Below are 113574 nucleotides of genomic sequence, written 5' to 3'. Positions count from 1 at the left end.
CCGATACCGCCGTGCAGCTGGATCCCCTCGTTCGTCGCCAGCTCCGCCACCTCGCAGAGCTTGGCCTTCGCGGCGCTGGCGCAAAGGCCCAGGTCCTCGCCGGCGTCGATGGCGCGCAGGCCATCAAGGACGATGGAGCGGGCGAGCTCGAGCTCGGCGAAGAGTATCGCGGCGCGGTGCTGCAGGCCCTGGAAGCTGCCGATGACCCGGCCGAACTGCTTGCGCTCCTGCAGGTACGCCACGGTCCGCTCAAAGGCCTCGGTGGCCACACCGAGCAGCATTGCGGACAGGCCGATGTTGATGATATCCAGGGCACGCTCGAGCCCCGGCCATGCCTCTCCGGGCGCGCCCAGGCAATGGCTCCCGGGGACGCGCACGTCACGGAACACCACGACGCCCATGTTGCGCGAATCGACGAAGCTGCGCCGCTCCACGTGAACGCCTTCGCTGCCGGCCTCGACCAGGAAGGCGGCAAGCCCGTGGTGGTCGGAATGATGGCCGCCGGTGCGGGCGATCACGATGAAGGCGTCGGCCACGTGAGCGTCGAGCACGAGGCACTTGCTGCCGTCGAGCAGGTAGTGATCGTCGACGCGCGTGGCCTTCATGGCGGTCTCGAGCGGCGCGTGGTGCCGGCGCTCCTGCAGCGCCAGGGTCACGATGCGCTCACCGGCGGCGACCGCCGGCAGCCACGCTTCTTTCTGCCCCTGGCTCGCGAGCTGGCCGAGGACCGTGGCGCCCACCAGCACCGTCGACTCCAGCGGCGAGGCACTCAGGTGGCGGCCGGCCTGCTCGAGGACGACGCCGAGGCCCGTGTAGCCGTAGCCCAGGCCACCGTAGGCCTCGTCGATGGCGATGCCGGCCCAGCCCATCTCGACCATCTCGCGCCAGGTGGCCGGGTCGTAGCCGGTCTCGTCCCCGCGGTCGCGCAGGGCGCGCAGCTGGGCCACGGACGCCCGGTCAGCGAGGAAACCGGCGGCGGCATCCCGGAGCATGAGCTGTTCTTCGTTCAGTACGAGGGTCATGGTGCGCGTCTCCTGCTCAGGCGTCGGGTAGGCCGAGCACGCGCTTGGCCACGATGTTCAGCTGTACCTCGCTGGTACCGCCCTCGATGGAGTTGCCCTTGGAACGCAGCCAGGCGCGGGCCGTCTGGCCGCCGTGGTAGGCCTCGCCGTCCCAGCCGAGCGCCGGCTCGCCGCCGACGGCGAGGTTGAGTTCATTGCGGCGCTTGTTCAGTTCCGTGCCGTAGTACTTGAAGATCGACGAGGCCGCCCCCAGGCCCTGGCCGGCCTTCACCTCATCGCCGACCCGGGCCATGGTGCGCGCAAAGCAGCGCGCGTCGAGCTGGTAGCGGGCGATGGCCTGGCGCAGGCTGCTGCTCGCGAGGCGTCCCTCGCTGTCGGCGCCGATGAAGTCCATGGCCTGCTCGCCCAGGGGCCGCCCGGTGGCTGTGCCGAAGCCCGAGATCATCTCGCGCTCGTGGGTCAGCAGGTACTTGGCGATGGCCCAGCCCTTGCCGGCCTCCCCGACGAGGTTGCGCTTCTCGGCGCGGGCATTGTCGAAAAAGGTCTCGCAGAAGGGCGAAGCGCCGCTGATCAGGCGGATGGGGCGCGTCGTGACGCCCGGCTGGTCCATGTCGAAGAGCATGAAGCTGATGCCCTCGTGCTTCGGCCCACTGTTGTCCGTGCGCACGAGGCAGAAGATCCAGTCGGCCTTGTCGGCATAGGAGGTCCACACTTTCTGGCCGTTGATCAGGTAGTGGTCGCCCCTGTCCTCGGCGCGCGTCTGCAGGCTGGCGAGGTCCGACCCGGCGTTCGGCTCGGAGTAACCCTGGCACCAGCGGATCTCGCCGCGGCAGATCGGGGGCAGGTGCTCCCGCTTCTGCGCCTCGCTGCCGAACTTCAGCAGGGCCGGGCCGAGCATGGAAATGCCGAAGCTGTCCAGGGGCCGGCGGGCATTGATGCGCGCCATCTCCTCCTTCAGCACCTTGAGTTCGCCGCCCGCAAGCCCGCCACCGCCATACTCCCTGGGCCAGTGGGGCACGGTCCAGCCGCGCTCGGCCATCCGGTCACACCAGAGCTTCTGGTCCGGGTGCACAATTTCCGGGTTGCGCCCGCCCATGTAATAGTCCTCGAAGCTGCGCACCGGCTCGCGCATGGCGGGAGGGCAGTTGGCCTCCAGCCACTCGCGGGTTTCGAGGCGGAAGGCGTCGAGATCAGTCATCAGGTCAGCTCCACTTGCGGACGGGCAGGACTGGCGGCCAACAAGGATGCAGCAGCGGGGCGACGCGCTCAAGCATTTTTTTGAACCTCAGGTATGTTTTTGATCCTGCTGGTATCCCACCCCGCGCCGGGTCGCACCCGGGGGGCCACTGGGCTATGATCGCCGCTCTGCAAGCGTACCTGCCGGATACCATGAGCACACCGACCAAGCCTGACCGCGCCGGCCTCGAGCAGTGGCTGCGCGACTGCCACGTCGCCTTCGAGCACTGCGGCGAATGCGAGGCCCTCCACATCGTCGCCCTCCAGAACCTGGACGGGGTCGTCGACAGCCGCCTGTTCCTGGAGCACTACGGGCTGCTGTTCACCACGGAGCTGGAGATCAGGCCCATGGCGGTGCTGGCCCTGACCGCGGACCTCGCCCGCCTCAGCCTGGACTACCCGACGCTCAAACTGTTTCTCGACATCGTCGACGACGCCACGCCGCAGCTTGTCATTGCCGGCGTGCTGCCCACGGGCGCGGGGCTGACCGGCGCGCAGTGCGCGAACTTCCTGTCGCTGACCATGGAAGGCACGCGCCAGCTCGCCGCCGAATGCCTGGACCTCGACTACCTGTTCCCGGAAAGCAGCAAGGCCCGCAGCGGCCCGAGCCGCGCCCTGCACTAGGGAGCTACCGCTCGTATAAATTAGCTACCCACTGGTAGCTTTGTCTCACCGTGTGTTAGTGTCCTGTTCCAGAACATAACCAGAACAGAACAAAGGCAGCACTCGCAGATGCACAGCTTTTCCGTCGGCCGCTTCGCGGTTCACCACGTGGAGGAGTGGCAGGGCCCCTTCGCCGCGCCCTCGGACCTCTTCGCCGGCTTCGACCCCGAGCGTTTCGCCGCCTTCAGGGACGAGCTCCCGGCGGCCACGTACCAGCGCGATAACGACCGCCTCTACGCCTTCCTGCAGTCCTGGATCCTGGAGGCCGACGACCTCACGGTCCTGGTGGACACGGGCGCCGGCAACGGCAAGGCGCGGCCCGGCATCCCGGTCTTCGGCGATCTCGACACCCCCTACCTCGACAACCTGGCCCGCGCGGGCTTTGCGCCGGGAGACATCGACGTGGTGGTGAACACCCACCTGCATATCGACCACGTGGGCTGGAACACGCGCCGCGACGCAGGGACCTGGACCCCCACCTTCCCGCGGGCCCGGTACCTGTTCTCCGCCATCGACCGCGAGTACTGGGACCCGGCGGGCCCCGGCCCGCGGCCCGGGCCGGCGGGCCGGTCGGTGAACACCAATGTTTTCGAGGACAGCGTGCAACCCGTGCTCGACAGCGGCCACGGGACGCTGGTGGAGGACGGCTTCCGCATTGCCGCGGGGCTGACCCTGCGCCTGTTCCCGGGCCACACCCCGGGGCACCTGGTCCTGGACGTAGAGGATGGCGGCGACCGTGCACTGTTCGTGGGCGACATCCTGCACCACCCGGCGCAGGTGTTCTGCCCGGAGTGGAACTCGGTGTACTGCGAGGACCCGGCCACCGCCCGCGCCTCCCGCCGGCGCGTCCTCGAGGAGGCCGCGGCCAGCGGCGCGCGCCTGGTCCCGGCCCACTTCGGCGGCTGTCACTACGCCTGGGTCGACCGGGCCGGAGACGGCTACCGACCCCGCTATGAGCCAACCTGCCAGGAGGGAGCTACAGCATGACTGAAGCCCTGAGCACCGCCGGGCTGCGCGACAGCAGCCAGAGCACCCCGGTGACCTTCGACGCCACGGATCCGGCACTCCTCGCCGACCCCTACCCGGCCTTTGCCGCCCTGCGCGCCGAGGAGCCCGTGGCCTTCACGGATGGCGGCTTCTGGGTCGTCACCCGCCACGAGGACGTGCGCGGCGTGATCATCGACAAGCGCAACTTCGGCCAGGGGGACTTCGTCCGCAACATCCAGCTTCACTACGGGCCGGACTTCGATGTCCTGGCCCAGCCCGGCTACCGCTGGCTGTCCGAGGTCTTCGTCTACCAGGATCCGCCGCAGCATACGCGCATCCGCGGCCTGGTGACCCAGGCGCTGACGGCGCGACGGGTACGCGCGATGCGCCCGGACGTCGAGGCGATCACGCACCGGCTCCTGGACCGGGTGATCGATGACCGCGGCATGGAGTTCATCCATGACTTCGCCTACCAGCTGCCGACACTGGTCATGTGCGACATGCTGGGTATCCGCGAGGACGAGATGCCGCCGGGCCTGCTGGAGCAGCTGAACCAGGCGATCGCCGATTCCTTCCTCGTGTTCGAGATGCGCGCACTGCCCGCTGAAGAGCTCGACCTCGCCAACCGGCAGATCCTGTTCCTGGAGTCGTTCTTCGGCGAGGTACTCGCCGAGCGGCGGCGGCACCCGGGGGACGACCTGGCCACCGGCCTGCTCCAGGCGCGCGACGGCGACAGCCAGCTCACGGAGCGGGAGATCGTCACCGTCGCCATCGGCCTGTTCGGTGCCGGCTTCGAGACCACGGCACACATGCTCGGCAACGGCCTGCTGGCCTTCGCTCACAACCCCGACGAATGGCAGAAGCTGGTGAACGACCCCGGCCTCGCACCGTCCGCGGTGGAGGAAATCCTGCGCTACGATAGCTCCCTGGTCGCGACCTACCGCACGGCCTTTCACGACACGCCGCTCGGGGACAAGCTGATTCGCGGCGGCGAGCGCGTGCTCGCCCTGCTCGCCGCCGGCAACCGGGACCCGGACGTGTTCCCCGACCCGGACCGCTTCGACATCAAGCGTGAGGGTGCACGCCACCTGACCTTCGGTGGCGGCATCCACTACTGCGTCGGCGCGGAGCTTGCACGCCTCGAGGGCGACGTGGCATTCCGCGCTCTCGCTGAGCGCATGCCCCGGCTGGAGGCCGACGCCAGCGACCCGGCCTGGCGTCCCGGTTTCCTCTTCCGCGGCCTGGAGCGCCTGCCCGTGGCCTGGTAGCGCGGGCCGCTAGCTGATCTCGATCCGCCGCTGCCCTGCGGGCTTCTCTTTCACCCTGGGTGCCCGCAGCGTCAGCACGCCGTCCTCGAAGCGCGCGCTGATGTCGGCCTCGTGGACGTCACCACCGAGGTCGAAACTCCGCAGGAAGCGCCCGTAGCGGCGTTCCTGGCGGATGACGCGGCCATCCTTCTCTTCCTTGTCTTCCTGCTCGGTTTCGGCTTCCAGGGTCAGCACCCCGTCGTGGACGGTGACGTGGATATCCTCTTTCCTCACGCCGGGCAGTTCCGCGGTGATTTCGTAGTGGTCGCCTTTCTCCCGGATATCCACCATGGGCGCGAAAAACGATTTGCCATCGCCATCGGTGGCGGCGGGCGCCCAGAAATCATCGAGAAAGCGGTCGCCGAAGAGGCTGTGTTTCCTGGGTACGAGAGCCATGATGCTATCCTCCCTGTGTTTGCCGGCCCACTGCCGGCAAGAGGGAATATGGCGCTTTCCACGGTCCCTTCAAGGTGCTCGCCGGGCGAAAGATCGGTCCTTTGACGTAGATCAACGGGCCCGCCCTGGCGCGCCCGGGGCGCTGCGCTATGCTGCGGCGACACCCGCTGCGGGAAGGATGACGCACCATGAATGACGGTTTGCGCCAGCGCGCGCCCGCCCCCGCCGCCGCCCCCCTGCCGGCGGAGGCCCTCTACCGGTCCTGCCCGCTGGAGGCCCTGGCCTTCGCCAGTACCGCGGAACTCGAGCCCCTGCCCTTCGAGCTTGGCCAGGAACGGGCCGTGGAGGCCCTCGACTTCGGCCTCGCGGTCGATGGCCTCGGCTTCAACATCTTCCTCGCCGGCAGCACCGGCAGCGGCCGCCGGGAACTGCTGCGGGGGCTCCTCGAGCGCCGGCAGGCCGCCCGGGCGGAGCCGCCGGAGGACTGGTGCTACGTCAACAACTTCGACGATCCCGGCAAACCCATCGCGCTGCGCCTGCCGCCGGGCCGGGGCCGGCAGCTGCGCAGCACCATGGCCGAGGCGGTGGAAGAGCTGCTGACGATCCTGCCGGCGACCTTCCAGGGCGACGAATACCAGGCCCGCGTGCAGGAACTCGGGGAATTCTTCCAGGAGCGGGAGTCCGAGGCCTTCCAGGCCCTCGCGGAGAAGGCCTCCGCAAGGGGTGTGGCGATGCTGAAAACGCCCTCCGGTTACACCCTCGCGCCGATGAAGGACGGCGAGGTCCTCACCCCCGCGGCCTTCGAGAAACTGCCCGAGGCAGAGCGCAAGGCCACCCTCGAGGCGATCGAAGGCCTGAAGGAGGAATTGAAGGGCGTGGTCCGCCAGCTGCCAGGCTGGAAGAAGGAAAGCCTCGACCGCTTCCGGGAGTTGAACAGCGATTTCTGCCGCCAGGCGGTGGCGCCCGTGTTCGCGCGCCTGCGCGATGGCTACCGGGACCTCCCGGCCGTGGTCGACTGGCTGGCAACGGTAGAAGCCGCGGTGATGGAAGAGGCGGAGTCCTTCACCCAGCTGCGCCAGGACTCGGCCATCCCCGACAACCTCCACGAGCGGGTGAAGGAATTCCCCCAGTACAGCGTCAACGTCCTCATCGACCACGGCGACAGCGACGGACCACCGGTCGTCCACGAGGACAACCCGACCTTCGGCAATCTCCTCGGCCGCGCGGAGCAGGTCGCGCAGATGGGGACACTGGTGACGGACTTCACCCTGGTCAAGGCCGGTGCGCTGCACCGGGCCAACGGCGGCTATCTCGTCCTCGAGGCCGAGAAGGTCCTCACCAGCCCCTTCGCCTGGACGGCGCTCAAGCGCACGCTGCGGGCGCGCGAGATCCGCATCCAGTCCCTCGACCAGGTCTTCAGCTTCGCCAGCACGGTACAGCTGGAGCCGGAGCCGATCCCCCTCGACATCAAGGTGGTACTTCTCGGCGACTACCTCACCGGCTACCTGCTCCAGGAGTACGATCCGGAATTCGCCACCCTGTTCAAGGTCACCGCCGACATGGCGCCGGACGTGCCGCGCACGGAGGACAGCACGCGGCTGTTCGCCCAGCTCCTGGCCACGCTGCAGCGACGCGACGGCCTGCTGCCCATCGAGCGCGGCGGCGTCGCGCGCTGCCTGGAACTCGCCGCGCGCCTCGCCGGCGACGGCAGCCGCCTGGACCTGCACCAGGGCCGCCTCGGCAACCTCCTCGCGGAGGCAGACTTCCTGGCCCGCCGCGACGGCGCCGGCGAGGTGCGCGCGGAGCATGTGAGCGCGGCCCTGGACGCCGCCGACCGCCGTCGCGGGCAGTGGCAGGAGCGGGCCCGGGAGCAGATCCTCCGCGAGCGCACCCTGGTGGCGACCGACGGCGACGCCGTGGGCCAGGTCAACGGCCTGTCGGTCCATGCCCTCGGCGAGTACCGCTTCGGCCTGCCGACGCGGATCACCGCCACCGCGCGCCTGGGCAGCGGCAAGGTGCTCGACATCGAGCGCGAGGTAGACCTCGGCGGCAAGATCCACTCGAAAGCGGTATTGATCATCAGTTCTTACCTCGGCAGCCGCTGGGCGCGGGAACGGCCCCTGCCGCTCGCGGCCACGCTGGTCTTCGAGCAGTCCTATGGCGGTATCGAGGGAGACTCCGCCTCGGTGGCCGAGCTGGCCGCCCTGGTCTCAGCCATTGCCGGCGTGCCCCTGCGCCAGGATCTCGCCGTCACGGGCTCCCTGAACCAGCACGGCGCGGTGCAGCCCATCGGCGGTGTCAACGAGAAGGTCGAGGGCTTCTTCGACCTCTGCGCCGCCCGCGGGCTCACCGGCAGCCAGGGCGTGGTGATCCCCGCGGCGAACCGGGACCACCTGATGCTGGCAGAGCGGGTGCGCAAGGCGGTGGCCGACGGCCGCTTCCACCTCTATGCCGTGAGCACCGCCGACGAGGCCCTCGCCCTGCTCACCGGCGTCGCCATCGAGGCCCTGGACGGCGCCATGGACGAGCGCATTGCCGCCCTCATCGCCCAGGCGCAGCGCTACGCGCGCGCGGGCCGCGGCAGTGACGACGATGATTGAGCCGCGCCCGCTGCTGGTGCCGATCGACGATTTCGGCCTCGACGCCGAGGCACTGGCGTTCCTGGTCGAGACCGCGGCGCAGCTCGGCCGCCCGCTGCAGGTGCTGCTGCTCGAGAGCCCGCGCCTCTACGGCGTCGCCGACCTGCCCTTCACCCGGGAGATCACTCTCTTCGGCGACGGGGAGCGAAACCTGCAGCGGGAACTGCTGCGGCGCCACGGCGGCCGCGCCCGCGGCGAGGCCCGGGAGCGGCTCGCGGAACTGGCCGCCCTGCGCCGGGTCGCCCTCGAGTTCGAGACCCGCGAGGGTGACCGGCTCGGCTTCGTGCTGCGCCATGGACCTGGCGTCGACAGCTGGCTGCCGCGGCGCCCCGCGGCGGCCGCTGCCCGCGGTGTGCGCCCGCCGGCGCTGGGTATCGTCCTGGCCGGCGTACCGGGCGACAGTGCTGCGGTAGCCGCTGCCAATGTGCTCGCCGCCCGCGGCGGCCACCGGGATCTCTACGTGCACAGCAACCAGCCGTGGCCCCCGGCGGCCCTGGCCGGCCTCGCTGCACCGGGGCTGCGCCTGCACCGGCTCCCCGCCACGGCGCTTGACCCGCCGGCGCTCCTGCGGCTTCTCCGGCGGCTGCGCAACGAGCTGCTCATCATGCCCCGGGAACTGCTGCTCGCCCTCGATCCGCTCGCCCTGGAACAGGCGATGGACCGTGCGGCAGGACAACTGCTGCTCGTCGATGGCGGCGATGCGGCCGGCCTCACGCCGTGATTCGCGGGGGCAATTGCCCTAGACTCGGGTGACGTCTCAAGCGACCCCCCGGAGGTTCCCGTGCGTCCCCTGCTCCTTGCCCTCTCCATCCTTGCCGCCCAGGCGGCGGCTGACGACTCACTGTTACTGACTGCCGGGCACCTGCTCGATATCCGCGACGGGGCCCTCATCGAGGACGCGGCCGTTCTCGTGGAGGATGGACGGATCGCGGCCGTCGGCACCCGCGACGATGTCCGGGCGCCGGCGGGCGCGCGGCACCTCGATCTGCCCGGCGCGACGCTGCTGCCCGGACTCATCGACATGCACGTGCACCTGACCAGCAGCCCCGACTACCACGGCTTCCGCCGCCTGGCGCTTTCCGACGAACGCAAGGCCATCCAGGGGGTGGTGCATGCGGAGCGTACGCTCTATGCCGGCTTCACTACCGTGCGCAACGTCGGCGCCGGCTCCTATGGCGACGTCGCGCTGCGCGACGCCATCAATGCCGGCGAGGTGCCCGGGCCGCGGCTGTTCGTCTCCGGCCCGCCGGTCGGCATCACCGGCGGCCACTGCAGCGACAACAACCTGCTGCCCGCCGAGTACGGCCTGGAGGGTGAAGGGGTGGCCGACGGGCCCTGGGCCGCCCGGGCCGCGGTGCGGCGCAACATCAAGTACGGGGTGGACCTGATCAAGACCTGCTCCACCGGCGGTGTCCTGTCCAAGGGCACCAAGGTCGGCGCCCCCCAGTACAGCGTCGAGGAACTCACGGCGCTGGTGGATGAAGCCCACAGCCGCGGCCTCCGCGTCGCCTCCCATGCGCACGGCGCCGAAGGCATCCGCAACGCCCTGGAGGCCGGAGTCGACACCATCGAGCATGGCAGCTTCATCGACGATGCCGGCATCCGCCTGGCCAAGAAAAAGGGCGCCTGGCTGGGCATGGATATCTACGTGACCGAGTTCATCCTCGGCGAGGGCGAGGAGAAAGGCATTCTCCCGGAAAGCCTGGAAAAGGAGCGCATGACTGGCGAAACGCAGCGCGCGAACTTCCGCAAGGCCGTCAAGGCCGGGGTGAAGATGATCTACAGCACCGACGCCGGCGTGTACCCGCACGGCCACAATGCGCGCCAGCTCTCGCGCATGGTCGCGTTCGGCATGACGCCGCTGCAGGCACTGCAGGCGGCAACGCTGAACAGCGCCGAAGCGCTGGACCGCGCCGGCGAGATCGGTGCCGTCGAAGCCGGCTACCTCGCCGATGTGATCGCCGTGCAGGGCAACCCCCTGGAGGACATCACCCTGCTCGAGTCGGTGCACTTCGTGATGCGCGAAGGCGTCGTTTACAAGCACTCCCGCGTCAGGGACTGAACCGCGACCTGCTCGGGACCGAACGGAACCGTTGGCAAGGGGCGGCGGTAGTGGCAGGCTTGCTCGACGCTAACAATAAAGGCATCGCCGCCATGACCCAGGTTCTGGGCTTCGCCGGCGCCCTCGCTGTCTTCGCGGTCTTTGTCTAAAGCGGTATCGTCTGACAGCGCTTCCCGGGCGCTGCGGTCAGGGCGCGCCCCCGCGCTCCGCCGCCGCGATCAGGGCCTGCATGCGCTCCAGCCACAGCAGCCAGGCCTCCCGCCCCGGGTCCGTTATATGCACCTGCGTCTGCGGGCGCCGGCCGACGAAGCGCTTTTCCTGCCGGATGTATCCGGCGGTTTCCAGCTTGCGCAGGTGCGTTGCCAGGTTGCCATCCGTGGCCTCTACCCGGTCCCTGAGTTCGCGGAACGTCGCCGGGCTCGCCGACGCCAGGTAGGCCATCACCCCCAGGCGGATGCGTCCATGGATGAGCTCGTCGATGCCACCGTGATCGTAGGGGTTTGATGCGCTCACGCCGCGTCCGCCGCCCGCTCGGCGCGCAGCAGCAGCAATCCCGGTAGCAGCGCAGTCAGCAGGCTCGCCCCGGCCGCGATCAGCCACAGGGCCGGTGAGAGGGCATACCACGCGGCCAGGGCCACGCCGGCGATGGCCGCCCCGCCCGCCCTGACCAGGAGGCGGCTACGCCCGAGGACCCCCGTCGTGCCGAGGGCGACAGCGTAAACAGCGAACACCAGGGGCACGGAGGTCCCGAATTGCGGATTGACGGCTCCCGTCACCACCGAGTGCCCCGCCAGTGCCAGGAAGTACACCGCCAGCACCGCACCGGCAAACTGCCAGCTCGACAGTTCTACCCGGTTGCCTACCGTACCCCGCCCGGGCCGGTCCGCGGCCTCGCCGCGGGCCAGCAGCTGCTGGTCCGCCAGGCCGACGATCGCGAAGGCGACCCACAGCCAGCCGAGCGCCCCCCCGCCCCCGGGCAGCAGGCCAGTCAGGAAACTGTAGTGAAGCAGGTAGGCGAGGGCGAGCAGCCCGCCCCACCAGGCGAGATAGCGACCACCGAGCAACGGGGCCCGGCGGCCCTCCTCGGCGATGGCGCGCAGGCGCTCGAGATCGACAGCGTGGTGCGTTCCGTTCATGGGTTGTCCTCCGGCCGCTGTGGCACTTCAGGCAGATACAAAGTACTTTGTATTACAAAGTACCAGGGCATGGCTGACAGTGCAAGCGCTGTTCAGGATAGGTTCCAGCGGAAGCTGGTGATGCCCGCCGGCACGCCGCCGGGGGCGAAGCGGCGTTCTTGCAGGGCAACGGCGCGCTCACTCACGATGACCACGGTACTCGCCCGGGTGCCGTAGCGCTCACCGACGATGAAGGGCGCCGCGAGCGCGGCGACCTCCGCCCCGGTCATCCCGGCGACGGTGCGTTGCTCCGGCTCGGGAGGTAAAGAGCGGTCGGCCAGCGGCGCGAAGAGCGCGTCGGCCAGCGTGGCTTCGGAAGCGCTGGCCAGCGCCTCCGCCAGCGCCGCGCGGCTGCGCGACACCTTGAAGCGCGCTTCGTCCAGCTCGCCGTTGGCGAGGGCGTGGACCCCGGGTTCGAGCACCCGCGGCGGATGGCGGTTGGAGGTGTACACCAGGTCCTCGCCGTCCCAGAGCAGCAGGTTGAAACCGCGGTAGGCGTCGCCCTCGATCTGGTCTGCATAGGCCCGGGCGCCCTCCCCGTTCGCGAGGAACCCCGGTACCAGGTCGCCGCGGGAGCGGAAGGTGCCGGGCGACGGCAGCTCGCTGACATTGGTCACGGCAGCGCACCGGCCGCTCCCGGCCACCCCCAGCCAGGTCCCCCCGGCCTCGAGGTCCCGGCCGGCGGCAATGCCCGCGGTCCCGGGCCAGCGGTGCGCCGCCGCACTCGGCCTGGCGTGGAACTCGTCCCGGTTGGCAGCCACCACCAGGGGCAAGCCCGGGCGGACGCCTGCGGCGAGGAGGATGAGACACACGGCGGCGGCCGAGCGCCTAGGCGCCGAATACCCGGCGCCAGAGCGCCGCGTGGGTCTCGTCGAAGAGCCAGATACTCACCGCGAGGCCGGCGTAGGCGGGATCGGCGCAGCAATCGCGGGCGATCGCCGCAGCCTCGGCGTGGGGGTACCCGTAGACGCCACAGGAGATCGCCGGGAAGGCGATGCTCCGGCAGGCGTGTTCCCGGGCGAGGCGCAGGGAGGCGTGCCAGGCGGCAGCGAGCTTCCCCGCCGGATCGGGGTCGCTGTGGTAGACGGGGCCGACCGTATGGATCACGAAGCGCGCGGGGAGATCTCCCGCAGCCGTGATGCGTGCTTCACCGACGGGGCACCGCTCACCGTCCACCGCCGGAACGGCGCGGCAGGCCTCTAGCAGCGCCGGCCCCGCGGCGCGATGGATGGCACCATCGACACCGCCGCCGCCGAGCAGGGTACTGTTCGCCGCATTGACGATCGCATCGACCCGGGCGCGGGTGATGTCGCCGACGACGAGATTGGGGGTGAGCGAGCCTGCCATGACCGGACCCTAGCAAGTGGTACCGGGCCTGGCCAGCGCCCGAGCTAGCGCCCGAGATAGGAGCGAAGCCACTCGCTGTCCGCCCGGTGCAGGCCCGCCCAGGCCGCCTGGCCGGAAAGCCGGGCGACGAAGAGTTCGTCGTTCTCGGCGAGACAGTCTTCGAGCCGGTCCATGAGTTCGGAAGCCGTCAGGTCCGTGGTCAGGAAGCAGACGTGATCCCGCAGCGTCCAGCGCGCGCCGAGGGACTGGAGACGCTGGGCAAGCCGCTGGTGCCGGGTACTGTTCTCGAACAGTTCGTAGGCCACGATGTAAACCGCCATGGCGCCGTCTCCAAGGGCGTTGACCAGTCCGCAGGGTAGCCCGACAGCGCGGCGGCTTCTGTGAAGCAGTTCAAATTTCCGGAAGGCCGCCGCGCGGAAAGCCACGCGCCCTGATAGCGGATGCCCCGTTTGGGTCACTCACGCAGCCAGGCGCCCGCCGCGTCCGCGCGGACCCAGAGCCGGGACAGCCAGGCGTGGCCGCCGTCGCTTGCCGGCGCGGTGCAGTTCACCTTGTTGCGGCCGGGCCGGAACGCCGGCAGCGCGACGTCGACCCAGGCGCCGTCGCGGGACAGCGCCAGCGCTGTGCCGTCGGCGCCGTAGCAGGCCAGCCCCCCTTCACGCCAGGCCCCCGGCACGGGGCGGAAACGCCAGCGTTCGGGGGAGTCCTCACCGGGCGGCAGGAACACGCGCGGATCTTTTTCGGCCGCCAGGGACAGCGGTCGTGCCGCCAGCGCGGTGCGCAGCCGCTGATCGCCATCGGCACCGTGATAGAGGGGAAAGCGCGGCACCCGGGTCGCGCGGCTCTCCGGCCCGACGGCGCCGGACTGCTGCGCGAGGCCCCACAGCCCCTCGTCCGCCAGCAGCGCTTCCGTCGCCCGGCTGTACTCGCCGTAGGGATGGGCATGGGCGTCGATCACGGCGTCTCCGAGTTCTGCACGCAGCCGCCCAAGGCTGTCGAGGATCTCGGCGCGCACCCGGGTCCGCCAGCGGCGGCCGGCCTCACCGGCCTGGCACGCCTCGAGGTGCCGGTGGCTGACCGAGTGCCCGCCGAAAGTGGCCAGCCCGCTCCGGGCGAGTTCTCGCATGTCGTCCCAGCCGAGGTAGCTGCCGTAGCCCTTGTCCACCGGCCCGGTCGCCACGAAGACGGTGAAGGGCAACCCGCGCTCGGCGAGGCGCGGGAAGGCATTGTCCAGGATCGACCGGTAGGCGTCATCGAAGGTCAGGGCCACTGCACGGGGCGGCAGCTCCCCGGCGCGGGCACCGGCGAGCAGCTCGGCCAGCGGCAGGACCCGGTAGCCACCCTCCTGGAGAGCGTCCAGGTGGGCCTCGAAGCGTGCCGGCGCAACCCGGGTGCTGGCCGGGCCGTCGTCCGCGATGCGGTGGTAGAGAAGAATCACCCCGTGACTAGCCGCCGCTGTACCGGCGGCGACCGGACCGGCAGCGAGCAGCGCCAGGCAGAGCAGGACGGCGGGGAGGCGCGCCATCAGCCGCGGGCGACCTTGTCCAGCAGGGCGCGGTTCTGGCGCATCATCGCGCGCAGTTCGTCGAGGTAGACCTCCCCGCGCTCGGAGTAGCCGAGCAGACCGCCGACGAGGGCGCGGCCGGTCAGGGCCGAACCGCTCGCGCGGAGCTGCGCCCGGCGCTCGCGGAAAGGCGCATAGCGCTCGTGCGTGTTCAGGTTGTTCATATAGCGGCGAATAGCCTCGTCGACGCTGTCGAAGGCAGCGACCTCGTGCTGGCTGCCCGCCGGGCGCCGCGCCGGAACGATCCCGCAGCCGGGCTCGAAACACCACTGTCCGAAGAGATTGTTCCCCTCCACGGCGAAGCGGGAGCGGCCCCAGCCCGACTCCTTCGCCGCCTGGGTGAGCGCGAGCGCGGGCGGAACCACGTCCACGCGCCGCCAGAGCGACGACGCCAGCGCGGGCAGGTTGTCCGGGTCCCACGGCACCTCGTACTCCCGGGCCAGGGCGCGCAGCCGGCGCCGCGCCAGCCAGCCCGGGTGCTCACCGGCCGCCAGGGACTCACGGAGTGACGCCAGTGCCTCGCGCTGAGCCCTGATGCGGTCGTTCTCCCGCCCGACGATCGGGGCGAGGAAACCGTAGAACGTGCGCTTCAGGGTGGGAACGTCCTCCACGGACGCAAGGTCGGGCAGCTCGCTACCACCCTGGCAGGCCGCGAGCAACAGGCAGGCCGCAGCCAGGAAGCCGCGGGCGGCGCGATGGCGGGCCTCAGGGCAGTGCACGACGTTCCAGCGCAGTCAGGGTAGCAGGGTCCGGGTAGCCGTCCGCGGGCAGGCCCTGCTCCAGCTGGAAGGCCCGCAGGGCGGCGCGGGTCCGGCTGCCGATGATCCCGTCGGCGGTCCCGGCGTCCAGGCCGAGGGCGTTCAGTGCCTCCTGGGCGTCCACGATCTGCGTCTTGCGCAGCGGCTTTGCAAGACCGGGCGGCAGGCGCAGCGGCGGTGCACCCGCGAGCCGGTCCGCCAGCAGGCCGACGGCCAGGGCATAGGACTGCGACGCATTCCAGCGCATCACCACGCGGAAGTTGTCATAGACGAGAAAGGCCGGTCCTCGATGGCCGGCCGGCAGCAGCAGGGCGGCCTCCAGCTCCAGGGCGGGCAGGGACTCGCCGTCGGCCCGGGTCACCCCGGCGGCGGCCCAGGCGCGCAGGCTCCGCGCCTTGCCCAGGCCTGCCTGTTCGTAGGCGAAGCCCCCGGGCAGGGCGACCTGCCGTCCCCAGCGCAGGCCGGGCTCCCAGCCGAGACTGTGCAGGAAGTTCGCCCCGGAGGCCAGGGCATCGTGCTCGCTCCGCCAGAGGTCAATGCGTCCGTCGCCGTCGCCGTCGACGGCGTAGCGCAGGTAGGAGGAGGGCATGAACTGTGTATGACCCACGGCACCGGCCCAGGAGCCCACCAGCCGCTCCAGGGGCAGTTGCTCCCGTTCAACCAGCTGCAGCGCATTGACGAACTCGCCGGCGAAGAACTCGGAACGGCGCTCGTCGCAGGCCAGCGTGGCGAGGGAGTCGAGGGTCGGCACCTTGCCGAGGTAGCCGCCGTAATTCGTCTCCAGGCCCCAGAACGCGACCAGGTAGCGCGGCGGGATGCCGTAGCGGTCGAGGAGTGTCTCGAGGAAGGCCCCGTGGCGCTCGAGCAGCTCGCGGCCCCTCTCCACGCGGGCGTCGGTGACCCGTGCCTCGAGGTAGGCCGGGAAGGTCTGCACGAATTCCGGCTGGCTGCGATCGAGGGCAAGCACCCGCTCCAGCGGCGACAGCGAGGGCAGGACGCGCGCCACGAGTTCGCCGTCGACGCCGGCGGCGAGGGCGCGGTCGCCGAGGCCCGCCACGCAGTCCCGGAAGCCGGCCGCGGTGGCCGCGGCAGGCCCCGCGGGCAGCAGCGCCGCGGCGAGTAGCAGGAGAAGGGGGCGAGCCATGGATACCTCGGGAGAGCCTCGGAATGGCATCATAGCGGAAGCGCCGGCGCCGGCGCCACGGTGCGCTCGAGGCCACCGGCAGCCGCGCGGCCTTGCATCACGCCTCACTTTGGTTAGAGTTAAAAGCATCCATGAGCGAGCATAGCGACAGCGACCGGGGCGCGTCCACCGGCGGCAGCCCCTTGAGCGCCGGTGAGCGCTACCACTTCAACGAGGGCACGCTGCAGCGGCTGTGGAAGGTCCTCGGCGCACAGGTGCAGGCGGCGGGTACGCGCTTCGCGCTCTGGGCGCCGAACGCCAGCGCGGCCTCCGTGGTCGGCGACTTCAACGGCTGGGATGCCGCCGCCAACCCCATGCACCCGCTGGGCGACAGCGGCCTCTGGGAAGCCTTCGTCCCCGGCATCGGCGAGGGTGCGTGCTACAAGTACCGCCTTCTCGACCGGCGCGGCGCCGAGTTGCCGCTGAAGAGCGACCCGATGGCCTTCGGCGCCGAGCACCCGCCGCAGACGGCCTCCGTCGTGCGCGATATCCGCGGCTACGGCTGGCACGACGACGCCTGGATGGCGAACCGGGCCGAACGCAACAACCGCAGCGCCCCGATCAGCATCTACGAGGTTCACCTGGGCTCCTGGCGCCGGCGGGCCGCCGAGGACAACCGCATGCTGTCCTACCGCGAGGCGGCGGAAGAACTGGTCGACTACGTCGCCGACCTCGGCTTTACCCACCTCGAGTTCCTGCCGCTCTCCGAGCATCCCTTCGACGGTTCCTGGGGCTATCAGCCGGTGGGGCTCTACGCGCCGACGATCCGCCACGGCCCGCCGCACGAGTTCCGCGACCTCATCGACGCCGCCCACCGCCGCGGCCTCGGCGTCCTGCTGGACTGGGTGCCCGCCCACTTCCCTGCGGATGAGCACGGCCTGGCCCGTTTCGACGGCACGGCGCTCTACGAGCACGAGGACCCCCGGCAGGGTTTCCATCCCGACTGGAAGACGCTGATCTACAACTTCGGACGCCGGGAGGTGGCCAACTTCCTGCTGTCCAACGCCCTGTACTGGCTCGAGGAATACCACGTGGACGGCCTGCGCGTGGACGCGGTGGCTTCCATGCTGTACCTCGACTACTCCCGGCGGGAGGGCGAGTGGCTGCCGAACCGCCACGGCGGACGGGAAAACCTCGAGGCCATCGACTTCCTCCAGCGCATGAACCGGCTCGTCTACGGCGAGGAGCCGGGCGTCATGACCGTGGCCGAGGAAAGCACCGCCTTTCCCGGCGTCTCGCGCCCGGTGCATGACGGCGGCCTGGGCTTCGGCTTCAAGTGGAACATGGGCTGGATGAACGACACGCTCTCCTACATGAGCGAAGACCCGATCAACCGCCGCTACCATCACCACAAGATGACCTTCGGCCTCCACTACGCCTTCTCGGAGAACTTCATGCTGCCCCTCTCCCACGACGAGGTGGTGCACGGCAAGGGTTCGCTGTACGCGCGCATGCCCGGTGACCACCGGGCGAAGCTGGCCAACCTGCGCGCCTACTTCGGCTTCCAGTGGGGCCACCCGGGCAAGAAGCTCCTGTTCATGGGCGGCGAGTTCGCCCAGCCGGCCGAGTGGGCCCAGGGCGGCGAGCTGGACTGGGCGACGGCGGCCAGGCCGGAGCACGCCGGCATCACCCGCCTCGTGCGCGATCTCAACGCCCTCTACCGGGAGACGCCGGCCCTCCACCGGCGGGACTGCGAGGAGAGCGGCTTTCACTGGCTCGAGGCAAACGACGCGGCGCAATCGCTGTTTGCCTGGCTGCGTTTCGGCGAACCGGGCGATCCACCGGTGGCCGTGCTCTGCAACTTCACGCCCGTGGAGCGCCGCGACTGGCGCGTCGGGCTGCCGCAGGCGGGCCGCTGGCGCGAGCTGCTCAACACCGATGCCGCGCTCTACGGCGGCGAGGATCGCGGCAACCTTGGCGCGATCGAGGCAACGGACGCGCCGCACCAGGGCCAGCCCTGCTCGGCCAGCGTCACCCTGCCCCCGCTTTCCGCCCTGTTCTTCAGCCCCGAGGAGTGCTGATGACCGGCCCGGAGACACCTCTACGCGAGCGCGCCCGCGTGGACGCGGCGGCAAGCGACGCGCTCGCCGACTGGAGCGCCGGGCGCTACCGGGAAAGCCCCACCACCTTCGACGCCGAACAGGCCATCGCCCGCCGCCTCGGCGCCCGGGTGGAGGCGCCGGGCCGGGTCGCCTTCGGCTTCTGGGCGCCGGAGCTCCTCGACCGCCGCGTCCCCGACGGCGATATCTTCCTCGAGCTGCTGGCCCCCACGGAGCCGCTGGACCTCGAGCAGTGGCACCAGGTCACGGACTTCGAACGGCTGCTGCTCCCGGTAAGCCGCCACGAGAGTCACGTGTTCGCGGTGGTCGACGGGCTCTGTGCCGGCACGCGGGCGCTGGTCGGCGATTTCTACGCGCTGTGCTGGCGCGACGGCGAGGGCGTCGAGCACCGTATCGTCGATCCGCTCGCGGTGTCCGTGCCCTTCGGCGCCTTCGCCCCGGCGGAAATCCTCGATCCCGCCGAGCTGGAGCGCGGGCGCGGCGACCGGACCTATTACGAAGCCCTCGCCGGCAGCGGCGTGCACAAGTTCGGCCCGCCCGCGAACATCCTCCAGCTGCACGTGCCCACGGCCACCGCCGGCGGCACGCTGGCCAGCCTGGCCCGCCACTTTGAGCGCATTGCCGAGCGGCTGCGCCGCGGCCTGCCGCTGGAGGATGCGGACGCCATCTACACCGGCTATGACGCAGTGCAACTCTTGCCCGTGGAGCCGACCACCGTCTACGAGACCGGGCCCGGTTTCTGGGCGGAGAGCAGCCGCACGGACGGCCACTGCCGGGTAGAACTCACGCGGCCGGACACCACCAACTGGGGCTACGACGTGGTGATCGCGGGCATGGCAACGGTGAACCCGGTACTGCTCGAGAGCGGGCGGCCGCACGAACTCGCGGACCTGGCCGCTGTGCTGCACAACTGGCCCGGCGGGCCGAAGATGCTGGTGCTCGACCTGGTCTTCGGCCACGCGGACAACCAGGCACTGGAAGTCCTCAGCCCCCACTACCTCGCCGGCCCGAACATGTACGGGCAGAACCTCGACTACCGCAACCCCGCCGTTCGCGCGATCCTCCTCGAGCTGCAGCGGCGCAAGGTGGATTTCGGCGCCGACGGTGTGCGCGTGGACGGCGCCCAGGACTTCAAGTGGTGGGACCAGGGCGACCAGCAGCTGCGTCACGACGACGACTACCTGCAGCAGATGGCGGACGTGGAGCAATGCGTCTGCGGAACCGCCTTCCGCCCCTGGTTCATCTTCGAGGACGGGCGCCCCTGGCCGGAAGAGGATTGGGAACTCGCCTCCACCTACCGCGCCGTGATCGAGGCCCAGCGCGACGACGACGTGTTCCAGTGGGGGCCCCTCACCTTCGCCCACAACACGCCGTTTCTCTACAGCTTCTGGCTGTCGAAGTTCTGGCGCATCCGCGAGATGCTCACGCACGGCGACCAGTGGATCAGCGGCACCGCGAACCACGACACGCTGCGCCGGGGCACGCAGGTCAACCCGGAGCTGAACATCAATACGCGCCTGGGCGCCACGCGCATGGAGATTCTCGACAAGGCCTACGACAACCCGGCGGTTTCCCTCCTGACCTACGCCGCCTTCCCCGGCGTGCCCATGGACTTCCTCAACGCGTCGGCGCGGGCGAGCTGGGGCTTCATCCGCAACCAGGATGACCGCTACGGGGTAAAGATCGTGGCCGAGGAATCCGTCTCCCTGAAGTGGCAGGTCGACGAATACAGCTATTCGGTCCCCGGCAACTTCACCCGCCTGAAGGCCCTCGGTTTCGAGACCCGCGACGACCTGTCCCGCTTCTTCGAGTTCCTCCCGGCCCTCGTCGAGGTCACCGGCTACGACCTCGAGCAGATCGCTCACCTGCTCTCCGCCGTGCGCCCGGCGCTCGCCGGCCCGCACCCGGTCACGCCGGCGGATCTCAAGGTGCTGGCGCGGGCCTGGATGGACGACATGCACGAGTACTGCAACGTCTCCCACTCGCTCTCCATGCTCGATGAGGAGCAGGTCGCCTTCACCGGGGCGCTGCGCGCCTTTCGCCGGGCGCGTCCCTGGCTGCGCGAGGCCTACGGCGAGCAGGACCACTTCGACTACCTCCGCCCCATCGACGGGCGCACGGTGTTCACCGCCCTGCGCCAGGGGCCGGACGGCGAACAGGTCTACCTGGTCACGCACATGGAAGGCAATGCCACCGCGCCCTTCGACCCCCTCGCGCTACCACTGCCGGGCCTGGCCGGCGAAGGCTGGGAACTGGCGCTGGCCACGCCGGGCATCGAACCCGCCTACGGCGGCGGCGACATCTCGCTGCACGACTCGACCGGGCTGCTGTTTACCCGGGGCGGCTGATCAGGCCCCGCCGGGACCCCGGCCGCGGGCCTGTCACTCAGCGGTACAGCTGCTCTGCATAGGCCCTCGCCGCAGCGGCCCAGGGGAAGCGCGCGGCGCGGGCGGCCCCGCGCAGGGCCTCGCGCTTGCGCCGGTGGTTACGCAGGAGACGCAGGGCGTCGCGGAGCCGGTCGAGCAGGTTCCGAAGGCGCTCCGACTCCGTCGTGCCCGAAAACACGAAACCGTTTACCCCGTCCTGGACCGTATCCGCCAATCCGCCGGTGCGATGCACGAGGCAGGGCTGGCCGGCGCGCATGGCGAGCAGCTGGGCGATGCCGCAGGGCTCGAAGCGGCTGGGCATGAGGAAAAGATCGCCGGCGAGGTAGAGCTGCTCCGAAAGAGCCTCGGAGTAGCCGCAGAGGAACAGCAGGCGGTCGCTGCGCGCCTGGGCCTCGTTGAAGAAGCGCTCCAGGGCACCGTCGCCGCTGCCGAGCACCACGAGCAGTTCGTCCTCCCGCAGCTGCTCCAGCAGGTGGTCCAGCACCGGGCGGCCATCGGCGTGGCGCGCCGCCAGCATGCCGACCTTCTGCTCCGTCAGGCGACCGACCAACGTGAGCAGCCGCGCGGGCTCTGCGCCCGCCGCAACCCGTTCATCGATGCGCCGCAGGGCCAGCACGTGCGCTGCGGCGGCGACGCCCCCGGCTGCCAGCCAGCGCTCCGTCTCGCGCCGGGCCAGGGCGAGGAAGGCGGCGTGGGACAGCGGTGCCGGGAGGTGCTCCGGGTATTCGCAGCCGTTCAGGATCCCGTGCAGACGGCCCGCTTCCTGCGCCGCCGCGAGGTCGCGCTGCAGCCCTTCGCCGAGGCCGCTGGCGGGGTCACAGATTTCCGCCGCGTAGGTCGGCGACACGGTGTGCAGGGCCTCGCAGAGGCCGACGGCAGCGCGAAGCGGGTTGTAGCAGTCCTTGTAGCGCGGGTCGATGGCTACCGGCAGGGGCAGCAGCCCCGGGAACCAGGCAGCGAAGCTGGACGGGTCCCCGCGCAGCGGCCGGATGCCCTGCATCGCCAGGTTGTGGATCGTGAACACCCGGCGCAGGCTGGCGAGCCGCGGCTGTGCCTGGGAGAGGAGTGCGAAGGTACCCGTATGCCAGTCGTGCAGGTGCACCACATCCGGCGTGGGCAGCTCTCCCTCGAGCAGGCCCCGCACGGCGGCAGCGCAGAACAGGGCGAACTTGCCTGCGTCGGTGGCGAAGGGGCGCTCCGGCGGATCGTTGCAGTAGACCGGTCCGGCGAAGGACGGGTGCTCGAGCACCAGCTGCCGGACAGCGCCGCCGGGGCCGCGGGCAGGCAGCTCGAACAGCCCCGAAAGCTCGGAGCGGCCACCGAAGGGGACGGCCACCGAGCCGATCTGCCGCGCGCCGGGGCTCTGCGACAGGCGGCCGTAGCCCGGCGTCAGCACCGTGACCCGGTGGCCCAGCGCCGCCAGGGCCGGCGGGATATCGCGGAGCACGTCGCCCATGCCGCCGACCTTGCCGCCGGGCAGGGCGCCGTCCTCGGCGGCGAGCATGAGGATGTGCACGGGCGCGCTCAGGTAATGACGTCGGGCGCCGTGCGACCGGTGTGCGCCTCGATGCCGGCGACCGCCGCGGCGGCACCGAGCACCGGCGCCAGGGTCCGCTGCGTGTCCAGCTCGAGGAGCGTCGGGTCCCGCTCGTAGCGCTCGCAGTACAGCCGCAGCGTAGCGCCGGCGGTGCCGGTGCCGGAGAGCCGGAAAACGGCCCGCGCGCCGCTCTCGAAGTACAGGCAGATACCCTGGCCGCGGCTGACGCTGCCATCCACCGGGTCCTCGTAGGCGAAGTCGTCCGCCGCGCTGACGACCTCCTCCCCGAACGGTTGACCCGGCAGGCCGCCCAGGCGCTCGCGCAGCCCCGCCACGAGGGCCTCGGCGCCGGCGCCGTCCACACCCTCGTAGTCGTGGCGGGTGAAATAGTCGCGGCCGAACTGCCGCCAGTGCTCGCGCAGGATCGCCCGCGCCGGCTGGCGCCGGGCGGCGATGATGTTCAGCCAGAACAGCACGGCCCAGAGGCCGTCCTTCTCGCGCACGTGGCTGCTCCCGGTGCCGAAACTCTCCTCGCCGCAGAGAGTGATGCGGCCGTCGTCGAGGAGATTGCCGAAGAATTTCCAGCCCGTCGGCGTCTCGTAGCAGGGCAGTTCGCGGGCCGCGGCCACCCGGTCCACGGCGCGGCTGGTGGGCATGGACCGGGCGACGCCGGCAAGCGTTCGGTAGCCGGGCACGAGGTGGGCATTGGCCGTCAGCACAGCGAGGGAATCGCAGGGATTAATGTAACCGCCGCGGCCCAGGACCATGTTGCGGTCACCGTCGCCGTCCGAGGCCGCGCCGAAGGCGGGCGGATCGTTGCCGTTCATGAGGTCCACCAGCGCCCGCGCGTGGACCAGGTTCGGGTCCGGGTGGCCGCCGCCGAAATCCTCCAGCGGCTCGCCGTTCATCACCGTACCCTCCGGCGCGCCGAGGCGGCGCTCGAGGATCTCGCGGGCATAGGGGCCGGTCACCGCGTGCATGGCATCGAAGCGCATGCGGAAGCGTCCGCCGCCGAGCATCTCCCGCAGGGCGTCAAAATCGAAGAGCCCCTCGAGCAGGTCCGCGTAATCGGCCACCGGGTCGATCACATCCACCCGCATGCCGCAGAGATCGTGGCAACCGTCGCGGTCGAGATCGATGGCGGGCGCATCGCAGGTGAGATAGTGGTCCAGGGCGCCGCTGGCGGCGTGGATCGCCGCCGTGACGCTCTCCGGCGCCGGACCGCCGTTGGCGCCGTTGAACTTGACCCCGAAGTCCCCGTCGGCGCCGCCGGGGTTGTGGCTGGCCGAAAGGATGATGCCGCCGTCAACGCCGTGCTTGCGGATGAGGCAGGAGGCGGCCGGCGTCGACAGGATGCCGCCGCGCCCCACGATGACCCGCCGGAAGCCGTTGGCCGCGGCCTGCCGCAGGATGCGCTGGATTGCATCGCGGTTGCCGTAGCGGCCGTCGCCGCCGAGGACGAGCGCGCCCCGGGCGTCGCCGCCCAGGGTATTGAAGATGGCCTGGATGAAGTTCTCCAGGTAATGGGGCTCACTGAACTCCCGCACGCTCTTGCGCAGGCCCGAGGTGCCGGGCTTCTGGCCTTCGAAAGGACGGGTCTCCACGCGGCGCGCGGCCGCACCCGGCTCCCGGTTCATTGCATCCATCCTGGGTCGTTTCCTGTTAAAGCGATCCCTCGGCCTGGCCGAGCATGCCGCGGGTGACGAGGGTCACGCCGCCGGCGGATACCCGGAAGCCGTTGGCACGGTCTTCCTCCGGGTCGAGGCCGATGCGCGTACCCTCCGGTATCCGGCAGCTGCGGTCAACGATGACCCGCCCGAGCCGTGAGCCGGCACCCACTTCGACATCCGGCAAGAGCACGGCCCCCCCGACCGTCGCGTGCGGGTGCACGTATACCCCCGAGAAGAGCACGGAGTCGTGAACCTCGCTCCCGGAGATGATACACCCTCCGGCGACCATGGACTGCAGGGCGAAGCCGCGCCGGTCCGGGTCGTTGAAGACGAACTTGGCCGGTGGCAGCTGTTCCTGGTAGGTCCAGAGGGGCCATTCGCTGTCATAGAGATTGAGCTGCGGCAGGGTGGAAACCAGCTCCATGTTCGCCTGCCAGTAGGAATCCAGCGTCCCCACGTCGCGCCAATAGGCCTTGTCGCCCGTTTCCGCATCGCGGAAGGGGTACGCGTGCACGTGGCAGGACTCGATCATCGCCGGGATCACGTCGTTGCCGAAGTCGTGGGTGGAGCCCATCTCCGCCGCATCCTCCACCAGCCGGTCGTAGAGGAAGTCGGTGTTGAAGACGTAATTGCCCATGGAGGCGAGCGCATAGCCGGGACGGCCCGGAATCTCCGCGGGCTCCGCCGGTTTCTCCTGGAAGCCCACGACCCGGCCCGTGGCGTCGATCTCCATGACGCCGAAGGTACCCGCCGCCTCCGCCACCGGCACCTCGAGGCAGCAGACCGTCATGTCCGCGCCGGACTCCACGTGCTCCACCAGCAGCGGGCCGTAGTCCATCTTGTAGACGTGGTCCCCGGCGAGGATGAGCACGAACTCGGGCTGCTCCGCGCGGATGATATCCAGGTTCTGGTACACCGCGTCCGCGGTGCCCTGGTACCAGTCGTCCGAGTGGCGCTGCGACGCCGGCAGGACCTCGATGTACTCGCCGAGCTCACGGCGGAAGTGGCTCCAGCCACGCATGAGATGACGGATGAGCGAGTGCGCCTTGTACTGGGTCAGCACCCCGATCTTGCGCACACCCGAGTTCACGCAGTTGGAGAGCGGGAAGTCGATGATGCGGTACTTGCCGCCGAAATAGACAGCGGGTTTTGCCCGCCAGCTGGTCAGCTCGTAGAGCCGCGAGCCGCGCCCGCCGGCGAGCACCAGGCCCAGCGTGCTGCGGGTCAGCCGGCTGACGTAGCGGGGATTGTCGTCGCTGATCACCATGGGCCGGTCCTCCGGGGTCCGTTCACTCTGTGCTGCGCTCGCGGAACCAGATATCCCGCCCGTACTCCCGGATCGTGCGATCCGAGGAGAAGCGGCCGCTGGCCGCCGTATTGAGGACGCAGCGCCTGAGCCAGCCGTCCCGGTCCCGCCAGGCCGCATCGACCCGGCGCTGGGCATCGACGTAGGCGCGGAAATCGGCGAGCGTCATCCACGGGTCCCCGGGGCTGGTCATGGCGCCCATGATGTCATCGAAGATGCCGGGCTCGAGCAGGTTGAAGTGCCCGCTCTCGAGCAGGTGCAGCACCCGCTGCAGGTCGCCGTCCCCTGCCACGATGTCCGCGGGGCGGTAGTCCCGGCGGCGGGCCTGCACTTCCTCGGCATTCAGCCCGAAGAGGAAGAAATTGTCCTCTCCCACGGCCTCGAGGATCTCGATGTTGGCGCCATCCAGCGTGCCGATGGTCACCGCCCCGTTCATCATGAACTTCATGTTGCCGGTGCCGGAGGCCTCATTGCCCGCGGTGGAGATCTGCTCCGAGAGATCCGCGCCGGGGCAGATGACCTCCATGCTGGTGACCTTGTAGTCGGGCAGGAACGCCAGGCGCAGCCAGGGCGCCAGGCGCGGGTCGTCGTTGACCACCGCGGCCACGTTATTCACCAGCTTGATGATCGCCTTCGCCATGGCGTAGCCCGGTGCCGCCTTGCCGCCGATGAGCACGCAGCGCGGCGCGAGGCCGGCGGTATCCCCGCGCAGTACCCGGTCGTAGAGGTGGATGACATGGAGCACGTTGAGGAGCTGCCGCTTGTACTCGTGGATGCGCTTGACCTGCACGTCGAAGAGCATGCCCGGGTCGAAGGCGACGCCGCAGCTGTCGGCAACCAGGTCGGCGAGGCGCTGCTTGTTGCCGGTCTTGATAGCGCCGAAGCGCTCGCGGAAAGCCGGGCTTTCCGCCTGCGGGGCCAGTTCGCGGAGCCGCTCGAGGTCGCAGACCCAGCCCTCGCCGAGGGTCTCGTCGATCAGCGCCGCCAGCCCCGGGTTGCACCAGGCGAGCCAGCGCCGGGGGGTCACGCCGTTGGTCTTGTTGTTGAACTTCGCCGGCCACAGCTCGTGGAAGTCCCGGAACAGGCCGCGGGTAAGCAGCCGCGTGTGCAGGGCCGCCACGCCGTTCACCGAGAAGCTGCCCACGATACCCAGGTAGGCCATGCGCAGCTGCGGCTCGCCGCTGTCGTCGATGAGCGACATGCGCCGCTCCCGGTCGACGTCGCCGGGCCAGTGCCGGGACACCTCGGTGAGGAAGCGGGCGTTGATCTCCTGGATGATCTCCAGCAGCCGCGGCAGCAGGCTGCCGAAGAGGGCCACGGACCAGGTTTCCAGCGCTTCGGGCAGCAGCGTGTGGTTGGTATAGGCAAAGCTCTCGCGGGTAAGGGACCAGGCCGCCCCCCAGCCCAGGTGGTGCTCATCCATGAGCAGGCGCATGAGCTCCGGGATGGCGACCGTCGGGTGCGTGTCGTTCAGCTGCAGGCAGTTGCCGTCCGCAAAGCCCGCGAAGTCCTCCCCGTGTGCCGCGACCCAGTCGGCGAGAATGTCCTGCAGGCTGGCCGAGGCCAGGAAGTACTGCTGGCGCAGGCGCAGTTCCTTGCCGGCCTCGCTCTGGTCGTTGGGATAGAGGACCATGGTGATCTTCTCGGCCTGGGTCTTGGCATCCACGGCGTCCGTGTAGCTGCCGGCGTTGAACTCGCCGAGGTCGAACTCCTCCGTGGCCTGCGCGCGCCAGAGGCGCAGCGTATTCACCGTCTCGTTGCGGTAGCCGGGGACCGGCATGTCGTAGGGAACCGCCAGCACGTCCTGGGTATCCACCCAGCGGTGCCGCCAGTGGCCGTGGTCGTCGCGGTAGCCCTCGGCGCGCCCGCCGAAATGGACGCGGCGGACACGCTCGCGCACCTCGAACTCCCAGGGATTGCCGTCGCGGAGCCAGCGGTCCGGGTTTTCCAGCTGGTAGCCGTTGCGCAGCTGCTGCTGGAACATGCCGTACTCGTAGCGGATGCCGTAGCCGGTAACAGGCAGCGCGAGGCTCGCACAGCTGTCGAGAAAGCACGCGGCCAGCCTGCCGAGGCCGCCGTTGCCGAGCCCCGCGTCGCGCTCTTCCGCCTCCACGGTCTCGAGGTCGCAGGCAAAGGCCGCCACCGCGTCCCGCGCCTCGCCCTCGAGGTCGAGGGCGAGGAGCGCATTGTGCAGGCTGCGGCCGATAAGGAACTCAAGGGACAGGTAGGCCACCCGCCGGCGGCCGTTCCCGGCCTGCTCCCGGGTGTCACGCCAGCGTCCCACGAAGCGGTCGCGCAGGGCCAGCGCCAGGGCCTGGTAGAGGTAGTGGTGATCGCCACCGCTGCGGTCCTGACCCAGGGTCAGCCGGTAGTGACGCGCCACGGCCTCTGCCAGGGGCAGCGCGTCTCCGTTGATGGCGCTGTCGCCGTTACCATCGCTGTGCGAAACACTCACGTTGCTGTTTTCTCCTCTCCCGCTGGCTGGAGCCCACTCACCAGAAGCTGCAGCGACCGCGCCTCACAGTACACCTCGGTCCCGCCGACCACCTCGCCGGCGAAAACCCATGGCGCCCGCGCCGTATCCACGCGGCAGTACCAGGGGCCCGGGGCAGGCAGCCGGAAGGACACCGGCGCCTCGCCACCGTTCAGGACCAGCAACAGGGAGTATGGCCCACGATTGTGACCGCCGTCTTGCGACAGCAGGCAGCCGACGCAGGCGCGGGCGGGGTTCTGCCAGTCGGCTTCATCCGGTTCATGCCCCTCCGGCGCCAGCCAGGCCAGGCGCTGGCCCTCATCATCGGCCTCGCGGTGACGGTAGCGATCGGCGCGGAAGAGCGGCTCCCGCGCCCGCAGGGCGAGGAGGGCCCGGGTAAAGGCCAGCAGCTCCTCGTCCGCTTCCGCCCAGGCCAGCCAACTCGTCCCGTTGTCCTGGCAGTAGGCATTGTTGTTACCGCGCTGGCTGCGGCCCAGTTCGTCGCCGGCCTGCAGCATGGGCACACCCTGGGAGAGGAGCAGCGTCGCCAGGAAATTGCGCGCCTGGCGCGCGCGCCGCTCGCTGATCGCCGGGTCGTCGCTCGGACCCTCGTGGCCGTTGTTGTCGCTGAAATTCTCACCGTGGCCGTCCCGGTTGCCCTCGCGGTTGTCCCGGTTGTGCCGCCGCGCGTAGCTGACCAGGTCGCGCAGGGTGAACCCGTCGTGGCTGGTGACGAGATTGATGCTCGCCCAGGGCGCCCGGCCCGCCCCCTCGAAGAGGTCGCCGGAGCCGTGCACGCGCCGGGCCAGCTCCGGCAACTCGCCGTCGTCACCGCGCCAGAAACGGCGCACGCTGTCCCGGTAGCGGTCGTTCCATTCGGCCCACCCCGGCGGAAAGCCGCCGAGGCGGTAGCCCTCCGGGCCCAGGTCCCAGGGCTCGGCGATGAGCTTCCGCTCCGCGAGCAGGGGGTCCTGCGAGAGCTGGCGGAGCAGCGCGGCATGGGGATCGACACCGTGCTCACCGCGCGCGAGGACCGGGGCCAGGTCGAAGCGAAAGCCGTCCACCCCCAGCTCGCCGGCCCAGTAGCGCAGGCTGTCGAGCACCAGCCGGCGCACGGCCGGGTGGTCGCTGGCCAGCGTATTGCCGCAGCCCGTGTCGTTCACGTAGCTGGCCGGGTCGCCGTGCTCGAGGCGGTAGTAGCTCGCGTTGTCGATCCCCCGGAGCGACAGCGTTGGCCCGCTGTCGCCCCCCTCCGCCGTGTGGTTGTAGACCACGTCCAGGATCACCTCGAGCCCGGCCTCGTGCAGCCGCTCCACCATGGCCCGGAACGCCTCGGGACCGGCGCCACCGAGGTAGGGCGGATGCGCGGCGAAGAACGCGACCGGGTTGTAACCCCAGTAGTTGCCGAGCCCCCGCTCCACCAGGAACGGCTCGTCGGCAAAGGCAAAGATAGGCAGCAGCTCTACCGCAGTGATCCCGAGCGCCTTCAGGTAGGCGATGGTGGCGTCGGCGCCGAGACCGGCCACCGTGCCCCGCTCGGCCTCCGAGAGGTCGGGGTGCAGCCGCGTAAAGCCCTTGAGGTGCAGCTCGTAGAGGCGCGTGTCGGCCCAGGTCGTGCCCGGACCCGCTGCGGGCGCGGTGCGGTCCCCGGTGACCACCCCGAGCGGGACGTGGGGCGCGCTGTCGGCGGGGTCCGGCCCGGCATCGGCTTCCCCCCCGGCCTGCGCCGGGTGCCAGCGGCAGGCCCGGTCGAGCGCCCGCGCGTAGGGGTCGATGAGCAGCTTGGCGGGATTGAAGCGGTGGCCGAGGGCCGGCGCCCAGGGCCCGTGGACACGGTAGCCATAGCGCTGGCCGGGACTGACACCGGGGGCAAAACCGTGCCAGCTGTCGCCGTCACGCGCCGGCAGCGGCAGGCGCGCGATCTCCCGCTCACCGCGCGGGTCGAACAGGCAGAGCTCTACCCGCTCCGCATGCGCGGAGTAGAGGACAAAGTGGGTCCCGTCGGCCGTGCAGGTCGCACCCGGCCGGCTCGGGTCTCCGGGGAGGAGTTCCAGGATAGTCACCCCTGATCAGTGAACCGCGGCCACCCTAGTGTAGTGCGCCGCCGGCAGGGCTGGCGAGCGCCCTGGACCCGCTCCTGCCGGCCTGCGACTGCGCGCGGCGGCAGGGGCGAGCCTCCAGGCAGCGTTTTCCCGCGGATGCAGGACGCGCTGGCCATGGCGGAGCAGGCGCTGCATAGTGAGGGGGCTCATTCGCATTTTGCCCGGTAACGCCATGAACACTCCGCTCGAGGAGCGCGCCAGCGGCGTGCTCCTGCACCTTACCTCCCTGCCTTCGCCCTGGGGCGTCGGCGATCTCGGCGAGCGGGCCCGCAACCTGGCCGCGCGGCTGGGCGCCGCGGGCCAGCGCTACTGGCAGGTCCTGCCCCTCAACCCCACGAGTGACGCGGCGGGCGAGTCCCCCTACTTCAGTCCCTCCTCCCGCGCTGGCAACCCGCTGCTGCTGAGCCTGGAGGACCTCGCCGACGACGGCCTGCTTCGCGCCGGGGAACTGGCCGTGCCGACCGACCCCGAGGCGGGCTGCGCCGACTTTGCCCGGGCCCGCGCGCTCAAGCTGCCGCTGCTGGCCACGGCGGCGGAGCGCTTCGCCGGCGCCGGTGACGACGCCGGCTACCGGGCCTTCTGCGAACGCGAGCGCGACTGGCTGGACGATCACGCGCTGTTCACGGCGCTCAAGGCCCGGGATCCGCGCAGCTGGAGCGACTGGCCCCCAGCGCTGCGCTTTCGCGACCCGGCCGCTATCGCCGACGCCCGCCGTGCCCTGGCACCGGCCATTGCCGCGGAAAAGCGGCTGCAGTACTTCTTCGAACGCCAGTGGCAGCGGCTGCGGGCGGCCTGCAGGGACGCCGGCGTCTGGCTCTTCGGCGACATGCCCATCTACGTGAACCTGGACAGCGTCGACGTGTGGGCGCGGCCCGACGTCTTTCAGCTCGATGACGCCCTGCGCCCGGTGGCCGAGTCCGGCGTGCCGCCGGACTACTTCAGCGCAACCGGCCAGCTCTGGCGCAACCCGGTCTACGACTGGGACCGGCTGGCGGCCGAGGACTTCCGCTGGTGGGTGCTGCGTCTCGGCACCCTGCTGCGACGTCTCGACGTGCTGCGCATCGACCACTTCCGCGGCCTCGCACAGTACTGGCGTGTGCCCGCCGGGGCAGGGACGGCCGCAGCCGGGGAGTGGTGTGACGTGCCCTCCTACGGGCTCTTCGACACGCTGCGCGACGCCTTCGACCCCTTCCCGGTGGTGGCCGAGGACCTCGGCACCATCACGCCGGATGTTCACGCCCTGCGCGAGCACTACGGGCTGCCGGGCATGGTCGTGCTGCAGTTTGCCTTCAACGAGGACAACGATGCCCACCCCTACCTGCCGGCGAACCACCCGGAAAACAGCGTCGCCTACCTCGGCACCCACGACAACAACACGGCCCGCGGCTGGCTCGAGGACGAGCTCGACGCGACGTCCCGCGAGCGGCTGGCGCGCTTCGTGGCACTGGACGACGACCCGGCCGCCACCGTTCCCGCGCTCCTCGATCTGCTCATGGCGTCCCCGGCGCGCACGGCCATCGCCTGTGCCCAGGACCTGCTGGCGCTGCCTGCGGGCGCGCGCATGAACACACCGGGACTGCCGACGGGCAACTGGGACTGGCAGCTCTCCTCGCCGCAGTACGAGGCGCTGCCCCTCGCGGCGCTGGCCGGGCTGGCGGCGGCGCACGGCCGGGGGTGACAGTGCAATGGCATCGGTGCTGGGCTATGGTCAGCACAGGCAGCCAGGAGCCCGGGGGAGGGGCTGGTAATGGAAGGACACCCGGTCAGTTATTCGCGGACGACCATCACGGAGTTGATGATTCCGTCCTACGCCAACTTCGGCGGCAAGATCCACGGCGGCACGCTGCTCTCGCTCATGGACAAGGTCGCCTACGCCTGCGCGAGCAAGCACGCCGGGGCCTACTGCGTCACCGTGGCCGTCGGCGCCGTGAACTTCCTGCAACCCGTGGAGGTGGGTGAACTCGTCTCCATGCTCGCCTCGGTGAACTACGTCGGGCGCACCTCCCTGGTCGTCGGTATCAAGGTCATCGCCGAGAACGTGCAGAGCGGCGTGGTCAAGCACACGAACACCTCCTACTTCACCCTCGTCGCGAAGTCCGACGACGGCGAGCTGGTGCAGGTGCCGCCGCTGATCCTTGAAACCCCGGAAGACGTCCGGCGCTTTCATTCCGCCGCCCTGCGCCAGCGGCTGCGCAGGGAGCTGTTCGCAAAAATGGACGCCCACCGCGAGGGCTTCCTGTTGAACGACCGGGTGCGCGCGGACCTCGCCGGCGAGCGCTGCGTCATCCGCGTGGACGGCGGCTCATGAGACGCCTCACCGGCCTTGCACTGCGCGGCCTCGCGGTCGCCCTGCCCTTCGCCCTGACGATCTACTTCGTCTACTGGTCCATCAGCAACATCGAGTGGGCGATGCGCAAGGCGCTCGCTGCCCTGGACATCGGCGGCCTCTACCTCCCCGGCATGGGCGTGGTGGTGTTCGTCGGCATCCTCCTCGCCCTCGGTCTCGTGGCGCGGCTGCTGGTCTTCCAGAGCTTTCTCGCGCTGCTGGAACAGCTGTTCGAGCAGATACCGCTGATCAAGTCGGTGTACACGGCCATTCGCGACTTCATGGCCTTTCTCGCCGGGGAGAACCGCGCCAGCGGCGAGGTCGTCGCCATCGACATCGCGGGCCAGCGCATGCTGGGCATCGTCTCGGACACGGACCCGCCACGCTCCCTGGTCACGGATGCGGACAGCGGCGACGACCTCGTCGGCGTTTTCCTGCCCATGAGCTACCAGCTCGGCGGTTACACGATCTACGTGCCGCGCAGCCGGCTCGCCGCCGTGGACATGGATGCGGAATCGGCCATGCGCTACATCATGACCGCCGGTATCGGACGGGCGTCCGCCGACGGCGGTGATCCAGGAGACCGGGCCGGAGCGTAGGAATACCTACAACATGCCGGCAGACGATGCGTCCGCCGGCTGTCAACCGCGCAACGCGGGCAGTCGGTTCCCTTTGTTTCCCAAGGACGTCAACGAACGCGGGTAGCGCGTAAGCACCTGCTTAGCTCGCTGTCGGGACATTCTCGCTAGAGCAATGAGAGCAAGGAGGGAACGATGAACAAGATCGCGAACTTCACCGCACCTGGTATCGAGGACGCCACCGCCGAGAAGACCATCGGCATCCTGGACAAGCGCATGGTGGCCCTGATCGACCTCGCACTGACGCTCAAGCACGTGCACTGGAACGTCGTCGGCCCGAACTTCATCGGCGTCCATGAGATGCTCGACCCGCAGGTCGAGGCCGTGCGCGAGATGGTCGACCAGGTCGCCGAGCGCATCGCGACCCTCGGTGGTGAACCCGCGGGCACGCCGGGGGCTCTCGTCGAGCGCCGCGACTGGAGTGATTACACCCTGGGCAAGGCGCTGGTCACGGAGCACCTCGGCGCGCTGGATCTCGTCTATTCCGGCGTGAATGGCGACCACCGCAAGGCCATCGGGGAGCTCGCCGAGCTGGACCCGGTCTCCGAGGATCTGCTCACGGGTCACCTGCGTGATCTCGAGCAGTTCCAGTGGTTCGTGCGCGCCCACCTCGAGTCCGCCTCCGGCGACCTCGCGACCAGCCGCGCGCACACCGAAAAGGAAGCCGCCGCCGCGGCACGGCGCTAACGGCGCTCAGCGGAAAGGGCCCGCAGGCGCCGGGCGGGACAGCTCCCGCCCGGCGTTTTTTGTCCATCGAACAGGCACCCCTGCCCGCTCCTCTGCGCCACCGGCGGACTGAAAAACCCCATCCATCCCTGGGCTATAATCGCGCCTTTACCGCATTGCCCGGGAGCGACCGATGACCGACCTGTACGAACCCCTCACCTTCGCCTGCGGCGCCCGCATGAAAAACCGCTTCATGCTCGCGCCGCTCACCAACCTGCAGAGTCACACCGACGGCACGCTGTCCGACGACGAATACCACTGGCTGACGATGCGGGCCCGGGGCGGCTTCGGCGCGACCATGACCTGTGCGTCCCACGTGCAGGCCGAGGGGCTCGGTTTCCCGGGGCAGCTGGGCTGCTTTTCCGACGCTCACCTGCCCGGGCTCACGCGGCTCGCAGCGGGTATTCACGAGGGCGACAGCGTAGCGATCCTGCAGCTGCACCACGCCGGCATGCGCTCGCCGGCCGAAGAGATCGGCCAGGCGCCGCTATGCCCCTCGGAGAACAGCGACTTCGGCGCCCGGGCGCTCACCACGGCAGAGGTTGAGGGCGTCGCCGAGGCCTTCATCGCCGCGGCCGAGCGCGCGGAACGCGCGGGCTTCGACGGCGTCGAGCTGCACGGCGCCCACGGTTACCTGCTCGGCCAGTTCCTGAGCCCCGGCATCAACCGGCGCAGCGACCACTACGGCGGATCGCTGGAGAACCGGGCCAGGCTCCTGCTCGACATCATCGAGGGCATCCGCACACGCTGCCAGCCGGGTTTTCTCCTCGGCCTGCGCCTGTCACCCGAGCGCTTCGACATCGTCCTCGGCGAGATGCTCGAGCTGGCTCAGCAGCTCTGCCACGAGGGCCGCATCGACTTCCTCGACATGTCGCTGTGGGACGGTTTCAAGGAACCGGCAGAGCCCGGTTACGAGGGGCGGAGCCTGCTCTCGCTCTTCGCCGGCATCGACCGCGGCGCGGTGCGCCTCGGCAGCGCCGGCAAGATCCGCTCCGGCGCCGCGGCCGCGCGCTGCCTCAAGGAAGGCGCGGACTTTGTCCTCACCGGCCGGGCCGCTATCCTGCACCACGACCTGCCCCGGCGTATCGCCGCCGATCCCGCCTTCGAGCCCGTCGCCAACCCGGTCACGCGGGAGTACCTGCGGCAGGAAGGTCTCGGCAAGGCCTTCATCGACTACATGGCGACCTGGAAGGGCTTTGTCGCCGAGTAAGCTGGTCAGTCGACCGGCGCTGAAGCGGCAGGCGGCGCAGTAGTCGCCGCCCGCAGTTCCGCCTCCAGCGCCTCGGCGGCGTGCGAGCGCGGCCGGGCGAAGCGTGCAAGGCCCAGGTACACCACCGGGGTCAGGTACAGCGTGAACAGCGCGGTCAGGCCCAGCCCGCCGAAGACAACCCAGCCGACGGCAGCACGGGCCTCGGCTCCGGGGCCGCTGGACAGGATCAGCGGCAGCGCACCGAGCACCGTCGATACCAGGGTCATGGCGATCGGCCGCAGGCGCACCGTCGCTGCATCGCGCACGGCCTCGCGCACCGGGAGACCCGCGTCGCGACGCTGGTCGGCAAACTCCACCAGCAGGATGCCGTTCTTGGCGATCAGCCCGATGAGCATGACCAGCCCCACCTGCGAGTAGATGTTCAGGCTGGTGCCGGTCAGAAACAGGGAAAAGATCGCCGCGGCGAGTCCGAAGGGCACGATGGCCATGATCACGAGCGCGCTGGTCAGGCTCTCGAACTGCGCCACCAGCACCAGGAACACGACCAGCAGGGCGAAGCCGTAGGTCAACAGGGTCTCGCGCCCGCTCTCCTCGAGGGTGGCCGCCTCGCCACGGGTCAGCACCTCGATGTCCGGTGGAACAACTTCCGCCGCAAGGGCCCGCAGTTCGTCGATGGCCGTCTGCAGGGCCACGCCCTCCACCACGTCGACATCGATCTCGATGGCGCGGCGCTGGGACTGGCGCTCGAGCTCGCTCGCCACGCCGGCCTCGACGATGGTCACCACGCTCGACAGCGGCACCAGGGCACCGCTCCCGGCGCGCACGTAGAGGTTGACGAGGTCGCCGGGGTCGTCGATGGCGCGCGCGCCGGCCTCGAGCATGATCGGCACGGCCTGGTCATCCACGTTGAGGTCGATCACGTCCAGCCCGTCGATCATGGCGCGCAGGGTCTCGGCGAGCTGCGGTAGCTCGATGCCGAGGTCCGCCACCCGTCGCCGGTCGATGCGCACGGACAATTGTGGCTGGGTCGGCTGATAGCCGATGCGCGGGCCCTGCACGCTGCTCAGGCGCTCGCGGATAGCATCGGCGTAGGCCCGCGCCGCGGCGTAGATACGGTCGTACTCGTTCCCCGTAAGTACCAGCTCCAGCCCGCCGGAGCTGCCACGCAGGTTGAGACTGTTGCTGCTGAACGTGCGGGCACCGGCCCCGGGCAGGTTGCGCAGGATTGGCGCGATCTCGGCCGCGATAGCCTGCTGGCTGCGCTCGCGCTCGCTCCACGGCGCCAGCGGCGCGCTGATGAACAGGATGTTGGGGTCCCAGCGTCCGACCACCGTATACAGCGACTGGATCTCCCCGCTGGCGACCAGCGGCTGCAGCACGTCCTCCACGCGATTGGCCTGGCGCTCCATGTAGGGGAGGCCCACCCCGTCCGGGCCGCGGGCAAAGACCATGATCTCGCCACGGTCTTCCTCGGGCAGCAGCTCCTGGTCGAGCTGGAAATAGAGGGCACCGGCACTCCCCGCCGCGGCGAGACAGGCGGCGAGCGCGAGCCAGGGGTGGGCGAGGAGCCCGTCAAGGGTGCGGCCGTAGAGGCGCTGGAGCCCCTCTCCCAGGCGGTGCAACTGCCGGTCGACGGCCCCCTCCTTCGAGGTTCCGAGCCGTGCCATGGCCGCCGGCACCAGCGACAGGGCGACGAAGGACGAGATCGCGACTGCCCCGGCCAGCACCAGGCCGAACTCGCGGAACAGGCGGCCGGCCGTGCCCGGCAGGAAGGCGATGGGCACGAACACCGCCGCAAGCACAGCCGTCGTCGCGACCACGGCAAAGAACACCTGCCGGGTACCCAGTACGGCGGCGGCATTGGCCCCCAGGCCGAGGCGCCGTCGGCGCTGGATGTTCTCCAGCACCACGATGGCGTCGTCGACGATCAGGCCCGTCGCCAGCACCAGGGCGAGGAGCGTCAGGATGTTGATCGAGAAGCCCAGCAGCCAGATGGCCGCGACCGTGCCGAGGAGCGAGACGGGAATCGCCACCGCGGGCACCAGCGTGAGACGCAGAGAGCCAGAGAATACGCGGATGGTCGCCACAACGATGAGCACCGCGAGCAGGAGGCTCGTGAGCACCTCGCGCACGGCGCCGCGAATGAAGATGGCATTGTCGGAGATCTTGGTCAGCGTGACGTCATCGAAGCGGGCATTCAGACGCTCGAGCGCCCGGTCCACACCCGCGGCGATCTCGATGGTGTTGGAGCCGGCCTGGCGCACCACGCCGACGCCGATGACCCGCTGACCGTCGAGGCGGACGAAGGATTCGGCATTTGCCGGCGCGAAGGTCACGTCGGCGATGTCATCGATGCGCACGGTGCCGGTGATGATCGTGTCGGCGACCTGCTCGGCGGTGACCACCGAGGCGTCGGCGCGCACCAGCAGTTGCTGGTCGCCGCCGCGGAAACTGCCCGCCGGTACATCGAGCGGCGCCTGCCGGAGCACGGCGGCCACGTCGCTCACCGCCAGCCCGTAGCTCGCCAGCCGCAGCGGGTCCACGATCACGCGCAGGGTCCGCTCCCGGTTGCCGAAGAGCGGCACGTCGGCCACACCGGGTAGCGACAGGAGCGCCGGGGCGATGTCCTGCTCGACGATGCGGGTCAGCGCTTCCTCGCTGTAGACGGAGCTGGAGACAGCGACGCGCACCACTTCCTGGGCGTCTTCCTCGGCCTTGAACACGGCGAGTTGCTCGACGGCGTCGGGGAGCTCGCGGGTGACCTGGCTGATCGCCTCGCGGACGTCGGTGGCCGCCCGGTCGAGGTCGTAGCCCGGACGGAACTCGACACGGATCCGGGTGCTGTTCTCTTCACTGGCGGAACTGATGTCCGTGACACCGGACACGCGGGCGACGGCGCCCTCGAGGATACGCGTGACCTCCGCATCCATGGTCTCCGGCGAGCCGCCGGGAAGCTGGGCGCGGACGTTGATCACCGGGCGGTCGACGTCCGGCAGTTCGCGCACCTCCACGGCCAGCAGCGCGGCGATGCCGGCGATGGCGATGAGCAGGTTCATCACCGCCACCAGCCAGGGGCGGCGCACACCGAGGGCCGGCAGATCTGCCCGCGACGGTTCGCGCATGGGGTCGTCGCTCAAGGGCCTAGCCCTCGTTTGCGGCGGGCGCCAGGGTCCCGCGGGCATCCCGCGCCAGGGCGGCAGCATCCATGGTCCGCACGGAAACACCCTCGCGCATCGACTGAACACCCTCGCCGACGACCGGCGCACCCGCAGGCAGCTCGGCGTCGATCAGCACCCGTCCCTGCTGCCGCTGGACCAGCGACGCCGACACGCGCCGGGCGCGCTCGTTTTCCACGGTCCAGACATAGGCGCCATCCGCACCCCACTGCACCGCCACTTCCGGTACGGCCGGGTAGGCCCTGCCGGTCAGATCGAGGCGGACGCGGAAGCTCATACCCGGTCGCAGGCGATCACGGTCGTTCGGTACCTCGGCCCTCGCGGTAAATGCCCGGGACGCCGGATCGACGCGCGAGCCGATAGCCACCACGGTGCCGCTTGCCCGCGTGTGCTCATCGCTCCACACCTCGATGCGCACCGGGTCGCCGGCGGCAAGACGGCCGACGTAGGCTTCCGGTACCTCGAAGCTCACCAGCAGCAGGCTGCGGTCGTCGATGGTCGTGATCTCCGTCGTCGGCTCGATGCGGTCGCCGGGGTCGATGTCGGTGATGCCGACATGGCCATCGAAGGGGGCCGTCACGAAGCGCCGGTCGAGGGCAAGCTGTGCCCGGTCGCGCTCGATGCGCGCGGACTCCAGGGTCGTGCGGGCCGTGTCGATGGTGGTCTCAGGCACCGTGAGCTCGACGCTGCTGTTCGCCGTGGTATAGCGCTCGAGCATGCGGCGCGCGTCGGCGAGGCGCAGCTCGGCCAGTTCCAGCGCGAGCTTTTCGTCCCGCGAATCGAGGGCCAGCAGCACCTCGCCCTGCTTTACGTGATCACCGGGCTGGAAGTTGACCGCGACCACCTCCCCCGCTGCCTCGGGGTAGAGCGAGACGGAGCGCCGCGCCCGCGCTGTGCCCACGGCTTCCACCCGCGTGTTCAGGGATTGCAGCCGCACGGGCTCGACGACCACGGGCACGGCTGTGCTGCCCGCCTTCGGGGCGCCTGTGACCTCGTCGCGCTGGCCGCAGGCAACGAGGAGCACCCCGAGGGCGAGGACGCATAGCCGGCCGCCCCACCCCCCGGTCGCATTCCTGGCATGAAGGGTTTTCATAGCCCCTAGGTACGGTAACGCGGTGCTATCCGATTGCCCGGAAGGCCCGCAGTTCACCGTCATCGGCGGCAGTGGCGTGGCCGGCGTTCCGGGCCGCATCCGGGTATGGCTGCCGGGGTCGGCCGCCGCCGGGCCTGGGCCGCGCATCCGTCCGCAGGCTTCCCCCCCGGTTTTTCCTGCGAGATAGTACGCGTACGGTGCCGCGGAGGCGCCGCTACCGCCCGCGATCCCGCCGAGGAGTTGCCACATCGCTGTCATGGAACCGTACCTCTGGTGGATCACCGGGGCCTCGTTGCTGAGCGCGATCGCCACCCTCCTGGCAATGCCCTGGGTGGTCACCCGCCTGCCCGAGGACTACTTCAACCATCCCGAGCGGGAGCGATGGCAGCGCTCGAACAGCGAGCCGCTGGTCACCCTGCTGCTCGGGCTGCTGAAAAATACCCTGGGCGCGCTACTGCTGACCCTCGGCGTGGTGATGCTGTTTACGCCCGGCCAGGGGGTACTGACCATTCTCGCCGGACTGCTGCTGATGAACTTCCCCCGGAAGTACCGGCTGGAGCGCTGGCTGGTACAGCGCCCCGGCGTCCTCAGGAGCCTCAACTGGCTGCGAGCACGCCGCGGCAAGACGCCCTTCCGCCTGTCCTGACGGGGAGGCAGCGTCACACCTTCAACGCATCGAACTCGGACAGGCCAACCAGCAGCGCGTAGATCGGCCGCTCCACTGCCTCCCGCGAATCCGCCTCGGCGAGCTGCTTGATCGATTCCACGATGTCGACCCACCAGCGCATGTGGCCGGCGCTGAGTTGGGCCGCGATGTTGATCAGGTCGTGGGCGAGGGGCAGCGTATAGATCGCCGTCCGTTTCAGGGCGAGCATGCTGTGCGCATCGAGTTCCAGTTCTTCCATGCCTTTCATCAGCCGCAGAACGACGCGCGGCTCGGACTCGAGGTCATGGGTGCTCGCCGGTTCGGCGTCCGGCTCGAGGAAGGCCAGGTCGAGGTGCGACAGGAAATCGCGCAGCGCGCTGCGCAGGCTCAGCTTGAGCTCTCGGCGGTGGTGGTTCTCGCGCAGCTTCTGCACGAGCGTGAACAGACCCACCAGGAAGAATCCTTCGAGGCAGAAGCCGATCAGCTCCGGGAGCAGGTTGTCGCGGAAGGACGCTTCGTCGGCGTGCGTGATGAACAGCCCGTAGAGCGCGATACCAACCACCCCGAAGACGGCCAGGGGCAGGGCCAGGAGCCAGCGGTTCACTCCCCGCTCGCGGGCTCGCCGGCCAGCGCCTCCACCACCCTCGCCACCTTGCGCGCTTCCGCCGCGCTCAGGTCTGCGGGGACGCCATGCAGGTAGAGCACCGTGCCGGGCCGCAGCGGTATCGGGACGATATCGGGCCGGTAGCGGGTTTCCTCCAGGCGGAGTTGCTCCAGTGCTTCATCTTCCGCCGAGCGCGACTGTTCGCTCCCGCGCCTCCGCGGTGGCTGCCTCTCGGTGCGCCGGGCGACAAAGCTGTCCGGCGCTTCGCGATAGCGGAAGTAGTCATCCAGAGCCTCGCGCAGGCGACCCGCGTAGAGCGACAGCACCTCGGGGCGCACCGTGCCTCCCTGCAGCTTGTGACAGCGCGCGGCCAGCTCATCGACATCGACCCGGCGCAGATCCTCGGCTTCCGCCTCGGAGAGATGAGCGAACAGTTCCAGCGCGGCGTTCCTCCGGCTGCGCGCGACCGCCGGGTTGATCAGCCCCGCGTGCACCGCCTCGCGGAGAAACCCGAGCATCCCGTCGCGTGAATAGTCCTTGTCCATGGGCGTCCCCCGGTCATCCGCTCCGATCGTTGTCCCGCCGGGCCTTTCCGTCAAGCCCGGCGCGCCGGCCGAAGAGCGTCCTCCGGAAAACCCGGGGCTGAGCCGCCGCTTCCGGAACGCCCGCCTTTGCCGGCTAACCCTGGCCCGGGGGGCTATCGATGGCGGGCAGGCGCACCCAGAAGGTACTGCCCTCGCCCGGCCTGCTCTCCACGCCGATCTCGCCCTGCATGAGTTCCACCAGGTGCCTGGAAAGAGCCAGGCCGATGCCGGTGCCCTCGATGGTGGTTTTGTCCGCGTCGAGACGCTCGAAGGCGGAGAACAGGCGGGCCTGCTGCTCGGGCGTGAGCCCCTCACCGGTATCACTCACGCGGACCTGGATGCCGTCGGCCTCAGCCAGGCAGAGGATGCTGAGGCTGCCTCCTTCACGGTTGTATTTGACGGCATTGGACAGCAGATTGAGCAACACCTGCTTCAGGCGCACCCGGTCGGCCCGCACGAGCCGGGCAGCATCCCGCCAGCCGTCAACGATGCGGATGCCCCGGGCCTCGGCGAGGGGACCGATGAGGGTGAGACAGTCCTCGAGGAGGGGAGCGAGAGGCACCGCTTCCCGGGTGACAGTGAGGCTTCCCGCCTCGATGCGGGCCAGGTCCAGGACCTCGTTGATCAGTTCCAGCAGATGTTTGCCGGCACGCAGGATTTCTTTCACGCTGTCCGCCTGCTGACTGTTCCGCACCTCCCATTGCAGGAGCTGGCCGAAGCCCAGGATCGCGTTCAGCGGTGTCCTCAGCTCGTGGCTCATGCGCGACAGGAACTCCGACTTGGCCAGGCTTGCGCGCTGCGCCTCGTCCCGGGCCGCGACCAGCTCCCGGGTGCGCTGTTCAACGCGGTCTTCCAGTTCCTCATTGAGCTGCCTGAGGGCCTTCTCTGCAGCCTGACGCTCGCTGATCGCCGCATCGCGTTCACGCATCTGGAGCTGTAGTTCGGCGGTGCGCACCGCTACCCGCTCTTCGAGTTCGGCGCGGGCCTGCTCGAGAACCTCGCGTTCGCCGCGTTCGCGCTCGAGCGCCAGCCTGGACTCCAGCATGCGCAGCTGTGCCGCGGCCTGCTCGTCGAGCCATTCGCGCTCCACCTTGCGCAGCGTGCGCTCGCTCTGCAGCGCGTCCGAAAGCTCTCCCGTGGCCTCCTGGGCCTCGGCCAGCGCGGCCAGCAGCTCGATCTCGATCCGGTGCAGGCCCAGCGAGCGAGCTTCCCCGAGGCCTTTTTCAAGCGCATCGACAGCCTCGTGTGGTGCGCCGCCCAGAAGCGCGACACGGCCGGTCGTCAGCAGGAAGTCTACCCACTGGTTACCATCGGTTGCCGGGTCAAGAAGCGACCGCGTGTCATCCAGGGCTGCGCGGGCTTCTTCAAATTCACCGACGCCCGCAAGAGCAAACGCCAGGTTGGTGTTGCAGTTGGCAACACGCAGCCGCGCATCCTGCACGTCATGCAGCTCGCGCTCCTCGCGAAACAGTACCAGGGCCCTGGCGTAATCACCCGCCAGCAGGCAGTTGTGCCCCAGGTTGCTCAGTGCACCGGCATACGCTTCGCTCCCGGGATGGTCGGAAAGCATTGCAACGGCACGCTGCAGTACTTCGCGCGCATCGTCGTGGCGACCCGCATGCCCCAGCACTGCGCCCAGGCGGGAGAGCGTCGCGCCTTCCTCCTTCCGGTCATCCAGGGTTACCGCGGCCGCGAGTGACCGTTCGAGGATCTCCAATCCGGTGTTCAGATCGCCGACGAGGTACGCCAGCACCATACCGTGATCGCGCAGGGCCCGGCAGGCAGGCAACGACGGGCCGGCGGTTTCCAGCGTTTCAGCGGCCATGCGCAATTGCTCATGCCCCCGGTTCACCTGACCGAGAAGACACTCGGCCATTCCAAGGGCGTGGCGCGCCCGGCCGGCGACGATGCTGTCCGGTTCAGCGGTTTCCAGCACCCGGGATGCCAGCCCATGGGCCGCTGCGGTGTCGCGGTTCAGCAGCTCGAAGGCGCGATCGACGCAAGCGTCCAGATCACCATCTTCATGATGCTCCGGCAAGGGCGCGTCGCCTTGCGAACCGGGTTCTCGCACCGCGAACTCCAACGGGTTTGCTTTAACACCACCCGATCATAGCAAGGTCCCGGGAAGATAGATCCATTCGTCCGATCCGCCATGCGCTGAGGCTTTTCGCCTCCTCGCAGCCGATGCCGTAAACTGTGTCTTTCCCGCGGTAATGGAGCCCTGCTTGTGATTCGCCCCCTGGTTCACCTGCTCATCCTTCTGTCCCTTTTCACCAGCGGTGCCAGCCACGCCAGCTACGGCTACTATGTCGGCAAGAATCTCACCGCGGACGGCAGTGTCCTCCTCGGCGGTACCGGCGAAGAGCCCTCCAGCCACTGGCTGGAGATCGTGCCCCGCAAGAGCCACACCGCCGGCGCCACCATCACCGTGGGCGCCACCGCCGAGGCCAGCCTCCCCGCCCGGCTTACGCAGATCCCGCAGGTCCCCGAGACCTTCCGCTACCTCACCATGAACTACACCAGCTACGCCGGCTTCCCGGCGCCCCTCACCAACGGCGGGCTGAACGAGCACCAGGTGGCGATCCGCGACATCTGGTCACCCTCGCGGCCGGAGCTTGTGGCGATGACCCCGGAGGGACAGAGCGGGCCCAACTACAGTGATCTCGCCCGCATCGCGCTGGAGCGCGCCCGCAGCGCCCGGGAAGCGGTCGAGATCATCGGCGGTCTGATCGATCGCCACGGCTACACCACCTACGGCGGCAACTCCCATCTCATCGCCGATGCAAACGAGGGCTGGGTGGTGCTGGAGTTCGCCGGCGGCCAGGGTCTCTGGGTCGCCGAGCGCCTGGGACCGGACGATGTGCGTGTCAATTACCCGGGCTACATCGGTGACGTGCCGGCCGACTACCGCGAACGGGAAAACTGGATGGGCTCGGCAAAGCTCATCAGCTTCGCCGTGGAGCAGGGCTGGTATGACCCGGAGGACGGCAGGCCCTTCAACGCCGACCGGGTCTACGGGCTGGGCGGCACCATGCGTCACCCGGGCCTGAAATACGTCTCCCCCCGGATGCTCGAGGAAGAGTTGCGCGCGATGGCACCGGTCACGGTAGCCGAGATGATGGCCCTGGTCCGCGACCCGCGCATCGCGGATGATCACGCGGGCTACGGCCAGGTGGCACAGCTGCGCGATGATCTGCCGCACCCGGAGCTCGCGCTGCTCTGGGTGGCGCCCACCGGCTCGGTGACCGCGCCGTTCCTGCCCTGGTGGATCGGGTCGCAGTCCGTGCCGGCCGAATACGGCCAGCACCGCTATCTCACCGAGGGCTCGGGGCCGAGCTTTATCAATACCGACTACCAACTGCGGGAGGCGACGGAATTCGCGGGGCGGCTGTTCAAGCGCCTCATGTATTACACCTGCGCCTTTCCCGAGGAACAGCTCGGGCGCGTGCAGGCCACCCTCAACGCCTTCGAAGCCGACATCCGGGCCACGCTGCCGCAGCTCGAGCGCGCGGCGCTGCTCGCCTACGAGGCCGGGGATGCCGAGGCCGCTCGCACGCTGCTGACCCGGGAAAGCCATGCCCGGGCGGCAGAGGCGCTGGCCATCGGCCGGGACCTGGTAGCCGGTATCGGTACCGAGTTGCGACTGCGCCACGGCATCCCGCCCGCCCCGGCAGACGGGGGCATCAACGACGGCGGCCGAACGGTGAGCTGCCTGCGCGGTGCCGACCCGGACCGTGTGCCACCGGGCCGAGAGCCGGGCTGACCACCATGGCAAAGACGCTGGACCCGCGGCTGCGGGCGGGGCTGGAACACCATCGCCGCGGTGCCGTCACAGCCGCGGCCAAAGTCTATCGACAGCTGCTCCGGGAAGAGCCGGACCACTGGCAGGCGCTGCACTACCTCGGCCTCGCGCAACTGCAGCAGGGCGACCTGGCAGAAGCTGAGCGGCTGCTGGCAAAGTCCGTAGCGCTCCAGCCGGATAACGCCAACGCCTGGAGCGACCTCGGCACCGCCCTGGTAAAGGCCGAGCGCCCGCAGGACGCCCTGGCCCCCTTTTCCCGGGCCCTGGCACTCGACCCGGAGCACCGCGACGCCCTCAACAACATGGCGCGGGCCCTGCGCCTGCTGAGCCGTTTCGACCAGGCGCGGGATCTGCTCGAGCGCCTGGTGGCACTGGAGCCCGGGCAACCGGGGCCGCTGCGCGTGCTCGCCGACGTGCAGACCAAGACCGGTGACGTTAACGGCGCGATCGACACGTTCCAGGAAGCGCTGGCCCTGGACCCGGATGATCCGCGCATCCGCCTCGGGCTCGGGGATGCCAGCGAATCCGCCGGGCGTTTCCGCCAGGCGAGGCAGCAGTACCTGGCCATCCTCCGCCGCGAGCCCGAGAGCCCGCTGGCGCTGTCGCGACTGCTGCAACTGCGCGACGGCGAGGTGGAAGCGAAACACCTGGAGACTGCGCGGCGCCTCGCCGACAGTCCCGCCACGCCGGAGGAGGGGCGCATCCGCCTCAATATCGCCCTCGGCTACCACGAGGACCGCGCCGGCCGTTATCGCGAGGCCTTCGCCCACCTGCGGCGCGGCTACGATGCGCAGGCCCTTCGGGACCCCTTTGACAGCGACGGCTACAGCCGGGCCATCGACCGGCTGATCGACACCCTCGACGAGGCATTCTACCGCGATGCGGCAAACTCGGGCCTCGCTTCGGAGCGGCCCATCTTCGTCGTCGGCATGCCGCGCTCCGGAACGACGCTCACGGAGCAGATCCTCGCCAGCCACCCCCGCGTCGCGGCGGGCGGTGAAATGTCCATGCTGCTGAAGGTCAGCTACCAGGTCGGGGAGCTGTCCCGCTCGGGCAAGCCCTACCCGGAGGGCCTGCTCACGACGGGGCGGGTAGCCCTGCGGCGCATGGGCCGGCGCTACCTCGAACAGCTCGACAAGGTCTCGGAGGCCGCCGACCGCGTCACCGACAAGCTGCCCTTCAACTTCATGCACCTGGGCGTGATCGCCCTGCTCTTCCCGAACGCCAGGGTGATTCACTGCCGGCGGCACCCGCTGGACAACTGCCTGTCATGCTACTTCACAAGCTTTGCGGACCAGATTCGCTTCGCCAACCGGCTGGATACGCTAGGGCGCTACTACCTCGACTACCACCGGCTCATGGCGCACTGGCAGCGGGTGCTGCCCATCGAGATCCTGGACCTGCCCTACGAAAGCCTCGTCGATGACACGGAGGGGCAGGTCCGGCGCCTGCTCGCGCACTGCCGCCTGGAGTGGGACGACGCCTGCCTGGCGTTCTACAACACGGAGCGGGGGGTACGGACACCGAGCCGGTGGCAGGTGCGCCAGCCGATCTACCGGGGCTCGCTGGAGCGCTGGCGCAACTACGAGGAGGAACTCGCCCCCCTCCGCGCCCTGCTCGCGCCCGTCCTGCCGACCGGGGACGCGGCCTAGGCCCGCCCCCGGATCGGGCCGGTCAATCGACGCGGCAGTTCACGTAGGGGCCGTAGCGGGTCCCGATCTCGTCCATGACCACGGCCTCGCCGCCGCCCAGGAGCAGGCGATGGCGGGCCTCGATGCTGCCCAGCAGCGCGTCGCCCAGGGCCAGCGCCGCGCGGGCGCGGGACGACGAGTAATCGTCGATGACGGCGCGCGCAAGGCCCGGCTCACCGGCTTCGTACAGGGCGAGGGCCCGGGCCTCGATGGCGGGGGCCGCGGCAATGCTACGGTCTTCGAAGGCGGTCAGCGCTTCCGTGACCTCCGGCAGAAACCGCGCCGGCGCATCACAGGTGTAGTACATCAGCCGCTTGAAAAGGCGGCCGGCAAAGCGTGACGCCTCCTGTACCGCGAAGCCGGGCCTGACGAAGGTCGACGCCTGCCCCTTGGTCAGGTAGCGGTGCTTGCCGAACTCAGGCAGCACCTCGGTCCCCGCGATCCAGTAGGGCACGAACGGCGCCGTTACCGAACCGGTCGGCGCGACCCAGAGCATCTTGAGCTCCGGGTGGGGATCCTGCTGCCGGAGGTGCGCAACCTGGCCGTAGCCCGCAGCATCCGAGGAAATCAGCGGGTCGCGCACCGTGTCCAGCATCTGCCGCAGCGTGACGCCGCCCGCCCGCGCGAACTCGCGCAGCCGGGCCTCGATGATCCGAACCCCCTCGGAGCGCCCTTCGCCATTACCGTAGACGGCGTTGGCATCGAAGGGCTCGCCGCTGTCCGGGTCCCACCAGCCCTGTTCGACGGCAAAGGAAATGAAGTTCTCCGAGCCCATCCAGTCGTCGCGCTCGCGGAAGTCCAGCGGCACCTCGTGGATGTACCCGGGGTAGGACATGCGCACCTCATCGGGGCCGAGGCGCTCGGCGATCCACAGCCCCTGGCCACCCGCGAAGTTGAGCACGACCCAGCCCTCTTTCGCATCGGCGAACAGGTGGGAATTGCCACCGTAGGTGGAGTAGCCGTACTCGTCCATGAGCGCACCGATCACCTCGACTGCCTCGCGGGCGCTGCGGGCCCGCTCCATGGCAAGCCGGGAGAGGTCGGAATAGTTCGGGCCGCGCTGCGGGTCCGGCGTCATCGCCGCGAGCTCCGGCCGGGACGGGGCCCAGATATCCCGGGCCGCGACACCGTGCTCGTTGAGCCCGCCATTGGTGAGCGGCGGCGGGAAGCCCTCGTAATCCGTGTAGTTCATCGTGATGTACTTCGCGGTCCGCCGGACCTGCGGGATCTCGATGAACTCCCCCGGGTAGTTGGCACGCTCGTCGACACCCACGGCAACGGTCGCGCCCGCCGGGTGCTCCTGCGCCGGCACGATCTCCAGCCAGTGGCTCGAAACCTCCTCGCCGGTGCCGCCGAGCAGCACACTGCCGTCGGCCGTCAGGTCACGGCCGACGTAGATGCCGTAGCTGGCCAGCGCCGGCATCGCGCCGGTCAGCAGTGCTGCCGCGACTCCGAGGGCGGCGCAGGCGCCGCGCATGCCGAGCGGCCTCACATCGAGTAGCGCATACCGACGGTAATGCGCTGCTGGTCGATGAACATGATGCCGTAGCCCGGGTTACCCTGCTTGGCGACGATGATGTCCTCGTCGAAGACGTTGATCCAGTTCGCGTAGAACTGGAAGTTCTGCAGCTTCCCGGCGCGCGGCGCATAGGACAGGTTGAGATCGAAGCGTTCATGGGCACCGTCCTCGAGCGCGCCGAAGCGGTTCACGTTGGTCGGGCCGTCGATGAAGCTGTAGTCGCCGCTGAGCTTGAGGACACCGCCGATCCGCAGGCCCTCCAGCGCACCGTCGAGGAACTCGTAGGTGCTGACGATGGCACCGGCATGCTCCGGCACGGTCCGCGGCGGCGCCGAGCCGCTGTTCGGGTCGACAATCTCGATATCCGACCAGGCGTAGTTCGCCGACACGTTCCAGCCCGGCAGGATCTCGCCGATGATCTCGGCCTCGAGGCCCGTTGCCTCCTGGGCGCCCTCGAGAACGGTGCTGCCGAAGCCGCCGAAGGAGCCGAGGAAGGAGCTGGAGACCTCGATGTTCGTGATCTCGTAGTCGTACAGGGCGAGGGACGTACCGACGGCGCCGTCGAACATCTCGGTCTTGATACCGACTTCGTGCTGCTCCATTTCCTGCGGCGCACTCACGTTGTTGCCGTCCGCATCGGTAAAGGTCTGCGGCTCGAAGCCTTCGCTGTAGCTGTAGTAGATACGCGCGTCGTCGAGAATACCGACGTCATCGGCGATGTCGTAGGTCGCGCCGAGGCGGTAGACCTCCTGTTCAAAGCCGACGTTGGTGACCTCCGGCGGATCGATCCGCTCCCCGGCGTTGAAGGGGATGGTGGTGACCGTGTTGTTCTTCTGGTAGAGCACGCCCAGCATCACCTGCAGGCGGTCGGTGGGCTTGAGCAGCACCTGCGCGCTCAGCAGCAGGTCTTCGGTTTCCTCGAAGAGCTCCTGGCGGACACCGAAGATCTCCTCGCGGTCGCCGCCGATCGGGTTGAACTCGGAGCCGTCGGAGAAGCGCGGCTGACCGTCGTAGCCGTCGCCGTACATGTCGATGGTGCCGAACCCCTGGAAAGCGGAGTTCAGCAGCTGGAAGCGGTCCGGCTCCTGGTTGTCGCTGTATTCCGCGGCGAGGAAGAACTCGTGCTCGCGGTCGAACAGTTCGAAGTCGCCGCCGAGCGTCTGCCGCAGGGTCAGCTCCTCGCCGTCGCGCTCGATGTCATAGGTGTAGATGTAGATCTCGTCATCACCGAGCGAGTAGGCGCCGAAGGGACCGAAGGGGTAGAAGTAGGACAGGTCCTCGTCATACTGGTTGTAGGCCACCTGCGTACGGGACTGCCAGCCGTTCGCGAAGCCGTGCTCGAGTTCGATGATGCTGAACTGCATGTCCAGCGTTTCCCTGGACTCGTCGGGGTGCGAGAAGTACCACTGCTCCGGGTCCACGTCGGGCAGGGCCAGGGAGCCGTCGGGCCGCTCGACGAGGGCGCCACCATCCCAGGGGTCCATGGTGCGCTCCTGGTGGTAGTGGGTCGCGCGCAGCGTGGTGGTCGGCGTGATATCCCAGGCAATGGAGCCGAGGGCCATGAACTCGTCGTTGGGGAAATTCTCGTTGTCGATGTCCAGGGGCAGGTCGTACTCGTCGTACTTGACCGCGAAGCGGCCGGACACGGTACCTGCCTCGTTGAGCGGGCCACCGATATCGAGGGAATAATTCTGCGTGTCGTAGTTGCCGAACTCCACACCGGCCTCGAAGCGCGGCGTGCGCGAGGGACGCTTGAGAATCGTGTTGATCTCGCCGCCGAAGGAGCCGGTAACCCCGTAGAGCACCGTGGCCGGACCGCGGACAATCTCCACGCGCTCGGCGGCGTAGGATTCCACGGAGGTGAAGATGTTGCCGAAGAGGATGTTGTTGACGCGATGGCGGCCGTTGAAGATCCCGCGCATGACGATCTGCTCGAAGCCGAAGCCGAAGCCCGAGCGCTGCACGCCGGGAACGAGGTCGGTTGCCTCGTAGGCGCTGTCCGCGTTGATCGTGTTCATCATCTCGGGCGTGATCACCGTTACCGCCTGCGGCGTCTCGATAAGGGCCATGTCGAGACCCGTCGCCGAGTTCTGCTCTTCCGGGCGGAAGCGGCGGGCAACCCCGCGGACAATCACTTCCTCGAGAACCGCGTTCTCGCCGGCCTGCTGCACCTGGTCCTGGGCGGCGGCACCGGTACTCGCGGTGCCCGCGGACACGAGGGCAGTGGAAGTCAGCAGCGCCTGCAGGTAGCGGCTGCGCGAAGTGGACGTATTGGACATTGCTCTGTTCCCTCTGGACTGGAAGCGTTTGAACGGGTCTTGTTCATGTCGCGCCGCCTCACGCTGAACGCAAAGCTACGACGGCCGCTGGAGCCGCCAGGCGCTGGGTGCCCGTTATTCTCATCGTGGTTCGCTGTACGCCGGCTTGCCCGGCAAAACCACATGGCGCGCAAGTGTACACCAGTCGGTGCCGACCTGCAGCGGCGGGGCCCGGACGGCCCGGTACGCGGCCCCGGAAGCCGCTGCTATACTGCTGCGCCTCTATGAAAACTCCAGCTATCAACAGCAGCGGCGCGAGAATCGTCGGTGAGGAAGTCGACGGCCTCCACCACCGTTTTCACGTCGAGCTCGACCCGGAAGCCGTCCGCGCCGCCGTGGACGAGCAGCTACGCCGTGCCGCCCCCCGCCTCGAGGTTCCCGGCTTCCGCCGCGGCAGGGCGCCGCTCACGGTGCTGCGCAACCACCACGGAACGCGGGCCAGGGACAGCATCGTCGACCGGCTGGCGATCGCTATCACCCGCAGTCTCATTGCCGAGCGGGGCCTGTCGCCCCGGGCACGCCCCTCCATTCACATCGACGCGAAAGCGCCGGAAAGTTTCCTGCTCAGCCTGGAAGTCGCCCCGGCGATCGAGCCCGGCAACCTGGCGGATATCCACGTGCAGCGCCTCGAGGTCACCGGTGCAGACGATGAGTTGCAGGCAATGGCACGGGAGCATGAGCGACGGCAGCTGTTCGATGCCCTGACGGAGCACTATCGGTTCCCCGTTCCCGGGGACATGATCGACAACGAGCGCGAGCGGATCAGTGCCGGCTACCTGGAGGCCGTGGGCGAGGCGCCCGACCCCTCCACGGAGCGCGAGCTTGCGGCGATCGCAGAGCGGCGGGTCCGCCTCGCCCTGCTCTTCGCAGAGCTGGCGCGACGCCACGCTATCAGCGTGGCCCGGTCCGATGTCGAACAGCTTGTCGAGGGGCTCGCGGACCGCGATCCCGCGCACCAGGAAGAGATCATCGACTACTATCTGGACCACCCCACGGCGATGGCGGAGTTGCAGTCGCCCCTGCTGGAGCAGCGGGTGACCGACTTCATCCTGGCGCACTGCACTGTCACGGTCGAGAAGGTCAGTGAAGCGCAGTTGCGGCAACGGGTCAGCGCCGCAGCGATGCCTTGACTGCACCACGCGACCGCCGATCCCTGCAGCGCGCCGCCGCGAGGCAGCCGGGCGATCCGGCCATCCACGAGCGCCTGGCCCGGACACTGCTCGCGGCGCAGGATCTCGACGGTCTCCGCACGCTGCAGCCAACACTCGACAGCCGCTTCGGGCACCAGCCATTCACCCACCTCGTCGCGGGCCACGCAGCCAAGGCCATGGGCGATCGCGAGCTGGCGGCGCAGCGCTATCGCCGGGCACTCGCGCTGACGCCCGCATCAGGCGAGGCGCTCTATAACCTGGTGGATCTCGGTGCCGTGGAGCGGGACGATGCCGAGGGCAGGATGCTTGGCGACCTTGCCGGGCGCAACGACCTCCCCGCGGCGGACCGCGTCAACATTCTCTTTGCGCTGGCGCGCCTCGAGGAGAAAGACGGCGCGCCCCGCAAGGCCCTCGCCCACTACCATGAGGCCAACGACCTCGCACGGTCCACCCTCGCGGAGCGGGGTATTCGCCACGACGAGGCCGCCGCGGAACGCTGCCTGCAGGCAGACCTCGCCAACTGGCAGGCACGCTCCTTCGCCGCTCCGCTGGAGCCACCGGCCATCGACCTGACCCCGGTGTTCGTGACCGGGCTGCCACGCTCCGGGACCACCCTGGTGGAGCAGATCCTTGCCAGCCACCCGGAGGTGGCCGCCGGCGGCGAGCTGACGGTGGGCCCGGCGGCAGAGCGCGACTGCCGGCGGGCGCTGGGCCTCGCGCCGACCGATCCCCTGCCACCGCCGGCAGACGGCACCTTTCGCGCCGCGCTCGCGCGCGCGCGTGAGCAGTATCTCGACGGCCTGTTCGAGCGGGGGCTGGACGCCCGCTGGGTGGTGGACAAGCTGCCGGCAAACGCGCGCATCGCCGGCTTTCTCCGGCTGCTGTTTCCCGGCGCCCCGATCATCCACTGCAGCCGGGAGCCGCGAGCGCTGGCGTGGTCGCTGTACACCGCCAACTTCGCCGCTCATGAGCCCTGGGTGCACGACCTGGCGGCCATGGAAGGCGTTTTCCGGCGCCATCACAGGCTCGTCGCGCACTGGCGGGAAGCCCTGCCGGCACCGTTCGTGGCTGTCGTCTACGAGGACCTGGTTCACGCCCCGGAGCGGGCGATCCGGGCGCTGCTGTCGTCCTGCGGCATTCCCTTCGACCCGGCGACGCTCCACCCGGAAAAGCTCGAACGGCCGGTCTTCACGGCCAGCCACAGCCAGGTGCGGCGGCCAATCTATACGGAAGCCGTCGAGCGCTGGCGGCCCTATGCGGCTGCACTCGAGGCTTTTGCTGGCATCGCCTGACCGCTGCGCCCGGCACGGCTAGACGCCGACAAAGAGCGTCATGGCGATACCACCGACATAGAGCACGAGAAGTACCACGCTTTCGACACCGATCGCCCCCGGCCCGCGCTCCTCGCGCCGCAGCAGGCCCAGCAAGAGGACCGCAGCCATGAGCAGGGTCAGCGCCGTCCAGAAGGTGACCGCGGAACTCATCGCGTGGTAGATCGACCCGGGGCGGTAGGCGATATCGGCCCCGGCGGCGAAGAGACAGTCGAAGGCATTGCCGCCGATGATGCCGCCCACGGCCAGCGTCAATGCGCCGCGCCGCACCGCGGCCACCGATGTGACCAGTTCCGGTAAGGACGTGGCGACGGCGGTGAACAGCACCCCCACCGCGGTGGCGTCCAGCCAACTGGTGCGGGCGATGTGGGACGCGGCCTTTTCCATCGTCCAGCCGGCGAGACCCAGGACCAGCATCAACAGCAGAAAGCGCAACAGGAGCGGTGCCAGCGCCGGCACCCGGGCGAGATCTTCGGGCACGTCGTGGCGCGTTGCGGCCGTTTGCGTCGGCCTCCACATGGGGTGCTCGCGCATGCTGCCGACAATGCCGGTACCGTAGGCATAGACCAGGAGCAGCACCGGGGTGACCGGGTGCACACCCAGGAACGTGACCGCAGGCAGCGTGGGCCCAAGCAGGATGAGGGCCAGCAGCGCGATGAGCAGGGCCCCCTGCATCAGGTTCTGCGCGGACGCCGCCGCATGCTCCAGGTTGGCCCTGCGATAGACCAGGTCGGCGACAACCAGGAAGGCCGTCTGCACCGCGATACCACCGAGGGCGTTGCCGAGGGCCAGTTCCGGCAGCCCGTTCCAGGCGGCCGTCACCGACAGGACACTGCCCGAGAGCGAGGTCGCCGCGCCAAGCAGTACGGCGCCGCTGACCGCCTCGCCGAGACCGGTCCGGTCCGCAAGCTGATCGACCACGCCGGTGATCATCGTGCCGAACACGGCGATAACCGCCGCGCAGACGGCAAAGGCCGCAAGGCTCTGCGCGAGCGTCCAGGCCCCGAACTCAAACAAGGGAGCCGCCCCTGCCTATCCCGGCCCGTCGCGTGCTGCTCCCCGGGGACGGCGGGACGGGGCGATCAGAAGCTGGCAAAGTAACCCACCTTGAACCACAACCGGTGCCTGAAGCCATCCTGGATGAACTTGTCGGCACGATAGTCCATGCTCAGCTCCACTTTCCGGTCGCGGGTCATGAGCCGCCCCAGGGTCAGCACGAAGCGGTTCTCGATCTCGAATTCATCGGACTGCGCGCTGAAAATCGGCTCGTTGGAAACCACGAGGTAGTTCTCTCCCGGCTCGAGCGTCGTGCCGGAGAGCGGCAGCTCGGCCGCCAGGCGATAGCGCAGGCGCAGTGCCACGTCCTCGCCGTCGGTAAACGTCTGGTCGGTGCGCACCCGGTGCGCGAGGCGCATCGTTCTCAGTCGCATCACAGTGGCAAACTGCTGGATAAGCCGGTTCGCATTCGCACCGTCCTGAACCCGGTGAAAGACACCGAAAGCGACGCTGTTCGATGCGCTGAGCTTCGCACCGTAGAATGCCATCCAGTCGGTCCGGTAATGGGTGAACTGCCTGCGCGGGTCGTCATCGCGGTCATAGGTTATCTGCTGGTGCTCTACCTTGAAGGTGAGCGAGCGTCCATCCTCAAGCCGCTTCGTGATCGCCGCCTCGGGAAACAGGCCCGTGAAAAACTCCGCGGACTGCGCCGGCGGAACGAACAAGGCGACCGTGGCGAACAGCAGCAGGGGCAGCCAGCAGCGCATGTCAGAACAGCAGGTTTTCTGTCGGCGGCAGGATGACGCGGCGACTCAGCAGGTGTCGTCCCTCGTGATCAAACAGCCCCTCACGGTACTGGCTTGGCGCAGCGCCGAGGGTAGCTGTGTATTCGACTTCGTAGCGGATCGTCAGGCCTTCGTTTTCATTCTCGTCAAAGAAATCCTCCAGGTCATCGGCAGCGCCCGAGTACTGGACCTGCAGTCTGCTGATCTCGAACGTGCTGTAAGTGGCTGACAGGTGAGCCCGGAGGTTCTGCCGTACCTCGTCCGGCAGGTCGGCGAGGCCGATTTCCACCTCCACGTCCTGGAGCGAGCCCTCCGAAGTGAACTCGACACTGTAGTACTGACCGCGCCACTTGAACTTGGCCTCGTAGGTGTAGCCCGATTCATAAAAATCCTGGTACCAGCGCGGCGAACGCAGGAATTCGAAAGCGTCCCGCAGCCATCTCCTGGCCGCCTCAGGCACCTCGGAGGGCCTGACGCTCCGCTCCCGCTCCAGCTTCTCCTGGGCGGACAGCGCCATCGCTACGGCAAACGCGATCACTCCACAGGCGGCCGCAATGCCGGGAGGCAACGAGAAAGGTGGCATGGACGGTAACCTCGTCGGCGCGGCAGCTGAGACAGTGACAGGATAGAACAAGAACCCACGGGCAGGCAGCACTGAACTGGACTGCACTTACACAGTAGAGTACTGCCGGTGCGGTGTCCCGAAAGTGGCGGGTACGCGTCGGCCCGGCACTACAGGCGCGGCGGCCTTGTCGCTTACCATGGAGCCCATGACGCTGCACACGTTCCATCTCTGCCCCGATCACACACCGCTTGCCGAGGGACTCCTCGCCAGCGAACGCCTGCTGATCATCCAGGATCTCGACGGCGTTTGCATGGGCCTGGTCCGGGATCCGCGCTACCGCGCTATTGAGCAGCGCTATGTCGAAGCCAGTCGCGCGCTGGCCGGACACTTCTTCGTCCTCACCAACGGTGAACACATCGGCTCCCACGGCGTGGACGGCATCATCGAGGCGGCGTTCGACGACCCCGGGCGCGCCCCGGCGGAGGGGTGCTACCTGCCGGGGCTTGCCGGCGGCGGTGTGCAGCAGCAGGACGCCTTCGGCCGCGTCTCGCACCCGGGCGTCAGTGCCGAGGAGCTGCACTTCCTCCATGGTGCGCCCGGGCGAGCCCGCCGCTGGCTCGATAGCCTGCTGCGACGGCCGCCGCACGCGCTGGCGGGCGCGACTGCGGCACCCCTGGTCGAGGCCTGCGTGCTCGACAACGCGATCTCGCCAACGCTGAATCTCAACCCCGTGCGCGAGCGTTTGGCCGCCGGTGACGGCGAGCTGCTGCGGCCGTCGGTCGATCCCGCCGCCCTCGACAACCCGGCCACCCGCTGGGATGCGGTCGCCGGGATCACGGACCCGGAATACCCGCTGAAGCTGAACTTCCTGTTCCCCGGCGGCCACCGGCAGTACGTCGATTTTTTCTGCGGCGTTGCCCGCCGCTGGCGCGAGCGGCCATGCCACGCCGCCTCGTAATCAGCCTCGGTGGCAATGCTTTCGCCCGAGGGGGCGAGGCCATGACCATGGCCGGGCAGTTCCGCTTCGCCGCGGATACGCTGGCGCCGCTGGCTGCCCTGCTGACCGGCGGCGAGGAACTGCTGCTCACCCACGGTAACGGCCCCCAGGTGGGTTTCATCCTGACCCGCGCCGAAGAGGCGCTCGGCAAGGCCTACGGGCTCCCGCTGGAGGTCTGCGTGGCGGAATCGGAGGGTGAGATCGGCTACGTGCTGCAGCAGACCCTGCACAACCTCACCGCCGGCCGGCGCCCGGTGGCGACACTGCTCACGCAGGTGGTGGTCGATGCGGAGGATCCGGCCTTCACACGGCCGGACAAGCCCATCGGCCCGTGGTTTGATCCTGCCCAGGCCGAGACGCTGGCGGCGTCAGGTATGCCGCTTGTGCGCGATGGCAACGGGCGCGGGCGGCGGGTGGTAGCGTCGCCGCGTCCCCTGCGGATCGTGGAGACTGCGGTTGTCGACAGCGTCCTGCGCCTCGGTGTGGTCGCCATCGCCGCCGGTGGCGGCGGCATCCCGGTGGTGGAACGGGACGGCCGCCTCGAGGGGGTTGAGGCGGTGGTGGACAAGGACCTGGCCACGGCGCTCCTCGCTATCGAACTGGGTGCGGAGCGGCTGGTGCTGGTCACCGGCGTGGCGGGGGTTTATCGTGCCTTCGGTACGCCCGGGGCGTCGCTCATCGAGCGGACAACACCCGCCGCGCTGAAGGAGCTGGCTGCGGCGGGGGAGTTTCCGCCCGGGAGCATGGGGCCGAAGGTGGCGGCGGCGGTGCAGTTCGTCCGTGCCGCCGGACGACCGGCGATCATCTGTCAGCCGGCCGAGCTGGCGGCGGCGCTGGACGGGCGGGCCGGTACGCGGGTGGAGGCGAGCTGACATGTTCAAGTGCATCATCATGGGCGCCGCCGGGCGTGACTTTCACGACTTTCGCAGCTTCTTCCTCGAGCGACCGTCGTTCCGCGTGGTCGCCTTTACGGCGACGCAGATTCCCTTTATCGCCGGGCGCGCCTTCCCCAGGGAACTCGCCGGGCCGCACTACGACGCGGACATCCCGATTCACGACGAAAGCGAGCTGGCACAGCTGATCGCCGAACACGGCGTCGACTTTGTTTTTCTCGCCTATAGTGACCTGCCGCATCGGGAGGTCATGCACAAGGCTTCCCTGGTGCAGGCGTCCGGCGCCAGCTTCGTGCTCCTCGGCCCGGGGCAGACCTGCCTGCCGTCGCGCCGGCCCGTCGTCGCCGTGACCGCGACCCGCACCGGGGCCGGCAAGAGCCCGCTGACCCAGTACCTCGCGCGGACCCTGGAGGCCGGGGGTGTACGCGCCATCACCGTCCGCCACCCCATGCCCTACGGCGACCTCGGTGCACAGGCAGTGCAGCGCTTTGCGAGCTACGAAGACTTCGAGCGCCACCGCTGCACCATCGAGGAGCGCGAGGAATACGAGCCCTACGTTCGCCAGGGGCTGGTGATCTACGCGGGCGTTGACTACCGGGCGATTCTCGCCGCTGCCGAGGAAGAGGCAGACATCATTCTCTGGGATGGTGGCAACAACGACTTCCCTTTTTTCCGCGCGGACCTCTCGATCGTGGTCAGCGACGCGCTGCGCGCCGGTCACGGCCTCGATTATTACCCCGGCGAGACGAACTTCCGCGCTGCCGACGTCCTGGTCGTCAACAAGGTGGCGCAGGCGACGCCCGACGCGGTACAGGCGATGCTGCAGCTCAAGGAGCGGCTGAACCCGGGTGCCGTGCTGATCGAGTCTGACCTCCTGGTCGAGGCCGATCGGCCCGAGGCGCTCGCGGGGCGATGCGTGCTGGTCATCGAGGACGGTCCGACGGTGACTCACGGCGGCATGGCCTACGGCGCCGGCTTCGTCGCCGCGCGGCAGCATGGGGCCGCGACCCTGGTCGATCCCCGTCCTCACGCCGTGGGCAGCATTGCCGCGACCTTCGCCGCCAATCCGCACCTGGAGCGCGTACTCCCGGCCATGGGCTACTCGGCGCAGCAGCGGGAGGAACTGCTGGCAACGATTGCCGCCAGCGGCGCAGAGGTGGTGGTCGATGCGAGCCCGGCGGATCTCGCCAGGCTCCTCGGCGTCGAGTTGCCGGTGGTCCGGGTCAGCTATCGCTGGGTACAGCGCAGCGGACCGGAGCTGGCCGAGCGGATTCGCCAGCTCCTCGCCTAGCCCGGCGCAGCCTCATCCGGCGCCATGCGCGGGATGTCGGAAAAGTGTCGGAAGTGAAGGATGAATCATGACAAGGGTCCGCGGCGTGATACGACGTAACCCTTTATGTTTCTTGATTGTATGGTGGTGCTGGGCTCAACCGGGGCACGCCAGCCCAGCGACCAATCATTATCGGCGGCAGAGCGTTTGTTAACTGGGAAAATGGTGGGCCGTGCTGGGCTCGAACCAGCGACCAATTGGTTAAAAGCCAACTGCTCTACCAACTGAGCTAACGGCCCGGGGAAGGGCCTCGGCGGGACTGCTGTCCAAACGCCGAGTGAGGCGCGTATCTTACGGATCCACCGCCAAAACTCAAGGGAAAATTCAGCCGCCCGCGTAGCGCGTCGGGTCCGCCACGCCCGCGGCCTCGAAGCCCTCGCGGCGCAGGCGGCAGGCGTCGCAGCGGCCGCAGGCCAGGCCGTCGTCCGTAGCCTGGTAGCACGATACCGTGAGCGCGTAGTCAACGCCGAGCTCAATGCCGCGGCGGATGATCGCGTCCTTGCCCAGCGCCATGAGCGGCGCGCGAACGCGGATGCCGCCCTCCTCCACGCCCACACGGGTGGCCAGGTTGGCGACGCGCTCGAAGGCCTCGATAAAGGCCGGGCGGCAGTCCGGGTAGCCCGAATAGTCCACGGCGTTGACGCCGATGAAAATGTCGCGGGCGTCCAGCACCTCGGCCCAGCCCAGGGCAATGGCGAGGAACACGGTATTGCGCGCCGGTACGTAGGTGACCGGGATGCCCTCGGTGGCCTCCTCGGGCACGGCGATTGCATCGTCCGTGAGTGCCGAACCGCCGATGCTGTCCAGGTTCAGCGAGACAACCTTGTGCTCCACGTCGCCCAGCGCCGCGGAAACCCGCTCGGCGGCGTTGAGCTCGGCGCGGTGGCGCTGGCCATAGTCGAAGCTCAGGGTGTAGCAGGCGTAGCCCTCGGCCCGCGCCATGGCGAGCACGGTGGTGGAATCGAGGCCACCGGAGGTGAGGACGACGGCGCGTTGCTCCATGGCCTCAGTGCCCCGGCTCGTCATTCCACAGGAGCTTGTGCAGCTGCAGCTGCAGGCGCACCGGCAGCCGGTCCGCGAGGATCCACTCGGCGAGTTCCCGGGGATCCTGCTGGCCGTGGCTGGGTGAAAAGAGCACGTCGCCGGCGCGCTCGGCGAGACGGTACTCGTCCAGCTTGAAGCTCGCCCAGTCGTAGTCCGCGCGGTCGCAGATCACGAACTTGACCTGGTCCCGCAGTGTGAGGTGCTCAATGTTGCCATAGTCGTTGCGCGCCATCTCCCCGGAGGCCGGCGTTTTCAGGTCGAGCACCTTGACCACCCGCGGGTCCACGTCGCCCACGGGCATGGCCCCGCTGGTCTCCAGGGAGACCTCGTAGCCGGCATCACAGAGCGCCGCCAGGAGCGGCAGGCAGGCGGGCTGGGCCAGCGGCTCGCCGCCGGTGACCGTGACGTAGCGGGCGCCGTACCCGGCGACGGTGTCGAGGACCCGCTCCTGTGCCCACAGCTCGCCGCCGCTGAAAGCGTAGGCGGTGTCGCAGTAGACGCAGCGCAGCGGGCAGCCGGTGAGGCGCACAAACACCGTGGGCAGGCCCACGGTCCGCGCCTCGCCCTGGAGCGAGTGGAAGATCTCGGTGATGCGCAGGGTGGTTGCGCTGGCGTCGAGGGCGGCGGTCACAGTGTAACCGCTCAGAGATTCTGCTGGATGAATTCCCTGGCCAGCCCCGCGGCGGAGCTCTCCGGGTACTGGCGGATCACCCGGTCCAGGAATTCTCTGGCGCGTTCCCGGTTGCCCTTGATGTAGTGCACGCGCCCCAGCTTGTAGAGGGCGTCGGGCTCCTTGGCGTTACCCGGATACTGGTCGAGGAGGAGCATGAAGGACTGCCGCGCCGCCTCCGGGTCCGGCGGCTGCAGCACGAGGTAGAGTTCGCCGAGCCAGTAGTGGGCGTTGGGGGCGTAGCGGCCGTCCGGGAAGCGCTCGAGGAACTGCTTGAAGGCCGCGACGGCGTCGCCGAACTCCTGGTTGCGCACCAGCGCATAGGCGGCGCGGTAGGCGTCGCCTTCGCCGGGCTGCTCGGCCGCTTCACTGCTGCCAGCGGCGGCCGGTGCGCTCGTGACCGGGCTTTCACCGCTGATGCTGCCGGTCGGCGCGGCCCCGCCGGCAAGGCGCCGGTCGAGGTCGAGGTAACGCTCGAGACTCTGCTCCTTCAACCGGCGGATCTCATGCGCCTGCTCTTCGACCTTGCCGTTGAGTTGCATTACTTCCTGCTGCAGCCGCTGCAGCTGGATGAAGAGATTGCCGATGGTCTGCTCGCTGCCAACGGCCGGCGCCGGGGGGCGGCTGACCGTGGCCGGTGCGGCGCTGCTGTCGAGCCCGTAACTGCGGGCCCCCGCGGGCTGGGCGGCATTGCTGTTGCCGGCGCGGGCCCGCTCGGCCTCGACGTCGATATAGTCCTGGCCCAGGGCTCCGAAGGACACCGGGCCGGCCATGAGGGCCAGCCCGGTCAGGAACAGCTTGGGGGCTCGATACCGCATCGCGTTCCGCTGTCGCTTACTTCACCAGCTCCACGCGGCGGTTCTGCGACCAGTTCTCCTCGCCGGAGCCATAGGCCACGGGCTTTTCCTCGCCGTAGCTGATGGTCTCGATGCGGTAACTGGCGATACCGTTGACGACCATGTAGTCGCGCACCGCGTTGGCCCGGCGCTCGCCCAGGGCCATGTTGTAGTCCCGGGTGCCGCGCTCGTCGGTATGGCCCTCGAGGCGGATGCTCTCGTCGTTGGTCTTCAGCAGCACGATATGGGCGTCCAGCGCCTGCTGCGCTTCCGGCTTGAGCACGGAGCTGTCGAAGTCGAAGTAGAAGACGTTGCCGGCGGCCATGGCGGCCTGCTCGAGCTGGCGCTGCTCGGCAGCGGCGGCCTCGGCGGCCTCGCGCTCCGCTTCCCGGGCGGCTTCCGCAGCGGCGATCTCGGCCTGGCGTGCGGCCTCGGCGGCGGCTTCATCTTCCTTGCTGCCGGAGCCGGAGCAGGCAACGAGGAACGCGGCGGTGAACAGCAGGGTCAGTGCCTTGCCGGCGACTGGCAGATGATTCATAGCGGTTTTCCTTCCCTTCGTATCGTTGTTCGAGCGGCCGCGCTGGCGGGCGCTCACTGGCTGATATACGGCGACCAGGCCGGCTCGCGGACGTCCCCGCTGCGCGCCGGCAGGCGGAACTTGACGCCGCCGTCGACGGACACGGCAGAGAGGATCCCACGGTCCCCCAGCTTGGTGGCATACAATACCATAGAGCCATTGGGGGCGATACTCGGACTTTCGTCAAGATCCGTGCTCGTGAGCACGTGCAGGCGCTCGGTCACCAGGTCGTGGATGGCAATGTGGAACTGCCCTTCCCGCTGGTGCACCAAGGCCACGTTGCGCCCGTCCTGGGCCACCCGGGCCCGGGCGTTGTACACCCCCTCGAAGGTGACCCGGTCGGTGATCCCGGACTGCAGGTTGTAGCGGTAGATCTGCGGCCTGCCGCCCCGGTCGGAGGTGAACAGCAGCGACTTCCCGTCCGGCATCCAGGTCGGTTCCGTATCGATGGCGTAGTGGCGGGTGATGCGCGTCAGGCGCTTGCTGCCGAGGTCGAGCAGGTAGATGTCCGGGCTGCCGTCCTTGGACAGCACCAGGGCCAGCGTGTTGCCGTCCGGTGACCAGGCCGGCGAGCTGTTCAGGCCCCGGAAGTTGGTGAGCTGCTCGCGGGCGCCGGTGCGCAGGTCCTGGCGGAAGATCGCCGGCCGGCCCGTCTCGAAAGAAACGTACGCCACCTGGCTCGCATCCGGCGCCCAGGTCGGCGCCATCACCGGTTCGCGGGACTCGAGCAGCACGATGGGCCGGGCGCCGTCGCTGTCGGCGAGGGTAAGCCGATAGTAATCCTTGCCGCCGGGATTACGGGTCACGGAGACGTAGAGCAGGCGGGTGGCGAAAGCGCCGGGGATGCCCGTGAGGCGTTCGTAGACGGCGTCGGAAACACGGTGCGCCAGCATGCGCGCCTCGTTCGCAGGGCCGGTCACCGTGCCCGTGGTGACCTCGCGCTGGCGGTTCACGTCGTAGAGCGCGTAGTCGATCCGCAGCTCCTCCGCCAGGCTCGCGCGGCCGATAAGCAGGTACTCGGTGCCGATGGCGCGCCAGTCCCGGTAGAAGATTTCCGCCTCGCTGCTCGGCAGGCTGAGCATGTCGCCACGATCGACCGGGGCGAACTGACCGCTGCGGGCGAGATCACCCTGCACGACCCCGGCGATGTCCTCCGGTATCGCAGCCGTGCCCGCGAAGGGCACGATGGCAATGGGTGTCGGATCGTCGACCCCCTGGGTGATCTCGATGACCAGCTCCGCGCGGGCGGCGAGCGGCACGAGGAGAGCAAGGCACAGGGCACAGGCAAGGCGGGCAACACGTCTGGTGATCGTCATCAGTAGCGAAGGTCCTCGGGTCTGAACAGGAGGCGGAAACGCCGGAAGGTCTTTTCGAATTCGCGGGACGGCAGGTTGGACAATTCCGGGAAGCTGCCGGCCTTTTCCACCGCGTTCACCGCCGAGCGGTCGAAGGCGGCATTACCGCTGGAGCGTAGCACGGTCACGCTGAGGATCTCGCCGGTGGGCACGAGTTGCACCGCCAGGAGCGCCTCCATACCGTTGCGCGCGCTCGGCGGGCGGCTCCAGTAGCCGATCACCGTACGCTGGATGAGTGCCGCGTAGCTGGCGGCCATCTCTTCGGCGGTGACGGCGACGCGGGCCTCTTCCTCGCTGGCCACCGCGGCCTCGAGCTCCCTGCGCGTCAGCGCCGCCAGTTCCTCGGCGCTCATGCGCTGTTCCTCGCGCGGTTCCGGCTTGGGTTCCGGCTTGGGTTCCGACCGGGGCGCGGGCTTCGGTTCGGCCTTCGGCGCGACGTCGGCGGGCTTTGTTTGCTGCGCCGCGGCCTTCGGTTCCGGCTCCGGCGCGGCCTGCTGCCGCGGCTTCGGTTCCGGTGTCGCCCGGGGCTTCGGCTTCGGTTCCGGGCGGACCTGGTCCAGGGTCACCAGCTTCGCCTCGATGATCTTCGGTGTGATGGTGCGCGCCTCGATGGTCCGCTCCGGCTGCCACTCCCAGCGCGCGGCCAGCGCGAGCAAGAGGAGTCCGTGGAGGGCCAGGGTCACCGCCGCGGGCAGGAGCCTGAGAGCCGGGCCGTCCGGCGCCAGCAGCGCATTCATCGCGGGTCTTCCGTCACCAGGCCGACCGCCGGCGCCCCCGCCTCCTGCAGCGCCGCCATGAGGGTGACGACCTCACCGTAGGGCACGGCCTCGTCACCCCAGACGAGCACCGGCTTGTCCGGGCTGCGGCGCATCACCGCCCCCACCCGCTGCTGAATGGTGGCCAACGAGAGGGGCCGCTCCTCGTCTACCCCAAGGTTGAGAAAGAGCTGCCCGGCGCTGTTCACCGAGACGATGAGCGGTTCGCTGTCCTGGTTGTCCACCGGCTCCGCCGCGGCGTCAGGCAGCTCCACCTTCACGCCCTGCATGAGCATGGGCGCCGTCACCATGAAAATGATGAGAAGCACGAGCATCACGTCGATGTAGGGCACGACGTTGATCTCGGCCATGGGCCGGTGCTTGTTGCGCTGGCGGCCCACCGGCGGTCAGCGCTCCCGGGGGCGGCCGCGCAGGGCGTAGGCCTGGCGGTAGAGGATGCTGGAGAACTCGTCCACGAAGGTTTCGTAGCGGTTCTCGAACATGTCCACGCGGGCCGCGAAGCGGTTGTAGGCCATGACTGCGGGAATGGCCGCGAACAGGCCCATGGCCGTGGCGACGAGGGCTTCGGAAATGCCCGGTGCTACCGTGGCCAGGGTGGCCTGGGTCGCGTTGGCGAGGCCACGGAAGGAGTGCATGATCCCCCACACGGTGCCGAAGAGGCCGATATAGGGGCTGGTCGAGCCCACGGAGGCGAGGAACGGCAGGTTCTTCTCGAGCCGCTCCTCCTCCCGCAGCGTGGCCACGCGCATGGCCCGGCGGGCGCCCTCGACCACGGCCTCGGCGTCCATGTCGGACTGCTTGGCCAGGCGGGAGAACTCCTTGAAGCCTGCGCGGAAGATGCTTTCCATGCCGAGGATCGTATCGCCGTCCGCGGCCCGCTGGTTGCCCTCGCGGTAGAGCTCGGCGAGATCGATGCCGGACCAGAACTGGTCCTCGAAGGCGAGCATGTCGCCGAGGCTCTGGCGGTAGTAGAGAACGCGCTGGGCGATCATGTACCAGGAGGTCACGGACGCCGCGAGCAGGATCAGCATGACCGCCTGCACGGTGAAGCTCGCATTGAGCACGAGGTCCAGAAGGCTGAGCTGTTCTTCCAAGTCCCTACTCCCCGGGTATGACGGCGCGCAGTGTAGCAAGCATGTCGCGCGGGATGCGACGCGGCCGCAGCGTGGCGCCGTCCACGCAGGCGATGGTGATGTCCCCGCTGACCAGCGTCTCGCTCCCGCGTCGCACCACCTGTTCCAGCGCCAGGGTTGCGCCGGCCGCCCGTCGCGGCACCACGGTCACGGCGAGCAGGTCGTCGAGCCGCGCCGGCGCGTGCCAGGTCAGTGCCGCATCGCGCACCACGAACATGAGGCCGGCCGGCAGCAGCTTGTCCCAGCCGCTGCCGAGCTCACGCAGGTACTCGGTGCGGGCCCGCTCCATGAACTTGAGGTAGTTCACGTAGTAGACAATGCCGCCGGCGTCCGTGTCCTCGATGTAGACCCGCACCGGGAGGGAAAATTCACCCCCGCTCACGGCTCGTCGCCCGGCGTTCCATCCAGGGGCAGGGAGGGCTGGGGCGGCACCTCGCCGCCGCGTTTTGGGGCGGCGAGGCCGAAGTGAAGGTAGGCGTTGCGGGTGACCACGCGGCCGCGGGGGGTGCGCACGATGAAGCCCTGCTGGATCAGGTAGGGCTCGAGCACGTCCTCGATGGTCCCGCGCTCCTCCGAGAGCGATGCGGCGAGGCTGTCGATGCCCACGGGGCCACCGTCGAACTTCTCGATGAGCGTGAGCAGCAGGCGCCGGTCGAGGTGGTCGAAACCGGCGGCATCGACGCTCAGCATGTCGAGGGCGCGATCCGCCGTGCCGGCATCAATGCGGCCGTCACCGCGGACCTCGGCGAAGTCGCGCACGCGCCGGAGGAGCCGGTTGGCGATGCGCGGCGTGCCCCGGGAGCGCCGGGCGATCTCCACCGCGCCGCCCTCGTCCATGGGGATGCCGAGGATACCGGCGCTGCGGCCGACGATGCGGGCGAGATCGGCCACCTCGTAGAACTCCAGGCGCTGAACGATGCCGAAGCGGTCGCGCAGCGGCGAGGTCAACAGGCCGGCGCGTGTGGTCGCGCCAACCAGGGTGAAGGGCGGCAGGTCCAGCTTGATGGAGCGCGCCGCCGGCCCCTCGCCGATCATGATGTCGAGCTGGTAGTCCTCCATCGCCGGGTAGAGCACCTCCTCCACGAAGGGGCTCAGGCGGTGGATCTCGTCGATGAAGAGCACGTCGCCGGGCTCCAGGTTGGTCATCAGGGCGGCGATGTCGCCGGCCTTTTCCAGCACCGGCCCGGAGGTAGTCTTCAGGGAGACGCCGAGTTCGTGGGCGACGATGGCGGCAAGGGTCGTCTTGCCGAGCCCCGGGGGACCGAAGATCAGCGTGTGGTCCAGGGGCTCCCCGCGGGCCTTCGCCGCAGCCAGAAAGATGCCCATCTGCTCGCGCACCGCGGGCTGTCCGACGTAGTCCTCGAGGGTCTTCGGGCGTATGGCCCGGTCCTGGGCGTCCTCGCGCTCGCCAGCGCCCTCAGCCGCGAGGAGCCGGTCCGGTTCGATCATGCCCTGCCCCCGCTCACGCGCGCACCGTCGAACGCAGCGCCCGGCGGATCAGCTCCTCGCTGTCGTCGATGCTGTCGTCGTTCACCGCGGCCACCAGCCGGGCGGCCTCCGCGGGCTTGTAGCCGAGCGCAACGAGCGCGCCTTCCGCATCGGCGGTGATATCCGCCGGGCGCTCCGCGGCGGGCGTGGCCGCCGGTACCGCGGCATCATCGAGCCAGTCCTTCAGCCGGTCGCGCATCTCCACCAGCAGCCGTTCGGCGGTCTTGCGGCCAACGCCGGGCAGGGCCACGAGGGAGGCACTGTCATCGCGCTGCACGCAGCGCACGAAGCTGTCTGCATCCATGCCCGAGAGGATCGCCAGGGCGAGCTTCGGGCCGACCCCGGACACGCGCACCAGGTTGCGGAACAGCTCCCGGTCCCGCGCATCGATGAATCCGTAGAGCACCTGAGCGTCCTCGCGCACGGCGAAGTGGGTCACGAGGGCGACCTCCTGGCCGAGGGCCGGAAGCTGGAAAAGGGTCGTCATGGGTACCTGCAGTTCGTAGCCGATGCCGCCGACATCGACGAGGATCTCCGGGGGCTGCTTCGCCACGAGCACACCGCGCAGGCTGCCGATCATCGCGCGGCCCTCAGCGGACCCGGCGCCGGCGCACGGCGCTGGCGCCGGCGAGGGCCACGAGCCCGGCGCGGGTGTGCAGGTGGCACAGGGCGGCGGCGAGCGCGTCGGCCGCGTCCTCCTGCGGCGTGCCCGGGAGCTTGAGGAGTGTCTTCACCATATGCTGCACCTGCACCTTGTCGGCGGCGCCGGTGCCGACGACCGCCTGCTTGATCTGCCGCGCCGAGTACTCGCTGACCTGCATGCCCGCCGCGACGCAGGGGACGATGGCCGCCCCCCGGGCCTGGCCGAGCTTGAGGGCGGAGCCGGCGCTGCGGGCCATGAACACCTGCTCGATGGCGAGCTCCGACGGGCAGTGCAGCTCGACGAGCTCGGTGATACCCGCCGCGAGCACCCGCAGGCGCTCCGGCAGCGGCCCGGCGGGCAGGCGGATCACGCCGCTGGTCAGGTAGCGGGCGCCGCCGGGGCCGGCTTCGATGATACCAAAGCCCGTCTTCACCGAGCCGGGGTCGATGCCGAGGATTACCGCCATGGGTGCCGCTCCGGCGCTGCGCCTGCCCTCATAGCTGTAAGAATCTACAGTATTTCGGCAGCGGGGCGAAGCCGCTCGGTCCTTTTGTCAGCCCTGCAGCTCGGCGAGCACGTCGTCGGGGATGTCGACGTTCGTATACACGTTCTGGACATCATCGAGGTCTTCCAGCGCGTCGACCAGGCCCATGAGGGACTCGGCGCCGGCGGCATCGACGGGCACCGTGGTGCTGGCGATCATGGTGACCTCGCCGCTCTCCGGCGAGAGCCCTGCCTCCTCGAGGGCCGCCTTGATGGCAGAGAAGTCCTCCCAGGGCGTCATCACGTCGAAGGAACCGTCGTCGTTGGGGATGATGTCCTCCGCGCCCGCCTCCAGGGCCACCTCCATGAGCTGTTCTTCATCGGTGCCCGCCGCGAAGGTAAGCTGGCCACGGCGGGTGAAGAGGTAGGCGACGGAACCGTCCGTGCCGAGGTTGCCGCCGCGCTTGCTGAAGGCATGGCGCACCTCGGCCACGGTGCGGTTGCGGTTGTCGGTCATGACCTCGAGCAGTACGGCGATGCCGCCGGCGGCGTAACCCTCGTAGGTCAGCTCCTCGACATCGTCCGACTCGTTGTTGCCCGCACCGCGGGCGATGGCCCGGTCGATGGTGTCCCGGGTCATGTTGGCGCCGAGCGCCTTGTCGACGGCCGCGCGCAGTCGCGGGTTGTCTTCCGGGGCCGGCCCGCCCTGCTTTGCGGCCACGACCAGTTCCCGGATGAGCTTGGTGAACATTTTTCCGCGCTTGGCGTCCTGGGCCGCCTTGCGGTGCTTGATATTGGCCCATTTACTGTGGCCGGCCATGGCGTCCTCCTTTCCTCTCCCCTGCCTTTCCCGAGGGCTCGCCGGCTACTGCGCCGGCTCGTCGCCGCCGGCCGGAGGCTCGCCCCCGGCCCCTGCGGAAGGCTCCTGGCGCAGGCGGATACCCACCTCCCTGAGCTGCGCGGCGCTCACCGGCGACGGCGCATCGGTCATGACACAGTGCGCGGTCTGGGTCTTGGGGAAGGCAATCACGTCGCGGATCGAGCTGGCGCCCGTCATGAGCATCACCAGCCGGTCGAGACCGAAGGCGAGGCCACCGTGCGGCGGCGCGCCGTAGCGCAGCGCGTCGAGCAGGAAACCGAACTTGCTCTCGGCTTCCTCCGGCTCGATCCCGAGGATATCGAAGACCGCTTCCTGCATGGTGCGGTCGTGGATACGGATGCTGCCGCCACCGAGCTCCGTGCCATTGAGCACCATGTCATAGGCCCGGGACAGCGCCTCACCGGGAGAACGGCGCAGCGCCTCGACGTCGCAGGCCGGCGCCGTGAAGGGGTGGTGCAGGGGTGCCCAGCTGCCGTCCGTATCCTCCTCGAACATCGGAAAGTCGACCACCCAGAGCGGGGCCCAGCCCTCGCGCACGAAACCGCGGTCCGTACCGACCTTGATGCGCAGCGCGCCGAGGGACTCGTTGACGATGCTGGCGCGGTCGGCGCCGAAGAAGAGGATATCGCCGTCCTCGGCGCCGAGGCGTTCGAGCATCCGGTCGACGACCTCGGCCGGCATGAACTTGAGGATCGGCGACTGCAGGCCGTCGACGCCCGCGGCCAGGTCATTGACCTTGATCCAGGCGAGGCCGCGGGCTCCGTAGTTGCCCACGTAGCGGGTATAGTCGTCGATTTCCTTGCGCGACAGCGTGGCGCCGCCGGGCACGCGCAGGACGGCGACGCGGCCCCGGGGATCCTCGGCGGGGCCGCGGAACACCTTGAAATCCACCGTCGCCATGAGGTCATCCAGGCTGCACAGCTCCAGGGGAATGCGCAGGTCCGGCTTGTCCGAACCGAAGCGCTCCATGGCGTCCGCCCAGGTCATGTGCGGGAACTCGCCGAGGTCGACCTCGAGCACCTCGCGGAACAGCTCGCGGATCATGCGCTCGGTAATAGCCATGACCGCCGCCTCGTCGAGGAAAGCGGTCTCGATATCGATCTGGGTGAACTCGGGCTGCCGGTCCGCGCGCAGGTCCTCGTCGCGGAAGCACTTGGCCACCTGGTAATAGCGGTCGAAGCCGGAGACCATGAGCAGTTGCTTGAAGAGCTGTGGCGACTGCGGCAGCGCGAAGAAAGCGCCGGGGTGGGTCCGGCTCGGCACGAGGTAGTCACGGGCCCCTTCCGGCGTGGCGCGGGTCAGCACCGGTGTCTCGATGTCGAGGAACCCCTCCCCGTCGAGGAAGCGGCGCACCGCCGCGGTGATGCGCGAACGCAGCATCAGCCGGCTCTGCATCTCGGGGCGGCGCAGGTCCATGTAGCGGTAGCGCAGGCGCACTTCCTCGCCTACCGCGGTGTGCTCGTCGAGCTGGAAGGGCGGGGTCGCCGCGGTGTTGAGGACTTCCAGTTCCTTGCCCAGCACCTCGATGGTGCCGGTCGCCATGGCCGGGTTGACCGTCGCCCCGGACCGGGCGCGCACCCGGCCGGTCACCCGCAGCACATACTCGCTGCGAACGCGGTCCGCCCGCTCGAAGTGCTCTTCCGTGTCGGGGTCGAAGACCACCTGGACGATACCTTCCCGGTCGCGCAGGTCCAGGAAGATGACACCGCCATGGTCCCGGCGGCGGTCCACCCAGCCGCAGAGGGTCACGGTCTCGTCGATATTGGCGTTGCCGAGCACGCCGCAGTAATGGCTGCGCATGGTTGCTGTTTCCCGGTTGCTGGGGCCCGCGCCGGCGGGCCGTCAGGCGGCGCTGGAGCCGTTCCCGCCCTTGCTCTTCTCGGACGCGGCCTTGCCGCCGCTGCCCCCTTCCTTCTTCCCGTCCGGCTTTCCTTCCTTAGTTCCTTCCTTATTTCCTTCCTTCTTGCCGTCTGCCTTGCCGTCAGCCTTGCTGTCGCCCGAGGGCTTGCCGTCAGTCTCCCCGGCAAGGTTCTTCTTGCTGCCGGTCTTGAAGTCGGTCTCGTACCAGCCGCCGCCCTTGAGACGGAAAGCCGCCGCGGACACCTTTTTCCGCAACGCCTCTGCTCCGCAGGCGGGACATCGCGTCAGCGGCGCATCGCTGAGCTTCTGGAGGGCCTCGGTAAGCTCACCGCAGGCCTGGCACTGGTACTCGTAGATTGGCATGGCTGCTCGCCCGGAACCTGGCCGGAATAAGGGAAGCGCGGGATTCTACCCCATGGCGTCAGACGCGGCCAAGGGCGCGGGCGGCGGTTGTCAGGGGGGTCGCCGGCCCTGTCTGCCCCGAGAAGCAGACCTTGCGGAGGGAAGCCACCGGCGCCCGGCGGCGCCGGTGGTCAGGCGCCGATCAGGAGTCGGCGAACTCCTTCATCTTCTTCAGCGGGCGCACCTTGACGGCAACGCTTGCCGGCTTGGCCTTGAAGACCGTCTCTTCGCCGGTGAAGGGGTTGATACCCTTGCGTGCCTTGCGGGCCGGCTTCTTGACGGTGGTGATCTTCATCAGACCCGGGAGCGTGAACTCACCGACGGACCGCTTCTTGATGGAGCGCTCGATGAGCGTTTCCAGCTCGCCCATGACATCAGAGACCTGCTTCTTGCTGAGGCCGGTGTTGTCGGCAATGGTGCCGACGATCTGCGTCTTGGTGAGCTTGTCCTTGAGGGCGGTGGCCTTCCTGGCCGGAGCGGCCTTGGCGGCCGGTGCCTTCTTCGCAGGAGCCTTCCTGGCCGGTGCTTTCTTTGCCGGTGCCTTCTTCGCGGCTACCTTCTTCTTGGCCGGCGCTTTCTTCTTCGCTGCAGCTTTGCGTGTTGCCATGTTTCAACCCTTCCTCGTTGCTTTCTAATGGCCTCGTCCAAGCCGCGCACAAAGCCCTGTGATCAATGCATTCACCACGGCATTTCCAGCGCCCGCACCCGACTTCGTGCCTGTTTAAAACAAAAAATACTGTAATACAAGGGTTTTACGGCGGTGAGAAACGAAAAAACGCGTATTTAGCCCGTTTTTTTCAGGCCCGGGCGCCTTCCGCCTGTACCGGTGGGTGTTTCACACGTAAACTTCGCGGCATTTGCAACATCCCCGGAACGCCGCCATGCGCACTCGCCACTACCTGCTGGCCACCCAGAAAGAAACGCCGGCCGACGCCGAAATCGTCAGCCACCGGCTCATGCTTCGCGCCGGCCTCATTCGCAAACTCAGCGCCGGTCTCTATACCTGGCTGCCCACAGGCCTGCGCGTGCTGCGCAGGGTCGAACGCGTGGTCCGCGAGGAAATGGACAGGAGCGGCGCGCAGGAAGTCACCATGCCTGTGGTGCAGCCGGCAGAGCTCTGGCAGGAGTCCGGGCGCTGGGTGCAGTACGGGCCGGAACTCCTGCGCATCAAGGACCGGCACGATCGCGATTTCTGCCTCGGCCCGACGCACGAGGAGGTGGTCACCGAGCTCGTGCGCAACGAGGTAAGCAGCTACCGCCAGCTGCCCATCAACCTCTACCAGGTGCAAACCAAGGTCCGCGATGAGATCCGCCCTCGCTTCGGCGTGATGCGCTCCCGCGAGTTCATCATGAAGGATGCCTACTCCTTCCACACCAGCCAGGACTCCCTGGAGGAAACCTACCGGGTCATGCACGCCACCTACAGCGCCATCTTCGAGCGCCTGGGCCTCGCCTTTCGCCCGGTGGTCGCAGACAGCGGCAGCATCGGCGGGAGTACATCGGAGGAATTCCACGTGCTCGCCGAGTCCGGCGAAGACGCCATCGCGTTCAGTGACGGCAGCGACTATGCGGCCAACATCGAGATGGCGGAGGCGCTGGCCCCGGCGGAGGACCGGCCCGCCGCCACCGCAGCGCTGGAGGAGGTCGCCACCCCCGGCGTGGACAGCATTGACAGCCTGTGCAGCCGGCTCGGTCTCGACGCCACGCAGACCGTGAAGACTCTCGTCGTCGGTGGCGAGGAAATGGGCACCCTGGTCGCCCTGGTGCTGCGCGGTGACCACAGCCTCAATGCCGTCAAGGCCGAGAAGCTCGAGGGGGTTGCCTCCCCCCTGCGCCTGGCGGGCGAGGACGAGGTGCGCGCCGCCGTGGGAGCCGGCTTCGGCTCCCTCGGCCCCGTGGGACTGCCCCTGCCGGTGATCTTGGACCGCTCTGCCGCGGTGCTGTCGGACTTCGCCTGCGGCGCCAACCGGGACGGCTACCATCTCACGGGCGTGAACTGGGAGCGGGACCTGCCCCTGCCCCGCGTCGAGGACCTGCGCGAGGTCGTCGAGGGCGACCCGAGCCCCGACGGCCAGGGCCGGCTGCAGATCAAGCGCGGCATCGAGGTCGGTCACATCTTCCAGCTCGGCACGAAGTACAGCGAGGCCATGGACGCCACGGTGCTCGACGAGAACGGCCGCGGCGTGACGTTGCACATGGGCTGCTACGGCATCGGCGTGAGCCGTATCGTCGCCGCTGCCATCGAGCAGAACCACGATGAGCGCGGCATCATCTGGCCCGCGGCCATGGCGCCCTTCGAGGTCGTTATCGTGCCCCTGAACATGCACAAGTCCGAAGCCGTGGCGGACGCAGCGGAAGCGCTCTATGCGGCCTGCCGGGAAGCCGGCATCGATGTCCTCCTCGACGACCGCGACGAGCGTCCTGGCGTGAAATTCGCCGACATGGAGCTCATCGGCATTCCTCACCGCATCGTGATCGGCGACAAGTCCCTGGCCGACGGCCAGGTCGAGTACAAGGGCCGCCGGGACGACGAGGCACAGCGCATCGACCGTGACCAGGCCCTCGACTTCCTGCGTGCGAAGCTGGCGGGCTGACGCGCGGCGGTGCCCGGGGCTCGCCGCGCTGCTGCTCGCCCTGGCGGTGGGCGCGGTTGCCGCGCCGCTTCCGGAGGGCGAGGAGCGGGATGCCCTGCGCGCCTTCCTCGAGCGCACCATCAGCGAAAGCGACAGCTTCGAGGACCGCTACGCCGCGGAGGTCTGGCTCGTGGACATGTCCACCCGCCTCACCCCCTTCATCAAAGACCCCGCCCGGCGCCTCGCGCTTCTCCGCCAGGTGCACGCGGCAGCCACCCGCAGCGGCCTGGCACCGGAACTGGTCCTCGCCGTCATTGAAGTGGAGAGCGCCTTTGACCGCTTCGCCGTCTCCCGGGCCGGCGCCCAGGGCCTCATGCAGGTAATGCCCTTCTGGAAGGGGGAAATCGGCCGGCCGGGGGACAACCTCACGCAAAACCGCACCAACCTCGCCTACGGCTGCCGCATTCTCCAGTTCTACCTGGAGCGCGAGAAGGGCGACCTGCGCCGCGCCCTCGCCGCCTACAACGGCTCCAGCGGGAGCCGGCGCTACCCGGACCGCGTGGAAGCCGCCTGGCGCGGGCACTGGCGCACCGCGCCCCTTCCCTGGTGAATGCGCGCCGCCGGGCACCGGTTGACAGGCTGGCGGGGGCTGCCCAAACTGCCGCGAACCACCTGGGGGTACGGGTCGACGCATGATCGATCTTTCCGAGCTGGGCCAGTGGCAGCTGGATCTCGCCCGCGCCGTTGACGGCCTCGGCAGCGATGAGTTCTTCCCGGCCCTGGTAGAGGCCGTGCGCAACCAGGTCCGTATCGCCTATCCCCAGTTCTGGCTCTATCACCGGGAACTCCCGCCGCGGGTGCTCTATCACGAGATACCGGCCCATGCGGTGCATGCACAGATCGACCAGTACCTCGAGGGTCCCTACCGGGAGGACCCCTTCTTCCGCGCCTCCCTGGACCGGCCGAAGTCGTCCCTGTACCGGCTGTCGCGGCTCACCGCGGGCAAGCTCGAGGAATCCGCCTACTACCGCGACTACTATGCAGAAACCGGCACGGTGGACGAGGCGGTCTACCTGGCGCGCCTGCCCGGCGGCGATGTGATCAACCTGAGCATGATGCGCCTGCCGCAGCAGGGCGCCTTCAGCGATGAGGAGAACCAGCGCATGTACCTCCTCGCCGAACCGGTGGCAGCACTCCTGCGCGCCCACACCAGGGTCGGCGATTTCGCGGTGAAGAACCTCATCCAGCCCGGCATCGACCACCAGGTTGAACTTGCCTTCAATACCTTCGGCGCCTCGGTGCTGTCCCCGCGGGAAAAGGACGTGCTCGAGCTCATGCTTCGCGGCTACAGCACCGAGGTCTCCGCGCAGCGCCTTGGCATCGCCAGGGAGACGCTGCGGCGGCACCGCAAGAACATTTACCGGAAGCTGGACGTGAGTTCGCAGACCGATCTGTTTGCGCTGTTCATCAACAGCATGTCCTGCCTGGCGGAGGCCGCCGGCGACGACCCGCTGCGGGTTTACATGGGGACGGTGTAAGGGGAGGCCCTACCCAAAGCGGGGCATTGAGGTGGCAAGGCTGCTGCCCGACATTGCACCTTGATTGAAGCTGGCTCTAGACCATGGCGATTGAAGTCGACTGGTTCCTTCGCGCGCACCCGGAGATCACGATGGTGGAGGCACTCCTGCCCGACGCCAACGGCATCCTCCGGGGCAAATGGGTGCCGCGCGGAAAGCTGGAAAAGATCTACCAGGGTGACCTCAAGTTCCCGAAGACCGCGCTCAGCCTCGACATCTGGGGCCGGGATGTGGAGGAGCTCGTCTTCGCCTCCGGTGACGAGGATGGGGTCTGCCGGCCCATCGAGGGCTCCCTCCTGCCGACCCCCTGGTCCCCCGCCGCCGGGCACGGGCAGGTCATGCTCTCCCTCTTCGAGCCGGACGGCAGCCCCTACCTCGGCGACCCGCGGCAGGTACTCAAGCAGGTGGTGGCACGCTACCGGGAGCGCGGCTGGCGCCCGGTGGTAGCCGCGGAGCTCGAGTTCAGCCTGGTTGAGTGGGATGGCCGCGGCCCCACGCATGCCGGTGCCAACCCGGCGAGCCATGAGCCGGTCACCGGGAACCTTTACGGGCTGGATGTGCTGCACCGCCACCAGGCCATGCTCGAGGAAATGCAGCGCGCCTGCGAGATCCAGGACCTGCCCTTCGACGGCGTGGTGAAGGAGTCCGCCCCCTCCCAGTATGAATTCAACATGCAGCACGTGGACAACCCGGTCCTCGCCGCCCGCCAGATCCTGATGATGAAGCGGCTCATCAAGGGAATCGCCGAGCGCCACGGGCTGGTGGCGAGCTTCATGCCCAAGCCCTTCCAGGATGAGGCGGGCAATGGCCTGCACGTCCATTGTAGTGTTCTCGACCGCGAGGGGCGCAACGTCTTCAACGACGGCGGTGAAAGTGGCACGCCGGAGCTCCTGCACGCCATCGCCGGCTGCCTGCGCTACATGCCCGATTCATTTCTCCTCTTTGCGCCGAGCTTCAACGGCTACCGGCGCTTCCAGAAGGGCAGCCATGCCCCGACCTATCCCGCCTGGGGCTACGAGAACCGGACCGTGGCCCTGCGCGTGCCCGCCGGCGCCCCCGCGGCCCGCCGCTTCGAGCACCGGGTTGCCGGCGCCGACGCCAATCCCTACCTCGTGCTCGCCGTGATCCTCGCCGCTGCTCTCGAGGGCATCGAACGGCGCCTGGAGCCGCCACCCCCGGTCACCGGGGACGGGTACAGCCGCAAGGGCGAGGCGGAGCTGCCCATCTTCATGCAGGATGCCCTCAAGGTATTCGGTGTCTCGCACTTCATCCGCCGCGCCCTGGGCGAGACCATGCAGTCCACCTTCGCGATCACCAAGGAACAGGAAATCACGGAGTTCCTCCGCCATATCACGACCATGGAATACCAGACCTACCTGCAACGGCTCTGACCCCACGCCCGGCGCCCCGGAGAGCGCCGCGCCGGCGGGCGACGCGAACAGCGCAAACAGACAGCCGGGACGCAAACCGCTATCATTGGCGGGTCACGTTTCAGGTTGGTATCCCATGTCCCGCGCAACATCCCGACCCCCCCTTATCCCGATCAACGCCGCCATCTTCCTGGGCTTTCCCCTGGCGGCCCTGATCCTGGTCCCCTGGTGGGGCGTCAGCCACGGCTTCACGGCCGCCCAGTGGGCCTGGGCGGTGGTCTTCCTCTACCTGAACGGGCTCGCCATCACCGGCGGCTATCACCGGCTCTGGTCCCACAGGGCCTACCGGGCGCACTGGACACTGCGCCTGTGGTTCGCCCTCTGGGGCGCCGGCGCCCTGCAGAACAGCATCATGGTCTGGGCCTCGGACCACCGCCGGCATCACCGCCACGTGGACGACAACGAGCGCGACCCCTATTCGGCCGGTCGCGGTCTCTGGTTCAGCCACATGGGCTGGATGCTGCGCGAGTACACCACCAATGCGGAGGACTTCAGCAACATCCCGGACCTCGAGCGGGACCCGATCGTCACCTGGCAGCACCGGCACTACGTGGCACTGACCACGGCCATGAACCTCGGCCTGCCGCTCCTCCTGGGCTGGTTCCTCGGGAACGTCATCGGCACGGTGCTGCTCGTGGGCCTCGCGCGACTGGTGGTGAACCACCACGTCACCTTCTTCATCAATTCCCTGGCGCACTTCTGGGGCACGCGCCCCTACACGGAGAGCAACAGCGCCCGGGACAACGGTTTCCTCGCGTTCCTCACCTACGGCGAGGGCTACCACAACTTCCACCACATCTTTCAGAACGACTACCGCAACGGCATCCGCTGGTACCAGTGGGACCCGACCAAGTGGATGATCGCGCTCTGCGCCCGCGTGGGCCTCGCCTCGGACCTCACCCGCGTACCGGCCTTCCGCATCCGCCGGGCCGTTCTCGATACCCAGTTCGAGCGCGCCCGTCGCTCCCTGGCGCGGCACTGCGCCGGCGAACCGCTGCTCGAGAAGCTGGAGCGGGAGTACCAGCTGTTCACGGATGCCGTGAACCAGTGGAAGGCGCTCCAGGCCGAACGCTACGAACGCCGCGTGCACGCCATCGAGGACGCCATCGGCGAGCACCGGGCGGCCCTGCAGCAGAAGTGGGAGCAGGCCGCCCTGCGCACCCGGCTGCGCGAGCTAGAGTTTTCCCTGAAGATGCAGCAGAAGCGCCTGGGGCTGCTCATGGCGCAGCTGCCGGCCATGGCTACCCCGCACCAGTAGTACCCCGGAGGCTCCCATGAGCGAGACCGTCTACGATTTCACCTGCACCGACGCCACCGGCAAGGCCGTGGATCTCGGCGGCTACCGGGGCAAGGTGCTCCTCATCGTCAATACGGCCTCGAAATGCGGCTTCACCCCGCAATTCGCCGGGCTGGAAGCACTCTACGAAGCGCTTGCCGGCCGGGAGTTCGCGATCCTGGGTTTTCCCTGCAACCAGTTCGGTGGCCAGGACCCGGGGAGCAACGATGAAATCATGGAGTTCTGCCAGCTCAACTACGGCGTCAGCTTCCCCATGTTCGGCAAGATTGCCGTCAACGGTACTGACACGGACCCGCTCTTCGCTCACCTCAAGGCCGAGGCCCCCGGCGCTCTCGGCAGCAAGCGCATCAAGTGGAACTTCACCAAGTTCCTGGTCGACCGCGACGGCAGGGTGGTCAAGCGCTATGCGCCCACCACGAAGCCCGAGGAACTGCGCCGGGACATCGAGGCGCTTCTGTAGCACCCCTTCCCCCGCCACGACGCACCCTCAGCCTCCCCCGGCCCCTCCCGCACGCCGCGCGCGCAGGTGCGCCGGCACCAGGAAGCGCTCCAGCAACTCGAAGAGCAGCTCCACGGCGAGCGCGAGCAGTGCAGCCGGGATGGCCCCGGCGAGAATCAGCCGCTGGTCGTTGAGCGTCAGCCCCGTGATGATCGGCTCGCCAAGCCCGCCGGCGCCGACAAAGGCGGCGAGAGTCGCGGTACCCACGCTCACCACCGCGGCCGTCTTCACCCCCGCCAGCACCGCCGGTGCCGCCAGCGGCAGCTGCACCCGCAGCAGTCGCTGCCGCCGGGTCAGGCCGATGCCGTCGGCGACCTCCAGCAGCACAGGGTCGATGGACAGCAACCCGCTGAGCGTATTGCGCGCCACGGGCAACAGGGAATAGAGAAACAGGGCGCCGATCGCCGTCGACATACCCAGCCCGAGCAGGGGGATCAGCAGCGCCAGCAGAGCCAGCGCCGGGATGGTCTGTACGAGGCCCGTGGCGTAGAGGAAAACCCGGGCGGCGAGCGGACGCCCCGCCAGCAGCAGCGCGCCCGGGATGGCCACCAGGCAACCGGCGGCGAGGGCGATGCCCGTCAGGCGCAGGTGCTCCAGGGTCCGCGCGGATACCCTGCGCAGCAGCGTCGGCGGCGCGACCGCGGCGCCGTCCGCCGCGAGTCCCTCGGCCGCCAGGAACGCCGCGGCCACGGCGGCCGGGCTCTCGCCCCCGGCACTCACCCGGTAGTTGAGGCGGCGCATCGTCACCGCATCGATCCGCCCCGAGAGGCGGGCCAGCGCGCGGCGCGCGACGGGCGGCAGGTCCCCGCGCACCAGCAGCGCCGCCTCGTAGCGGGGAAAGAAGCCGCGATCGTCCTCGAGCAGGACGAGGTCGTGGACCGACAGCTCGCCGTCCGTGGTGTAGGCATCGGTGCCGTCCAGCTCGCCGGCGGCCACGGCCCGGTAGGCCAGCGCATGCTCCAGGCCCCGGGGCTGTTGCGGCAGCCCGTAATGACGCGCGAGGGCCTCCCAGCCGTCGCCGCGGCGCAGGAACTCGTGGCTGAAGCCGAGGCGCAGCGCCGGCCTCCCCGCGAGCTGCGAGATGCGCTCGAGGCCGCCGGCCTCGGCGAGACGGCCGGCGATGGCGATCGCATAGCTGTTGGCGAAGCCGAGGCCCGGAAGCAGTTCGAAACCCTCGGCCACGAGCCGCTCGCGCAGCGCGGCGCCGCTGAGCGACGGCGCCTTGAGCACGGCCCGGGCGAGCGTACCGGTGTAGGCCGGGTAGAGATCGATGTCGCCGGCGCCGAGGGCCTGCCAGGCGATGAGCGAGCCGCCGAGCCCGTGTGCGCGCTCGACGGCAAAGCCCTCGCGCTCGAGGAGCTGGGCAGCGATCTCCGCCAGTAAGTGGCTCTCGGCGAAACGCTTCGAGCCCACGGTGAGCGCGGGAGCCGCGGTGCTCCACGCGGTGCTCCAAAGGAGCAGCAGCAGCGCGAGGGCACGGATCACCGCGGGTCCTCGCTCATGAGTTCCAGCAGCAGGGTCTCCGCGTCGCTGTCTCCCTGCCGCGACTGAAGCGCAGCCCGGCTGTACACCCGGGGACCACCGGCGCCACCGAGGATCACCACCTCTTCCGCCAGGCGCAGCGCCTCGGCCATGTCGTGGGTCACCAGCACGGTGGTCACGGGTTCGTGGGCCTGCAGGGCGAGGAGCCGCTGGTGGATATCCCGGCGGGTGAGCGGGTCGACGGCGGCGAAAGGCTCGTCGAGAAGGAGCAGGCCCGGGTGCAGGAACAGCGCCCGGCACAGGCCGACGCGCTGCTTCTGGCCGCCGCTCAGCTCGTGGGGCAGGCGCTCGAGCGCATCGACGGGCAGATCGACCAGCACGCGCAGCGTGTCCAGCCGCTCAGCCAGTGCCGCGGCGCTCCAGCCTTCGAGACGGGCCACCAGCGTGATGTTCTCCCGGGCTGTGAGGTGTGGAAAGAGCGCCGCCTGCTGCACCGCGTAGCCTATGCGCCGCCGCAGCGCTACCGGGTCCGGCGCCGGCAGCGTCTCGCCGAGGACATGCACCCGGCCCGCGTCCGGGGCGAGGAGGCCGTTGCAGAGGCGCAGCAGCGTGGACTTGCCACAGCCGGAACGGCCCACCACGGCGGTGGTGCGCCCCGCCGCGAAGGCGAGATCGATACCGTCGAGGACCGCCTGCGGGCCCCAGCCCTTGCGCACGTTCTCGAGAACGATCGCCGGATCGACGGAGAGTCCGGGGGCCACGCGCTTCAGGCGCGCTCCAGGTAGTGCACGCTGAAGAGGCGGCCGGGATCAAGCCAGTGCTCACGCACCGTCAGCCCCGCTCCGGCCGCAAGTTCGGCAAACCCCTCCACCGTGTACTTGTAGGAGTTTTCCGTGTGCAGGGTCTCGCCGGCGGCGAAGTGGATCGTCTCCCCGTTGCAGTGGACCTCCTGCGCACGCTGGCTGACGAGGTGCATCTCGATACGCTGGCGGCGGGCATCGTAGAAGGCCCGGTGGCTGAAGCCATCCCGGTCGAAGTCGGCATCGAGGAGCCGATTGAGACTGTTCAGCACGTTGAGATTGAAGGCGGCGGTGACGCCCGCGCTGTCGTTGTAGGCGCGCTCGAGCACGGCCGTGTCCTTGTGCAGGTCGACACCTACCAGGGCACCGCCGTCCTCGCCCAGCCAGCCGGCGAGGCGGCCCAGGAAAGCGCGGGCGGCGGGCGGCTCGAGATTGCCGATGGTCGAGCCGGGATAGAACACCAGGCGCCGCCCCGGCGGCAGGTAATCGTCGAGTTCCGGCGCCGCGTTGAAATCGGCGCAGATGGCACGGACGGGCAGCCAGGGGAAAGCGTCCCCAAGCGCCCCGGCCGCTTCGCGCAGGAACGCCGCGGAAATGTCGACGGGCACGTAGGCCGCCGGTCGCAGCGCATCGAGCAGCAGCCGGACTTTTTCACAGTTGCCGCTGCCCGGCTCGATGAGCACCGCCCGGGCGCCGCAGCTGCCGGCGATGGAGCGGGCCTCCCGGCGCAGGATCGCCGTTTCCGTGCGCGTGGGGTAATACTCGGGCAGGCGGGTGATGGCCTCGAAAAGCTGCGAGCCGCGCGCGTCATAGAAGTGCTTGGGGTCCACCCGTTTCTGAGCTTCCCGCAGGCCCGCCAGCGCCTCCGCGCGACTGTCCCCCACCGCGGGGTGGAGATCGTGAAACGCGACGTTCCCCGGCGCGGGGCTGCCCCCGCCCTCAGCCATCGTCTGCCGCCAGGCGGATACCACTGAACTGCCAGCGGTCCGCGGGATAGAAGAAGTTCCGGTAGCTGTGCCGCAGCTGTCCGCCCGGCGTGACGCAGGCGCCGCCGCGGAGCACCCACTGGTTGCACATGAACTTGCCGTTGTACTCGCCGATGGCACCCTCCCCGGGCGCAAAGCCCGGGTAGGGGCCGTAGGCGCTCGCGGTCCACTGCCAGCAGGCGCCGTAGAACTGGGCCGGGCCCGGCGCGGCGGGGCGCGGGTGCAGGTGGCCCGCCTCGATACCCACGGGCTCGGGCTCGAGGGCGACGGCAGCCGTTTCCCACTCGGCCTCGGTGGGCAGCCGCGCACCTGCCCAGCGGGCGTAGGCATCCGCCTCGTAACCGCTCACGTGCACCACCGGCGCCGCCGGGTCCCGGCGGCGCAGTCCATAGAGCGTGAATTCCCCGTCGCCGCGCCAGTAGAGCGGCACCGTCCAGCCCTCGCGCTGGACGAGATCCCAGCCGTCTGCCAGCCAGAGCTCCGGGCGCCGGTAGCCGCCGTCAGCGACGAAAGCCTCGAACTCGCCGTTGGTCACCAGCCGGCTGGCAAGGCGGAAAGGTTCGAGCCAGCTGCGGTGCCGGGGCAGCTCGTTGTCGAAGGCGAAGCCGTCGCCCGCATGGCCGGTCTCCACGAGCCCGCCCGCGAAGGGCAGCCAGCCGAGCGGCGGTGCCTCGGCCGTCGCCAGGGCCGGGGCCTCGGCCAGCGCCGGCGCCAGCGGATTCGCGGCCAGCGAGTACTTGATGTCCGTGTGGAAGAGTTCCTGGTGCTGGCGCTCGTGCTCGATGCCGAGGCGGCAGCGGGCCGCAACGGCCGGGTCTGCGGCAGGGTCCTCGAGAAGAGGCCGCAGCGCAGCGTCGACATGCGCGCGGTAGGCGAGCACCTCGTCGAGGGTCGGGCGCGACAGGAGCCCGCGCTGCGCCCGCGGGTACTGCTCGCCCACACCGTTGTAGTAGGAGTTGAACAGCACCTCGAAGGCCGGGTGGAAGACCTCGTAGCCGGGGCTGAAGGGACGGAGGATGAAGGTCTCGAAAAACCAGGTCGTATGCGCCAGGTGCCACTTGGGCGGGCTCGCGAAAGCGGCGGCCTGCAGGCCGTAGTCCTCGGCCTCCAGGCCCGCGCAGGCCGCCATGGACGCGGCACGGGTCGCGGCGAAGGCATCGCCGACCCACCCGTCGCTGTCGCGGCGGGGCGCCGGGATGGCAGAGTCGTTCGCTGAAGTGATAACGGCGCCTGCTGTTTCCCGCTGCGGTGAGCTTACCCGGCGCCGCCTCTGGCGGACACTAGCCGGGACCGTTCCCGAACAGCATAGCAACTTTCCCGGCGAGCGGCAGGTCAGTGCTCCCGCGTCGCACGAAAATCGATATCCGGCCAGCGCTCTTCCATGAGCGACAGGTTGACCCGCGTCGGCGCCAGGTACGTGAGGTAGCCGCCACCGTCTTCCGAGAGATGCTCGGCCGCCTTCTTGCGGAATTCCTCGAGCTTGCGCGGGTCGTCGCAGTAGACCCACCGCGCGGTGTAGACGTTCACCGGCTCGTAAAGCGCTTCGACCTTGTACTCGTCCTTGAGCCGCCAGGCGACCACGTCGAACTGGAGTTGCCCGACGGCACCGACGATGAGGTCCGTCGAGGTCAGCGGCGCGAAGACCTGCGTGGAACCTTCCTCGGAGAGCTGCTGAAGGCCCTTCTGCAGCTGCTTCGACTTCATCGGGTCGCGCAGGCGGATGCGCCGGAACAGTTCCGGCGCAAAGTGCGGGATGCCGGTGAACTGCAGCGCCTCACCCCCGGTGAACGTGTCGCCGATCTGGATCGTGCCGTGGTTGTGCAGGCCGATGATGTCGCCGGCCACCGCCTCCTCCACCAGCGCGCGTTCGCCGGCCTTGAAAGTCACCGCATCGGCGATGCGGATGTCCTTGCCGATGCGCACGTGACGCATCTTCATGCCCTTTTCGTAGCGGCCGGCACAGACGCGCAGGAAGGCGATACGGTCCCGGTGCCGCGGGTCCATGTTGGCCTGGATCTTGAACACGAACCCGCTGAAGGCGGGCTCCGCGGCGGCGACCGTGCGCGTGGTGGTCTCCCGGTCGAGGGGCGGCGGCGCCCAGGCCACGAAATCGTCGAGCATCTCGCGTACGCCGAAATTCGCGAGGGCGGTGCCGAAGAACACCGGCGTCAGCCGGCCGGCAAGAAACTCTGCCTTGTCGAACTCGTGACTGGCACCGCGGACGAGCTCGATCTCCTCGCAGAAATCCTCGTAGTCATCGCCGAGCAGGGCGCGGGCCTCGTCGCTGGCCAGCCCCTCGATACGCGTATCGGGGTGCAGCTCCCGGCCGTGACCCGGCTCGTAGACGTGCACCGTATCCGTGTACAGGTTGTAGACGCCGCGGAACTGGCTGCCCATGCCGATGGGCCAGTTTATCGGCGCCGCCGCGATACCGAGCACGGCCTCGATCTCGTCGAGCAGCTCGATGGCGTCGCGGATATCACGGTCCAGCTTGTTGACGAAACTGATGATCGGCGTATCGCGCAGCCGGCACACGTTCATGAGCTTGATGGTGCGGTCCTCGACACCCTTCGCGCCGTCGATGACCATGAGCGCCGAGTCCACGGCGGTGAGGGTGCGGTAGGTGTCCTCGGAGAAATCCTCGTGCCCCGGCGTATCCAGGAGGTTCACCACGCGATCGCGGTAGGGGAACTGCATCACCGACGAAGTCACGGAGATGCCCCGCTCCTGCTCCATGCTCATCCAGTCCGAGGTGGCATGCGGTCCCTTCTTCCCCTTCACCATGCCCGCGGTCTGGATCACGCTGCCGAGCAGCAGGAGCTTCTCGGTGATCGTCGTCTTGCCCGCGTCGGGGTGGGAAATGATGGCGAAGGTACGGCGCCGGGCGACGGCATCGTTCGCGGCCTGATCGGTCATGGGGGTCCTGGTTGCCTGCTCTCGGGGGGCGCGAGTGTAGCAGAGGGGCGGCGCCCGTGCCCTCGCCGTGCCCTCGCCGTGCCCTCCCGCTGACTGCTGGCTATAATCGCGCGATGCTGAGCGCCCACCCGGACCCCGACGCCTACCGCGCCTCCCTCGCCAACCTGCGCAGCCTGCTGGCGATCCGCGCTATCGCCCTCCTCGGCCAGGCCGCGGTCCTCGCCTACGTGCTCGCCGCGAGCCGCACGACGGCGAGCCCCGTCGGCCTCGCCGCGAGCCTGTGCGTGCTCGCCGTCTTCACCCTGGCCAGCTACTGGCGCAGCTACCGGCCGTGGCCGGTGACCGATGGCGAGTTCTTCGCCCAGCTCCTCGGTGACGTGATCGTCTGGAGCGCACTCATGTACTTCAGCGGCGGCGCCAACAACCCGTTCATTTCCTACTATATCGTTCCCGTCGTGGTCTCCGCGGCGGTGCTGCCCTGGCGCTACACCTGGCTGGTGACCGGCGCCTCCCTCGCGGCCTACAGCACCCTGCTCTACGTCTACGTGCCCTTTCCGCTGTTCTCGCCGCACGCCGCCATGGGGCACGGCGGGGCAGGCAGCGTGCACATCCTGGGCATGTGGTTCAACTTCCTGTTCAGCGCGGGGTTGATCACCTATTTCGTCGTGCGCATGGGCGCCATCCTGAGGGCCCAGGCCAGCCGCGCTGCGGAACAGCGGGAGGACCGGCTGCGCAACGACCAGATCATGGCCGTGGCGAGCCTCGCTGCGGGCACCGCCCACGAGCTCGCGACGCCCCTCGCCACCATGACCGTCACCGTCGACGAGCTGCTCGCGGACCCGGCGCTGTCCGCCGATGTGAGAGCCGATTGCGAGATCCTCCGCGACCAGCTGGCGACCTGCCGGAGCACGCTGCGCGAGCTGTCGAGCACCGCGGAGCTGACCTCCGCGACCCGCCCCCGGCGCCAGCCGCTCGATGCCTTTGCGCGGGAGACGCTGGAGCGCTGGGCCGTGCGCCGGCCCGCGGTGCGCCACGGCTTCGAGTCCCGGGCCGGCCCCGCACCCGCGGTGCTCACCGAGCCCACGCTGGCGCAGGCGCTGGAGAACCTGCTGAACAACGCCGCCGACAGCGGCGGCGACCGGATAGAAGTAAGCACCCGCTGGGACGCGCGTGAGGGCCAGGTCACGGTCCGCGACAACGGCCCGGGAATGCCCCGGGAACTGCTCGCGGACCCCGGCAAGCCAGTGCTGCTGGGCAGCCGCAAGGGGCTCGGCATCGGCCTGATGCTGAGCCACGCGGCGGTGGAGCGGCACGGCGGGCGTATCGAGCTGCGGAATCTCGACGGCGGAAGCGAGGCTCGCCTGGTCCTGCCGCTCGCTCCGCCCGGGGAGATGGGGGACAGCGAGACCGCGACGCCGGCGGATCTGGCAGATGATGAGGAGCAGCCATGAGCCAGGAACGGCTGATGATGGTCGACGACGACCCGGCGTTCACCCGGATCATGGCGCGCAGCCTGGAGCGCCGCGGCTTCCACGTGCTGGTCTGCAACGATGCGGATACGGCGCTGGAACGCTGCGCCGGCTTCGCACCGAGCCATGTGCTCCTCGACCTCAACATGCCGGGCACCTCGGGCCTGGTCGCCCTGCCGGCTCTCCTGGCCTGCGCACCCGGCGCGCGCGTGGTCGTGCTCACCGGCTACTCGAGCATCGCCACCGCCGTGGAGGCGACCAAGGCGGGCGCCACCAACTACCTCTGCAAGCCCGCGAGCATTGAAGAAATCCTCGCCGCCTTCGGCGCGGCGGAGGCCGAGCCGGTGGCGGTCCCCAGCCAGCCCACCTCCCTGGACCGGCTGGAATGGGAGCACCTGCAGCGGGTGCTCCGGGATCACGACGGCAACATCTCGGCCACCGCGCGGGCCCTGGGCATGCACCGGCGCACCCTGCAGCGCAAGCTGGCGAAGCGGCCGGTCAGGCACTGACTGTCGCGAGTTCCTCGCCCAGGGTTCTGAGCAGTGCCTCACCAACCGCCGTTTCGTCCAGGGGCTGGCCCGGCAGTTGTGCCGCCATGGAAGTGACGGCCAGGCCCTCGTAGCCGCAGGGGTTGATCCGCCCGAAGGGCTCGAGGTCGAGGTTCACGTTGAGGGCGAGGCCGTGGTAGCTGCAGCCCCGGCGCACCCGCAGCCCCAGGGAGGCGATCTTGGCCTCGTCCACATAGACCCCGGGCCGGGCCGGATCGGCGGCGGCCTCGATACCGTAGCTGGCGAGCACCGTGACGATGGCGCGTTCGATCAGGCTGACCAGTTCGCGCACGCCGAGGCCGCGGCGTTTCAGGTCGATGAGAAGGTAGACCACCCACTGCCCCGGCCCGTGGTAGGTCACCTGGCCGCCGCGATCGACCTGGACCACGGGAATATCACCGGGCGCGAGCACGTGCTCGGCGCGGCCCGCCTGGCCCTGGGTAAAGACCCGGGGGTGCTGGAGAAGCCAGAGTTCGTCGGGGGCGTTCTCGCCCCGCTCGTCGGTGAGCCGGCGCATGGCCGCGAGGGTCTCTTCGTAGTCCGCCTCGCCCAGGCGGCGGTAACGGAGCCCCGGGCTCACAGCACCATCTGCACGTGGCCCGTCGCCATGAGGTCCCGGTGCAGGGCCTTCAGCTGCTCCGGGCCGGTGGCGGTAATGGTGACGGTCATGGCCAGGAAGGTGCCGTTGCGGCTGTCGCGAATGCTGATGCCGGCCTGGTCGAAGCCCGGCGCATGGCGCTCGAACACCGCGACCACGGCGTCCTGCATGCCCTCCCGGTTGCGGCCGAGCACCTTGATCGGGTACTCGCAGGGAAACTCGATCTTAGGCGGATCCTGCGTTGCCACACAGACCGCCTCAGGCGCCGAAGAGGCGCGCAAGCCACATGAGGATGATGTCCCAGAGCCGCGCGAGGAAACCGCCGGGCTCTACGGCCTCGAGCGCGACGACCGGCCCCTGGTAGAGCAGCTCGCCGTCCAGGAGCAGGGTCAGCGTGCCGACACTGTCGCCTACGGCCAGCGGCGCCTCGATGTCATCGACCAGGGCCACGCGCTGCTCGACCTGCTGGCGCTTGCCCCGGGGCAGCGTGAGCACGATCTCCTCGAGGACGCCGACAGGCGCGTAGTCTTCCTGTCCTTTCCAGATCCGCGGCTTCTCCAGCTCTTCACCCGCGTCCAGGAGATGCGCCGTTTCGTAGAAACGGAAGCCGTAGTTGAGCAGGCTGCGGGTCTCGTTCTTGCGCGCCGTGGGGCTGCTGGTGCCGAGGACGACGGAAATGAGCCGCATGTCACCACGCTTCGCCGACGCCACGAGGCCGTAGCCCGCCTCGCTGGTGTAGCCCGTCTTCAGGCCGTCGACGGACGGATCCTCGCGCAGCAGCTTGTTGCGGTTGTACTGCTTGATGTCGTTATAGGTGTAGTCGAGTTCCTTGTAGCGCGCGTAGTGCTCGGGGAACTTGCTGATGATCGCGGCGGACAGCCTCGCCAGGTCCCGCGCCGTCGTGTAGTGGTTGGGGTCCGGCAGCCCGTGGGAGTTCATGAAGTGGCTGTTGCTGAGGCCCAGGCGCTCGGCATGCTGGTTCATGAGCTCGGCGAAAGCCTCTTCGCTGCCGGCAATGTGCTCGGCCACGGCCACGGTCGCGTCATTGCCGGAGGCGATGACGATACCGCGTTCGAGTTCCCCGATCGTCACCTCCTTGCCGGGCTCGATCCACATCAGGGAGGAGCCGTGGAACACGGGGTTCTGCGACCAGGAATTCTCGCTCACCACCACCTGCTCGTCCCGCGACAGCCTCCCCTCGGCGATTTCATTGGCAAGCACGTAGCTGGTCATCAGCTTGGTCAGGCTGGCCGGCGGCAGCGTCTTATCGGGGCTGTCCTTCGCGATGACGAAACCGGTCGCGGCGTCGACCAGGATGAAGGCCTCGGCGGCCACCTGCGGCGGCGCGGGCACGATGCTCTGGGCCTGACCCTGCACGGCCAGCAGCAGGCCGAGAATGGCGAAGGCGAGTCGACGCATGGCAGGCAGTCCCCCGATGGCTAGGAGCGCGCGATGTTACCGCATGGCCCGGGCCAGCGAAAGGAACCCCCCGTCGCCCGCGGGCGCGCGGCGTCTTCAGGGCAGGGCCTGCCCCGGGTCCAGGCCGCGGGAGCGCAGCAGGGCGCGCAGGGACTCGAGATGCGTCTCGTCGCGCACCGGGCCGACGCGGACCCGGCTCAAGGAACGGCCGTGCACCTCGACCGGCGTCACCGTCACCGGCGCATCGACCAGCGCGGCGACCTGGTCGCGCAGATCCTGCGCCGTCTTCCGGCTGGCGAAGGCACCGAGCTGCAGGTAGCGGTAGACACCGGCCTCGCTGCCGCGGCGGTCGTCGACGCCGGCGAGGGTCAGCGCCTCCAGCCGCACCGGCGCCGTCCCCTGCTCGGCGAAGCCGAGGCGCACGGCCGCGCCGTAGCTCAGGTCGATGACCCGGTCCGGGTGGAAGGGGCCGCGATCGTTCACGCGCACCACCATGGAACGTCCGTTGGCGAGGTTGGTGACCCGCAGGTAGGAGGGAATGGGCAGCGTCCGGTGGGCCGCCGTGGGTCCATAGAGATCGTAGGGCTCCCCATTGGCGGTCTTGCGGCCGTGGAAGCGTGTCCCGTACCAAGAGGCGATACCCTCGGCGCGGTAGCCCGCCGCCGTCGGCAGCACGCGATAGCTTTCGCCATTGACGACGTAGGGGCTGCTGTTGCCGGCGCGCAGGATCGGCTCCGCCCGCGGCACCGCATCGGGCACCTCGTGGGCGGCGACCGGCCTGAGCGGCGCGCCATCGGGCGGCTCCAGCCCGTTGCAGCCGCCGAGAGCAAGGAGCAGCAGGCAGGCGACGCCCCAGGGCAGGCTCACGCGCCGGCCCCGTCGCGAAGCCGCTCGCTGAGCTGGTATACCGCCATCGCGTAGAGCGCGCTGTGGTTGTAGCGGGTGATGACGTAGAAGTTGGGCAGGCCAACCCAGTACTCGGGCCCGTCCTCACCCTGCAGTGCCAGCGCGAGGGCCGGCGCGTCCGCCGACAGATCGCGCGCGGCAACGAGGCCGCCGGCGGCGAGCTCGGCCACCGTGCGCTCCGCGTCGAGGCTCTCGTCGAACCAGTCCGCCGGCACCGGCGCGGCGAGCGTCGCGCGGGAAGCCACCGGCTCGCCCGGCCGCCAGCCGTGGCGGGCCAGGTAATTGGCGACGCTGCCGATGGCATCGGCGGGGTTGTTCCGGATGTCGGCGAGCCCGTCGCCGTCGAAATCCACCGCGTAGCTGCGATAGCTGCTGGGCATGAACTGGCCGTAGCCCATGGCACCGGCATAGGAACCCTCGAGGCTTGCCGGGTCGAGGCCCTGCTCCCGGGCCAGCAGCAGGAAATGGCGCAGCTCGCGGCGGAAGAAGGGCGCCCGCGGCGGGTAGTCGAAGGCCAGTGTGGACAGGGCATCGATAACCGCATAGCTGCCCGTGATACGGCCGTAGTAGGTCTCGACACCGAGCACCGCGGCAATCACCGGCGCCGGCACCCCGCTTTCGGCCTCGGCGGCGGCGAGGGTGTCCCGGTGCTCGGCCAGGAAGGCAATGCCCTCGTCGATGCGACGATCGGTGAGGAAAATGTCCCGGTACTCGTGCCAGGGCCTGGTCTTCTCCGCCGGCCGGGCAATCGCCTCGAGGATACTCTCCTGGCGTTCCGCCCGGGCGAACAGGCCCTCGAGCGTTTCGCGATCGAAGCCGTCCTCGGCGACCAGCTGGTCGATAAAGGCCGCTGCGGCCGGGTGGTCGTCGTAATGCTCGGCGCAGGCCGGCAGGGCAAGCGCCAGGGTCACCAGCAGCGCGACACGCTGAAGCGACCGGGGGACGGAACAGGCTGGCATCATCAGGCTCCCTCGCTGCCCGGCATGACGGGTCATTGTCCGACGACCCGCTGCTCCGAGGCGACCGCCATAAGCAGGCCGAAGCCCGCCAGGAGCGTCACCACGGAGGTGCCGCCGGCACTCACCAGGGGAAGCGGGACACCGACCACGGGCAGCAGCCCGGACACCATGCCCATGTTAACAAAGATGTAGACGAAGAAGGTCAGCGTCAGGCTGCCGGCCAGGATGCGGCCGTAGGTGCTCTGGGCGTTGAGACCGATCCAGAAGCCGCGCAGGAGGATGAGCAGGTACAGGGTCAGGAGCAGCACGACGCCGCGCAGGCCGAATTCCTCGGCGAGCACCGCGATGATGAAGTCCGTGTGGCTCTCCGGCAGGAAATCGAGGTGTGACTGCGTGCCCTCGAGCCAGCCCTTGCCGGACCAGCCGCCGGAACCGATCGCGGTCTTCGACTGGATGATGTTCCAGCCGGCGCCGAGCTTGTCGCTCTCGGGGTTGAGCAGCGTCAGGATGCGCTGGCGCTGGTAGTCCTTGAGAACGAAGGCCCACATGGGCCAGGCGGATGCCAGGGCCAGGACCAGGGCGCCGACGATGTAGCGCCAGCCCATGCCGGCCATGAACACCACGAAAAGACCGCTGGCGGCGATGAGCAGCGCCGTGCCCAGGTCCGGCTGCTGCAGGATAAGTGCCGCCGGCAGCACGATGAGGCCAAAGCAGGCGAGGAGATAGGGCAGGCGCGGCGGCAGCACCCGGTCGGCGAGATACCAGGCGACGGTCATCGGTACCAGCAGCTTCATGATCTCCGACGGCTGGAACCGGAAACCACCGAGGTCCAGCCAGCGCTGGGCGCCCTTGGCGCCGACACCGAAGAACATCACGCCGACGAGTAGAAGCACGCCGCCGAGGTAGGCCCAGGGCGACCAGCGCTGGTAGCGGACGAGGGGGAACTGGGCCGCGGCAAGCATCACGACGAAGCCGAGGACGAGGTAGCGCGCCTGGCGCACGACCGCGCCCATGGCCCCGTCAGCGGCGCTGTACAGGACCACGAGCCCATAGCCGGTGAGCGCCAGGAGCAGTGCCAGCAGGGGCAGGTCAAGGTGCAGGCGCGCGGCGAAGCGCGAGCCGCGCCCCAGGCTGGCGTCATGTCCCGGCAGCTGGCGGACGTAATCAACCACCGGCGAGCTCCCCGCCGCGGAGGAGCCACGCGTCGATCACTTCCCGGGCGATCGGCGACGCGGCGGTGCTGCCGCCCCCGTTCTCCACGAGCACCGCCACGGCGATCGTCGGCGCCTCCAGGGGGGCGAAAGCCACGAACAGGCCGTGGTTGCGGTGGCGCTCGGCCACCTCGTCCTCATCGTAGACCTCGCCCTGGGCGATACCGATGACCTGCGCCGTGCCGGTCTTCCCGGCCATGACGTACTGGAGGCCGCCGGCGATGAGCTTCGCCGTGCCACGCTCACCGTGGACCACGGCACGCATGCCCTCGTGGATGGCGTCCCAGGTCTCCGGTGCAGCCTCGATCACCCGCGGTGGCGCCGGGGCGACCGCCTCGCCGCCGATACGCCGGACCAGCTGAGGCACGTGGAAGACACCGCGGCTGGCGATGGCCGCGGTGGCCGCCGCCAGCTGCACCGGTGTGGCCAGCATGTAGCCCTGGCCGATGCCCACGCTGAGCGTCTCCCCCGGGTACCAGGGCTGGCCCAGGGTCCTGCGCTTCCAGTCGCTCGACGGGAGCACACCGGGGCGCTCGTTGGTGGTATCGATGCCCGTCCGCGTGCCGAGGCCGAAGGGCGCGAGGTAATCGTGCATGCGGTCCACCGTCAGGCGCCGGGCGAGGTCGTAGAAATAGACATCGCAGGACTCCGCCAGCGCCATGTGCAGGTCCACCTCCGGCGCGTGGCCGGTGCCGCGGATGCGCAGGATCCAGTCCCGGTAGCGCCGGGTGTCGCCCGGGAGCCGGTACCAGCCCGGGTCCGGCACCGTGCTCTCCGGTGTCACCAGCCCCGACTCGAGGCCGGCGATTCCCATCAGCGGCTTGATCGTGGAGCCGGGCGGATACTGCCCCTGAACGGCGCGGTTGAAGAGCGGCACGTCCGGCGAGTCACGGAGCGCGCCGTAGTCCCGGCTGCTGATGCCGTTCACGAACAGGTTGCCATCGAAGGCGGGCGTGGAGACGAGGGCGAGAACCCCGCCGGTGGCCGGGTCCATGGCCACCACGGCGCCGCGCTGGTCACCGAGGGCCTCCGTGGCGACCCGCTGCAGCGTGCTGTCGAGGTTGAGCACCAGGTCCTGGCCGGGCTCGGGATCGAAACGGTCGAGGATGCGGAGCACGCGGCCGTGCGCATTGGTCTCGACATTCTGGTAGCCCACCGTGCCGTGAAGCGTGTCCTCGTAGCGGCGCTCGATGCCCGTCTTGCCGATGTGAAAGGTGCCGCGGTAGTCCGAGGCGTCCAGGCGCGCCGCCTCGCGCTCGTTGATCCGCCCCACGTAGCCGATGGCGTGCGTGAAGACTTCGCCCTGCGGGTAGTGGCGCATGAGCTGCGCATCGACCACGACGCCCGGCAGACGGTGGCGGTTCACCGCCAGCCGGGCCCGCTCGTCCTCCGTGAGCCGGAAACGCAGGGGTACGGGCTCGTAGGGTCGGCGCTGGCCGAGGCGGCGATGAAACGCGTCCAGGTCATCCTCGTCCACGGCAACCAGTTCACCGAGAGCGGTCAGCGTGGCCTCGAGGTCCGGCACCCGCTCGCGCACGAGGGACAGGATATGGCTCGGCCGGTTGGCCGCCAGCAGCACGCCGTGGCGATCGTAGATGAGGCCGCGCTTCGGCGGCAGCGCCTGCAGTTGCACCCGGTTGCGTTCCGACTGCGTGCGGTAGGTCTCGTAGCCGGTGATCTGCAGGTTGAAGTAGCGCAGGAAGATAAGGAAAAGCGCGACCAGCACGGCGAGCACCGCGACCACCGTGCGGCCGCCATAGATACGCAGTTCCCGCCGCGTATCCTTCAGGGTGATTGCCTGTGCCATCAGCCGCGATGATAGGGGTGATTGCTGAGAATTGTCCAAGCCCGGTAAAGCTGCTCGACGAGCACGACGCGCACCAGCGGGTGGGGCAGCGTCAGCCGCCCCAGGGACCAGCTCCGCTCTGCCCGCGCGCGGCATGCCGGGGACAGCCCGTCGGGGCCGCCGATGAGAAACGCCACGGGACGTCCGTCCATCTGCCAGTCGGCCAGGTGCCGGGCCAGGTCCTCGGTGCGCCAGGGCTCGCCGCCCGGGTCCAGGGCGATCACCCGGTCGTCGCCCCCCACCCCCTTGAGCAGCCGCTCCCCTTCACGCTCGGCCAGCACGGCACCGCTGCCGTCCGCAGCGCGCCGCGTCAGGGGCACATCGCGCCAGGCGAGCTTCAGCTCCCGCGGCAGGCGACGCTCGTAATCGGCACTGCCCTCCGCCACCCACCGCGGCAGCTTGCCCGCCACCGCATGCACCGTGAGGCGCATCAGCCCGGCCGGTCGGGGACTGCCCAGAGCCGCTCCAGGTCGTAAAAATCCCGGGTCGCGGGCAGCATCACGTGGACCACCACGTCGCCGAGGTCCACCAGCACCCATTCGGCACCCTCCTGGCCCTCGACCCCGAGGGGCCGGGCGTCTGCCTTCTTGGCCTTCTCAATGACGCTGTCGGAAAGGGACTTCACGTGCCGGTTGGAGGTGCCGCTGGCCACCACGAGGAAATCGGTGACATCGGTGCGGTCGCGAACATCGATGCTGACCACGTTCACACCCTTGAGATCCTCCAGGGCGGCGAGGGCGAGGTCGCGGAGTTCCTCGGCGTTCACGGTGCGCTCGGACCGCTGCGGGCGGCCGGGAGATTCACTGCTGGCAATCGTTTCCTTCCTGTCTTCGGGGCACCTGTCGGTAAAGCCCGTGCCGTTCGAGGTAGGCGAGCACCGGGTCGGGGACCAGGTAGCGCGCCGAGCGCCCCGATTGTACCAGCCCGCGGATTTCCGTGGCGGAAATCGGCAGCCGTCGCAGCTCGAGGAGGAGCACCCCGCCCGCCGGACGGCCCCGGAGCGCGTCGGTCTCGACGCGGCGCTGCGCGAGCCAGCCGGCCATGGGACCGCTGGCGGGCAGCGCCGCACCGGGGCGGGCCAGGGCGACGATGTGGCAGTGGTCCAGGAGCTCCTCCCAGCGATGCCAGCGCGGAAGCCCCGCGAGCGCATCGCTGCCCACCACCAGCAGCAGGGGCCGCGCCGCGCCCAGCTCCGCGCGCAGGGAGAGCAGGCTGTCGATCGTGTAGGAGGGGCCTGCCCGTTCGAGCTCACGGCGGTCACAGGCGAGGCGGGGCGCGCCGGCAATCGCGAGTTCCACCAGCCTCGCGCGGGTCGGGGCATCCACACCGGGCGCCTCCCGGTGCGGCGGCAGCGCGCAGGGCATGAAACGAAGCTCTTCCAGTTCGAGGCGTTCCACCAGCTCCACCGCCGAGCGCAGGTGCCCGAGGTGTACCGGGTTGAAGGTGCCGCCGAAAACCGCGAGCGGACCCGGGACGGAGCGAGCGCCGCTCAAGAGCGCACGTGCCCCTCGCCGAGCACGATCCACTTCTGCGAGGTGAGCCCCTCGAGGCCGACCGGGCCGCGGGCATGGAGCTTGTCCGTGGAGATGCCGATCTCCGCGCCGAGGCCGTACTCGTAGCCATCGGCGAAGCGCGTGGAGGCGTTGACCATCACCGAGCTCGCATCCACCTCGCGCAGGAAGCGCATGGCCCGGCCGTGATCCGCGGTGACGATAGCCTCGGTGTGGCCGGAGCCGTAGCGGGCAATGTGCGCAAGCGCGGCCTCGTAGTCATCGACCACGCGCACGGCGAGCACCGGTGCCAGGTATTCCTCGCTCCAGTCCGCCTCCGTGGCCGCGCGGATGCCGGGCAGCAGTGCGCAGCTGCGCTTGCAGCCGCGCAGCTCGACACCGGCTTCCCGGTAGGCATCGCCGAGGCCGGGCAGCACCCGGTCGGCGATGGCCGCATCAACGAGCAGCGTCTCCATGGTGTTGCAGGTGCCGTAACGCTGGGTCTTGGCGTTGAAGGCAACAGCGTGGGCCATGGCCGGGTCGGCCGCGGCATCGATGAAGACGTGGCAGACGCCGTGGAGGTGCTTGAGCACCGGCACCCGCGCCTCGGCGGTCACGCGCTCGATGAGCCCCTTGCCGCCCCGGGGAACGACCACGTCCACGTACTCCTCCATGCGCACCAGCGCGGACACGGCCGCCCGGTCCGCCGTATCCACCACCTGCACCGCACCGGCCGGCAGCGCCATGGCGCGCAGGCCCTCGGCAATGGCGCCGGCAATGGCCGTGTTGGAGGCCAGCGCCTCGGAACCACCGCGGAGAATGGTCGCGTTTCCCGCCTTGAGGCAGAGCGCAGCCGCGTCCACGGTCACGTTGGGGCGGGACTCGTAGATGATGCCGATGACGCCCAGGGGCACGCGCATGCGGCCGACGCGGATGCCGGAGGGGCGGCTGGCGAGATCACTGATGGCCCCTACCGGGTCCGGCAGGGCGGCCACCTCGCCGAGCCCGGCGAGCATGGCGTCGATGCGTGCGGGGGTCAATTCCAGGCGATCGAGGAGTGCGGCGTCCAGCCCGTGCTCGCGCCCCCGGGCGAGGTCTTCCGCGTTGGCCGCGGCGATACGACCGCGGGCGCCGTCGAGAGCCCCGGCGATGGCCCTGAGTGCGCCATTGCGCTCCGCTGTCGTCGAGGCCGCCAGGCGCCGGGACGCGGTACGCGCGGCCCGGCCGAGCTCCTGCATGTAGCTGTCGAGGGTCATCCTGCCAACCATCATTCACCGTGGGCGCCGCAGTATACCCGACGCCCCCGGCACCCGCCTCGAGCCGGAGGCCTCAAAAACATTTGACAATCATTCTCATCGGCACTAGCTTCTTACCCGTAGCCGAAGGAAAACCCTATGTTCGTGTGTCTTTGCAACGGCATCACCGAAAGCCAGATCCGCGCTGCGGCCTCCACGGGCATTGCCACGCTCGAGGAGCTCACGGAGCACCTGGGCGTCGCGAGCCAGTGCGGCCAGTGCGGCGCCATGGCGCAGGCAGTCCTCGACGAAAACGGTGGTGCCTTCTCCATTCCCGAAGATAGCTTCTACGCGGCCGTCCGCCCGGTCTGACCGCGGCAGCGACTGGCACCGGCATCGACCTCCCGATACACTAGCGCTGGCCTCCAGCCTGTCCCGGCGGGGGCTCCCGCAGACAGGAGAGAGCAGCATGAAGGGCGACCCCAAGGTCATCGAACACCTGAACCGCATCCTCGGCAATGAGCTGGTGGCCATCAACCAGTATTTCCTGCACGCCAAGATGTACAAGGACTGGGGCCTCACGGAACTCGCCGAGCACGAGTACCACGAGTCCATCGACGAGATGAAACACGCCGACGAACTCGTGGAGCGCATCCTCTTCCTGGAGGGCCTGCCCAACCTGCAGGATCTCGGCAAGCTCCTGATCGGCGAAGACACGAAGGATATGCTCGAGTGTGATCTCAAGCTCGAGCACATCGCGCACAAGGATCTGAAAGAGGCCGCCGCCTACTGCGACAGCGTCGGTGACTATGTCTCCCGCGACCTCGTCGTCAGCATTCTCGAAGCCGAGGAAGAGCACATCGACTGGCTGGAAACGCAGCTGGGGCTTATCGAGCGCCTCGGCCTGGAGAACTACCTGCAGACAGCGGCGCGCACGGTCAAGCCCGAGGCCTGACCGCGGCGCCGGGGCCCGGCCTCAGGAGACGGCCTCGTCCCCCCCGGCTTCCTTGATGAGCGTGGCGAGCTCGCCGCTCTCGTGCATCTCGCTCACGATGTCGCAACCGCCGATGAGCTCGCCTTTCACCCAGAGCTGGGGAAAGGTGGGCCAGTTCGCATACTGCGGGAGGCTGGCGCGGATATCCGGGTTCGACAGCACGTCCACATAGGCGAAACGCTCGCCGCAGGCCATGAGTGCCTGCACGGTCCGCGCCGAGAAGCCGCACTGCGGCTGGTTCGGCGAACCTTTCATGTACAGCAGGATCGGGTTGTTCTCGATCTGCTCCCGGATTTGCTCCATGATATCCATCGTCACTTCCTTGGGCTTCCTGTTACTTCCTGAATAAACGCCTGGCGGGCTTCAGCGGGCGCGCCGCGTATACCTGCGTATTTTAGTCGGTTATTCAGCAAAAGTCGCGACCCCGGCGTTCACTGCCGCCGATTCCACCCGGTCCCGATCCACCCGGTCCCGATTGCCAGTGCCGTGGCCACCCGCTATGCTCGCCGGTTTTCCTGCGCCCCGGCACCGGTTGCGGCGGGCATTGCGGGAGACTCCCCCCGGAGGATCGACGATGGCAACCCGGCACTTCCTGACCCTGCTCGACTTCACCCCCGCCGAACTGGAGGCCCTCCTCGACCGCGCCAGTGAGCTGAAACGCGGCCATCGCGCGGGGGAGGACCAGCGCCGCTTCCCCGGCAAGGTGCTGGCCATGGTCTTCGCCAAGTCGTCCACCCGGACCCGGGTCTCCTTCGAGGCCGGCATGGCCCAGCTCGGCGGCCACGCCATGTTCCTGTCGCCTGCGGATACGCAGCTCGGCCGCGGCGAGCCGATCGAGGACTCCGCGCGGGTGATCTCCTCCATGGTCGACGTGGTCATGATCCGCACCTTCGGCCACGACATCGTCGAGCGCTTCGCCGCCCATTCCAGCGTCCCGGTCATCAATGCGCTGACCGACAGTTACCACCCCTGCCAGCTGCTCGCCGACATGCAGACCTGGCGCGAGCACCGCGGCTCCATCGCCGGGCGCAGCGTGTGCTGGGTGGGTGATGGCAACAACATGTGCCAGTCCTATATCAACGCCGCTCGCCAGTTCGACTTCGAGCTGCGCATCGCTTGCCCGCCCGGCTTCGAGCCGGATGCCGGCCTGCTCGCGGCAAACAGCGACCGGGTAACGGTGGTCACCGACCCGGCCGCGGCAGCGGCGGGGGCCGACCTGCTGGTGACCGATGTCTGGGCCTCCATGGGCCAGGAAAGCGAACAGCGGGCCCGCGCCGAGGCCTTCGCGCCCTACCAGCTGAGCGAGGACCTCCTTGCGCGGGCGGCGACGGACGCCCTCTACATGCACTGCCTGCCCGCGCACCGCGGCGAGGAGATCAGCGCCGCGTTGATGGACGCGCCGGACAGCGTGATCTGGGACGAGGCCGAGAACCGGCTCCACGCCCAGAAGGCGCTGCTGGAGGCGCTTCTCGAGAGCGGGTCATAGGCGGCCGCAGCAAAAAATTTGCAGAATCTTCAAAAGCGCACTATCTTGTAGGCCATCAAAAATCACCACCCCAGATATAGCGCCCAGCCCGGCAAGGGCGCAGAGCGGGGCCCGGCGGAGGGAACGCCATGAATGACCGCGACGACCGGCACAGCGACCGCGAGAGTATCCTCATGGCGCTGGACCAGATCAGCCAGACCATAGACGTGATGACCAGCGTGGTCGGCCGTCTGCGCAGCTACGTGGAAGCCCAGGGCGAGGCGACGACCGGTAACGACAGCAGCACCGCTACCGGCAGCGACCGTCCGCCCGCCGGAAGTTCGCCGGAGCGCATCCTCCACTGACCCCTCCACTGCCCCCTTCATGACCGCTGCCGCCGGGCGAGCCGCGAGCGACGCGGGTACCCGGCGCACGGCCAGTCCCGCCCTGCTGGCCGCCGCCAACCCCCTGCCCCCCGCCAGCGCTCTTTCTCCTGACCGGGACATCGCGCCGCCGGTCGTACTCTGGAGCCGCCCCCCCGTCCGGCGCGGAAAGCAGCGGTTTATCGCATAGTTCACGGGCTGAGTGCGGGCGTCTTCTCTCAGTCGCTCCCCGATACACGCTTTGTGAGAGAAGACGCCCGCACTCAGCCCTCGCGCCGCGGGTAATCTCCAGGCCAGGGCGGTACGGGCCGGTGATGGAGGATGCCCCCCACGAGGCGTGAACCGGGGAGCGGCCGGAGCCCTCCTCCAGCGGCCGCCCCGGAAAATGGCCAGGAGGGAACGGCCAAATATTTACACCGAACACATTCACAGGGCCGGGAGCGGGCGCTACACTGTGGAGCCCCCGCCGGCTCGCGCGCCGGCATCCATTGCCTACAGCAACAGGACCTCACCATGATCTACCAGAGTGACGCGCTTTCCGTGGCTCGCCTCGATGGCGACTTCGCCGAGCTACGCTTTGATCTCGCCGGCGAGTCGGTCAACAAGTTCAACCAGGCCACGGTCGCCGACCTCACCGCGGCCCTCGATGCCCTGGAGGCCGAGCAGGGCCTGCGCGGTCTGCTGGTGACCTCGGGCAAGCCGGTCTTCATCGTCGGCGCCGACATCACCGAGTTCACCGGGCTCTTCGGAGCCGGGGCCGACGACATCGCCGGCTTTACCGGCGCCAACAACGCCAACTTCAATCGCCTCCAGGCCCTGCCCTTCCCGAGCGTGGTCGCCATCAACGGCTACGCCATGGGCGGCGGCCTCGAAGTCTGCCTGGCCTGCGATTTCCGGGTCATGGCCAGCGCGGCGAAGGTCGGCCTGCCGGAGACGAAGCTGGGCATCCTCCCCGGCTGGGGCGGCACGGTGCGCCTGCCGCGGATCATCGGCGTGGACGAGGCGGTGACCTGGATCACCACCGGCGCGGAGCAGCGCGCCGACGCCGCCCTGAAGGCCGGCGCCGTCGATGCGGTGGTGGAAGCGGACGCCCTGCGCGACGCCGCGCTGCAGATGCTGGGCGATGCCGCCGCCGGCAAGCTGGACTATGCCGGCCGCCGGGCCGCCAAGGCAGGTCCGCTGCCCATGAACGATACGGAAGCGATGATGGCTTTCTTCACCATGAAGGCCATGGTCGGCCAGCAGGCCGGCAAGAACTACCCGGCGCCGATGAAGGTGGTCGAAGTCATCGAGGAGGCCCGCGGCATGGGCCTCGAGGACGCCCTCGCGGTGGAGGCCCGCGGCTTCGCCGAGCTGGCCACCACGCCGCAGGCCGCCGCCCTCGTCGGCATCTTCCTCGGCGACCAGTACCTCTCCAAGCAGGCGAAGGGCTGGGAAAAGCAGGCCGACAAGGCCATCGAGCGCGCGGCCGTGCTCGGCGCCGGCATCATGGGCGGCGGCATCGCCTACCAGTCCGCCTACAAGGGCATCCCCATCAAGATGAAGGACATCGCCCAGGAAGGCCTGGACCTCGGGCTTTCCGAGGCCGGCAAGCTGCTGTCGAAGCGCGTGGCGCGTGGCCGCATGACACCCGAGAAAATGGGCGAGGTCCTCAGCAGCATCGACCCCATGCTCAGCTATGACGGCTTCGACCAGGTCGACATCGTGGTCGAGGCCGTGGTCGAGAATCCGAAGGTCAAGCACGCGGTGCTCGCCGAGACGGAGCAGCAGATCACCGAGGACACGATCCTCGCCTCCAACACCTCGACCATCTCCATCAGCTACCTTGCCGAGGCCCTGGAGCGGCCGCAGAACTTCTGCGGCATGCACTTCTTCAACCCCGTGCACGCCATGCCCCTGGTCGAGGTGATCCGCGGCGAGAAGACCTCCGACGCCGCCATTGCCCGCACCGTGGCCTACGCCAACCGCATGGGCAAGAAGGCCGTGGTGGTGAAGGACTGCCCCGGCTTCCTCGTCAACCGGGTGCTGTTCCCGTACTTCGACGGCTTCTCGAAGCTCCTGCGCGACGGCGCCGACTTCCAGGCCGTCGACAAGGTCATGGAGAAATGGGGCTGGCCCATGGGCCCCGCCTACCTAATGGACGTGGTGGGGATCGATACGGGCGTGCACGCCGCCGGCGTCATGGCCGAGGGCTTCCCGGACCGCATGAAGCTCGACTTCAAGACCGCGACGGAGGTGATGTTCGAGAATGACCGGCTCGGCCAGAAGAACGGCAAGGGCTTCTACGACTACGTGCCGGACAAGCGCGGCAAGCCGAAGAAGACCCCGTCCGACACCGCCTGCGAGCTGATCGCCCCGGTCTGTGGCGAGCGCCGCGAGTTCGAGCGCGACGACATCATCGCGCGCATGATGCTGCCCATGGCCACGGAGCTCGCCCGCTGCCTCGAGGAAAACATCGTCGGCAGCGCCGCCGAGGCCGACATGGCCCTGGTCTACGGCATCGGCTTCCCGCCCTTCCGCGGCGGCGTCTTCCGCTGGGTCGATACCGTCGGCCTGCCCTGGCTGGCAGAGCAGTCGGAGAAGTTCGCAGAGCTCGGCAAGGCCTACGAGCTGACCGAGGGCATGAAAGCAAAACTCGCCGCCGGCGAGACCTACTACTGAGCGCCGGCTCGAGGAAAGGAGAATGACTGTGAAAGCCAACCCGAGAGACGCCGTCATCGTCGACTTCGCCCGCAGCGCCATGGGCCGGTCGAAGAACGGCTGCTTCCGCAACGTGCGCGCGGACGACCTGTCCGTCGCGGTAATCAAGGGCCTGCTGGCCCGCAACGACAAGCTCGACCCGGCAGAGATCGACGACCTCATCTGGGGCTGCGTGCTGCAGCGGGGCGAGCAGGGCATGAACCTCGCGCGCAACATCGTGCTCCGGGCCCAGCTGCCCTTCACCGTGCCCGCGCAGACCGTGAACCGCCTCTGCGGCTCCTCCATGTCGTCCCTGCACACCGCCGCGGCGAGCATCATCGCCGGCATCGGTGACGTCTACCTCGTCGGCGGCGTGGAGCACCTCGGCCACCTGCCGATGATGGACGACGTGGACATCAACCCCCGCCTCGGGCTCAACGTCGCCAAGGCTGCGGGGATGATGGGCATGACCGCGGAGTACCTGGGTCTGATGCACGGCATCAGCCGCGAGGACCAGGACAAGCTCGGCCTGCGCTCCCACCAGCTCGCCCACCGGGCCACGGTGGAGGGCAAGTTCGACCGGGAGATCATCCCCGTGGAGGGCCACGACGAGCAGGGCGCCCTGGTGTCCGTGTCCCGGGACGAGACGATCCGCCCGGAAACCACCCTGGAGGGCCTGGCCCAGCTGCCGCCCGCCTTCAACCCGCAGGGTGGCACCGTGACCGCCGGCACCTCCTCGCAGATCTCCGACGGCGCCTCGGCCATGCTGGTGCTCTCGGCCGAGAAGGCGCAGGCCCTGGGCCTGACGCCGATCGCCCGCATCCGCGCCATGACCGTGGCCGGCGTGGACCCGTCGATCATGGGCTACGGCCCGGTGCCGTCGACGAAGAAAGCCCTGAAGCAGCTGGGCCTGTCCATCGACGACATCGACATGGTGGAGCTCAACGAGGCCTTCGCGGCGCAGGCCCTGCCGGTGCTCAAGGACCTCGGCCTGCTGGACAACATGGAAGAGAAGGTCAACGTCCACGGCGGCGCCATCGCCCTGGGCCACCCCTTCGGCTGCTCCGGTACGCGGATCACCGGCTCGCTGCTGAACGTGATGCAGGACCGGGACCTGACCTGGGGCATCTCCACGATGTGCATCGGCCTCGGCCAGGGCATCACCACGATCGTCGAGCGGATCTGACCCGCGCCGCCCTCCCGACCGGGCCCGCAAGGGCCCGCACCGGGGGCCGGGCAAGAAACCGCTCTCATCGCTCACCCGCTCAGGCGCCACCTGTTAACCTGAAATAAGGCTTTGGGTTGACAGGCCCCGGTGGTTGGCGCACCCTTCGCGCGCCAACCAGCCAGGGAGCTTTTCATGCCGCGCCGCCTCAACACCGCCCTCCTCCTCGCAACCGCCGCCACAGCGCCCCCCGCAATTGCCGCGGAAGCCGGCGCCCGCCCGGTCCTCGAAGAGATCCTGGTCTCCGCCCGCAAGCGCAGCGAGCGCGCCATCGAGGCACCGGTGGCGGTGACCGCCTTCACCCGCGAGGACCTCGCGACACTCAAGGCCCGCGACCTCACCCGGCTCTCCGCCGGGCTCCCGGGCGTACTCCTGGACGACGTCGGCACGCGCCGCGGTACCGCGAACTTCTCCATCCGCGGCCTCGGCATCAATAGCTCCATCCCGTCCATCGATCCGGCCGTCGGCGTCTTCGTCAACGGGGTCTATCTCGCGGTCAACAACGACACGGTCTTCGATATCTTCGACCTCGAGCGCATCGAGGTCCTGCGCGGCCCGCAGGGGATCCTCTTCGGCCGCAACGTCACCGGCGGCGCGGTGCTGCTGGAAACCCGCAAGCCCGGCGACCGCTTCGAGGCGGCGCTGCGCGGCGCCGTCGAGGGCGGCGGCGACGGCGGCCTGTCGCGCTACCTCATGGGTAGCCTCTCGGGACCGCTGAGCGATAGCCTCAAGGGCCGCCTGGTGCTCTACGGCAACGACGACCAGGGCTGGTTCGAGAATCTCGCCGACGGCGACGACTTCGGCGCTGTGGAGCAGGCCATGGCCCGGGGCACGCTGGTCTGGGAGCCGACGGACACCGACACGCTCACGCTGTTCTACGAGCGCACGGATATCGACGGTGAGGGAGCGGCCACGCAGTCGCACAGCAACGGCTCGGGCATTCCCGGCACGCCGCGCAACTTCCCGCGGGACAGCCACGAGTTCGCCATCGACGAGCGGGGTTACCAGTCCGTGGAGAGCGACTTCCTCACCCTGCGCTGGGACCGCGCCGTGGCCTTCGGCGAAGGAACGGTGACCAACATCTTCGGCTGGCGGGACCAGTCCTCCGTTGCCATGAGCGATATCGACGGCCAGCCGGAGTTCCTGTTCCATTCCCCGGGCTGGATCGACGCCGAGCAATGGAGCAACGAACTGCGCTACCGGGGGCAGCTCGGGGCGGCGCTGGACGTGACCGCCGGCCTCTATCTCTTCTCCGGCGACCTCGCCTACCACGACCGGCGCCTGTTCCTGGGTGAGAGCGGCGTCCCGGGCAGCGCGCAGTTCACCCAGGACGGCGGCGGCGAGCAGGAACTGGATACGCTGGCGGTGTTCGGCAGCGCCGACTACGCGCTCAGCGATCGCTGGACCCTGAGCGCCGGCCTGCGCCTGTCCCGCGAGGAAAAAGCCGTGCAGGTCGCCTCCTTCAACCTGAACCCCACGCCCTGCAATATCGTGGTTGGCGGCGACTGTCCCTTCGACTTCCGCGACCGCGACCAGTGGGACACGCTCTCACCACGGCTCGGCGTGAGCTACCGCCCCGATGCGGACCGGCACGGCTACGCCAGCTGGACCCGCGGCTTCCGCTCCGGCGGCTACAACCTGCGCAACTCCAACGCCGCCCAGCCGCCGGGGCCCTACGACGAGGAGCAGGTGGATAGCTTCGAGCTGGGCTACAAGCAGCGCGCCGGTGCCTGGGCCCTGGATGCGGCCCTCTACCACACGCGCGTGGAAGACATGCAGCGGGAGGTGAACCTGCCGAGCGGCACCGCCGGCATCCTGCAGCTGATCCGCAACACGGCGAGCGCCGAACTCTCCGGCGCCGAGCTGGATCTCACCGTCGACGCCGGCGCGGGCTTCACGCTCGCCGCGACCGCCAGCTACCTCGATGCCCGCTATACGAAAGTCCGCTTCGACCTCGACGGCAATGGCTCCGTGGACGGTGCCGATGAAGACCTCGAACTCCCCCGGGCACCGGAGTGGACCGGCAGCCTGGAAGCGCGCTGGCAGGGCGCCGTCGCCGGTGGCCGCGTCGACGCCCGCGCCGCCTGGAACTACCGCGACCGCGTCGCCTACACGGACAACAACCTGGGCTACATCCTGGCCCAGGACCTGGTGGACCTGGATCTCGCCTGGACCAGCGCCGGCGGCCGCTGGACCGTCGCCGCCTATGCCCGCAACCTCCTCAACGAGGTCAAGCACGGCGGCGACTCGCAGCTGCCGGCCGTGTTCATCGGCGAGCCGCTGGGCGGCACCTTCAGCCCGCTCGCCCGCGGGCGGATCGTGGGTGTTTCCGTGGACTGGCGGCTGGGGAGCTAGCCTCAGGCGCCGCCGAGAAGCCGGTCGACCCGGTCCAGGGCGAGGAGCAGATCGCGGATCGGCAGCTGCGCGTTGCGGAAATACTCCTCCGCCATGGGCCGGATGCCGCAGTCCCCGGGAAGCGGGGCCTCGGTGGCAACAAGATCGTGCATGCGCGGCAGGAACACGAACTGCAGCCACTGTGGCAGCGTTAGCGTGTCGAAGCAGAAGGGCTGCGTCGACGCGAAGGCGTCGTCCGGCGGCGCCTCGAACTCCCACAGCTGAAGCTGCCGCAGCTCCGCCTCGATGTCGATCAATACTTCCGCAACCCGGGTATGCATGAGGACCTCCTTGGCCGCCAAGGGTACCAGAGCGACGCCTTTTGACGGCGGCGGGGAGTTGGCCTAAGCTGCGCTTCCCGCGCGGGTGTAGTTCAATGGTAGAACCTCAGCTTCCCAAGCTGATGACGTGGGTTCGATTCCCATCACCCGCTCCAACCCCACAGGCCGACACCCTGTCCGCCCATTCCATTGAGCTGTGACGTGGACCTGGGCGGCCCCGACGCTTCCCATCACCCGCTCCAGCCTTCCTCCACCCCCACTGTTCAGACGCCCGTCAAATTCACGCCCTAACACCTTGAAACTTATGGGCGGGCAGTCAAAATTCGTTTACTGTTCGAGTGATGCTTGGCGTGCGTTGTGCACTGCACAACGGCTGCCTCGTCACCGCAGCGTCTACTAACGATAGTAATAGCGACAGGATGTATCTTATGCGCCCCGAGACCCATCGTAAGTCCGCCCTTATCTCTCCCCTTGCCATTGCCGTCGCGGTTGCGACAGGTGGCCTGGCAACCACTGCCCAGGCGCAGGAAACCCAGCGCCGCGGCGCCTCGGCCGCCCTCCTGGAAGAGGTCGTGGTCACCGCGAGGAAGCGCGAGGAGGGCGCGCAGGATGTACCGCTATCCATCACCGCCTTCGGTGCCGACCAGATCGATGCCCTGAAGGTTCGCGACCTCACCAACCTGGGTGTCGGGCTGCCGAACGTCACCCTTGACGATGTCGGGACCACCCGCGGTACCGCCAACTTCTCGATCCGAGGCCTCGGCATCAACGCCTCGATCCCCTCCATCGATCCCTCGGTCGGGGTCTTCGTCAACGGCGTCTATCTCGGGGTGAACAACGGCATCATCTTCGACGTGTTCGACCTCGAGAGCATCGAGGTCCTGCGCGGGCCCCAGGGCATTCTCTTCGGCCGGAACGTGACCGGCGGCGCGATCCTGATGAACACCAAGAAGCCGGGCGAGGAGTGGGATGGCACGATCAAGACCGCCGTCGACGGCTTCGGTAGCGATGGCGGCCTCAACTACTACGCCATGGCGGCCGCCGGGGGACCGGTCAGCGACACGCTCGGAATCCGCCTGACGGCTTACTACAACGAGGACGAGGGGTGGTTCCAGCGCGATGCCTTCGAGCCCTTCGGCGTCACCGAGGAAGACGTTGGCGCCGTGGAACAGCTCATGCTGCGCCCCACCGTGACCTGGACACCGACGGACCGCACCGAGGTCGTGATCCGCTATGAGTACACGGACATCGAGGGCGACGGCGCCGTTGCCCAGTCACACACCAATGGCAGCGGTATCGACGGCGTCTGGGTCAACTACGACCGCAAGAACAGCTTCGGCAGCAGCAACGACTTCATCGGCTACCAGACGATCGACACGGACTTCCTGACCGCCGAGCTCAACCACGAGGTCGATTTCGGCGAGGGCACGATTACGGCCATCTACGGCTGGCGTGATTCCTACTCCGAGTCCGGCAGCGACATCGATGCACAGCCGATCTGGGCCTTCCACTCCGCCGCCTGGCTGGATACGGAACAGAACAGCTTCGAACTCCGCTACAACGGCCAGTTCGGTGATGCCAACATCACGACAGGCCTCTACTGGTTCGACATGGACCAGGGCTACCACGAGCGGCGCAACCTCGCCGGTGCCGCAACCGGCAACCAGGGGCCACTGATCATCCAGGATGGCGGGGGCCTGTACGGTGTGGAGACCCTCGGCGTGTTCGTCGCCATGGACTACGCACTCACCGACCGGCTGACCCTCACCGCGGGTATCCGCTACACGGACGAAGAAAAGTACGCCGATGTTGCCTCCCTGGCCGCCAACCAGAGCCTGGAGGACAGCTTCCCCGCCCTGCCGCCGGGCCTCGCGACGCCCGGAATCAGCTACCCTGTCGACTTCCGCTGCAACATCGTCGACCGCAGCGAGGGCTTCCCGGAATGCCCCTTCGACTTCGTCGACGACCAGGACTGGCAGACCTGGTCGCCCAAGCTGGGCGCCTCCTACATGCTGAACGACAGCTCCCAGGTCTACGGCCACTGGAGCCGCGGCTTCCGCTCCGGCGGCTATAACCTGCGCAATACCACACCGCTGTTCACCCCGCAGGCCTTTGACGAGGAGCAGGTGGACAGCTTCGAGATCGGCTACAAGTCGACCCATGGCTGGGGGCGTCTCAATGCCGCCTTCTTCTACACTGAAGTCGGAGACATGCAGCGTCAGCTGAACTTCGCCGATCCGGACGCCGGCGTCGTGCAAATCATCCGCAACACCGCCGACGCGACGATCTGGGGCTTCGAGGCCGACAGTGCCTTCAGCCTGGGGGACAGCGTCACGGTTCTCGCCTCCGTCGGCTACACCAATGCGGGCTACGACTCGGTCATCTTTGACCTGACCAATGACGGGGTCATCAACGAGGAGGATGAGGACCTCGATGTCGTGCGCGCACCGGAATGGTCCTACCGCCTCGGTGTCAACTACGACTTCGAGCTGGGCAGCTGGGCGACCGCGACGGCCCGGGTAAGCTATGCGTTCCGCGACGAGATGGCGTGGACCGACGACAACCTCGGCTTCGTCAATGAGCAGGATATCCTCGACGCCGGCTTCGACATCTATACCAACGACGGTCACTGGGTGTTCTCGATCTACGGCCGCAACCTGCTGGAATCGGTACGCCACGGTGGCGATACGCAGCTGTCTCCGACGATCGCAGGCGTACCCACCGGCGGCACCTTCTCGCCGATGATGAAGGGCGAGGTGATTGGCGGCGAGGTCACCTACAACTTCTGATCCTGCAGGCGCCCGGTGCTGCCGGGCGCACCACCCCACCGGAACCGGTCGTGCCCTGCACGGCCGGTTTTTTTGGGTCTCTGTCTAACGCCGGGATGAGTGCGGGAGACTTCTCTCAGTCGCTCCCCGTTACACGCTTTGAAAGAGAAGTCCCCCGCACTCACCCCTCACCTTCACCCCTCGCGTACTTCCACGGGCGTAAGTAAAGGCTGAAGCGCTAGGGGTGGCTGCTGGAGGATGCCCCCACCAAGCGAGTATCGGGGAGCGACTGGGGGCATGCTCCAGCAGCCGTCCCGGGAAACTTCGATGAGCGAAGAGCGGGGAGCGACTGAGAGAAGTCCCCGCACTCACCCCGGCATGATGTGAACAGTCTTTACTATGCAATCTCGCGCCGGAAAGGCGGCAGCGAATCGAGGATCGCGCGGCCGTAGCGGCGGGTGACCACGCGGCGGTCGCAGAGGGTGATGCGGCCCCGGTCGGCCTCGGTGCGCAGCAGCCGGCCGCTGGCCTGGGTGAGGCGGAGGGCCGCGTCGGGGACGCTGATCTCCATGAAGGCATTGCCGCCCCGCTCCTCCACCCACTCGGCGAGCGCCGCCTCAAGCGGGCTGTCGGGCACGGCGAAGGGCAGCTTGGCGATGACCACGTGACGGCAGTACTCTCCCGGCAGGTCCACGCCCTCGGCGAAGCTGGCAAGGCCGAAAATCACGCTCCCCCGGCCCGCGTCCACGGCCTCCCGGTGCCGGCGCAGGATCTCCTGCTTGCCCAGGCTGTCCTGTACCAGCAGCCGGCCGCCGAGGCGGTCGGCAACGCCGTCACGCACCTCCAGCATCTGGCGCCGGGAAGCGAACAGCACCAGCGCCGCCTCCTCCGGGTCGAGCCAGTCCGGCAGGCGCTCGATGAGCTCCGCCGTGTGGGCGGCAGCGTTGCCGCCGTCCGCCGCCATGGCCGGGACCGTCAGCGTCGCCCGCGTATAGTCGAAGGGGCTGCCGACGACCTCGAAGATCGCACCCTCGGGAGCGCCGCTGCGCTGCCGGAAACGGTCGAAGCTGCGCAGGGCCGTCAGGGTTGCCGAGGTCACGACCACGCCCGCGGCGCGGGGCCACAGGTGCTCGGCGAGGATATCCGTCGCCAGGATCGGGCTGCAAAGCAGGTCGTGGCCCACGGGGCTGCCGGCTCCGGCGCGGGCACGACTGATCCAGCGTGCCCGCGGCGGGGGGCCTTCCGGGTCCGGCACCGCGTAGTCCTGCCACAGCGCCAGGGTGTTCTCGGCGCGGCCGCGCATGCCGGCGACGGCCAGGTGCCAGGGCTCGACGGCCTCCCGGTCGCCGTTCTCGAGTTCATCCTCGAGGCAGCCCTCGAGCCGCGCCAGGCCCGACGCAAGCCGGCCGAAGCCGGCCGCCAGGGTGCCTGCCAGGGGGACGAGGGCTTCCGGCACCCGCCCGTGCGGAAAGCGCAGGCGCTCGACCTCCCGGCCCGCGCGCGCATCCTCCCCGGCAAGCAGCGCCGCCACAGCGTCCTCCGCCGCCTCGAGGCCAACGGCGAGCTCCTCCAGCTGGCCCGGCAACTGCTCCAGGAGGGCGCCGACGCCCGCGATGCCACCGATGTCCGCCACCCCCGCCGCGAGGCCGCGCGCGCTGTCGCGCAGCCACTGGCGGGTACTGTGCAGGCGGCAGAAGCTGGAGAAGTGGTTGAGGGCCTTGTCCGGGAGGTGGTGGCCCTCGTCGAAGATGTAGATGGTGTCCGCCGGTGGCGGCAGGATCGCGCCGCCGCCGAGCGCCAGGTCCGCGAGCACCAGGTCGTGGTTGGCGACCACGATGTCGGCGCCGGCAAGCGTCTCCCGGGCGCGGAAAAAGCTGCACTGGCCCACGTTCGGGCAGCGGCGGCCCGTGCACTGGTTATGGTCCGTGGTGACCGGCAGCCAGGTGGCCTCGTCCAGCGCCCCGGGCCAGCTGTCCCGGTCACCATCCCAGCTGCCGCGGCCGAGGGCATCGATCATGGACTCATAGACCGGCAGAGCGTCGCCCGCAGCGGCGGCGGGCAGCTCGTCGGGATAGAGGGGGATGGCCGCCGCGGCATCCTGCCCCTGCGCGAGCTGCCGGTCCAGCTTGCTCAGGCACACGTAGCGGCGCCGGCCCTTGGCGAGGGCGGCGGTGAAGGCGAGACCGCTGCCGGCGGCGATGTCCGGCAGGTCCTTGTGCACGAACTGTTCCTGCAGCGCGACGGTGGCGGTCGCCACCACCAGGCGCTTGCCGCGGTCCTGGGCGACGGGGATGGCCGCGAGGGCGTAGGCAAGGGTCTTGCCGGTGCCGGTCCCCGCCTCGACGACGCAGACGGGCGGCTCGTCCGGCGCGCTCCCGTCGCCCGGGATCCGGGCAAGGGCCCGGGCCACCGCGCCGACCATCTGTCGCTGGCCGCGGCGCGGGCTCAGGTTGCGCGCGGCGACGGTGGCGCTGTAGGCGTCGCGGATCCGGTCCTTGAGGGCCTCGCTCAGCAAGTCCGTCAGGCCGCCTCGCCGAGGGCCGCGAGCTGGCTGCGCACCGCGTTGGCGTAGATGGCCAGGGCGTAGGGGCGGTGCTCCGCGGGAATCGCCTCCATGCGCGCCCGGAACGCGGCGGCGGACACGGAGCCGCCCTCGCAGACAAGCCCGGCGGGCGCGGGCCGGCCCTCGAGGGCCTCGAAGGCCTGGAGATTGGTCGCATGCAGCCGGAACCCGGCCAGCACCTGCCGGTCGATCTCGGCGGCCACCGCCGCGGCGCTGCCGAAACCGCCGCCCAGGGGGCTGCCGAAGCTCACGTGGACCCGGCCCTTGCTGCCCGCGATGCCCACCCCGATGGAGGCGACGTCCTCCTGTTCGCCCTTTTCATAGGCGCCCGTGCGGGCCCGCTCCGCAAGCTCGCGGGCCTTGAGCGCATCGCAGGGGTCGACTTCATAGGAGATGGCCACCGGGACGATGCCGAGGCTGGCGATATGCTCGCCGAAGTCCTCGCTCGCCTTGTCCCGGCTCAGGGAGAGCATCTTGATCACCGCGGGCTCCGTGCGGTCGATCCCGTCCTTGGCGCGGCCCTCGCGCTGGGCGATCCAGACGTTGGCGTGCTGCTCGGTGATCGCGTGGCGGATGTACGCCGAGAGGTGGCGCGACGCGGCCAGCAGCTGCCGCGGACCGGCGGCGGAGCGGCGCACGATGAAGCTCTTGTTCAGGCGCATGAGGTCCGAGACCCAGGGCTTGGTGAGCAGGTTGTCGCCGATCGCGATCTGCACCGTGTCGAAGCCGTTCACATGCAGCGCATAGTTCGTGAAGGCCGGGTCCAAGGCGATGTCCCGGTGGTTGCTTACGAAGAGGTACGGGCAGGCCGGGTCGAGCTGGTCGAGGCCGGACACGGTGAGACCGGCGGTGGTGTTCTCGATCATCGCCTCCATGTACCCGCGGATCACCAGCTGGAGGTCGTGGATGGTCTCGACGCCCCGCAGCTCGCGCTTCAGGTACCAGCGTACCGCCGGGCGGAGCAGGAACGGCAGCAGCCGCGAAAGGCCGCCGAAGCGGAAAGCGGCGATGGCGCCGGTGAGCTCCGGGTCGTCGAGCAGCCGGGCGAGCACCGGCGCGACCTCGTCATCGCGGTAGGGCCTGATGTCGGCGTAGGGATCGTGCTCAATCACCCGGCTATCCTCGAAAAAAAGCGCCTAACCTTAACGAAAAAGCCCTGCAGCGTCATCCGCCGGAAGCGGCCGCCCGAAAACACCGGCGATGAGAAAACACTGGCGCCCGCGGCCCATTCTGGTAGGCTTTTCCGCGCTTTTCAGACCCCATGTCCATCACGGAGGAATCATGGACGCTGCGAGTGCTGCAATGACGACCTTTGGCGCTGCCTTGCTACTGGTGAGCTGGGTGCTCATGCTCATCACCGCCTGGCGCGAGGACTATGCCTGGGGCCTGTTCGCCACGCTCCTGCCGCCCCTGGCCTACCTCTACGGCGTGTTCCGCCTCGACAAGGCCGGCCAGAGTGTCGGCGTCGCCGTACTCGGCCTGCTGCTGCTCGGCCTGGGCCTGGGCTAGCCTCAGCTCTCGAGGTACCGGGCGGCGAGCGCCGCCCGCTCCGCCGGGCCCACCCCCAGGGCCTTATCCAGGTACGCTTCGACCGATCCGTAGTTCTCCCCGATGGCCGCCAGGGCGGCGCCGAGGTAGCTCTCATCCACCTGCAGCATGGGCAGCAGCGCCTCGTCCTCGAGATGGTGCATGTCGTACTTCTCCCGCACCCGGGACAGTTCGCGGACAGGGTCGAAGTAGTGCCGGGTGAGCAGGTAATCGTGCAGCACCGTTTCCCGCGGCACGCCGAGGGCGAAGAGGACCAGCGCGGCGGCGAAGCCGGTGCGGTCCTTGCCCGCCGCGCAATGCACCAGGACGCGCTCGTTGCCGGGCTCGAGCAGGTGGCCGAAAAGCGCGGCGTAGCGGTCGCTCTGGGAGCGCACGAACTCCCGGTTGATGTCGCGCATGGCCTCGGCCATGGACCCGGCGCCGGTGAGCCGGTGCCGGGCCCCGTAGAGCGCGCTGCCCTGGCTGCCGGGCGTGATCGCGAGGTTGATGCGCCGGGTGTCCTTGGGGAGCCGGCTCGGGTCGCTCGCCTGCTCGTCCTCGCGGCGGAAGTCGCAGACCACGTCGATGGCGAGCCCGGCAAACATGTGCTGCGCCTCGTCGGTCAGCCGGGAGAGGTTGCCGGAGCGGAACAGGTAGCCCCAGCGCACGCGGCGCCCGTCGGCGGCGCGGTAGCCGCCGAAATCGCGGAAGTTCACGCCCCCCGGCAGCCCGAGCCCCCGGGCGGGCGCCACCACCTCCGTGCCGTGGCTGTCACGCAGGCGGAAAAAGTGCCGGCGGGCGGCGGCAAGACCCGAGACACGGACACGCCCCGGGCTGCCCGGTGGCAGCGCGCTCGCTTCGGCGGCGCCAGCGGCGGCCGTGTCGAGAGGCTCGACGTCGACCGCGGTCGACGGGTCGCTGGTCTCCCAGTGGAGGTAATGGTGACCGTCCGGCGTCCGCCAGATGTGAACGCTGTCGGGCTTTAGCGGCATGGGGTACTCCTGGTGGCCGGGCGGTGTGGCGGGGAGGCGGCGGCGCCACAGGCCGGACGTCGTGTCCGGCGGGCGGCCTGGTTGACAATGATACCGCACCTGTAGATACTCCGCGCTCCCGATTTTTAGTTGACGATTCAGAGGACACACCGTGGCCAACTCACCGCAAGCCCGCAAGCGCGCCCGCCAGGCGGAAAAGCGCCGCGCCCACAACGCCAGCCTGCGCTCGCTCGTGCGCACGAAGATCAAGGGCGTTGTCGCAGCGATCAGGAGCGGCGACGTGGAAAAAGCCCGCGAGGCCTACACGCAGGCCGTTCCGGTCATCGACCGCATGGCCGACAAGGGCATCATCCACAAGAACAAGGCAGCGCGGCACAAGAGCCGCCTGAGCGCCCAGGTCAAGAACCTGGCCGCCTGAGCGGGCGGGCCTGGCGCCCACCCCGCTGACTCGCTGCACAGCACGAAAAAGGCCGGCGCCTGAGCGCCGGCCTTTTTTATGTGCCCCGGTTGGCGTCTTCTGGTTTTTCGCACATTTCCGGGACGAGCGCGGGGGGGTTCTCTCCGTCTCTCCCCCACCCACACTTTGTGAGAGAAGATCCCCACGCTCGCCCCCTCCACATCAAGCAACTCCCGCGGGGAAAGGAGTGCAGAGCGGTGGGG

Annotated in this window: 101 protein-coding genes, 2 tRNA genes and 1 pseudogene (1 of these 104 only partly in view); 40 read left to right on the top strand and 64 right to left on the bottom strand. The window is 69.1% G+C overall.

The features are described 5' to 3' along the window. Together ACX93N_RS00520 and ACX93N_RS00515 are read right to left on the bottom strand one after the other, a co-directional pair. Positions 1 to 1022: the 5' portion of an acyl-CoA dehydrogenase family protein gene (locus tag ACX93N_RS00520; RefSeq protein ID WP_459426423.1), read on the bottom strand. 115 nt of this gene lie to the left of the window's left edge; the window shows 1022 of its 1137 coding nt (coding positions 1-1022); the start codon lies at positions 1020 to 1022; its stop codon lies beyond the left edge, outside the window. Between the two features lie 16 nt (positions 1023 to 1038). Further along, complete coding sequence (locus ACX93N_RS00515) at positions 1039 to 2220, bottom strand: acyl-CoA dehydrogenase family protein (RefSeq protein WP_459426422.1); 1182 nt, start codon at positions 2218 to 2220, stop codon at positions 1039 to 1041. Between the two features lie 191 nt (positions 2221 to 2411). Between ACX93N_RS00515 and ACX93N_RS00510 the strand changes: the two genes are divergently transcribed. The 3 genes from ACX93N_RS00510 to ACX93N_RS00500 all read left to right on the top strand — a co-directional run bounded on the left by ACX93N_RS00510 (position 2412) and on the right by ACX93N_RS00500 (position 5176). Then, the gene (locus ACX93N_RS00510; protein ID WP_459426421.1) at positions 2412 to 2882 is read left to right on the top strand and encodes a YbjN domain-containing protein; all 471 of its coding nucleotides are present in this window, start codon (positions 2412 to 2414) and stop codon (positions 2880 to 2882) included. Positions 2883 to 2990: 108 nt separating this feature from the next. After that, positions 2991 to 3908, top strand: a complete 918-nt coding sequence (locus ACX93N_RS00505) for an MBL fold metallo-hydrolase (RefSeq protein WP_459426420.1) — start codon at positions 2991 to 2993, stop codon at positions 3906 to 3908. Beyond that, positions 3905 to 5176 carry a cytochrome P450 gene (locus tag ACX93N_RS00500; RefSeq protein ID WP_459426419.1) on the top strand — a complete coding sequence of 424 codons (1272 nt, stop codon included), beginning with the start codon at positions 3905 to 3907 and terminating at the stop codon, positions 5174 to 5176. Before ACX93N_RS00505 ends, ACX93N_RS00500 begins: the two co-directional genes overlap by 4 nt. Before the next feature lie 9 nt (positions 5177 to 5185). Here ACX93N_RS00500 and ACX93N_RS00495 read toward each other — a convergent pair whose 3' ends face one another. Further along, entirely contained in the window at positions 5186 to 5611 is a 426-nt protein-coding gene (locus tag ACX93N_RS00495; protein WP_459426418.1) for an Hsp20/alpha crystallin family protein, read from the bottom strand. A gap of 188 nt (positions 5612 to 5799) precedes the next feature. Between ACX93N_RS00495 and ACX93N_RS00490 the strand changes: the two genes are divergently transcribed. The 3 genes from ACX93N_RS00490 to ACX93N_RS00480 are packed head-to-tail and all read left to right on the top strand — an operon-like array spanning position 5800 to position 10312. Beyond that, the gene (locus tag ACX93N_RS00490; protein WP_459426417.1) at positions 5800 to 8211 is read left to right on the top strand and encodes a Lon protease family protein; all 2412 of its coding nucleotides are present in this window, start codon (positions 5800 to 5802) and stop codon (positions 8209 to 8211) included. After that, positions 8204 to 8971 carry a hypothetical protein gene (locus ACX93N_RS00485; protein WP_459426416.1) on the top strand — a complete coding sequence of 256 codons (768 nt, stop codon included), beginning with the start codon at positions 8204 to 8206 and terminating at the stop codon, positions 8969 to 8971. Before ACX93N_RS00490 ends, ACX93N_RS00485 begins: the two co-directional genes overlap by 8 nt. A 60-nt stretch (positions 8972 to 9031) precedes the next feature. Beyond that, positions 9032 to 10312, top strand: a complete 1281-nt coding sequence (locus tag ACX93N_RS00480; protein WP_459426415.1) for a Xaa-Pro dipeptidase — start codon at positions 9032 to 9034, stop codon at positions 10310 to 10312. 186 nt (positions 10313 to 10498) lie between these two features. On the opposite strand, the gene ACX93N_RS00475 is transcribed toward ACX93N_RS00480, so the two are convergent. The 8 genes from ACX93N_RS00475 to ACX93N_RS00440 form a co-directional block, all read right to left on the bottom strand. Next, complete coding sequence (locus ACX93N_RS00475; RefSeq protein WP_459426414.1) at positions 10499 to 10825, bottom strand: winged helix-turn-helix domain-containing protein; 327 nt, start codon at positions 10823 to 10825, stop codon at positions 10499 to 10501. Then, complete coding sequence (locus ACX93N_RS00470; RefSeq protein ID WP_459426413.1) at positions 10822 to 11448, bottom strand: hypothetical protein; 627 nt, start codon at positions 11446 to 11448, stop codon at positions 10822 to 10824. Before ACX93N_RS00470 ends, ACX93N_RS00475 begins: the two co-directional genes overlap by 4 nt. 92 nt (positions 11449 to 11540) lie before the next feature. Beyond that, entirely contained in the window at positions 11541 to 12299 is a 759-nt protein-coding gene (locus tag ACX93N_RS00465) for an NRDE family protein (RefSeq protein ID WP_459426412.1), read from the bottom strand. 16 nt (positions 12300 to 12315) lie between these two features. Beyond that, on the bottom strand, positions 12316 to 12834 hold the full coding sequence (locus tag ACX93N_RS00460; protein WP_459426411.1) for a macro domain-containing protein: 519 nt from the start codon (positions 12832 to 12834) through the stop codon (positions 12316 to 12318). A gap of 44 nt (positions 12835 to 12878) precedes the next feature. Next, positions 12879 to 13154 carry a hypothetical protein gene (locus ACX93N_RS00455; RefSeq protein WP_459426410.1) on the bottom strand — a complete coding sequence of 92 codons (276 nt, stop codon included), beginning with the start codon at positions 13152 to 13154 and terminating at the stop codon, positions 12879 to 12881. A 134-nt stretch (positions 13155 to 13288) separates the two neighbouring features. Beyond that, positions 13289 to 14359 carry a polysaccharide deacetylase family protein gene (locus ACX93N_RS00450; protein WP_459426409.1) on the bottom strand — a complete coding sequence of 357 codons (1071 nt, stop codon included), beginning with the start codon at positions 14357 to 14359 and terminating at the stop codon, positions 13289 to 13291. Then, positions 14359 to 15117 carry a glucosaminidase domain-containing protein gene (locus tag ACX93N_RS00445; RefSeq protein ID WP_459426408.1) on the bottom strand — a complete coding sequence of 253 codons (759 nt, stop codon included), beginning with the start codon at positions 15115 to 15117 and terminating at the stop codon, positions 14359 to 14361. Before ACX93N_RS00445 ends, ACX93N_RS00450 begins: the two co-directional genes overlap by 1 nt. Beyond that, on the bottom strand, positions 15104 to 16300 hold the full coding sequence (locus tag ACX93N_RS00440) for a lytic murein transglycosylase (RefSeq protein ID WP_459426407.1): 1197 nt from the start codon (positions 16298 to 16300) through the stop codon (positions 15104 to 15106). The genes ACX93N_RS00445 and ACX93N_RS00440 overlap by 14 nt, the downstream gene beginning before the upstream one ends. A gap of 131 nt (positions 16301 to 16431) precedes the next feature. Between ACX93N_RS00440 and glgB the strand changes: the two genes are divergently transcribed. Next, positions 16432 to 18360, top strand: a complete 1929-nt coding sequence (gene glgB, locus ACX93N_RS00435; protein ID WP_459426406.1) for a 1,4-alpha-glucan branching protein GlgB — start codon at positions 16432 to 16434, stop codon at positions 18358 to 18360. Then, positions 18360 to 20747, top strand: coding sequence for a glucosylglycerol hydrolase (gghA, locus tag ACX93N_RS00430; RefSeq protein ID WP_459426405.1), 2388 nt, complete (start codon positions 18360 to 18362; stop codon positions 20745 to 20747). Before glgB ends, gghA begins: the two co-directional genes overlap by 1 nt. Before the next feature lie 37 nt (positions 20748 to 20784). Here gghA and ACX93N_RS00425 read toward each other — a convergent pair whose 3' ends face one another. Genes ACX93N_RS00425 through glgX form a run of 5 tightly spaced genes read right to left on the bottom strand, consistent with a single transcriptional unit; the run spans position 20785 to position 29835 of the window. Further along, the gene (locus ACX93N_RS00425) at positions 20785 to 22302 is read right to left on the bottom strand and encodes a glycogen synthase (RefSeq protein ID WP_459426404.1); all 1518 of its coding nucleotides are present in this window, start codon (positions 22300 to 22302) and stop codon (positions 20785 to 20787) included. Positions 22303 to 22310: 8 nt separating this feature from the next. Further along, the gene (locus ACX93N_RS00420; RefSeq protein ID WP_459426403.1) at positions 22311 to 23969 is read right to left on the bottom strand and encodes an alpha-D-glucose phosphate-specific phosphoglucomutase; all 1659 of its coding nucleotides are present in this window, start codon (positions 23967 to 23969) and stop codon (positions 22311 to 22313) included. A 16-nt stretch (positions 23970 to 23985) separates the two neighbouring features. Continuing rightward, complete coding sequence (gene glgC / locus ACX93N_RS00415) at positions 23986 to 25260, bottom strand: glucose-1-phosphate adenylyltransferase (RefSeq protein ID WP_459426402.1); 1275 nt, start codon at positions 25258 to 25260, stop codon at positions 23986 to 23988. Between the two features lie 22 nt (positions 25261 to 25282). Further along, complete coding sequence (locus ACX93N_RS00410; protein WP_459426401.1) at positions 25283 to 27754, bottom strand: glycogen/starch/alpha-glucan phosphorylase; 2472 nt, start codon at positions 27752 to 27754, stop codon at positions 25283 to 25285. After that, positions 27751 to 29835 carry a glycogen debranching protein GlgX gene (gene glgX / locus ACX93N_RS00405; protein WP_459426400.1) on the bottom strand — a complete coding sequence of 695 codons (2085 nt, stop codon included), beginning with the start codon at positions 29833 to 29835 and terminating at the stop codon, positions 27751 to 27753. The genes ACX93N_RS00410 and glgX overlap by 4 nt, the downstream gene beginning before the upstream one ends. Before the next feature lie 211 nt (positions 29836 to 30046). Here glgX and malQ point away from each other — a divergent pair, with 211 nt between their 5' ends. The 5 genes from malQ (at position 30047) to ACX93N_RS00380 (ending at position 34774) form a co-directional block, all read left to right on the top strand. Continuing rightward, positions 30047 to 31552 (top strand): 4-alpha-glucanotransferase, encoded by a 1506-nt coding sequence (malQ, locus tag ACX93N_RS00400; RefSeq protein WP_459426399.1) that lies wholly within the window; start codon positions 30047 to 30049, stop codon positions 31550 to 31552. A 69-nt stretch (positions 31553 to 31621) separates the two neighbouring features. Further along, positions 31622 to 32182, top strand: a complete 561-nt coding sequence (locus ACX93N_RS00395) for an acyl-CoA thioesterase (RefSeq protein WP_459426398.1) — start codon at positions 31622 to 31624, stop codon at positions 32180 to 32182. After that, positions 32179 to 32799, top strand: a complete 621-nt coding sequence (locus ACX93N_RS00390) for a DUF502 domain-containing protein (RefSeq protein ID WP_459426397.1) — start codon at positions 32179 to 32181, stop codon at positions 32797 to 32799. Before ACX93N_RS00395 ends, ACX93N_RS00390 begins: the two co-directional genes overlap by 4 nt. A gap of 174 nt (positions 32800 to 32973) precedes the next feature. Continuing rightward, positions 32974 to 33525, top strand: coding sequence for a DNA starvation/stationary phase protection protein Dps (dps, locus tag ACX93N_RS00385; protein ID WP_459426396.1), 552 nt, complete (start codon positions 32974 to 32976; stop codon positions 33523 to 33525). Positions 33526 to 33697: 172 nt separating this feature from the next. After that, positions 33698 to 34774: an NADH:flavin oxidoreductase gene (locus tag ACX93N_RS00380; protein WP_459426395.1), complete on the top strand. Its 1077-nt coding sequence runs from the start codon at positions 33698 to 33700 to the stop codon at positions 34772 to 34774. A 5-nt stretch (positions 34775 to 34779) separates the two neighbouring features. Here the strand turns inward: ACX93N_RS00380 and ACX93N_RS00375 are convergent, their stop codons facing one another. Then, positions 34780 to 37911, bottom strand: coding sequence for an efflux RND transporter permease subunit (locus ACX93N_RS00375; RefSeq protein ID WP_459426394.1), 3132 nt, complete (start codon positions 37909 to 37911; stop codon positions 34780 to 34782). Between the two features lie 4 nt (positions 37912 to 37915). Next, on the bottom strand, positions 37916 to 39043 hold the full coding sequence (locus tag ACX93N_RS00370) for an efflux RND transporter periplasmic adaptor subunit (protein ID WP_459426393.1): 1128 nt from the start codon (positions 39041 to 39043) through the stop codon (positions 37916 to 37918). Positions 39044 to 39299: 256 nt separating this feature from the next. Here ACX93N_RS00370 and ACX93N_RS00365 point away from each other — a divergent pair, with 256 nt between their 5' ends. After that, positions 39300 to 39689, top strand: a complete 390-nt coding sequence (locus ACX93N_RS00365; RefSeq protein ID WP_459426392.1) for a PGPGW domain-containing protein — start codon at positions 39300 to 39302, stop codon at positions 39687 to 39689. Between the two features lie 13 nt (positions 39690 to 39702). On the opposite strand, the gene ACX93N_RS00360 is transcribed toward ACX93N_RS00365, so the two are convergent. From ACX93N_RS00360 to ACX93N_RS00350, 3 genes are all read right to left on the bottom strand, one after another. Further along, positions 39703 to 40293 (bottom strand): hypothetical protein, encoded by a 591-nt coding sequence (locus ACX93N_RS00360; protein WP_459426391.1) that lies wholly within the window; start codon positions 40291 to 40293, stop codon positions 39703 to 39705. Further along, positions 40290 to 40838 carry a hypothetical protein gene (locus ACX93N_RS00355; RefSeq protein WP_459426390.1) on the bottom strand — a complete coding sequence of 183 codons (549 nt, stop codon included), beginning with the start codon at positions 40836 to 40838 and terminating at the stop codon, positions 40290 to 40292. The genes ACX93N_RS00360 and ACX93N_RS00355 overlap by 4 nt, the downstream gene beginning before the upstream one ends. Positions 40839 to 40971: 133 nt before the next feature. Then, complete coding sequence (locus ACX93N_RS00350; RefSeq protein ID WP_459426389.1) at positions 40972 to 42960, bottom strand: sensor histidine kinase; 1989 nt, start codon at positions 42958 to 42960, stop codon at positions 40972 to 40974. A 144-nt stretch (positions 42961 to 43104) separates the two neighbouring features. Between ACX93N_RS00350 and ACX93N_RS00345 the strand changes: the two genes are divergently transcribed. Together ACX93N_RS00345 and ACX93N_RS00340 are read left to right on the top strand one after the other, a co-directional pair. After that, positions 43105 to 44640, top strand: a complete 1536-nt coding sequence (locus ACX93N_RS00345; protein ID WP_459426388.1) for a C69 family dipeptidase — start codon at positions 43105 to 43107, stop codon at positions 44638 to 44640. A 5-nt stretch (positions 44641 to 44645) separates the two neighbouring features. Next, positions 44646 to 46331: a tetratricopeptide repeat-containing sulfotransferase family protein gene (locus ACX93N_RS00340; protein WP_459426387.1), complete on the top strand. Its 1686-nt coding sequence runs from the start codon at positions 44646 to 44648 to the stop codon at positions 46329 to 46331. A 22-nt stretch (positions 46332 to 46353) separates the two neighbouring features. On the opposite strand, the gene ACX93N_RS00335 is transcribed toward ACX93N_RS00340, so the two are convergent. Together ACX93N_RS00335 and ACX93N_RS00330 are read right to left on the bottom strand one after the other, a co-directional pair. Next, complete coding sequence (locus ACX93N_RS00335) at positions 46354 to 47847, bottom strand: C69 family dipeptidase (protein ID WP_459426386.1); 1494 nt, start codon at positions 47845 to 47847, stop codon at positions 46354 to 46356. An 11-nt stretch (positions 47848 to 47858) separates the two neighbouring features. Beyond that, positions 47859 to 50168, bottom strand: coding sequence for a TonB-dependent siderophore receptor (locus tag ACX93N_RS00330; protein ID WP_459426385.1), 2310 nt, complete (start codon positions 50166 to 50168; stop codon positions 47859 to 47861). Positions 50169 to 50431: 263 nt separating this feature from the next. On the opposite strand from ACX93N_RS00330, the gene ACX93N_RS00325 reads away from it, so the two are divergent. Together ACX93N_RS00325 and ACX93N_RS00320 are read left to right on the top strand one after the other, a co-directional pair. Continuing rightward, a complete protein-coding gene (locus ACX93N_RS00325; protein WP_459426384.1) occupies positions 50432 to 51337 on the top strand; it encodes a trigger factor in 906 nt (301 codons plus the stop codon). Continuing rightward, entirely contained in the window at positions 51334 to 52650 is a 1317-nt protein-coding gene (locus tag ACX93N_RS00320) for a tetratricopeptide repeat-containing sulfotransferase family protein (protein WP_459426383.1), read from the top strand. The genes ACX93N_RS00325 and ACX93N_RS00320 overlap by 4 nt, the downstream gene beginning before the upstream one ends. Positions 52651 to 52668: 18 nt before the next feature. Here the strand turns inward: ACX93N_RS00320 and ACX93N_RS00315 are convergent, their stop codons facing one another. The 3 genes from ACX93N_RS00315 to ACX93N_RS00305 form a co-directional block, all read right to left on the bottom strand. Beyond that, entirely contained in the window at positions 52669 to 53706 is a 1038-nt protein-coding gene (locus tag ACX93N_RS00315; protein WP_459426382.1) for a sodium:calcium antiporter, read from the bottom strand. Between the two features lie 65 nt (positions 53707 to 53771). Further along, positions 53772 to 54452 (bottom strand): DUF2490 domain-containing protein, encoded by a 681-nt coding sequence (locus tag ACX93N_RS00310; protein WP_459426381.1) that lies wholly within the window; start codon positions 54450 to 54452, stop codon positions 53772 to 53774. Position 54453: 1 nt separating this feature from the next. Beyond that, positions 54454 to 55053 carry a hypothetical protein gene (locus tag ACX93N_RS00305; RefSeq protein ID WP_459426380.1) on the bottom strand — a complete coding sequence of 200 codons (600 nt, stop codon included), beginning with the start codon at positions 55051 to 55053 and terminating at the stop codon, positions 54454 to 54456. Between the two features lie 187 nt (positions 55054 to 55240). Here ACX93N_RS00305 and ACX93N_RS00300 point away from each other — a divergent pair, with 187 nt between their 5' ends. From ACX93N_RS00300 to ACX93N_RS00290, 3 genes are read left to right on the top strand one after another with little or no spacing between them, the layout of a single operon-like run. Beyond that, positions 55241 to 55993: a glucosylglycerol 3-phosphatase gene (locus tag ACX93N_RS00300; RefSeq protein ID WP_459426379.1), complete on the top strand. Its 753-nt coding sequence runs from the start codon at positions 55241 to 55243 to the stop codon at positions 55991 to 55993. Next, positions 55975 to 56904 (top strand): carbamate kinase, encoded by a 930-nt coding sequence (locus ACX93N_RS00295; protein WP_459426378.1) that lies wholly within the window; start codon positions 55975 to 55977, stop codon positions 56902 to 56904. Before ACX93N_RS00300 ends, ACX93N_RS00295 begins: the two co-directional genes overlap by 19 nt. A 1-nt stretch (position 56905) precedes the next feature. Next, the gene (locus ACX93N_RS00290) at positions 56906 to 58216 is read left to right on the top strand and encodes a hypothetical protein (protein ID WP_459426377.1); all 1311 of its coding nucleotides are present in this window, start codon (positions 56906 to 56908) and stop codon (positions 58214 to 58216) included. Positions 58217 to 58418: 202 nt separating this feature from the next. Here ACX93N_RS00290 and ACX93N_RS00285 read toward each other — a convergent pair. From ACX93N_RS00285 to ACX93N_RS00205, 17 genes and pseudogenes are all read right to left on the bottom strand, one after another. Then, positions 58419 to 58494, bottom strand: a tRNA-Lys gene (locus ACX93N_RS00285). A gap of 85 nt (positions 58495 to 58579) precedes the next feature. Continuing rightward, a complete protein-coding gene (gene queC / locus ACX93N_RS00280; RefSeq protein WP_459426376.1) occupies positions 58580 to 59257 on the bottom strand; it encodes a 7-cyano-7-deazaguanine synthase QueC in 678 nt (225 codons plus the stop codon). Between the two features lie 4 nt (positions 59258 to 59261). Next, a complete protein-coding gene (gene queE / locus ACX93N_RS00275; protein ID WP_459426375.1) occupies positions 59262 to 59930 on the bottom strand; it encodes a 7-carboxy-7-deazaguanine synthase QueE in 669 nt (222 codons plus the stop codon). Between the two features lie 11 nt (positions 59931 to 59941). Then, on the bottom strand, positions 59942 to 60787 hold the full coding sequence (gene ybgF / locus ACX93N_RS00270; protein WP_459426374.1) for a tol-pal system protein YbgF: 846 nt from the start codon (positions 60785 to 60787) through the stop codon (positions 59942 to 59944). Between the two features lie 16 nt (positions 60788 to 60803). Continuing rightward, the gene (gene pal / locus ACX93N_RS00265; RefSeq protein ID WP_459426373.1) at positions 60804 to 61343 is read right to left on the bottom strand and encodes a peptidoglycan-associated lipoprotein Pal; all 540 of its coding nucleotides are present in this window, start codon (positions 61341 to 61343) and stop codon (positions 60804 to 60806) included. Between the two features lie 53 nt (positions 61344 to 61396). Beyond that, the gene (gene tolB / locus ACX93N_RS00260) at positions 61397 to 62698 is read right to left on the bottom strand and encodes a Tol-Pal system beta propeller repeat protein TolB (RefSeq protein ID WP_459426372.1); all 1302 of its coding nucleotides are present in this window, start codon (positions 62696 to 62698) and stop codon (positions 61397 to 61399) included. Next, positions 62698 to 63474 carry a cell envelope integrity protein TolA gene (locus ACX93N_RS00255; RefSeq protein WP_459426371.1) on the bottom strand — a complete coding sequence of 259 codons (777 nt, stop codon included), beginning with the start codon at positions 63472 to 63474 and terminating at the stop codon, positions 62698 to 62700. Before ACX93N_RS00255 ends, tolB begins: the two co-directional genes overlap by 1 nt. After that, on the bottom strand, positions 63471 to 63863 hold the full coding sequence (tolR, locus tag ACX93N_RS00250) for a protein TolR (protein ID WP_459426566.1): 393 nt from the start codon (positions 63861 to 63863) through the stop codon (positions 63471 to 63473). Before tolR ends, ACX93N_RS00255 begins: the two co-directional genes overlap by 4 nt. Positions 63864 to 63899: 36 nt before the next feature. Further along, positions 63900 to 64607 carry a protein TolQ gene (gene tolQ / locus ACX93N_RS00245; protein WP_459426370.1) on the bottom strand — a complete coding sequence of 236 codons (708 nt, stop codon included), beginning with the start codon at positions 64605 to 64607 and terminating at the stop codon, positions 63900 to 63902. Between the two features lie 4 nt (positions 64608 to 64611). Continuing rightward, positions 64612 to 65028 carry a tol-pal system-associated acyl-CoA thioesterase gene (gene ybgC, locus ACX93N_RS00240; RefSeq protein WP_459426369.1) on the bottom strand — a complete coding sequence of 139 codons (417 nt, stop codon included), beginning with the start codon at positions 65026 to 65028 and terminating at the stop codon, positions 64612 to 64614. Continuing rightward, entirely contained in the window at positions 65025 to 66095 is a 1071-nt protein-coding gene (ruvB, locus tag ACX93N_RS00235; RefSeq protein ID WP_459426368.1) for a Holliday junction branch migration DNA helicase RuvB, read from the bottom strand. Before ruvB ends, ybgC begins: the two co-directional genes overlap by 4 nt. A 13-nt stretch (positions 66096 to 66108) precedes the next feature. After that, positions 66109 to 66714: a Holliday junction branch migration protein RuvA gene (ruvA, locus tag ACX93N_RS00230; RefSeq protein WP_459426367.1), complete on the bottom strand. Its 606-nt coding sequence runs from the start codon at positions 66712 to 66714 to the stop codon at positions 66109 to 66111. A 10-nt stretch (positions 66715 to 66724) separates the two neighbouring features. Continuing rightward, entirely contained in the window at positions 66725 to 67243 is a 519-nt protein-coding gene (gene ruvC / locus ACX93N_RS00225; protein WP_459426366.1) for a crossover junction endodeoxyribonuclease RuvC, read from the bottom strand. An 87-nt stretch (positions 67244 to 67330) separates the two neighbouring features. Further along, the gene (locus ACX93N_RS00220; protein ID WP_459426365.1) at positions 67331 to 68080 is read right to left on the bottom strand and encodes a YebC/PmpR family DNA-binding transcriptional regulator; all 750 of its coding nucleotides are present in this window, start codon (positions 68078 to 68080) and stop codon (positions 67331 to 67333) included. Positions 68081 to 68125: 45 nt separating this feature from the next. Further along, entirely contained in the window at positions 68126 to 69940 is a 1815-nt protein-coding gene (aspS, locus tag ACX93N_RS00215; RefSeq protein ID WP_459426364.1) for an aspartate--tRNA ligase, read from the bottom strand. A gap of 174 nt (positions 69941 to 70114) precedes the next feature. Beyond that, positions 70115 to 70363: pseudogene (locus ACX93N_RS00210) on the bottom strand (FmdB family zinc ribbon protein); the annotation flags it as partial. A gap of 181 nt (positions 70364 to 70544) precedes the next feature. Then, a complete protein-coding gene (locus ACX93N_RS00205; RefSeq protein WP_459426363.1) occupies positions 70545 to 71009 on the bottom strand; it encodes an HU family DNA-binding protein in 465 nt (154 codons plus the stop codon). A 274-nt stretch (positions 71010 to 71283) separates the two neighbouring features. Here ACX93N_RS00205 and ACX93N_RS00200 point away from each other — a divergent pair, with 274 nt between their 5' ends. The 6 genes from ACX93N_RS00200 to ACX93N_RS00175 all read left to right on the top strand — a co-directional run bounded on the left by ACX93N_RS00200 (position 71284) and on the right by ACX93N_RS00175 (position 77739). Then, a complete protein-coding gene (locus ACX93N_RS00200; protein ID WP_459426362.1) occupies positions 71284 to 72996 on the top strand; it encodes a proline--tRNA ligase in 1713 nt (570 codons plus the stop codon). Next, positions 72977 to 73585 carry a lytic transglycosylase domain-containing protein gene (locus tag ACX93N_RS00195; protein WP_459426361.1) on the top strand — a complete coding sequence of 203 codons (609 nt, stop codon included), beginning with the start codon at positions 72977 to 72979 and terminating at the stop codon, positions 73583 to 73585. The genes ACX93N_RS00200 and ACX93N_RS00195 overlap by 20 nt, the downstream gene beginning before the upstream one ends. An 82-nt stretch (positions 73586 to 73667) precedes the next feature. Beyond that, positions 73668 to 74513: a helix-turn-helix domain-containing protein gene (locus ACX93N_RS00190; protein ID WP_459426360.1), complete on the top strand. Its 846-nt coding sequence runs from the start codon at positions 73668 to 73670 to the stop codon at positions 74511 to 74513. Between the two features lie 83 nt (positions 74514 to 74596). Further along, a complete protein-coding gene (locus ACX93N_RS00185) occupies positions 74597 to 75943 on the top strand; it encodes a glutamine synthetase family protein (protein ID WP_459426359.1) in 1347 nt (448 codons plus the stop codon). Between the two features lie 115 nt (positions 75944 to 76058). Continuing rightward, complete coding sequence (locus ACX93N_RS00180) at positions 76059 to 77240, top strand: acyl-CoA desaturase (RefSeq protein ID WP_459426358.1); 1182 nt, start codon at positions 76059 to 76061, stop codon at positions 77238 to 77240. A gap of 16 nt (positions 77241 to 77256) precedes the next feature. After that, positions 77257 to 77739 (top strand): glutathione peroxidase, encoded by a 483-nt coding sequence (locus ACX93N_RS00175; protein WP_459426357.1) that lies wholly within the window; start codon positions 77257 to 77259, stop codon positions 77737 to 77739. A gap of 27 nt (positions 77740 to 77766) precedes the next feature. On the opposite strand, the gene ACX93N_RS00170 is transcribed toward ACX93N_RS00175, so the two are convergent. The 5 genes from ACX93N_RS00170 to ACX93N_RS00150 form a co-directional block, all read right to left on the bottom strand. Continuing rightward, a complete protein-coding gene (locus tag ACX93N_RS00170) occupies positions 77767 to 79263 on the bottom strand; it encodes a glycine betaine ABC transporter substrate-binding protein (protein ID WP_459426356.1) in 1497 nt (498 codons plus the stop codon). Next, the gene (locus ACX93N_RS00165; RefSeq protein ID WP_459426355.1) at positions 79260 to 80021 is read right to left on the bottom strand and encodes an ATP-binding cassette domain-containing protein; all 762 of its coding nucleotides are present in this window, start codon (positions 80019 to 80021) and stop codon (positions 79260 to 79262) included. Before ACX93N_RS00165 ends, ACX93N_RS00170 begins: the two co-directional genes overlap by 4 nt. Before the next feature lie 5 nt (positions 80022 to 80026). Then, positions 80027 to 81007 carry an L-histidine N(alpha)-methyltransferase gene (gene egtD, locus ACX93N_RS00160; RefSeq protein WP_459426354.1) on the bottom strand — a complete coding sequence of 327 codons (981 nt, stop codon included), beginning with the start codon at positions 81005 to 81007 and terminating at the stop codon, positions 80027 to 80029. Then, positions 81000 to 82244, bottom strand: a complete 1245-nt coding sequence (egtB, locus tag ACX93N_RS00155; protein WP_459426565.1) for an ergothioneine biosynthesis protein EgtB — start codon at positions 82242 to 82244, stop codon at positions 81000 to 81002. The genes egtD and egtB overlap by 8 nt, the downstream gene beginning before the upstream one ends. Positions 82245 to 82378: 134 nt before the next feature. Beyond that, the gene (locus tag ACX93N_RS00150) at positions 82379 to 83962 is read right to left on the bottom strand and encodes a peptide chain release factor 3 (RefSeq protein ID WP_459426353.1); all 1584 of its coding nucleotides are present in this window, start codon (positions 83960 to 83962) and stop codon (positions 82379 to 82381) included. 113 nt (positions 83963 to 84075) lie between these two features. On the opposite strand from ACX93N_RS00150, the gene ACX93N_RS00145 reads away from it, so the two are divergent. Then, positions 84076 to 85413: an ATP-binding protein gene (locus ACX93N_RS00145; protein WP_459426352.1), complete on the top strand. Its 1338-nt coding sequence runs from the start codon at positions 84076 to 84078 to the stop codon at positions 85411 to 85413. Next, positions 85410 to 85940 (top strand): response regulator transcription factor, encoded by a 531-nt coding sequence (locus tag ACX93N_RS00140; protein ID WP_459426351.1) that lies wholly within the window; start codon positions 85410 to 85412, stop codon positions 85938 to 85940. The genes ACX93N_RS00145 and ACX93N_RS00140 overlap by 4 nt, the downstream gene beginning before the upstream one ends. Here the strand turns inward: ACX93N_RS00140 and lipB are convergent. The 11 genes from lipB to ACX93N_RS00085 all read right to left on the bottom strand — a co-directional run bounded on the left by lipB (position 85930) and on the right by ACX93N_RS00085 (position 95664). After that, positions 85930 to 86559, bottom strand: coding sequence for a lipoyl(octanoyl) transferase LipB (lipB, locus tag ACX93N_RS00135; protein ID WP_459426350.1), 630 nt, complete (start codon positions 86557 to 86559; stop codon positions 85930 to 85932). The two genes, ACX93N_RS00140 and lipB, sit on opposite strands and share 11 nt — an antisense overlap. After that, positions 86556 to 86825, bottom strand: a complete 270-nt coding sequence (locus ACX93N_RS00130) for a YbeD family protein (RefSeq protein ID WP_459426349.1) — start codon at positions 86823 to 86825, stop codon at positions 86556 to 86558. Before ACX93N_RS00130 ends, lipB begins: the two co-directional genes overlap by 4 nt. Positions 86826 to 86835: 10 nt before the next feature. Next, positions 86836 to 87996, bottom strand: coding sequence for a D-alanyl-D-alanine carboxypeptidase family protein (locus ACX93N_RS00125; protein WP_459426348.1), 1161 nt, complete (start codon positions 87994 to 87996; stop codon positions 86836 to 86838). Positions 87997 to 88092: 96 nt separating this feature from the next. Beyond that, positions 88093 to 88863: a septal ring lytic transglycosylase RlpA family protein gene (locus ACX93N_RS00120; RefSeq protein ID WP_459426347.1), complete on the bottom strand. Its 771-nt coding sequence runs from the start codon at positions 88861 to 88863 to the stop codon at positions 88093 to 88095. Then, entirely contained in the window at positions 88860 to 89864 is a 1005-nt protein-coding gene (gene mltB / locus ACX93N_RS00115) for a lytic murein transglycosylase B (RefSeq protein ID WP_459426346.1), read from the bottom strand. Before mltB ends, ACX93N_RS00120 begins: the two co-directional genes overlap by 4 nt. Positions 89865 to 89893: 29 nt before the next feature. After that, positions 89894 to 91033 carry a rod shape-determining protein RodA gene (rodA, locus tag ACX93N_RS00110; protein ID WP_459426345.1) on the bottom strand — a complete coding sequence of 380 codons (1140 nt, stop codon included), beginning with the start codon at positions 91031 to 91033 and terminating at the stop codon, positions 89894 to 89896. Next, positions 91026 to 92879, bottom strand: coding sequence for a penicillin-binding protein 2 (gene mrdA / locus ACX93N_RS00105; protein ID WP_459426344.1), 1854 nt, complete (start codon positions 92877 to 92879; stop codon positions 91026 to 91028). Before mrdA ends, rodA begins: the two co-directional genes overlap by 8 nt. Continuing rightward, a complete protein-coding gene (gene rlmH / locus ACX93N_RS00100) occupies positions 92879 to 93349 on the bottom strand; it encodes a 23S rRNA (pseudouridine(1915)-N(3))-methyltransferase RlmH (protein WP_459426343.1) in 471 nt (156 codons plus the stop codon). Before rlmH ends, mrdA begins: the two co-directional genes overlap by 1 nt. Then, positions 93349 to 93684 carry a ribosome silencing factor gene (gene rsfS, locus ACX93N_RS00095; RefSeq protein WP_459426342.1) on the bottom strand — a complete coding sequence of 112 codons (336 nt, stop codon included), beginning with the start codon at positions 93682 to 93684 and terminating at the stop codon, positions 93349 to 93351. The genes rlmH and rsfS overlap by 1 nt, the downstream gene beginning before the upstream one ends. A gap of 34 nt (positions 93685 to 93718) precedes the next feature. Continuing rightward, positions 93719 to 94411, bottom strand: a complete 693-nt coding sequence (gene nadD, locus ACX93N_RS00090) for a nicotinate-nucleotide adenylyltransferase (RefSeq protein ID WP_459426341.1) — start codon at positions 94409 to 94411, stop codon at positions 93719 to 93721. Then, positions 94408 to 95664 carry a glutamate-5-semialdehyde dehydrogenase gene (locus ACX93N_RS00085; RefSeq protein ID WP_459426564.1) on the bottom strand — a complete coding sequence of 419 codons (1257 nt, stop codon included), beginning with the start codon at positions 95662 to 95664 and terminating at the stop codon, positions 94408 to 94410. Before ACX93N_RS00085 ends, nadD begins: the two co-directional genes overlap by 4 nt. Positions 95665 to 95802: 138 nt before the next feature. Between ACX93N_RS00085 and ACX93N_RS00080 the strand changes: the two genes are divergently transcribed. Together ACX93N_RS00080 and bfr are read left to right on the top strand one after the other, a co-directional pair. Beyond that, on the top strand, positions 95803 to 96015 hold the full coding sequence (locus tag ACX93N_RS00080; RefSeq protein WP_459426340.1) for a bacterioferritin-associated ferredoxin: 213 nt from the start codon (positions 95803 to 95805) through the stop codon (positions 96013 to 96015). Between the two features lie 97 nt (positions 96016 to 96112). Further along, entirely contained in the window at positions 96113 to 96598 is a 486-nt protein-coding gene (gene bfr / locus ACX93N_RS00075) for a bacterioferritin (RefSeq protein ID WP_459426339.1), read from the top strand. A gap of 21 nt (positions 96599 to 96619) precedes the next feature. Here bfr and grxD read toward each other — a convergent pair whose 3' ends face one another. Then, positions 96620 to 96949: a Grx4 family monothiol glutaredoxin gene (gene grxD / locus ACX93N_RS00070; RefSeq protein ID WP_459426338.1), complete on the bottom strand. Its 330-nt coding sequence runs from the start codon at positions 96947 to 96949 to the stop codon at positions 96620 to 96622. Positions 96950 to 97211: 262 nt separating this feature from the next. On the opposite strand from grxD, the gene argF reads away from it, so the two are divergent. The 5 genes from argF to ACX93N_RS00045 all read left to right on the top strand — a co-directional run bounded on the left by argF (position 97212) and on the right by ACX93N_RS00045 (position 104744). Further along, on the top strand, positions 97212 to 98123 hold the full coding sequence (gene argF, locus ACX93N_RS00065) for an ornithine carbamoyltransferase (RefSeq protein WP_459426337.1): 912 nt from the start codon (positions 97212 to 97214) through the stop codon (positions 98121 to 98123). A 128-nt stretch (positions 98124 to 98251) separates the two neighbouring features. Continuing rightward, on the top strand, positions 98252 to 98467 hold the full coding sequence (locus tag ACX93N_RS00060; protein WP_459426336.1) for a hypothetical protein: 216 nt from the start codon (positions 98252 to 98254) through the stop codon (positions 98465 to 98467). A 531-nt stretch (positions 98468 to 98998) separates the two neighbouring features. Continuing rightward, positions 98999 to 101146, top strand: coding sequence for a fatty acid oxidation complex subunit alpha FadB (gene fadB / locus ACX93N_RS00055; protein WP_459426335.1), 2148 nt, complete (start codon positions 98999 to 99001; stop codon positions 101144 to 101146). Between the two features lie 28 nt (positions 101147 to 101174). Continuing rightward, complete coding sequence (gene fadA / locus ACX93N_RS00050; protein ID WP_459426563.1) at positions 101175 to 102350, top strand: acetyl-CoA C-acyltransferase FadA; 1176 nt, start codon at positions 101175 to 101177, stop codon at positions 102348 to 102350. A 174-nt stretch (positions 102351 to 102524) separates the two neighbouring features. After that, on the top strand, positions 102525 to 104744 hold the full coding sequence (locus ACX93N_RS00045; protein WP_459426334.1) for a TonB-dependent receptor: 2220 nt from the start codon (positions 102525 to 102527) through the stop codon (positions 104742 to 104744). 2 nt (positions 104745 to 104746) lie between these two features. Here the strand turns inward: ACX93N_RS00045 and ACX93N_RS00040 are convergent, their stop codons facing one another. Then, the gene (locus ACX93N_RS00040) at positions 104747 to 105064 is read right to left on the bottom strand and encodes a YqcC family protein (protein ID WP_459426333.1); all 318 of its coding nucleotides are present in this window, start codon (positions 105062 to 105064) and stop codon (positions 104747 to 104749) included. An 81-nt stretch (positions 105065 to 105145) separates the two neighbouring features. On the opposite strand from ACX93N_RS00040, the gene ACX93N_RS00035 reads away from it, so the two are divergent. Together ACX93N_RS00035 and ACX93N_RS00030 are read left to right on the top strand one after the other, a co-directional pair. Next, a tRNA-Gly gene (locus tag ACX93N_RS00035) sits at positions 105146 to 105219 on the top strand. Between the two features lie 273 nt (positions 105220 to 105492). After that, positions 105493 to 107853 carry a TonB-dependent receptor gene (locus tag ACX93N_RS00030; RefSeq protein WP_459426332.1) on the top strand — a complete coding sequence of 787 codons (2361 nt, stop codon included), beginning with the start codon at positions 105493 to 105495 and terminating at the stop codon, positions 107851 to 107853. Between the two features lie 376 nt (positions 107854 to 108229). Here the strand turns inward: ACX93N_RS00030 and dinG are convergent, their stop codons facing one another. Both dinG and ACX93N_RS00020 read right to left on the bottom strand, forming a co-directional pair. Then, the gene (gene dinG, locus ACX93N_RS00025) at positions 108230 to 110347 is read right to left on the bottom strand and encodes an ATP-dependent DNA helicase DinG (protein WP_459426331.1); all 2118 of its coding nucleotides are present in this window, start codon (positions 110345 to 110347) and stop codon (positions 108230 to 108232) included. Between the two features lie 5 nt (positions 110348 to 110352). Beyond that, positions 110353 to 111507 carry a 1-acyl-sn-glycerol-3-phosphate acyltransferase gene (locus ACX93N_RS00020; RefSeq protein WP_459426330.1) on the bottom strand — a complete coding sequence of 385 codons (1155 nt, stop codon included), beginning with the start codon at positions 111505 to 111507 and terminating at the stop codon, positions 110353 to 110355. Between the two features lie 169 nt (positions 111508 to 111676). Between ACX93N_RS00020 and ACX93N_RS00015 the strand changes: the two genes are divergently transcribed. Next, complete coding sequence (locus ACX93N_RS00015; RefSeq protein WP_459426329.1) at positions 111677 to 111904, top strand: hypothetical protein; 228 nt, start codon at positions 111677 to 111679, stop codon at positions 111902 to 111904. Between the two features lie 2 nt (positions 111905 to 111906). On the opposite strand, the gene ACX93N_RS00010 is transcribed toward ACX93N_RS00015, so the two are convergent. Beyond that, the gene (locus tag ACX93N_RS00010; RefSeq protein WP_459426328.1) at positions 111907 to 112914 is read right to left on the bottom strand and encodes a tyrosine-protein phosphatase; all 1008 of its coding nucleotides are present in this window, start codon (positions 112912 to 112914) and stop codon (positions 111907 to 111909) included. A 151-nt stretch (positions 112915 to 113065) separates the two neighbouring features. Here ACX93N_RS00010 and rpsT point away from each other — a divergent pair, with 151 nt between their 5' ends. Further along, a complete protein-coding gene (gene rpsT, locus ACX93N_RS00005; protein WP_459426327.1) occupies positions 113066 to 113332 on the top strand; it encodes a 30S ribosomal protein S20 in 267 nt (88 codons plus the stop codon). The last annotated feature ends 242 nt before the right edge of the window (positions 113333 to 113574 follow it).

The sequence above is a fragment of the Pseudohaliea sp. genome (assembly GCF_054552115.1).
The sequence above is the reverse complement of the archived record's forward strand: the minus strand, read 5'-3'. Positions and strand labels throughout refer to the sequence as shown.

Excerpts from the sequence above, each read along its gene's own strand:
- ACX93N_RS00515 (WP_459426422.1), bottom strand. The coding sequence starts at position 2,220 with ATGACTGATCTCGACGCCTTCCGCCTCGAAACCCGCGAGTGGCTGGAG.
- ACX93N_RS00510 (WP_459426421.1), top strand. The coding sequence starts at position 2,412 with ATGAGCACACCGACCAAGCCTGACCGCGCCGGCCTCGAGCAGTGGCTG.
- ACX93N_RS00505 (WP_459426420.1), top strand. The coding sequence starts at position 2,991 with ATGCACAGCTTTTCCGTCGGCCGCTTCGCGGTTCACCACGTGGAGGAG.
- ACX93N_RS00500 (WP_459426419.1), top strand. The coding sequence starts at position 3,905 with ATGACTGAAGCCCTGAGCACCGCCGGGCTGCGCGACAGCAGCCAGAGC.
- ACX93N_RS00495 (WP_459426418.1), bottom strand. The coding sequence starts at position 5,611 with ATGGCTCTCGTACCCAGGAAACACAGCCTCTTCGGCGACCGCTTTCTC.
- ACX93N_RS00490 (WP_459426417.1), top strand. The coding sequence starts at position 5,800 with ATGAATGACGGTTTGCGCCAGCGCGCGCCCGCCCCCGCCGCCGCCCCC.
- ACX93N_RS00485 (WP_459426416.1), top strand. The coding sequence starts at position 8,204 with ATGATTGAGCCGCGCCCGCTGCTGGTGCCGATCGACGATTTCGGCCTC.
- ACX93N_RS00470 (WP_459426413.1), bottom strand. The coding sequence starts at position 11,448 with ATGAACGGAACGCACCACGCTGTCGATCTCGAGCGCCTGCGCGCCATC.
- ACX93N_RS00460 (WP_459426411.1), bottom strand. The coding sequence starts at position 12,834 with ATGGCAGGCTCGCTCACCCCCAATCTCGTCGTCGGCGACATCACCCGC.
- ACX93N_RS00455 (WP_459426410.1), bottom strand. The coding sequence starts at position 13,154 with ATGGCGGTTTACATCGTGGCCTACGAACTGTTCGAGAACAGTACCCGG.
- ACX93N_RS00450 (WP_459426409.1), bottom strand. The coding sequence starts at position 14,359 with ATGGCGCGCCTCCCCGCCGTCCTGCTCTGCCTGGCGCTGCTCGCTGCC.
- ACX93N_RS00440 (WP_459426407.1), bottom strand. The coding sequence starts at position 16,300 with ATGGCTCGCCCCCTTCTCCTGCTACTCGCCGCGGCGCTGCTGCCCGCG.
- glgB (WP_459426406.1), top strand. The coding sequence starts at position 16,432 with ATGAGCGAGCATAGCGACAGCGACCGGGGCGCGTCCACCGGCGGCAGC.
- gghA (WP_459426405.1), top strand. The coding sequence starts at position 18,360 with ATGACCGGCCCGGAGACACCTCTACGCGAGCGCGCCCGCGTGGACGCG.
- ACX93N_RS00420 (WP_459426403.1), bottom strand. The coding sequence starts at position 23,969 with ATGGATGCAATGAACCGGGAGCCGGGTGCGGCCGCGCGCCGCGTGGAG.
- glgC (WP_459426402.1), bottom strand. The coding sequence starts at position 25,260 with ATGGTGATCAGCGACGACAATCCCCGCTACGTCAGCCGGCTGACCCGC.
- malQ (WP_459426399.1), top strand. The coding sequence starts at position 30,047 with ATGAACACTCCGCTCGAGGAGCGCGCCAGCGGCGTGCTCCTGCACCTT.
- ACX93N_RS00395 (WP_459426398.1), top strand. The coding sequence starts at position 31,622 with ATGGAAGGACACCCGGTCAGTTATTCGCGGACGACCATCACGGAGTTG.
- ACX93N_RS00390 (WP_459426397.1), top strand. The coding sequence starts at position 32,179 with ATGAGACGCCTCACCGGCCTTGCACTGCGCGGCCTCGCGGTCGCCCTG.
- dps (WP_459426396.1), top strand. The coding sequence starts at position 32,974 with ATGAACAAGATCGCGAACTTCACCGCACCTGGTATCGAGGACGCCACC.
- ACX93N_RS00380 (WP_459426395.1), top strand. The coding sequence starts at position 33,698 with ATGACCGACCTGTACGAACCCCTCACCTTCGCCTGCGGCGCCCGCATG.
- ACX93N_RS00370 (WP_459426393.1), bottom strand. The coding sequence starts at position 39,043 with ATGAAAACCCTTCATGCCAGGAATGCGACCGGGGGGTGGGGCGGCCGG.
- ACX93N_RS00365 (WP_459426392.1), top strand. The coding sequence starts at position 39,300 with ATGGAACCGTACCTCTGGTGGATCACCGGGGCCTCGTTGCTGAGCGCG.
- ACX93N_RS00355 (WP_459426390.1), bottom strand. The coding sequence starts at position 40,838 with ATGGACAAGGACTATTCACGCGACGGGATGCTCGGGTTTCTCCGCGAG.
- ACX93N_RS00340 (WP_459426387.1), top strand. The coding sequence starts at position 44,646 with ATGGCAAAGACGCTGGACCCGCGGCTGCGGGCGGGGCTGGAACACCAT.
- ACX93N_RS00335 (WP_459426386.1), bottom strand. The coding sequence starts at position 47,847 with ATGCGCGGCGCCTGCGCCGCCCTCGGAGTCGCGGCAGCACTGCTGACC.
- ACX93N_RS00330 (WP_459426385.1), bottom strand. The coding sequence starts at position 50,168 with ATGTCCAATACGTCCACTTCGCGCAGCCGCTACCTGCAGGCGCTGCTG.
- ACX93N_RS00325 (WP_459426384.1), top strand. The coding sequence starts at position 50,432 with ATGAAAACTCCAGCTATCAACAGCAGCGGCGCGAGAATCGTCGGTGAG.
- ACX93N_RS00310 (WP_459426381.1), bottom strand. The coding sequence starts at position 54,452 with ATGCGCTGCTGGCTGCCCCTGCTGCTGTTCGCCACGGTCGCCTTGTTC.
- ACX93N_RS00305 (WP_459426380.1), bottom strand. The coding sequence starts at position 55,053 with ATGCCACCTTTCTCGTTGCCTCCCGGCATTGCGGCCGCCTGTGGAGTG.
- ACX93N_RS00300 (WP_459426379.1), top strand. The coding sequence starts at position 55,241 with ATGACGCTGCACACGTTCCATCTCTGCCCCGATCACACACCGCTTGCC.
- ACX93N_RS00295 (WP_459426378.1), top strand. The coding sequence starts at position 55,975 with ATGCCACGCCGCCTCGTAATCAGCCTCGGTGGCAATGCTTTCGCCCGA.
- ACX93N_RS00290 (WP_459426377.1), top strand. The coding sequence starts at position 56,906 with ATGTTCAAGTGCATCATCATGGGCGCCGCCGGGCGTGACTTTCACGAC.
- queC (WP_459426376.1), bottom strand. The coding sequence starts at position 59,257 with ATGGAGCAACGCGCCGTCGTCCTCACCTCCGGTGGCCTCGATTCCACC.
- ybgF (WP_459426374.1), bottom strand. The coding sequence starts at position 60,787 with ATGCGGTATCGAGCCCCCAAGCTGTTCCTGACCGGGCTGGCCCTCATG.
- pal (WP_459426373.1), bottom strand. The coding sequence starts at position 61,343 with ATGAATCATCTGCCAGTCGCCGGCAAGGCACTGACCCTGCTGTTCACC.
- tolB (WP_459426372.1), bottom strand. The coding sequence starts at position 62,698 with ATGACGATCACCAGACGTGTTGCCCGCCTTGCCTGTGCCCTGTGCCTT.
- ACX93N_RS00255 (WP_459426371.1), bottom strand. The coding sequence starts at position 63,474 with ATGAATGCGCTGCTGGCGCCGGACGGCCCGGCTCTCAGGCTCCTGCCC.
- tolR (WP_459426566.1), bottom strand. The coding sequence starts at position 63,863 with ATGGCCGAGATCAACGTCGTGCCCTACATCGACGTGATGCTCGTGCTT.
- ruvB (WP_459426368.1), bottom strand. The coding sequence starts at position 66,095 with ATGATCGAACCGGACCGGCTCCTCGCGGCTGAGGGCGCTGGCGAGCGC.
- ruvA (WP_459426367.1), bottom strand. The coding sequence starts at position 66,714 with ATGATCGGCAGCCTGCGCGGTGTGCTCGTGGCGAAGCAGCCCCCGGAG.
- ruvC (WP_459426366.1), bottom strand. The coding sequence starts at position 67,243 with ATGGCGGTAATCCTCGGCATCGACCCCGGCTCGGTGAAGACGGGCTTT.
- ACX93N_RS00220 (WP_459426365.1), bottom strand. The coding sequence starts at position 68,080 with ATGGCCGGCCACAGTAAATGGGCCAATATCAAGCACCGCAAGGCGGCC.
- aspS (WP_459426364.1), bottom strand. The coding sequence starts at position 69,940 with ATGCGCAGCCATTACTGCGGCGTGCTCGGCAACGCCAATATCGACGAG.
- ACX93N_RS00205 (WP_459426363.1), bottom strand. The coding sequence starts at position 71,009 with ATGGCAACACGCAAAGCTGCAGCGAAGAAGAAAGCGCCGGCCAAGAAG.
- ACX93N_RS00200 (WP_459426362.1), top strand. The coding sequence starts at position 71,284 with ATGCGCACTCGCCACTACCTGCTGGCCACCCAGAAAGAAACGCCGGCC.
- ACX93N_RS00190 (WP_459426360.1), top strand. The coding sequence starts at position 73,668 with ATGATCGATCTTTCCGAGCTGGGCCAGTGGCAGCTGGATCTCGCCCGC.
- ACX93N_RS00185 (WP_459426359.1), top strand. The coding sequence starts at position 74,597 with ATGGCGATTGAAGTCGACTGGTTCCTTCGCGCGCACCCGGAGATCACG.
- ACX93N_RS00180 (WP_459426358.1), top strand. The coding sequence starts at position 76,059 with ATGTCCCGCGCAACATCCCGACCCCCCCTTATCCCGATCAACGCCGCC.
- ACX93N_RS00175 (WP_459426357.1), top strand. The coding sequence starts at position 77,257 with ATGAGCGAGACCGTCTACGATTTCACCTGCACCGACGCCACCGGCAAG.
- egtD (WP_459426354.1), bottom strand. The coding sequence starts at position 81,007 with ATGGCTGAGGGCGGGGGCAGCCCCGCGCCGGGGAACGTCGCGTTTCAC.
- ACX93N_RS00150 (WP_459426353.1), bottom strand. The coding sequence starts at position 83,962 with ATGACCGATCAGGCCGCGAACGATGCCGTCGCCCGGCGCCGTACCTTC.
- ACX93N_RS00145 (WP_459426352.1), top strand. The coding sequence starts at position 84,076 with ATGCTGAGCGCCCACCCGGACCCCGACGCCTACCGCGCCTCCCTCGCC.
- ACX93N_RS00140 (WP_459426351.1), top strand. The coding sequence starts at position 85,410 with ATGAGCCAGGAACGGCTGATGATGGTCGACGACGACCCGGCGTTCACC.
- ACX93N_RS00125 (WP_459426348.1), bottom strand. The coding sequence starts at position 87,996 with ATGCGTCGACTCGCCTTCGCCATTCTCGGCCTGCTGCTGGCCGTGCAG.
- mltB (WP_459426346.1), bottom strand. The coding sequence starts at position 89,864 with ATGATGCCAGCCTGTTCCGTCCCCCGGTCGCTTCAGCGTGTCGCGCTG.
- mrdA (WP_459426344.1), bottom strand. The coding sequence starts at position 92,879 with ATGGCACAGGCAATCACCCTGAAGGATACGCGGCGGGAACTGCGTATC.
- rlmH (WP_459426343.1), bottom strand. The coding sequence starts at position 93,349 with ATGCGCCTCACGGTGCATGCGGTGGCGGGCAAGCTGCCGCGGTGGGTG.
- ACX93N_RS00085 (WP_459426564.1), bottom strand. The coding sequence starts at position 95,664 with ATGACCCTCGACAGCTACATGCAGGAGCTCGGCCGGGCCGCGCGTACC.
- ACX93N_RS00080 (WP_459426340.1), top strand. The coding sequence starts at position 95,803 with ATGTTCGTGTGTCTTTGCAACGGCATCACCGAAAGCCAGATCCGCGCT.
- bfr (WP_459426339.1), top strand. The coding sequence starts at position 96,113 with ATGAAGGGCGACCCCAAGGTCATCGAACACCTGAACCGCATCCTCGGC.
- grxD (WP_459426338.1), bottom strand. The coding sequence starts at position 96,949 with ATGGATATCATGGAGCAAATCCGGGAGCAGATCGAGAACAACCCGATC.
- argF (WP_459426337.1), top strand. The coding sequence starts at position 97,212 with ATGGCAACCCGGCACTTCCTGACCCTGCTCGACTTCACCCCCGCCGAA.
- ACX93N_RS00060 (WP_459426336.1), top strand. The coding sequence starts at position 98,252 with ATGAATGACCGCGACGACCGGCACAGCGACCGCGAGAGTATCCTCATG.
- fadB (WP_459426335.1), top strand. The coding sequence starts at position 98,999 with ATGATCTACCAGAGTGACGCGCTTTCCGTGGCTCGCCTCGATGGCGAC.
- ACX93N_RS00045 (WP_459426334.1), top strand. The coding sequence starts at position 102,525 with ATGCCGCGCCGCCTCAACACCGCCCTCCTCCTCGCAACCGCCGCCACA.
- ACX93N_RS00040 (WP_459426333.1), bottom strand. The coding sequence starts at position 105,064 with ATGCATACCCGGGTTGCGGAAGTATTGATCGACATCGAGGCGGAGCTG.
- ACX93N_RS00030 (WP_459426332.1), top strand. The coding sequence starts at position 105,493 with ATGCGCCCCGAGACCCATCGTAAGTCCGCCCTTATCTCTCCCCTTGCC.
- ACX93N_RS00015 (WP_459426329.1), top strand. The coding sequence starts at position 111,677 with ATGGACGCTGCGAGTGCTGCAATGACGACCTTTGGCGCTGCCTTGCTA.
- ACX93N_RS00010 (WP_459426328.1), bottom strand. The coding sequence starts at position 112,914 with ATGCCGCTAAAGCCCGACAGCGTTCACATCTGGCGGACGCCGGACGGT.